We start from the raw sequence: 115343 nt of genomic DNA, 5'->3' as shown, positions 1-115343 counted from the left end.
GGTAAGTTGTAGCTTTAATATTTGGGTCTTTAGGGATTTCTAGTTCAGTATTCTTTGTATCAACAGCAAAGACGTTTTTCCCACCGCCTTGGCTAGTTTTAGTACCATCAACATTAGTTTTCACAGTTGCATTTAGAAGAAGAGCAGAAGAACCTTGATTTAATGTGATAGAATTAGGTGTAACCTGATTAGTTTTCTCAGCCTCATCTGCATTGGTTACAGCTAACTTAAGAGCAACACCACTCAATCTTGATAGGTTGTCGTTTTTATCACTAGAACTAAAGTTTCCTAGCCCAACACTTAAATTCCAACCAGAATAATCCCCTCTAAAATCAGATACTTGTAATTTAAGATCTTCATCGCCATCTGTAGCAGTATTACCTTTTGACGTTCCATTAGATACTTTTCCACTCTCCAAAGCTAATGTTGCCCCAGTTGTTGCAACATCTTTAACGCTAGTACCGGCAAATTTTAAATCGGGAACTTTATCCAATGTTAATTTACCATTACCGTTATTATTATTATCGTCTTTAGCTGTTACTTCAAACTCAGCTGTTGATACTTTTTGATTATCATTTGTTGCAGCATCATCTGCAGCAAAAACAGAACTACTTCCACCGACAAGTGCCAATAATGCTACGCTAGAAACTGTTAAACCTTTTAAAATATTTTTCATCCTAAATTTTCCCCCTTAATTTACCATTACCTTATTTATGAAAAGAACAGGATTAACCGCTCATGTTCTTTTTTTATTTTGGCGAAGTGCCAAATAAATCACACCAATTAAAACGATTCCCAACAAAACAGCGATGCCAATTAACCAAAGATACGGTATTTGTGTTGTAAGATTGGCTGCTTGATTAGTGGCGTCGACTTCTTTTTTTGAAAGTGTAAATTGTCGATCCAATACAAATTGCTGGTCGCCTACTTTAATCACACCTGATAAGTGATAATTACCAGCTGCTATGGGTTCACCTTGGAGTGAGACGCCTTTTTCAAAAGTGCTATAAGGCGCTAAGTTCACCGCATTTTGCGTCAAATGCCACGTTTTATCCTGCAAATGTAAGAAACTTTCCCGCGTAATTTTGACATCAAAATCGGCAATTTGCTGTTGACCACTTTCATTTGTTGTTTGCACCATAAAAGCCGGCAAATCAGAAATTAACCCCGTTTTAAATTGGGTAATTTTGATAAAATCTTTTTCCCAAGCGCCCTTTGTTCCGGTTATTTGTATTGGGACAGTCGCAACACTTACATTTTCATCTAACACTTGGATTGCGCCAGTGAGCGTACCTTTAAGTTTAGAAGGTGTTTCAATTGCAACATTTAATGTCTGCGTTTTTTCCGCCCCAATTGTAAATGACTGCGCTTTGATAGCTGGCGCTACTTTAAAACTCTGATTGCTCACTTGTGGTGTCTTACTTTGATACACAATTTTGCCACTCGTATCTGTGACAGGATCACTACCACGTAACTGTAATGATTTCTCTGTTTGTGAGAAATTTGTTAAAGACAGCTTGACTTGATGTTTTTTGCCATCCGCTGGCAGAGTTACCGTAGCAGTAGTAATTGGTTGATTGTCTAGTAAAAGCGGTGTTAAAGTTAAACTATCCGTTGCTGCCTGAACAGGCAAAGCCAATGTCGTGAAAAAAAGCACGAGTAACATCCCAATAAAACGGTTGTTCTTTTTTTCCATAGTCTTCACCTCGCCCTTACTGCATTTCAAATTATATTGATTTTAAATGATTAATCAATTTATAAAATGTACATTAAACGAAAGAAAACGATTTATGCTACGTCTGCCATGGGCTGTGCAATTTTTTCAATTTGGATTTCACTTTTTTGCAAAAAGATGGTCTTAAAAAAAATTATTGTTATACTATTGGGGAACTGCTATTACTAAGAAGATAATAAACGCAGTTAAACAAAAGAGGAGGGCCACTGTGAAAAAAATATTTTTGTATCTGAGTTTGTTACTTTTAACGCTTGGAATAACGCTTGGAAGTTTTAGCCCTATCACTTATGCAACAGGGGCCGATTTTAGTGTGGCGCCAATTTTACCTGACAATCAAGTGGGGGATGCCAGCTATTTTGATATTCTTGTGGCACCGGGGAAAACTTATCCATTAAACCTGCAAGTACGTAATCAGAGCGATCAAGTTAAAACCTTACATATCGCGTTAAATCCTGCCCACACCAACCTTTATGGTCAATTGGACTATCAAAACAAAACCGCAAACAAGCTATCTGGGCCAAACTTGCCTGATCTTTTGACCGGCAAAGAAGAGGTGCGCTTGGAGCCAAATGAGACAAAAATTATTACTTATCAACTCACACTCCCTAAAGAAGCATTTTCAGGGGTATTAATTGGCGCATTTGTTATCCAAGACACCACAAAAAAAGCAGAAACTGACGGGATAAAGAATCAATTTGTCTATCAAATTGGTTTAAAAGTCCGCGAAGAAACAGCAAAAGCAAAAGCACAACTGACATTTACGAATTTAAGAATTAAAGACGAACAACTTTATATTGATGTAAAGAATAATTCAGCTGGCGATTTATCCCAAGTTGCATTTAGTGGCACTTTGTCAGGGAAAATGAGTGATCAATTCAGTCAAAAACTAAGTCTGGTTCCTTATAGTAAAGCGACCCTAATCTTGCCTTTTACTAAATTACAGGCAGGAGATTATCAATTAAAGTTAAATGTTGCGACTAGTGAAACTCACTATCAAAAAAATTTCCGCTTAGTAGAACAAGATGGCCAGCTCCACTTAAAAAGTAAAGTTACCCCAATACTTATTGCAAGTTTACTATTAGTAGGTTTATTAATAGGCGGCAGCATTTTTATTTTCTTTTGGCAACGTCAGAAAAAGGAGGCGTAAAATGGTTTTTGAAGAACTGCTTTTTGACAACAGCACTTTAATTAAATTGAAGATTTTCCGTAGTTTGTTACAGCGGCCACCAGGGCAATACACGTATCAAGAAATCGGGGCAGAAACACAATTACGCTATAGTCAGTTAGCAAAAGGCCTGATAGAAATTGAAACAGATTTATCTCATGCCAATGTTTTAACACAATCTTTTTTGAAACCAAATGTTGGTGTCTTAACATCTGCTATTCAGATTACGCCAGATCAATATTTAGAAATGCTTTTAAATGAAAGTATCCCTTATCAATTTTTACTGGCAACATTAATTACACCAGATTTGGGGTTAGATGCCTTTTGCCGCACTAATTTTATCAGCCGCTCCACCTTATCGCGAAAAATGCGCAAGTTTAGTCAGTTTTTAGAAAGTTACAAGCTAAAAATAAACTATCGTAATTTTTGTTTGGAAGGTTCAGAAGATAGAATCAGACTTTTTTATTATTATTTTATTTATCTGTGCCATCATAACTTAAGCTGGCCACTAACAGTGACAAAAGAAGAGGCCCATTTACAAGTGGAAAAATTTGCCGACTTTTTCCCCCAACATGGGCTTTATGTCACCAATATTATGTTGACGATTTTTAGTGCCGTTTCAATCACGAGAATAAAGCAAAAACGTTTTGTTACACCAAACGCGCGGCTGGATTTTTTATTTATAATTAATCCCCATTATGATTTACAACGTTTTCGCGATACTTTTGACTTGGATCAAAAAAATGGGCAAAATGAAGCCCGCTTTATTTATTTTATTTGCAATTTTTTCCCTTTTTATGAAGATCCCAAAGATCCTAATATCACAAAAAGTTTAGCTGCTTTTCAAGCGGTAAGTAACCCCGTTTGGCAATTTGGCGATCGCATTGTTGCTTTTATTACTGATTCGCTACAGCTCCGTTTATCGCCTGAGATAAAAAATTTATTGTTAGCGAATTTGTACAATAGTCTACTGGCTTTTTATATTTTTGATGGTCCATTTCCGAATTTTGTCAGTTTTATTATCCCTAGTAGTCAACACACTGAAATTGAAATAGAACTGCAAAATAAACTTTATCTCTTTTTGAAAGAACAAACGAATTTACCTGAATTTCAGTATTTCAAAAACGCTATTTTGCCACTAGCAAAAGTGATTCGTCAGATCCTCTTTCCCCTTATTTTACGGATCAGAGCGCAAAATCGCTTACGGGTTGCGGTTGCGGCCGAACCAAATTACCTGTTAAATTTTAATTTACTTAATTTTTTAAGAGAGCTAAGCTTTGTGGATACCTTTCTTTATCAACAGGAAGAAGAGTACGATTTGGTGATTTCAACTCTCACAACCCTTCCAACCAAAGCACCCGTTTATTACTGGACCCACGGCACTGGCAACAAAAATTTCCCCCATCTTTACCAAGTGTTAATGCATTATTTTATGCAAAAAAATGGCGTTTAATCGTGTAAAAAATAAAGAGAGTGCTCGGGGGATGAGCGCTCTCTTTATTTGGGGAACAATTTAAGAAAATCAATTGGAAATCATCTGTTGCTCTTTTTTTCGTTTCATTATTAAAAGAATAATGAAAAACAACAGCAACGCTAGTAAGATACCAATGATAATAAATACCCACAAAGGTAATTTATTTTGATTTGTACGATTGATGGTGGCTTGATTGATGGCACTAGCTTCCTGTTTGGTAATCGTAAAATCTTGATCAAATTGCCAACTATTTTTTAAAGCATCCGAGACGGTTAAATGTAGTGTATACTCTCCTGCTACTAGTGGCTCATTATCCCAATCAATCGCAAAATCGTAAACAGAGTTTGGTGCAATCGACATCTCATTATCGTAGTTAATTTTTTTGACTGTCTGATTATCTTTCTTTGCAACGACAGTGCCCACGTATTTCAAATGTCCCATCGCTTCTGCAACAGGATTTTTTAATTTGGCGACAACGCTAGTTTTTTCAAATGAGACGGCAGGCTTAACTGATACTAATTCCAAATTGCGTTTAACTGGTGCATCTGATTCTGTCAAATTAAGCCCAATAACATAACTGTATTGGTTGGTAATGGCATCTTCTTTTTCATCAGTTAGTTTTGTTACTTGAATACCACCTAAAACTTGTCCTTTAAAACTTTCCTTTGGGATGTTCAACGTTAAAGTGAGAAACTCTGTTTTTTTAGCGGCCACTTTTATTTTAGCTGGATACTCGATAACATCTTTTAAAAGAAACGGTACAGAAGAATCTAGTGGCGCATCTGTTTGGGCATAATCAATGAAACCATTGGTATTTGTATAAGCTTGATTCACATGAACGGCATACTCACTTTCTACAGCGGAAGTGTTGTTGACAGCAACTTGGATCTTTTGGCTGGTAGCAGGTTTTACCCTTAAATCAAAATAGCTTTGCGTTTTGTCCACTTGATTTTCCGGTAGCACCGCCTCAATATTAAACCCAACATTTCCTGCTGCTGCCCAGGCATCTTCTTTAAAAATAAAGCCGCTTAGAATCACCAGTACTACACTTAACAAATAACTAATCCGTTTCATCTCTTATTCCCCCATGTTAATATTTTGCTATGTTAGTTAGGACTCACTGTATTAAATAATTGATAGTTAATAAGTCCATTAATTGTATCGCCATCTTTTAAAACACCGTTTGGATCTGTGAAACTAATAGATATATTGTCTACAGTTTTTGTTTTCGTACCAGCAATACCATCAGTATCTGCTGAATTGAAGACTACTCCTGTGGCACCAGTGCCGACAATTTCTTCATCATTTAATTTAAAACTACTTACAGCAAATGTATTCGTATTTAATGATAATTTATTTTCAGCTACGCTCGCTTTAACAGACCATTCGCGATTTGTGCGGTCATTAAACACTTCAATTACCCCATCATCAATTTGACCATCCGTAATGCTATATTTTTCATTTGAAACTGTAGAAGTAAATTTGTAAGCTGAAGGTACTTTATTTAATACTAAGTGAGACTGGTTTGGATCAACTGGCTTCTCGGGATCTTCTGGATCTAGAGGATCTTTAGGATCTGTCGCATCTGTAATTTGCACTTCTGTTGGTGTTGCTTTTTTACTATTTGTAATTTCGTCTGCATGTGCAGGTAATGCAACAGCAATAGTAGCAAGAATGGTTACGGCGCTAAGTGTAATAATTTTAATTGTTTTCATGGTTGTTTCCTCCAAATAATTGTTATTTTTGTTGTGGTACATCTTGTAAAGTAATCGTTTGTGTTGCTTGATATGTTCCAGCTTTAATATTTGCTGGGATAGTTAAGTAAATAGCTTTTTTAGGAATCGTTATTTCATAGCGCGTGGTTGCTTTTTTTGACGTACTATTAAAGGCAACCAGACTCGTTTTAGTCGCTCCTGTTTTAATATGCAGAGGATGAATTGTTGCCAGCTGCTCTTTAGTTAGACTTTGTAATGTACCTTTTCCTAACGTCAGTTCAGCTGCAAAACTATTTGCGCCTTGGTTATAAAAGTCACTTAACTGATAGTAAATTTGCCAAGATTTTTTTGGCGTTTTTCTTTCATCCACAATTTGAATAAGTAGGTCTTTAGTAGCTTGATATTGTTTGTATTTTTTGGAAATAGAATGCTCACCAAAAGCTGGTGCCTGTATTTTGCCTAACCTTAAATTATTTGCTTTTATTTCTACTTGAATGGGCGTGCTTTCACTTGCCGCCTCTGTTACTAGTGGTACTAACAGACAAGTAGCACCTAGCAGGAGTGTTAAAAGAAAATGTTTAATTCTCATCTTCCACATCCTTCCTGCGTTTAAAAAATAGATAAAAAGCAATCAAAAGCACCCACGTCCCAACAAACGAAATTAAAAAGCTGTGTATTTCGTTGGTTTGAGGATAACGCGTATATTTTATCCCCACTTTTTTTCTAATTTCTGTTAGCAGCGTAGACTCTTTGGGATCGCCTCTTTCTTTTGGATCATGATCGTAATCATTGTGAGGCGAACCATTTGTACTAAGATCCTCGCTTTTATCATCGGTTAGCACAATCGGAACATTTTTTTGTACTTGTTGGTTTACTTGTGCATTCCCTTCTAACACGCCAAGTGACAAGAACAAAAACGAAAACCCTAGCAGGATAAGTACTTTCCCTTTCATTTTTTTCACCTCTATTCCGCTGTAAATGTATTGACCAGCGCCCAGTTCACTGTCGGGGCAGTGTCATTTTTGCTTGCATAATTCCCGATTGCAATTCCTTTTTCACTTGTTAATAAGATGCCTTCGTCTTCAGCAAAAGTCTTTTTGGTAATGATTGTATTTTTTTCAATTTCTTGTTCATTTTGACTGTCTGTTCCTGTTAAGATTAACGTGCTTGCACTAGAAAGCTTCTGGCCATTAAAGGTTAGCTCCAGATTATTAACTGGATTAGCAGTCGCATAGAGCGCCCATTTATTTTGTTTTTCTGGTAGCCGTTTATCCGCTACTTTAATTTTCAATTTATTTCCTGCATCGCGTTTAAAAATGGTTCCCGGCAATGCAATAACACGCTTGGTCCATTTTAAAGTGTTAGCATCATCGGTTGTTGTTACATCAAATGTTAAACTTTCATTTACGTAAGTAACTTGAATGATTAATGGTTCATCCGAAACGAGTACATTTTGTTTATCTATCTCTGCGAAAGCTTCAATTACAAGGGTATTATCACCTTCAGTGACAAATGGTTTACCATCCACTATTAAAGGAAGCATCAGTTGCGTCAATCCTTCTTTTGCATCGAATCTGTTTTGTACACCAGTTTGCAGGTTACGAACATAGAACGTCAGTGGGTGACTTTCGCCTTGGCTATCGACTTTATGATAAAAATCAATCTTTGGTAAAAAGCCTAGTGTAGTTGTTGACCGGTTGATTTTTTTATCTGTCAGTTCTGGATTAAAGCCCATTTGAACCGCTATTTTTGTCGCGAGCTCCGCTTGTTTTTCAGCGCTTTTTGTAAGTGTTCCGTATTTGTTTTCAAAAGTAGCAATCGCAAGAATCTGTTTCTTGTCCCCGACTGTTTCTACTTGATCTTTTGTCAACTGCATCGAGAATTGTCCACTTGCATCTGGCGTAACTTGTGCGATTGCATCACCTGTAGACGTGCGTTTAAAGTTAATCACAGTTCGTTCATGAGTCGTTACTTGCCCTGAGACGACATAGCCTTTATCATCGTTTCCCGTTAAATTCAAAGTACTAATGACCGGAGTAATCAGTTTGGAATAAGCAACGGTCGGCTGTTCTTTCAAAATATTTTGTAATTTATAGCCAACACTATTACCGCCAACTTTGTCGTAGGGATCAAATTCTCCAGTAGGATTTTTTATGACTGTTTGATCATTTAACGCAGTTTCAAACCGCTTATCAGCTGCTTTAAGTGCTACTTCCCAACCGTCAATTTGTGGATATGCTACACTAATTTTATTTTGTGCTAGTGTTACAAAACGAGTAAACGGAACTAAAGTAGCCACATATTTTCCACCAACTTCACTTTTATCAATGATTTTCCCAGCATCAGCTTCTGTTTGAAATTCATCTTCTTGACCTGCCACACCTGTAACTTGAAATTTTATTGTGACCGTTTGTTCTTTTGCAGCTTTTTTCACGCCATCGACGTAGGACACGCCACTTAACGGCACTACTTTTCCATCAATTGTCCCTTGTAAAAATTCATCTTGATTTTGTCCTTTTATGATCCGACCACTTTGATCAGATTTTTGATTATATTTAAAACCGTCTACTTCAAAATCGTTGTTTAAATCAATAGCTAATGGCCCGTTTGTAAGATATTCTTCTGTTATCATTGCTTGACTTTGTTTTTGAAAAGAAACTTCTCCAGCTTCAAATGATTTATTCACCTTTACAGTTTCACTGTTATAGCCATATTGATAAGCGTCTTTGACAATTTCAACTAATGTCGGTCTTAAAGGAGTTAGAGCGTTATTGGTAAATTTTTGAGCCTCTGACCAGTCGTAAAGTGTATTTTGATCAAATACTTGTTTGTCTGCGACAGTTAATAGTTTATCAGCTGGCGTTTGATCCAGTTTAGTCACATTTGCGTCCAACTGTTGATGCGATTTCAAATCTGCTGCCACAATGCCTTCTTTTACCCGGGCAAGTCCTGCTTCAAAGAGCCATTTTCTGATGATTTGATAGTCGATAACTTCAATTTTTTCATCTGAAAAAGGCAGTGTCAGATAAAATTTTTGGCTAGCTGCTAATGCTTCAGGATCTTCTGCAGGCCTTGCCTTATAATCTGTTATGGCTTTTGTGATTGCTTCATATTCGCCTTCATAAATGACATATAAGAGTTCCCGCGCTGCTTTCCCACCGTCTGACATAATCCGGTTTTTACCCGCTGCCTCTGTTTTAAAGGCGGTAACATTCGTATTCAAATAAGTAAAAAGATCCGTATTACTCATTTTTTGTTTTTTTATGGCACTTTGAATCGCAATATTGCGCAGTTCTTTCACGTAAGTATTCGTTAAGGAGAACCCCACATCTTTAGCAAGGGCGAGCGTTTCCCCTTTTTTTCGCGTTTGATCTAACTGCCAGCCCTTATTAGTAAACTTGGTTCCGGAAATCAGATTTTTAATATTTTCTTTTTCACCTTCTAACAAAGCATTTACTAAAGCACTTTTAATTGCATCTCTTATTCCTAGATAAATTGTATTTGCGACAGTACTATTAATTGCATCGGCAAAACCCATATAACCTAAAATATCTGAAAGGGATTTACCCCCAATTACCATCGCACCAGCTAATGTATCGTTATCCCCTAAGAAAACACCTGCTTCACCCCCAATAGCTCTTGGGTCTTCTAAAACTTGTTTAATTAATTTGTTTTGCACCGTTGGGATAATTAAACCAATCATCACCAGTAAACTTCTAACCGTTTTAGAAACGGCATCTTGGGTATCAGCATTAATGCCTGGTGTTGGGGTGTACACAAAAACTTGTGTCCCATTTTTATCTAGTGGCGCTTCATTATAGTTTGTCCACAATTCTGTTAACGCCTTAATAAGATTGGCAATATTTCCACCAAAACCTGAACTATCGGTTGAAGGTGGCCGATATGTTGCATTATTAGCGACTAAATCTTGATCGATTTGGGCTTGGGTGGTGATATGTTGCAAAAATTTATTCATTTCCGTTTTAAAATCCACCATCGCAGCCAAGTAACCGTTGCGAAAATCATCATTCCAAATATTACCTATTAATTGATAGTCAGAATCGATCTTAAACCAGTCAGAAAAAACATATTTTTGCGTACTTTTTCGCCAATAGACTTGATCTGGACGCAAAATGCTCGGGTATTGAACTCGATTATAAGCATTTTTCATTCCATCAATAATATCTTGGACATCTGTAACACTATTAATTTTTGCTCTATCCATTAACTTTGCAACTAAAGGCAAATTCCCCGTAAAAATTTTTGCAACAAGCGGAATAATGATGTTTTTATCAGCCTGCGCAGTCATATCATCGTTGAAAAATTGATAGCCTGCTTTATAAGCATCTGATTGATTGCCCGTAGTCGCTAGCTTTGCCGTAATTTCCACAGGAACTTGAATCGCTAATTGCTGAATCAGTGATTTGGCATAATCTGATTGCTCTCCACTGGCCAATTGAATCGTTAACGTGCCATCTTGATAGCGAATTTCTGCAGTTGGCAAATACGCTTTTAGTTTCTCCAATACGTCAGGAGCTAATTCAGCGGAAGTTTTTGTTTTAGTAGTATCACTGCTTTTTGTCGCTGTTTCTTCAGTGGTTTTGGTCGCTTCTTCACTTACCTCCGTTGCCTCTTTTTCTGCCATATCACTAGAAGTAGCACTTTCTGTCAGCTTAGGTGGTTGTTCTGTTTTCTGAGTTGTTTCCAGTGTCGTGTTAGACAAATTATCTTTTGTCTCTTCACTTTTTACCGTTGTCTCTTGGGCATAGCTGACTTTGACAGCAGTCATGAAAAAGATAGGTGCAAGCATTATTACTGTTGCCAGTAGAATAAAAACTTTCCGTAAATTAATAATGTTCTTTTTCATTGCCATCCCCCCTTTTGTCTATTGGTCTACACGCATATAGTAAAACCTTTTCATTTCGAATTCCTGTCAAAAATCGACGCATCAAAATAACTTTGTCAAAGTTTTGTTTTTTTTATTTAAAAAAAGCAAAAAATAAAGAAATTTAAATTTTATTTCAAAAATAAAACACAAAAAAAACAGGATAAAAAATTGGTATACATCAAAACACTTCGTAACAAAAGAAACTGAACTCATCTTCATCTACCGCTCTAATTTTTTATCGTCACAATGCGTGGGTAACAGAAATAGTCAGCTGCAAGAAATAAAAAGGAATTTAAGAAAATAGCTACACCAATTTTTGCAGCTTCTTTAAACAAAAGTTACATTTTAAATCTGTTTATTTATCCACAAAAAAATAGAAGATATGACAAAAGTCTTGTCATATCTTCTATTTCCAAATAAACGGTGTGACAAAAGCAGCTTCTGTCACATCCTTTTTACGAGATAAGTAGCAATATAATCAATGATGTTTAATTGTTTTCAGCTAAGATTTGTAAAGCCAGTTGTTGCACATAATGAAGGGGGGCAGAAAACAACGGATTAAAGAATGCCTCCATTTGACTTAGAGTCAGCGCAGTTTCATCTTTTTCAATAAATTCTGCTAGCAGATTAATAAATTCCAAACGGGGAAACTTACTGATGTACTGGGCGCCAATTAATTTCAGTTCCTTTTCTTCAAAAATGAGTTTTAATAGCGGTCGCTGGGAAAAGTTTTGTTCAAAACCATAGTCTTCAAATTGTTGCGTAACAGCAACCACTTTTTTATTATAATAAGGCGCTTCTTCTTGCGTGATTCCAGTTCGCGATAAGTAAAAAGAACCAAGTTGGGTAACGCTTGTTTTTTTCGTTGGTTTTAGTTTAATCGTATTTTGATACACGATATTTTCAGCGGCGACAATTCCTGTTCGAATTGCATGATTAACCAAAGGCATATAAATTGCTGTATTGGTTCCATGAATCGGTACTTGAATTAAGTCCCCAATAGCATAAATGTCAGCATAATTAGTTTGTAAAAATTCGTTTACAGCAACTGTACCGTCAATGTTAAGCGTCAGAAATTCTTGTACCAAACTCGTATTCGGCCGTGCATTAATCGCCAGTACAACGGCATCATTTTGAATTGTAGCCCCATTTGATAAATTTGTTTCTTCCACTTTGCCATTCACCCCTGTAAAAGACAATGGCGTGGTGTTCAAATGTAGCTGGATATTAGAGGGCAAATCTGCTAGTACCGAAGTGACCATTTCACTATCAAAATAGCGAAACAAAATATTTTCCATTTGTTCTATCAGATGAACCTTTTTGTTTTGCTTACTTAAAGCATACGCCAGTTCCATTCCAATATAGCCCGTACCTACGATGGTAACTTCATGACTTTGTTTTAAAATAGCCAGAGATTTTTGCGTTTGGGTGATATTTTTATAACTTAAAATATTACCAAAATCACTACCTGGCGTCTTTAAAGCAGCTTGGGTGGATCCCATTGCTAAAATTAAAAAATCATAGGCCACATGCTCCGCTACTTCTTTTCCGTATGTATAAAAAACTACTTTTTTTACTGGATCAATCTTAGTGACTTCCGCTAAGCGAACCAAATTAATGCCTTCATCTAATAATGCTTGTGGTGAAATAGCACGACTTTCCTGCAAATCTTGTATTTTATTAGTCAGCATATAATTTAGGCCACTGGAGAAAAAACCAATCGTCTGTGTTTTTTCTAAAAGAACCACATCCATTTCCGGTTGTAGTTTTTTTAACGTTCGTGCTGCCTGAATACCACTATGAGAAGCACCGATTATTATTGTACGCATGATTAACTCCTTACTGTTTGAACTTTTTTTAAGTGCATTTTTTTAATAATTTTACGCAGATAGCGCACCTCCTTTGGTGTTAATACTTCTGAAAATACATACGTCGGCGCTAAATAATTTTGCTTATTAACATCGGAGTTGGTTAATACTAAATCATAATCTGTAGTAGCGTTATACGGTTCTGCGATAATGAGCGGGTCTTGCTTTAATAAATCTACTGATACTTCATAACTCAATTCTTTTAGTAAATCATCCCCATAATAATCAAAACCAATTAAAAAGCGTGGCGTACTGATTTTATCAACATAAGATAATAAACAAAGTAAGCGAAAAATAAGAGCTTGATTTTTCTTCATTTCAGCTTGTTTTAGGATGCGTCGCTGTTTTTTTACATGGCGGTAAATATTCTGTAAAAGCTCATATAACTTATCAACATATTCATCAAAAGGCAAGGATACAATCTCTTGGCCGACATCTTGTAATTTTTCTTCATCAAAATAAACAGAAAAACCGGTAAAAAAAATCTCTGTATAAATAATATTGATTAACGTGTAACGGACCTTCTCTTTGACCTCTTCATCAAGAGCAGCACGATTGAAAATAGAATAAAGATAATCCTCCATTTCCGTTAAAACAGGTTTTACCTTAGGACTTACTACGGTAAATACATCTGCAAAAAAATCAGCTTTTATCGGTAAAATAAACTGGCTCAATAAAAAGAGATACACATATAAAACTTCTTCATCTTGAAAAGGAAGAGCTAAACGCGCTAAAAAGCGGAAATAAATATTTTTCGTTTGCCGATAACTTTCCCGTTCCCTTAAGACCATCAAATGATATTCCACTACACTACTAGGCTGCTTTTCAGGATGATTAATTCGTTTTAAGGTAATCTTTAACCACAAAAATAGTTTTTGATAATCAAAAAAACTAAATTTCAACTCCGTTTGATTTTCAATAATTGTGATTAAATTTTTGATCGTAGGATCTGTATTGTTTTCCACTACGATTGTTAACGGAAAAAAGTACCAAAAAAGATTGAAAAAGAAATAACGAATTTGCAATTCATCTCCTTTTAAAATACCGTTTACAATTTTTAGATCAAATTCTATAAGCACTTCGTTTATTTCTCTAATTCGTCGATAATAGGCCGATTCACTGAGAAATAATTCTTCGATCACGGTAAAAAGATCAAGTTTGCCCCGCTCATATAAACGATATAAAATTTGATAATTTATTGATTCTTTTAAGTAAATAAAATAAACATCACTCGTATTAAAATAAAGTGGTAATCTTAAAACAACCTCTTCACCATTTACTTTATCTAGTGTGATCTGTTCAGATATAGCCATCAAGCGTTGCCTTAAACCCTCTAAGCGATCGTTAAAACGCGGCCGAGTTAACCCCAAATTCTTTCTTATAACTGCAATTTCATGGTGCATATCCCCTTTTAGTAACTCGTTAAAAATCTTTAGCTCCACTTGATCATTTTTGTCCAACAAAGAATAGATATCCATCATTTACCCCCTAACTACCCGCATTAAATATAGCATATTCGACTAAAATAGCGCAGACAGAAAAAACAATTTTACTAGTAGTATCACTAATTTTTACGCTAACAAGATTGATCCACTAAATTATGCTAAAAGTAAAATAAACCGGTAAAAACCATTTGCGCTTATTTTCTATTCCCTATCTTTTTTTCTAGCTAAAAAAAGCCACGCCCGAAATTAACGGGCGCGGCTTTTACAATTTCTATTTTGCGTAATCTGTCGCCCGTGTTTCACGAATAACAGTTACTTTAATGTGACCTGGATAATCCAATTCATCTTCAATTTTCTTACGGATATCGCGGACTAAGCGCACCGCTTCTAAATCAGAGATTTCTTCTGGTTTAACCATCACACGTACTTCACGACCAGCTTGGACTGCGAAGCTTGATTCAACACCTGGGAAGCTATTGGAGATGTTTTCCAAGTTTTCTAGGCGTTTAATGTAGTTTTCTAATGATTCACTGCGAGCACCTGGACGGGCAGCAGATAAAGCATCAGCAGCGGCTACTAAGACAGAGATTACAGAAGTTGCTTCTGTGTCGCCATGGTGTGAAGCGATGGCGTTAATTACAACAGGGTTTTCTTTGTACTTAGCGGCAAGTTCTGCCCCGATTTCCACATGAGAGCCTTCAATTTCATGGTCTAGCGCTTTCCCGATATCGTGAAGCAATCCTGCCCGTTTGGCAAGCTGGACATCTTCACCAAGTTCAGCAGCTAAGATACCTGATAATTTAGCAACTTCAATGGAGTGGTTCAAAACATTTTGACCATAACTGGTACGGAAATGTAAGCGTCCTAAAATCTTAATTAGATCTGGATGCAAGGTGTGTGCGCCCACTTCAAAGGCTGCTTCTTCCCCGTATTCACGGATACGTTCATCCATTTCTTTACGAGATTTCTCCACCATTTCTTCAATCCGGGCTGGATGAATCCGACCATCTTGGATTAGTTTTTCCAATGTCATGCGGGCAATTTCCCGTCTAATTGGATCAAATCCTGACAATACCACTGCTTCTGGTGTGTCATCGATAATCAAATCAATCCCTGTTAACGTCTCTAGCGTACGAATGTTTCGGCCTTCACGACCAATGATTCGTCCTTTCATTTCATCGTTTGGCAATGAAACAACAGAGACCGTCATCTCAGAAACTTGATCTGCAGCACAACGTTGGATGGCAAGGGATAATAAGTTTTTGGCTTTACGATCCGCTTCTTCCTTCGCTCTTTGCTCAGACTCTTTTACCATTAAGGTCAACTCGTGATTCAACTCTTCTTCGGTTGATTTCATGATGATCTCTTTGGCTTCATCACGGGACAAAGCAGCGATTTTTTCTAACTCTTGCTGTTGTCCTTCGATTAATTTTTCGACTTCATTTTCTCGCTCGTCAATTAATTGCTGTTTCGCACTAAGTTTGGTTTCTTTTTCTTCCAGTGAGTTTTCGCGTTTTTCAATTGAGTCGTCTTTGCGATCAAGCAGCTGCTCTCTTTGGAGCAAGCGATTTTCTTGGGTTTTTAATTCAAGTTTGCTTTCCTTCAACTCACTTTCAATTTCTGCACGATACTTCTGATTTTCTTCCTTAGCTTCTAACAAGGCTTCTTTTTTTAGAGTTTCCGCTTCTTTTTGCGCACTAGCTAAAATCCCTTGAGCAGAATTTTGAGCCCCTGCGATCTCTTTTTCGTGACGAGATTTCGCAACGGACAGCCCTAATAAAACACCGACAATTAAACCGATGATAGCGAGGAGAATATACATTAAAGTCAATAGATCCACCTCCGTACTATCCTTATTCAATTATTGTTCGTAGTTTTTTGATAAACTTTAATCTGAAATTATCAATATGCCTACATGCATATGTGTTTTAGACACAACTTTATTCTAATGTTTGTAGTAAGGGCTGTCAACTTATAAAAGCGAAAAGCCTTTCTTATAAAGGTGCGTTATTTTTGTCTTAAAATTACAGAAAAATTTACCGGGATTTAAGCAATTTAGTTCGTTTTTTTATTTATGACAAAATTTGTTTTCTTTTTACCAGCAGACCGCTGTTTTTTGTGGCGAAAAATGATTTTTCTTTCACCTGCGGTTCATTGCTACTAATAAGTATCCTCCCTTTTAGCCACTAAAATAAAATTTTCATAACTGCGCTGTCTTTTTTAAATAAAAACTCCGCACTTTCACTACTAGTAAGAGCGCTGGAAGTAATGCTCCAACAAAAGTAGCGACAAAGCGCAGAGTTTTAATTAGACAGGTGTTTTAATTTTAAAATTCAACAGTGCGAATTTCATACGGCTGTAATCGGTTGCTGTATTCTTTTAGTGGTTCTTCTAATAGATTTAGCGTTTGATTTGGTGATTGCTCACCTTTTTTAAGCATCAATTCTTCTTCATCGTTACTTAAGTTATAGCCTCTTAAAATTAGCGCATCATCATTTTTACGACGTTTTAAAGCTGTCGGTTCAAATTTATCACCAGCAATTTCTACAAATGTCTGACTGGTTTCAAGTTTTCCGCTATGGACACTCGTTTGTTTGACACTTAACGGCACTTGCGCACTGTGAGCGCGTTTATAACTAGCAAAGCGCGTCTCTGGTGCACCATGAAGTTCAATGCCATAATTAAAAGTATGTTCACCCAGACATTGCGCTTCTGGCGTTGGGAAATAGCCCCAATCGCCCAGTTCACCCACACAACGTAACAAGGTTAAAGCGATAGTATCGTCAACGATTTCATATTCATTTAAGCCATAATTGGAAACTGTTAGTCCAAATTCTTCATCATGCAAATTGACAAAAGCATGTTGGTGTTGCGGATTCGTTGGATTTTCCCAATGTTTTGAAACCTGATTTGGACGGACAACTGTTTCATAAATACTGTCAGCTTCATGAGTTGACACAGCCAGTGTGGTTGGGAATAACGCCCGTAAACGATGATCTTTGGCTTGGTTATTCACCGTTGTTGCAAATTCCACCATTTTACTGTTTTTATTTAATGTGATTTCGGTCACGATTTTATAACTGATTGTCTCATTACTACGCCCTGATTTACGGAAGCGGAAGTCGACTACTTTCTTTTGTTCTAAGTCTAATGAGTCTTCAGCAGATTTAGGAATTTCCATTTCATGCGTTAGTTGAACTTTTGCCACTAGTGCGTTATCTTCTATAACTTCCACTTGGTGTGGGAAAAAAGTCGATAAAATGGCGTGATCGCCTTCAGGTTGTTTAAAGATATATTCATTGGCAATATCACCGACATCTTCAAAGACTAACAAATCACTTAGCGTTTTACCGGTTTGTTTATTGGTTAAAGTTAGGCTACCGTCTGCTTGAATTTCGACTTTTACAAAGTCATTTTCTAACACGCGGCCGTGTTTTGCCACTAATGATGTCGTTTCTTTTTCTTCTTTGCCAACGACTAAGGCAAAGCTATCCCAAGAAAAACCTTTCATTGCTGCTACATCAAGTGTTACTGTGACATATTTTTCCATATAAGGAATGCGGAAACGATCTTTTGGTAGATCGTAATCAAAACGAATTTGCTCTTCACTAATCACAGCTGGCACAATTTCACCTGCTTGATTGATAACATGATACGTTTGTGGCGTTTCTTGGGCTAATTTATCATAACCTTTTGAAGGATATAATTCTGCAAAAGTTACCCGTTTTACTTCAATATCGACTGTTGCAACACCACTTTTTGTTGTTCCAGCAGTATTGAAAACTACAAATGGAAAGCTTTCTTCAGGGAATTTTGAAGTATCAATGGCATTTGTTAACGTCGCAGTGGCTTCATCTGCCAAATATTTTCCAACTTCATTAGCTTTTTCAAAGCGTGGCATCATTTCCCGATGCACTTCATCGACTGAACAGCCACAAATACTGTCATGAGGATGATTTTGCATCAAAGTTTTCCATGCGTAATCCAATTCATCAAAAGGATAGTTGCCAGAAACTTCATACGCCATAGCCGCCAAAGGTTCTGTTATATTTTCCAATTGTCGACTAACGCGCGTATTCCACTGTTTTAAATAAACCCGCGCAGAAGCTGTGTTGGCTAATGTAAACCAGCCATCTGTCTCTTGCGAGGTCAATTCCCCTTTTACAGTACCAAGATCTGCTGGTAGATCGCTTTGCACCGCTGCTAAGTAATCAGTGAAATTAGAATGAATAAATTCATAATCTGGGTACAATTCGTTGGCTAATTTTATCGCTTTAGCAACATCTTTTTGAACCGGCTGATGATCAACCCCGTTCATCATTAATAAGTGATTGGTAGCGGCAAATTTTTCTGCATCCGCTAATTTCTGATCCCAAAAAGCGCGGGCTGCTTGCTCTTCAGCCGGAATTTCATTACCGTTTGAATACCAGTTAGCAAACAACAAGCCAAAAATATCCGTCCCGTCTGGCCCAACCCAATTCATCTCAGAATATTGTGAAGTATAGTTATCATCTGAAAGCACCTGATTGTCAAAGCCAATTGGTTTAACCCCACGACCAAAAGCCGCCGCTTCTAAATTGGCTTGTTTCATCATTTGTGGCGTTTGTCCCATATTGCCAAAAGTATCTGGGAAATAACCCAGCATAACTGGTGTGCCCCATCTTTTACTATCTTCCATACCAATTAACATATTGCGCACGTTAGATTCCGAACTGGTTAAAAAGTCATCTTGCAAAATATAAAATGGTCCAATGCGTAATTTTCCGGCATCAATGGCTTTTTGGACTGCTTCTCTTTTTTCAGGTCGCACTTGTAAATAGTCATCTAAGATAATGGTTTGGCCATCTAAATGAAAACTATTAAAATCTGGATCTGTTTCAAACAATTCTAATAAATCGTCCATTAAAGTCACCAAACGCATATGGTGTTGCTCATAGGCCATGTACCACTCACGATCCCAGTGACTATGGGAAATGATATATACTTTTTTCTTCATTACATCCGTCTCCTAAAAGTAGGCGGCCAGCATGTTAGCCGCCTGATCTGCTTATTTTTTCACTTGAATATCAAAATAATCCATTACTAATTCACAAAACATCATATTCGCCCAAGAGAACCATTCTCTGGTGTATTGGGTTGGATCATCCACGTTAAATCCTTCATGCATTAAATGCGTACCAGCATCGGTTGCAACTAATTGATTTAAAATGCGCTCTTTTTCAGCTTTATCCGTTGTAGTCATGCCTTCCATTGCCATCGCAATTGGCCAAACATAATTTTCTGGTGTATGAGAAGAACCAATTCCTTTAGCAAATTCGCCTTCATAAAAATAAGGATTTTCTTTACTTAATAATGTTTTACGTGTTGCCAAATATTGTGGGTCTTCCATCGTGCCATAACCCAAATAAGGAGCTGAAATTAAGTTTGGAACATTACTGTCATCTTGAATTGTTCCATTACCTTTGCCGTCAACTTCGTAAGCAAAAATAGTTTCTCCGGCTTTATTTGTGATTCGTCCGTGTTCTTTAATGCCAGCTTCAATTTCAACTTTTAATTTATGCGCCCAGGCAACAATCTCTTCATCTGTTAAAACCGTGCTGAAAATTTCTTCTAAATAACCCAAGATAACAACAGCAAACATATTGGAAGGAACTAAATAGCCGTACTGGCAAGCATCATCACTTGGTCGAAAACCTGACCATGTCATACCAGTTGGAACCACTTCAGCACCTTTACCGTCATTAATCAAGGTATCTTCTTTACGATCGGTATCGCGGACAAAAGTATAAGGAGAGTTATTATGATCTTGTTCTGTCGTAAAGACGGTTAAGATTTTTTCTACCCCGGAAACAAAATCTTCATTAAATTGGTCGGTTCTGCCAGTATTTTTATAAAGCAAGTACGCTAGTTGTACTGGATAACATAAGGAATCGATTTCATATTTTCGTTCCCAAATCCAGTCATTCATTTTAGTATGATCGCTTTGGTGACCGGCTCCATTTGCTTCTTCATTAAACGCATTCGCATAAGGATCGATATTAATATAATAAAATTGTTTTTTTACTAAACCAGAAATCATCGCTGCTAAATCTTCATCCTCATTGGCAACAACTAGATAAGGCCGTACTTGAGCGGTAGAATCCCGTAACCACATCGCTGGAATATCACCAGTTAATAAAAAAGTAGTGCCGTCATCATGACGTTTAACAGTTGTTAGTAACGTGTTGGCAAAGGCTGCATTAAAATTTTCTGCCCAATCGGCATGTTCTTTGCCACATTTGGCGGTAATTTCATCCATAAATTGTTGAATTGATCTTGGTATATCTTTATAAGTCATACTTGCTTGCTCCTTTGATAAATGATATATCTTTATTGATGAACCGATTATATAGCACTTACCGCAATATGTCTACGCTTTCAAAAAAGTTTTTTTATTTATTTACAGCAGAAAAATATGTGCTAAACTACTATATATGATATACCAATTAAGGAGAAAAAGATGGAACCTTTATATTTAAAAATTTTACGGGACTTAGAAGATAAAATTGCTAGCGGACAGCTTGCCGCAGGGGACCAATTACCGACAGAAAAAGAACTCGCAGAACAATATCATGTTAGTCGGATTACTTCAAAGCGCGCGTTAAATGAACTTGAACAACAAGGGCTCATTAAGCGCACTAGAGGAAAAGGAAGTTTTGTCACCAATACAAACACAGAAAACACAAACACCAATCGCGTTTTACTTTTGCTCCCTTTTACAGATGACGTTGCAATTGGCAATTTATCCGGCAGTATTTTGCCCGTTATGCAAGACGCCCACTACGAATTGATGATTGCAACTTATGATTTCTTAAATACCCACACCACCCAAGATATCAAAAATGAATTTGATGGCTTGATTTATTATACCGAAGACGAAAATCAACATTTGGATGTGCTATTTGAATTATCTTTTGCTGATTTTCCGATCGTCCTTTTGGATAAAGAAGTCACCGATTTAAAGTTACCGTCATTTTTAGCCGATAACTTAGCCGGTGGAAAAGAAGCCTGTGATTACCTTGTGAAAGCCGGACACAAAAAAATCGCTTATCTATTTGGCAATCATCACCATCCCCAATCAACACGGCAACGTTACTTAGGTTATATCCAAAGTTTAATGGAAAATGACATTACTTTTCACACGTCGTTTGAAGAAGATACTACTGAAAAAGAACGTCTAGTAGATTATGTGAAACACAATCAAATTACTGCTTTTGTTTGTGAAAATGATATTACTGCCATTGAAGCAATGCGAACATTACGACAAGCAGGCTTTTTGATTCCGGCAGATATTTCGTTAGTGGGATTTGATAATATCCAAGCGGCAGCTTTCGTCGATCCTCCATTAACGACAATTTCACAAGACTTTAAAGCCATCGGTGAGAGCGCCGGTAAAGCTTTATTAAATTGGATCAAAACCAAACAAAAACCAAATAGCCAAAAAATTCCGGTTACACTTTTTGTCCGGGAATCAACAAAGGAGATTACAGCATGATTGAAACAATTGATACACGTCACGGTACTGCAAATCAACACAGCTTTTCAAACGGGAACTGCCTGCCTTATACTGGCGTTCCTTTTGGCATGAATTATTTTGCACCCCAGACGACAGATGCCAAAGGTAGTTGGTGGTTTCACCCTGAAGACCGCACTTTCCAAGGTTACCGCATTACCCATCAGCCAAGTCCGTGGATGGGGGATTTTTCCCATGTTCTTTTCACCCCTATCAGTGGCGAACTAGCAGATGTTTCTTTATTTCACGCCCAAAGTTCTTATCGACCAGAAGAAGCGCTTTTTCGGCCTTTTGAACTTTCTATTCGCCAATTACGCTATAACATTACTTCGACTGTTGTTCCTAGTATGTATGGTGGCATTTTAGCTATTAATTATGAAAAAACGCAAAATGGGCTAATGCTTACTTTACCGGGCGCAAAAGAAATTACACAACTAAATGACCATGAATTGCAAGTTAGTGTGGTCAATTTCTCCGGTGCTGAAGATGATGATTTCACTTTTTATCTCTCTATCCACTTTGAAAAATCCATTCAAAGTCTAAAAAAAGTCGCTGGTGAAAATACCTTTGTTGTCCTTGATTTTGGCAACGAAAAAACGCAAACGCTTCATTTAGGGACTTCATTTATCAGTTTTGAACAAGCAACACGCAATCGTCTGCGAGAACAAGAACTTTCCTTAGCAGATTTTCGCACGGCTAGTCAGTCTGAATGGGAAAATTACTTTGAGCGGGTGCAAGTTGAACATACAAATCCTGCTCATACCAAAACGTTTTACCATAATCTGTATCGAATTTTCTTATTTCCGCAAACCTTTTATGAGTTAGACGAAAACGAGGAAAAAATTCATTACGATACTTTTAATAAGGCTATCAAACCGGGCGTTTTATACACCAATAACGGTTTTTGGGATACGTATAAAACCGTCTATCCGTTTTATTCTCTTGTGGCCAAAGAAAAATACGAAGAAATGCTGGAAGGATTTTTAACCAGCTATGAAGAAACCGGCTTTTTACCAAAATGGTTATCACCAGATGAACGGGGGCTTATGCCTGGTACTTTAATTGATGCTGTAATTGCCGATGCAGCGGTTAAAGACATTCGTCCTGATTTGATGCCCCGCCTCTTAGAAGCGATGAAAAAAGGCGCGACAATCCAAAGCGACAAACAAAACTATGGACGACAAGGAACATTGGATTATTTAAAATATGGTTATGTGCCAAGTGATTATCACGAATCAGTTAACCACACACTAGATTATGCCTACAGTGATTTTTGTATCAGTCAAGTAGCACAAACACTAGCCGACGAAGAAACGGCAAAACATTATGCCAAACAAGCGCTGAACTATCAAAATATTTTTGATACCCAAACAGGCTTTATGCGGGCAAAAGACAAAGAAGGGAATTTCCGTGAAGAATTTTCACCGATTTCTTGGGGTAAGGATTACGCAGAAGGCAGTACTTGGCAAAGTAGTTTTGCGGTCTATCAAGATTTCCAAGGTCTAATCAATCAAATGGGTGGAAATAGAGCCTTCACTGAAAAATTGATTGAATTATGTAATCAATCTCCTGATTTTGAAGTGACTGGTTATGGCTTTGAAATTCATGAGATGAGCGAAATGGCCGCTATTGAGTTTGGCCAGTTAGCAATTTCCAACCAGCCAAGTTTTCACTACCCATATCTTTTTAGTTACGTTGGCAAACCCGAAATGGCCCAACCATTAATTAAAAGTTTACTGACAGAATGTTTTAGCGCTGCTACTGACGGTTATCCCGGCGACGAAGACAACGGCAGCATGGCCGGTTGGTATATCTTTAACTCACTTGGTTTTTATCCTGTCAGTCCTGGTACTGGCGAATATGTGATTGGTATGCCTTTAGTCAAAAAAGCCACGCTAAAATTATCAAGTGGCAAAACATTAACGATTAACGCCACACCAAATCACCCCCAACAACTATTTTTACAAGCAACAAAATTCAATGGGGATGTAGCAGAAAAACTTTTCTTCACCCATGAAGAATTAATCAACGGAGGCACCATTGACTTTACCTTAGGAATCGTGCCAAATCCAAAAGAACATACTGCCGCAGATTTACCATTTTCATTAAGCACCAAAAAATAGTATCAAAAAAGCAAAGCAGGTTAAATGAAGAGGTTGTGACAAAAGCGACCAGTTTCAAGAAATAAGGCGGAATTTCCGAAAATTGTTTTTCAAATTTGGGAGAATTTCGTCTTATTTCCGAAGAAGCTGCTTCTGTCATACCGTTTATTCAGAAATAGAGGTTGTGACAAGACTTTTGTCACAACCTCTTCAAATTATTAGCGCCCTTTGCTTTTTCGTTATCCGAAAAGCTAAACAACTGCCTTTAACTCTTTAACGCTAAACAATGATTTTAGCAAATTGACTTTATTTCAGCTGAAAAGCAACTAATTTTTTACCAACAAAAAAATCGCAAAAAGCCGTTTTTTCGAAAATTATCAAAATTTCAATAAAAAAGCACATAGACAAGATTGCCCATGTGCTTCACGAACTAATTAATCTGAATAATTAATTCATAATATGACACTATACAATTATTGACACTGCCGAAAGGTTATTTCTTCAATTTATCTTAGAGTCAAAATGTCTTATTACCAGTATTTTTCATAAATTAGACTTGAAGATAAAAATTCCTACAATAATAATTTACACATACTTCTATCACTATCGATGTCACTCATAAGTGATCATAATTCCAGAAAGTATATATGAATACACCGATAAAATAAATTAGGAAGATTAGTATCAAGTAGACAGATGAGAAGACACGATCTAAAATTCTGTAAGCAACAATCCCCATGACAAGAAATAGCCACCACTTCCTAAAAATCTGTTTCTTTTTAATAGCTTACATCCACCTTTCTCAGGTACAACTTTACCAACAAAAAAATCGCAAAAAGCCGTTTTTAAAAGATGTCTTAGTAACTAAGTTCTTTCAAAATTGACGGCTATTTGCGACCTGTAACAGCAGTAGCTGACATAAGATTAAAGTTGCCTGTTTTTTTTAATATGAACATCTGCAATTAGTAGATGTTGCGAACTCTTTTTCTAAAAGAAAAAGACAATGCGTAAAACGCTATGGACAAAACAGTGAACTGCTTTCTAACCTTATGTATAAAATCTGTAAATTTTGACTTTTACTTTAATCTGCCAGCTTAAAGGAGACTCTAAAATAAAAGTCCGTTTATTTTTATTTTCAGTAAAAAAATGAATCAGCTTTTCTGTGCATTTCCCCAAATGCATGACTGATTTTACCAAACCCTACTTTTTCATTTTCAATTAAAATACTTCGACTTCCCAAGGCGAATCAGGATACATCACATTTCCTCCTCTTTGTTCAAACCAAAATATTACAACTTTTTCTTACTGCTTTAGTATAATCACTTTTTTTATATAGTCTTAATTTTGTACAAAAATGCGTCACAGATTATTTTATCACGATTACATCCGATAACCTTACCTTAGGTTAACTGCGCTGGTAAACAACTAAAATTCTTTATAAAATGCGACTGCACTGCCTTTGTCACAAGAAGAAAATCCAAATTTTTCATAAAAATGTCTAACATCTGGGGCATCTTCTGTTAGCAAAGTTTTCTGTCTCACTGTTTTATATTTTTGTAACATTTGGTTCATTAATTGCGTACCTATTTGCTTATTTTGATAATCAGGATGTACTAAAATATCTTGAATATAGATAATCGTATAATTATCACCTACAACGCGAATTAAACCGACTAGCTTTTCATTGTCCCATGCCGTAATAACTGCTAATGAATTGTTGACAGCTTGATCTAACACCTCTAAATTATTAGTATATGCAATCCAGCCCACACTCGAATATAATTGTTTCAAATCCTCTTTTTCTACTCGGTCATTTTCTTTGTATTGGATCATATGCTTAACCTCCTACTTATTTTTATAACTAAAAGTGTATTCTAAAACTGATTATTCATTTTATATCTTCAAAAAAATTATACCACGTAAAAATTTAAGTAATTCCCTTGGTATAATCTATTTTAAATTTCACGAAAAAAGGCTATGACAAAAAATTGCCATAGCCAACTACTCCAAATCAAAAATGTTTGCCTTGATTTTACTGCTTACAAAAAATTATTTTCCTTTGCGTTTGTCTAAATAAAACGCTACTGCATAAACTGCCAATGCAGATATAATCATGATAAATAATGAAGAAAGAGATATTTTTTCAGTCATAAAAAAACTACTCAGGCCCCAGCCAATCGTGATACCTACCACAATTGCAATTGCTTTTTTCATTCAAGATTCCTCCACTTTACAAAAACTATTTTCTTTACCTCTGCACATTTATTATCTTTTTACTCCTCGAACAAATAAAATTTTTGTTGTTCACAAATACCCAGACTAAATTTTGTAGACTATTTAATTTTTGTTAATACTTATAGCCTAAACATTTTTTTAAAGATATACTAACTCCGTACAAAAATGCGTCATAGGAGATTAACCATGAAACAGGCACAACTTATAAAAAAATTACGCTTAGAACGCGGCTTTACGCAAAAACAACTTTGTGAAGGTATCAGCTCTCGTACCACTCTTTCTTCTTTTGAAAATCGTGGAACTGAGCTTTCAAGTGGCATTTTATTGCAATACTTAGACCGCATGAACTTACGAGTCGAAGAATATCAACTGCTTCTAGAAGATCAGGAGATTTCTCCTAAACGTCGTCTTGCAGACCAATTTGTCAAAGAATATTATGCCGGCCATATTTCTAAAGAGCTAAAAGCCGAGATTTGGCAAAATTATTTAACTCATCACGATTTTTACTATTATATTTTATGGTTTGAAACAGAGACGATTTTAGCCTATAAAAATGATCGCTTCGATGCGCAAAAATATACCAAAGAAATTAATAAAATTTGTGACTATCTTTTTAAAGTGGAAGTCTGGCAGCACTTTGAAATGACCACTTTTATGAATTTGATGTTCGCTTTTTCAGACGAGATGATTTTAGCTTTGTTGGAAAGTTCCAAAGAAACCTTAGCTGAAAATGCCGCGAATCCTTACTACACTTCGCTACTAACTACCTTTTTTATAAACGGCGTTATTCTAGGATTCCAACGCTGTAATGATCAAATTTTAAACCAATTTTTAACCGGGTTAACCACTGTCGCAAAGAAACCAAAATACATGTATGCCAAAATGATGGCTTTATATTTTGACAAATTATTACAAGCTAGAGCAGCAGCCGACCCCACCACTGTTGATTTTACTGAATTTTATAACGCACTAGCGCTTTTTAATATGACAGACAAAATCAAAGAATTACAAGATTTTTATACTGAAATTATAGAGAAATAACTAAAAAACAGAAAAATCTTAGCCATTCTCAAACAATAATCTGAAATCTTGATAATCGCTTTTTCCATGTCCGTTTATTGTCGTAAAGAGTAAATTACGCTGGATTACAAAAATTTTGGCCTGTCAGCTCTCTTCTTGTAAAACTCCTATAATTCTTTTATTATGAAAAAAACAACTCAGCTAGTACTTATCTTCTTGTCATCACCTTTTTAAAAGTTAGATTTTTAATCTCACTTTTTAGGGGGCATCACGAGAATCATAGTCCTAACTGAGCTGTTTTATTATCCTCTTAAAACTTCAAAATTTGCCGCTGCACCAATTAAATTGGCATCATTTTTAAATTTACAAGCGACAACTTCTGGCATAATGCTTTCCACGCCTTCTGCTTTTAACAAGTCATACAGACGGGTTTTAATATTTTCAATCACATCTACCCGCACCGAAATGCCACCACCGATAATCATCATTTCTGGATCAATGGAAACTTGGACATCATATAACGAATGGGCTAGCGCATCGTACATTTCAGCCAAATATTTTTGTGCAGATTCATCTCCTTGATCGGCCAATTCAAATAACATGCGACCATCTACTTTTCGGCCGGTATCTGCGGTAAATTTTCTGGCAGTATTGACCGCTGTTCCAATCGGGCTTAAAATACTTTTGCCAAAAGGCTTCATCAAACCAAATTCGCCACCAAATAGATGACTGCCTTGATAAATTTTACGGTTAATAAAAATTGAACCGCCAATACCGGTGCCAATCACGACAAAAACTGCATTTTGCGCTTTTGTCCCTGCTCCTAATTCTATTTCACTGATACCCGCACAGTTGGCATCATTTTCAATCGTGACCGGTACATTAAACTCAGCTTCTAATTGATCAAAAATGGGCCGATTGTGTAAATATTCCACCGCACTAATCCCATCGATGCGGCGCTCTTTAACATTTACCGCCCCTGGGGAACTGATCGCCACACCATCAATTGTACCAATCGTTGCAATCACCTGTTTCATTTCAGCTACCATTTCTGCAAAAGTCGCCGGTGTAGTAAAACTGCCCGTATCGTGTAGCGTTTTATCCTTCCATGTTCCATATTTTACGGCTGAACCGCCAATATCAAAAACTGCAAGTACCATCTAATTTCCTCCTTCATTTATGTCACCAATTTTTAAACAGCTTAAAAATAACAGTCAAAACCTATCTATCAGCTTTCTGCTTTGTTTTCACCAATTAATCAACGTTAATATTGGCGTCATAGCCGTTATTTTTACTTACTTCTTTAAACCACAAACCGCTTTTTTTCAACGTTCGTTTGTAATGATTATTTAAATCTACCCGATAAAAACCGTAGCGATTGCGATACCCATTAAGCCATGACCAACAGTCGATAAATGTCCACGTATGATAGCCAAAACAATTACTTCCTTCAGTGATTCCCTGATGAAGATAATTTAAATGTTCCACCATAAATTCAATCCGATAATCATCTTGAATCATGCCGTTTTCATCCATAAAGCGTTCTTCATCAGCTACTCCCATCCCATTTTCTGAGACAAACCACGGCAGGTTCTTGTATTCATTTTTCATCATCATCGCCACATCATATAAGGCTTCTGGATAAATTTCCCAGCCACGATAAGGATTAATTCGTTTTTCTGGCCAATCATAAGGCGCATACAAGTCTTCTGGCATGACAGCCGGAACATGAGGATTTTTTGGCGCCTGTACCCGCCGTGGATGATAATAATTCAACCCGATAAAATCAACTGTGTTTTGTAAAAGTTCTTTATCTTCTGCTTGTGTTTGAGGCGTTAATTCATTTTCTGCTAATAAATCAATCAAAGCTTGCGGAATTGTACCGTGCACAGCAGGATCTAAGAAACTCTTAGTATTCAATAAATCAGAAGCAAGTCCTGCTTTTTTATCTGCTTTTTCATCACTGCGAGTATAAGTGGGAGTAATATTTAAAATAATTCCGATCTTGCCTGTTGGTAGCACTTGGCGAAATTCTCTTACGGCTGCCGCATGCGCCAAAAGGGTGTGATAGCCCACTTGTACCGCTTTTTTAAAATCGACAATCGCAGGATAATGGTAGCCGTATAAATACCCCATTTCAACGTGCACAATCGGTTCGTTAAATGTCGTCCAGTCAGTCACCAAATCGCCAAAAGTTTCAAAAGCGGTTTTGGCGTAAAAAGCAAAAGCGTCTACGGCTTCTCGAGCTTCCCAGCCACCTTTATCCATTAACCACATCGGCATATCAAAATGAAATAAGTTGATAATTGGTGTGATCCCGTTTGCCTTTATTTGCTTAAAATAATCCCGATAAAAAGTGACTGCTTCTTTGTTGATTGTTTTACCATCTGGCAACAAACGCGCCCAAGAAATAGAAGTACGATAGGAATTCAAACCTATTTCTTGCATTCGCTTACAATCTTCTTGATACATTTCATATAAATTTGACGTATTGTTTGGCCCTTCATTTGCGTTGAATTTTTCCGGTGCTGTTTCATACCAGTAATCCCACGTTGTCTTTGTCTTGCCGTTTTCTAAACTGTGTCCTTCTGTTTGAGGAGCAGAAGTTGCCGCTCCCCACAAAAATCCTTTTGGAAATTGCTTTTTAGTCATGATGTTGCCTCCTACTTCTTGCTTCTAGCAAAAAATTTGTTAACTTTTTAAATCAGCATAATCCCCATGATAAGCATCACGAAATTCTTTGGGGGTAATACCATTTAATTTTTTGAACATTTTCGAAAAATAATTTGTATTGTTGTAGCCAATTTCATCGGCGATTTCATTAATATTTAAGTTACTATGAAGCAGCAACTGCTGTGCCCGTTTAATCCGAATTTGATTTAAATATTGGGAAAAACTATTGTGCATTTCCTTTTTAAACACTTGTCCGAGGTAAACGGCATTTAGATGAAGCCTATCTGCAACTAGCTTTAAGGTTAAATCTTGACGATAATCTTTTTGCACGATTTCGATTACTTTTTGCGTCATTTCAGAAAATTGTTTTTCAACTGGTTGGCGTTTGGCCATTTGCAAGACATCTTCTAAAAGTTCTTTTAACTGATAAACTGTGTGACTTTGGCGAATTTTTTCAATTGTTTCTTCGTAAATGTCTTTTGTAGCAGTTGGATATTGGCGCGAAATATCAGTAAAAAGTAAAAAGGCAATATAACGCGCATTTTCCGGTTGTAATTGTCGGATAACCGCATCTTCAAAAATGGCATCTAGCTCTTGTTGAATCGTTTTTTGATCACCAATCATTAATGATTTATTGAAAGCCAAAAAGGAAAATTCACTCTCTCCGATTTCTTCAGCCAAATCAGCGGCAGAAGTTGGCAATAAGTCCGGATAAAAATCATTTAATTCTTCGATCTGTAATACTTTTTCATAACTTTCGTATAAATTTTCCCATTCTTGAATGGTTTCGCCAACGAAAATTTTTAAATTTTTAGGATATTGGCGTTTTAAATAGGCTAAAAATTGTAAAACTTTTTCACCAGCACCATCAAAAATTAAAATTATTTGTTGGTGTTGTTGCGGCCCTCCTGAAATAATTAGGGGTTGTCCAATTTTTTTGGCTTCTTTTCCAATCGCCAGTAAAATATCTGATTCGCTTAAAATTTTAATGACCGTAAATGGCCCCAAAGGATTGGTATCAAAATGCGCCATTAAAGCAAAAAAGTCCGTTTCATTTAATTCGTCGTTTAGCCAGCGACTTAAACTATTTTCCAGTACTAATTGCTCTTTTTCTTGTTGCTGAATGGTTTTATCAAGCTCCACTTTAATTTTTTCGACAATCTCTAAGAGTTCTTCTTGGTCGACAGGTTTAACCAAATAGTCTTTCACACCAAGGCGAATTCCTTCTTTGACGTATTCAAATTCTTGATAACCGGATAAAAAAATCGCCGCAAACTTATCGCCCCGTTTATAGGCGGTATCAATCATCTCGATTCCAGACATTTCCGGCATGGTAATATCGCTAATAACCAAATCCACCGGTGCTGCTTTTAAATAGGCCAGCGCTTCTGCTGCGGTGCGGGCTGTTTTAACGATTTCAAACCCGAGTTCTTGCCACGGTAAAATCTGTTTTAAACCTTCTAAAATCATATATTCATCATCAACGAGCATTACTTTATACAAAATGATGGCCTCCTTTGATTTTAATCGTCAGAGTGGTGCCTTTACCTAACTCAGATGCTACTGTCATACTAAATGCCATTCCAAAAGTATTTTGTAAGCGGGCATAGACATTATGCATCCCAATTGAGCTTTGTGATTCAAGCTCAGGTTGTTTCAGCTTATGTTGAACCTCCAAAAGCCGTTTAGGTGTCATTCCTTTGCCGTTATCAATGACGTAAATAACAATATCATCATCCACAAAATGTGCTTTAACACTAATCGCATTATCGTTTCTCGTATAATCAATGCCATGGACAAAATAATTTTCAATCAACGGTTGAATCGTAAATTTGGGAATAATCAGACCTTCTAAAGCGGGCTCAATTGTAAAGTTATAGGCGACACGATCAGGGTAACGCATTTGATACAAGTAGACATATTTTTCACAAAAAGAAAGTTCTTTTTTTAGCGTCGTAGTTTTTTCTTGGGTGGTGTTATTGCGCAAAAGCGCGGAAAAAGCGTAGACCACATCTGCTAATTCTTTTTGTTGTTTGCTTAAAGCATACATCCGAATATATTCTAACGTGTTATATAGAAAATGCGGATTAATTTGCGATTGTAGCGCCTGCATGTGGGCATCGCGTTGTTTAATCTCCAAGTCATAATTATCGCGAATGTATTGATCTAGACTGGCGATCATAAAATTAATCGCCTCAGATAGATCATATAATTCATCTTGAACTTTGGAAACGTCAATGCGTTCTTTTAAATTTCCTTCTGCGACACTGTGCGTAATGCCAACAATCGTTTCAATTTGTTGGAAATAGCGTTTAAAGGTTCGTTTCAATGTTGTAAGTAAAATGGCAGCTAGTCCAGACCCAACTAAAATTGCAATCGCAAAAGTACGCAGATTTTTTTGCCACAACATCTTTTTACTAGCGAGTAAAATATAGGAAAGATCGCGACTGGTTTTTCTTTGTAAAACGTAATATTTTTTGTTAATACTTAAGGGAATGGGTTGTTTATTTTCAATAGCATTCACTAATTTTTGGTAGTCTTTTTGACTCAACTGATTATGGGTCGTAAACATCGGATTATTGGCATTATCAAAAATATAAGCGTCCATGCCATCTGCTACCATGGAATCTTCCAACATGCCCAACACTGCCGCCCGCGAAAAGACAGCAGAAATTTCACCCACCATTTTAGATCCATATTGATCGACAATCGGACGAGTAATCACAAAACCGCTTTTAGTTGGCATTTTGCCTTGTAACTTGCGGCCATTATGATTGTCTTTATCGGCCATTAAATAACTAGATGAACCATCAAGCGTCACATAAAGTTGCTCCAAATCGTTAAAAGCGTTAAAAAAACCGTTAATTGTCTCAGAGATACGGGTGTCCCGCTGGTAGGCTAGCCAAGAATCTTGCGTATACTCAAAATAATCCGCAGCAGACAAATTCAAGTACTGTCTGACATTTTCAATGGCGGTATTGGAACCTGCCAACTCCATATAAATAAAACTCATCGTATCGTTATTATCTTCGACTGAATTCACCACACGATTTTCCAATCCCACTAAATCACTGTTTAATTTACGGTAATTACTATCTGCTGTATAAACGCACAAAGCAGCCACCGTCAGTAGGATAACTCCCACCAACAGAAGGCTGTAAATTTGCATCAAGCGATTCATTAAATATTTACCCTTATCAAAACGAGCTAAAAATTTAGCCATGTTGCGCCAACTTTCGTGCGACCATAAAACGATTGTCTTTTGTTGCAAAGCCACTCCAAACTGCAATCAGTGCAAAAGTAGCAAATAACAACAGCCCCTTAAAGAACCAAGTCAACACCAAAATCGAAATTAAACCAAATAACACTTTCAAAAAGGCACTAAAGTTTAAAAAGACACTGACAAAAGCCAATTTGAATAAATTAAAATGCGTAATCTCATATTTTGTTTCATACTGGGTCACATATAAATAAAAAACTGTTAATAATAACAAAACAAAGACTAAGACAAAATCAATGACTAACCATAGTAAGCCTTGAATTTGAGCCGATAAATATAAATTATAGCCCAGAAAAAAACTAATCCCAGCAAAAAGTAAAAAGTGAACATTGCTTCGTTTAAAGTTTTTACGCCATTGGCTCATAAAGCCTTTAAAAGTTACTTGCTGATAATCAATCCCATGTTCCATCAATAAATCAGTCATTGTTTGAAAAGCAGGCCCTGCCCCAAAAAGGACACCGCTCATTAAGGTAAATAAAACAAAATATAAATTTAATTTGATAATCATCCAGACTACGTAAAAAAGACGTTGAATACCGCTACTTACCATTTTAAAAACTCCTTTATCTTCATTTACCAAATTTTTATTTCGTTATAAATATAACTATTTGATAATCACAGCTGAAATAACAATCCTGTTATCATCTCAACTTTAACCACCAAATTTTACCATACTTTTCTGATTAGAAAAGTCAGCGATAGCAAATAATCGCAACCGCTGACAATTTCTAAACAAGAATACTTTTAAATTAATTATTTGTTATCTTTCACAAATTGATCCAATTGTTTTTGCATATCTTTTTGTGCATCGTCCCAACCTGCTTTTTTCAATTCAGCAACCATTTCTGGAATAGTTTTTTCAGGGTCGATTGAACCAGTATTTAAGTTTGCTTTATAGCGGTTCATGACGTTCATAATGCTAGATAATTGGGTTTTGAAATTATCTGTTTTAACGTTGAAACCTAAGATTGGTGAAGTTTTAGCATTTTCAATACTTTCATCACGTTCTTTGATTTGTTCGTCTGTAATTGTATCTTGCGTGTATAAAATCATGTTGTTACCAGTGTTCCAAGCGGCCATGTGTTCGTTTGGTTTGTAGCCGTCTAGTAATTTCAACTTGTCATCGCCAACTTTTTCCCAAGCTTTGCCTTCAACACCGTAAACTAAACCGTTTAATAATTCAGGATCAGTGTTTAACAAGTTTAAGAATTCAACTGCTTTTTCTTTGTTTTTAGAAGTATTGGAAACAACAAAGTTTGCCATTTGCGCTTGACTTGTCGTTTTCAATTGTTGTGTTAACGGACGTGAAGTTAAATCTTGTTGTGCAGCATTACGTAAAATTGTATCGCCGTAATCCATTGGTCCTTGGGTTTCTTCCCGCATAAACCAAGTGTTACCTTCTAATGGGAAGCCAGTTGTGTTAGTAGCTGCATCAGTTGGAATTAAACCTTCTTTGTACCATTCATGCAATGTTTTCAAGTTGTCTTGGAATTCTTTGTCTTCATATTGGTTAATAATTTTTGGTGCACCTTCAGCATCTAGACGAACCGCAAATGGATAGTCTTTTCCTAATGGGAAGTCCATGTTTGAAGAAGCGTTAAAACTTTGACCAATTGCAAAAGCAGCAATATTTGGTTCTTTTTCATGGAATTGTTTCAATACTTCAGTGGCTGATTGATAAGATCCGTCTACTTTTGAAATATCCAAGTTATATTTTTTCACGTATTGATCGTTAAAAGTTAAAACTTGTTGTGCCCACGCATTGCCATAAACTGGAATTGCGTATAATTTGCCGTCTACTTCATTACCTTTTTTGTACATTTCAGGTAATTGATCCATATAATCTTTGGCATATTTTTGTGATAATTCGGTTAAGTCAGCAAAAGCGCCTTTTTGGGCATTGGCAACATATTGATAAGCAAACGCAATATCATAACTTTCACCAGAGTTAATGATGGTTGGCATTTTCTTATCCCAATCGCCCCACCCAATATATTGTAAGTCGACGGTTACACCAATTTTTTCTTTAATGCGTTTGTTGGCAATCTTCATTAATTCATCGTAATTTTCTGGTTTGTCCCCGACTTGATACATTAATAATGTTTTTGAGTCGCTACTTGATCCTGAGTCTGATGAAGCATCTTTTTGGCTACCACAAGCAGCTAACCCTGCTGTCATCAATGCCAATGCACTGACACCTAGCACTTTTTTCCACGTTTTCATTACTTCTCCTCCACTCTCTTATTCTTTCACTCCGCCGATTGTCAATCCGCCGACAAAATATTTTTGGAAAAACGGATATGTCAATGCGATCGGTAATGTTGAAACCACAACGATTGCCATGCGGGCAGATTCTGAAGGTAACGCTGCAAGTCCACCTTGGATTTGCGCCCCCATGCCTGCATTTTTGGCTAGAAAATCCAAATTACTTTGAATTTTCATCAATAAATATTGCAAAGGTACCAAGTTGTCATTTTGAATGTAAAGTAATGCGTTAAACCAGTCATTCCAATAACCTAAAGCGGCAAATAAACTAATCGTCGCAATCCCTGGTACTGCTAAAGGTAAGACAATTTTTGTAAAAATTCGTAATTCTGTTGCCCCATCAATCCGAGCCGATTCAATAATACTATCTGGCACTGTTTTAATAAAGAAAGTACGCATCACTAAAATATTAAAAGGTCCCAATGCCATCGGTAAAATCAATGCCCAAATTGTATCTTTTAAATAAAGCATGTTGCTGACAATTAAGTACGTTGCTACCATCCCTGGTGTGAAAAGCATCGTCACTAAAGCAAAAACTGTAAAGAAGCGACGGAAAGGAAAATTCGATCGCGAAATCACATACGCATAAAGTGATGTCATGGTAGCATTTACCACTGTCCCTAAAACCGTTACAAAAATCGTTACGCCAAAAGCACGGAAGATTTTTGAACTCATTTGGCCAGCAAAAATGTAAGAATACGCTGCGGTTGAAAATTCTTTGGGCCAAAAACGATAGCCTAATTCTGCTAGTGAATGTTCTTCTGTCAGTGAGATCATCACAACAAAGAAAAACGGTAACACACATGAAATTGCAAATAACGCAATCAAGATATTAAAGATAATATTAACTGTGGGACTAAAGGAACGAATTTCCACTTTTGAAACTTTTTCTTTTTTACCCATGTGTCGCTCCTCCTTAGAATAATGCTGAATCTGGTTCGATTCGACGAACCACAAAGTTTGTGCCTAATAATAAAATTGCCCCGACCACTGATTGATACAAACTAGCGGCTGAAGACATCCCAATGTCCCCTGTAGCGGTTAAGCCGTTATAGATGTAAGTATCTAAAACTGACGTTACTTGGTATAACGCACCATTATTTCGTGGCAAGTTATAAAACATCCCAAAATCTGCTCTAAAAATACCGCCGATGTTTAAAATCAACAAGACCATCATCATTGGGACAATTTGTGGAATGGTAACATTTTTAATTTGTTGCCATTTAGAAGCCCCATCCACCATTGCAGCTTCATAATATGTTGGATCAATCCCCATCACAGAAGCATAGTAGATGATACTGTTATAACCTAAGCTCTTCCAGACATTCATGACAACAAAAATTAGCGGCCACCAAGTTGGATCTGTATACCAGTTCACTGGGTTTTTACCATGGTTGGTTAACCACAAATTGAAAATCCCTTTATCTGGGCTTAAGAAGGCGTATAAGAAGTAACCGATTACAACCCAAGATAAAAAGTAAGGTAAAAGAGACATCGTATGATACACTTTCACCAATTTTTTGTTCCGTAATTCACTCATAATAATTGCAAAAGCAATCGCGAAAAATAAGTTAAAAGCTAAGAAAACTACGTTGTAAGCAATCGTATTACGGGTAATCAGCCAAGCGTCTTTTGAAGCAAATAAGAATTTGAAATTCTCAAAGCCAACCCACTTACTCGTTACCAAACTGTCAATAAAGCCATTTGGTGAAATGTGGAAATCTTTAAACGCCACCACATTGGCAAAGACTGGTATATAAAAGAAAAAGATAAACCAAACAAAACCCGGCAACGCCATTAAAATCAAAGCCTTATAGCGCCATACATTTTGCCAAAAGCCCACTTTTTTTCTTTTCTTCATCTTTAGACCTCCTTATGTTTTTCTGCATAGAAGACAACGCTTGTCACCTTCCTGACGTAGTAATAATACCGCTTTCAATTATAAGAAGTAAGAAACAAACTTTAGATAAGATGCAACAAATTTTAGAAAAGATATATCTTTTTTATAGGAAAAGCAAAATGAACTCGTTTAGCTCTCAAGCAACAAGATGGAATTTTAATAAATTGCTCCTCAAATTTCTTCAAATTTCAGCTTATTGCCGTAGAGAGTTCGTTCATTTTGCTAGACACCGAGAAAAGCTAAAGGCAGCGGGTAGCTCTTTGGAAAAATATCAGAAATTCGCTNAGAGAGTTCGTTCATTTTGCTAGACACCGAGAAAAGCTAAAGGCAGCGGGTAGCTCTTTGGAAAAATATCAGAAATTCGCTTTCTGGTGCTTTTTACCAGAAACTAATTTTTGAATTTTTCCCGAAGAGTTGCTGCATGTGCTAGACAATAGAAAAAGCAAAATGAACGTGTTCAACTCTTTAGCATTAAGGCGGAATGATATGAAATTGTTCCTCAAATTTCTTATCATTTCGACTTAATGTCGCTAAGAGTTCGTTCATGAAGCTAGATTATAGGAAAAGCAAAATAAACTCGTTTAGCTCTCAAGCAACAAGATGGAATTTTAATAAATTGCTCCTCAAATTTCTTAAGATTTTGGCTTATTGCCGTAGATAGCTAGTTCATGAAGCTGGATCAATAAGAAAAGCTAAATGAACTCGTTTAGCTCTCAAGCAATAAGACGGACTCGGAATAAAATGACCACTAATTAAATTGTCGTCTCAATAAAGATATATCTTCTATATAAATATATAGACATGTGGATGATTTTTATTTTCCGTATGTTTAAAGCAGGTGTATAATAACAACTGTTTGAAAACACGGTAAAGGTTGGAGTTAAGAAAATGAAAAATAAGAAGATGTTTTTAAGTGGTTTGTTATTATTAATCGCCCTAAGCCTGGTTCCTATGTCAACTCAAGCAAAGACAATAGAGTCAACCAGCAGTAATGATTCTTTTACACAATCTAGTAGTCCCGATAGTAATAGTAGTTTTGAAAGTAGCTCCGTTGGAAGTGGTAGCTCTACTCCACTAGCTACAATTTCTACTGCAGAACAAATTACAGCAAATTCTACCGGTAAAGAAAAAGTCAGTCCACTAATTAAAACAACGACAGTAGTAAAAAATGAACCGCAAAAAAATAGTACTACCAAATCCGTTGTTAAAAAGATAGTGGCAAGTAGTCCCGTCAAGGCAAAAGGAGCAAATTTTTACATTCAAATTACCAATAAGAACTACACCATTTGGTCAAATTTTTCTTGGCATAAACGCGCGGTTAGCGCCAGTTATATCAATACATTATTGCATGTAAAAGTTGTTTATCTTCACCAAAATGGAGCTACCTACTACTCTTTATATAATAATCAAGATAAATGGGTTGGCTATTTGAATGCTGATGCAACCAAAAAAGTTCCCATCCAAGGTTTATGGCATGCCACCACAAAATATGTCACCGTCACGAAGCCGACTTGGACAATATGGAATAACTTTAACGGTCAATCTAAATATAAAGCCGCTACACTTAATAATCGCGTTGTAAAAGTAAGTGGCTACTACAAACATTTTAACGGTGCGACTTATTACTCACTTTATGATAATAACAATAAGTGGCTAGGCTATTTCAATTCAAGTGGCGTGAAAGAAGTGGCCCCACAAGGTTATTACCACAGTTTAAATAAATACGTTAAAATCACTAAAAATTGGACAGTCTGGCGCAACTTTAGTTGGCAATTCAAAAGTTCGGCCAATAGCATCGCTAAGCAAACAATTCTCGCTAAAGGTTATTATCACCACTTTAACGGAGCAACATATTATTCTTTATACAATTCAAAGGGAATGTGGTTAGGCTATATTAATAGTAGCGCTACTGTAATTACAGCTGCTCCTAAGCCTGACAAAGTAGTTTTATTGGGTGTCCCTTTTATCAACCAAGGTAATACTATGTTATGTGAAGGTGCCTCACTGCTAGAAGCACTACATTATAAAGGAATTGCGACAAAACAAAATTTAATGACTTTTGTCAAATCGATGCCAGTTTCGCCTAACAATAATCCCAATAATGGCTTTTCTGGCGAATGGCGACATAACGTTAATGGTACGTATCAAGGTATGAATCCTACACCAGTAGTTAAATGGGGGAATAAAAATGGGGGTAAGTTAGTAAATCAGACTGGCGCTACCGTTCAAACGTTGAAAAATGAAGTAGCAAACCAAAACCCAGTTATCGTGTGGGTTACTTATGCTTTTGAGCCAGCTGAACATAAACACCTTTTTTGGGGTGATGCGATTTGGAATCGCCATGTTGTTACTATGGATGGTTATAAAAATGGTTTTTATCATGTCGTTGATCCCGTCTTCGGACCAAGTTGGATTACGGCAAAAAACTTTGAGACAGCATATAACGTTTCCCATTTAGCTGTTAGTGTTCGTTAATACAGGTATTTCTCCCCAAACCATTTTCTTTCAATAAATTCTACTAAAAAGATGTCATAAACGTATGCAGTAACAAAGAATACGTTTTTGCAAAAAAATAAAAAATAAAAAAAAGGTTGCGATAAAAATTTATCACAACCTTTTTTAATTAATCTAAAGGTAACTCTTCTTGAGCTTTTTCTGGAACTTCACTGCCATCGCCAATCCCATAAGCTTCCCGCACACGAGTGGAGATTTCTGCTTTCATTTCAGGATGTTCTTTCATATAGTTTTTGGCGTTATCACGGCCTTGGCCGATACGATCGCCTTGATAAGAATACCAAGCACCACTTTTATCAACGATATCTTGTTCAACGGCCATATCCAAAAGCTCGCCTTCTTGTGAGATACCTTGACCATACATTAAGTCAACTTCAGCTACCTTAAAAGGTGGCGCAACTTTATTTTTAACGACTTTGATTTTCGTTCTATTCCCAATAATATCGGTACCTGATTTTAATTGTTCAGCCCGACGAACTTCAAGACGGATTGTTGCGTAGAATTTCAACGCGCGTCCACCAGGAGTTGTTTCAGGATTACCAAACATGATACCGACTTTTTCACGAATTTGGTTAATAAATACTGCGATTGTTTTGGTTTTATTAATTGAGCCAGAAAGTTTACGCAACGCTTGTGACATCAAACGTGCTTGTAACCCGACGTGGGCGTCCCCCATCTCACCATCAATTTCTGCCCGTGGTACTAAAGCGGCAACGGAATCGACGACGACAATATCAATCGCACCACTGGAAACCAAAGCATCCGCGATTTCTAATCCTTGTTCACCGGTATCTGGTTGTGATAGTAATAATTCATCAATATTAACGCCTAATTTTTGTGCATATAATGGATCTAAAGCATGTTCAGCATCAATAAAAGCTGCTGTCCCGCCATTTTTTTGCACTTCTGCAATGGCGTGTAAAGCAACGGTTGTTTTACCAGAACTTTCAGGGCCGTAGATTTCAACAATCCGTCCCCGTGGATAGCCACCCACACCTAAAGCAACATCTAATGCAAGTGAGCCACTTGGAATCGTAGAAACTTGTTGATCTGCCTTTTCTCCTAATTTCATTACGGCACCTTTACCGTAGTTTTTTTCAATCTTTTTTAATGCAGCATCCAAAGCTGCTTTGCGATCATCTGCCAAATAAATTCCCTCCATTATCTTTCATCTAGAAAAAAGCTTCAGCTGGTGAAGCGACACAATCTAAAAAATAAAAACACAGCAACTACTAAGAGAATTATCTCTTAATTACTGTTTAATAATAGCCTTTCTATCTAAAAAAAGCAAGAAAAAGCGAACGTATTTTCGCATATTAAAGGATATTAATCTTTTGTTCGTATTTGTCTTTTTATTGGGCCAAAACAGCGCGACGCAATAAATCTAATCCTGCCATTACAGCACTATGACGTACATAACTTCGATCTCGTGTGAAGTGATACAAATGGGCAACAACGCCTTTTTCACTAGCTAAACCAATCCAAACCGTACCGGCTGGTTGCCCTTCTAATTCATTAGGACCGGCGACACCAGTAAAACTTAAAGCGTAGTCTGCGCCTACAATCGCTCTGGCATTTTGCGCCATGGCTTTGGCACAGGTTTCACTAACCACACCATTTTCTGCGAGTAAAGCAGGATCAATTTGCAATAATTTTTCTTTTTGTTCTTTGGCATACGTTACAAAACCACCACTAAAAATTTCGGAGGCACCACTGACATTTGCCAACGTCCCTTGAAAGAGACCGGCAGTTAAACTTTCAGCTGCGGTGACACTGCAACCTTTTTCTTGCAATAATTTCACGACAACTGCTTCTAGAGAATTTTCCTCGCCGTAGCCGTAAAAATATTCTCCCACCTCCTCTTTAATTTTAGCTTCTGTTTCATCTAATAATTTTTGTCCACTCTTTTCATCGTCTGTTTTAACCGTTAAGCGCAACGTCACTTCGTTGGGCTTGGCATAAGGGGCGATGGTAGGGTTCGTTTGCTTTTGGATGAGCGCAGCTAATTGCGTAACGAGTTTTGATTCGCCAATGCCGTAAAAGCGCAAGACCCGAGAAATTAATTGTTCTTGTTGTGGAAATTTTTCTTGTAGTAGTGCTTTGCCATGATGCAAAAACATCGGGCGCAATTCAGATGGTGGACCAGGTAAAAGTAAAAAAGCAGTAGTTGGACTTTGATAAAAAATACCAACTGCAAGCCCGGTTTCATTTGGTAAAGCGATTCCGTCTTTAAAAACCAATACTTGCCTTAAATTATTTTCTGTCATTTCTCTTTTGGCACGGGTAAAAAAAGCCTCTAATTCTTTACGTCCATTTGAATCTTCAACTAAGCGTTGACCTACGTGAGCAGCGACGACGTCTTTTGTTAAATCATCTGTTGTAGGTCCCAAACCACCACATAAAACAACAAGATCACTGCGACGATCTGCGATTTTTAATAAGCTTTCTAACCGTGTAGGATTATCTCCCACCACGCTATGATAATAGACTTCAATGCCTAAATCTGCTAATTCTTCAGAAAGAAAAGTGGCATTTGTATTGACAACTTGACCGAGTAAAATTTCTGTTCCGACAGCGATAATTTCAGCTTTCATTTTATTTCCTCACTTTCATATACGCAGTTACGTAAAAAAACAACGAGGTGCTGCAAAATTAAATTCATTTCACAGCACCTCATTTTAATAGGGGAGCAATTCAATAAACTTTCCCCGCGTATTATTTTAGATTATTTACATAGAACCTTTAAAGACAGCCGTATTTTTAGCAAAATAATCCACACCTGAATAAATCGTAAAGATTAAGCAAGCATAAAGTAAAATCTGATCGACTGGAATTCCGATTAAATTAAACGGAATATTATTTAAAAATAGGAAAATAATTGCGAGCATTTGCGTCGCTGTTTTAACCTTCCCTGGCCAAGCGGCAGCCATTACTTCGCCACCTTCAACTAATAATAAACGCAGTCCCGTTACCGCTAATTCCCGACAGACGATAATGGCTACAACCCAGCCGGGAGCTTTGTTTAAATCTACTAGTAAAATAAATGCGGTCATCACCAACATTTTATCTGCTAAAGGATCAGCAAATTTGCCGAAATTTGTCACTAAACCTTGGGCACGGGCAATGTGACCGTCTAACCAGTCTGTGAAACTTGCACCAGCAAAAATGATTGCAGCGACTAAGTGGGTTACAGGTAACACAGTAGTCCCTACAGTTAGCGTACCAAAATCTAGCGGCAAAACTAAAATCAAGATAAATAGTGGAATCATACAGATTCTAATCACCGTCAACTTATTGGGTAAATTCAATTGAATAATCTCCTTTTCTACTTTAAAACTGCCTAATCTGCTTTTTGATATGCAATGTTTAATGTCACATTTTTTCGTAAGGAAGGAATATTAGGATCAGTATAGTTTAAATCTTTGCTATTGGCTTTAATTGTCAAATTGCCACTTGCTCCTAAAACAATCGTAGCATTTGTAGCACCTTCAGGCAAAGTTGTTGACTGCGTTTCACCTGCTTGTAAGGTATATTGATAAACATAGCCGTTATTCACTAACACCCCAATCCAACAAGGACCATTGGCACTACCAATAAAGTCTAATTTAATGGGCGCTTTTGCATCGGTCAAACTAAAAACAGCATCACTTTGCGTATTGCTATCTAATTTAACGGCCATTTCTTTTTCTTTTGTTGACTCAGTGGTTGATTCTTCAGTCGTACTTTCTGTCTGTTTTTTAGACTCAGAGGTCGATTCAGAAGCTTTAGTCGAACTTTGCGTTGCCAGTTGTTCAACCGTGACCGAAGAATTCGCTGCAATTAGCGCATCTTGGTTATTGCGATCTTGCCACGTCATATAAAATACGATTACTACAATCACAAGAGCTACTAAACCAAAGAAAATAACCGGTAGCAGTCGCATAATGGGACTACCCGTTTCTTCTTCGACATGTAGTGATTTCCTTGAGCCTTGGACAGTTTCTGGTTGCGGTCTTTTAGGCGGTGGCGGTGTTAAAGATTCTTTCCCCGCTAAAACAGCCACTAATTTTTCCCCATCTTCTCCTACTGCTTGGGCATATTGCCGGACAAAAGCGCGCACATAAAAAGAACCCGGTAGCGCCTCAAAGTCACCACTCTCAATTGCTTCTAAATAGCGTTTTTGTATTTTAGTTATTTGTTGCAATTCATCTAATGAAATATTTTTATTTAAACGGGCTTGCCGTAATCTTGCGCCGATAGTTGTTGCTTCATTTGCCACTTACACATTCTCTCCAGTCTTTATTGCAGCCAGCCTCCTGTTACAGGAATCGTCGCACCAGTAATATACTGAGCGTCTGATTGAAACAAAAAAGCTACGACTGCCGCGATTTCCTTGGCGTATGCTAGTCTTCCTAGCGGGATTTCTTCTGTTAATTGTTTTAATTCAGCAGGTGACCAAGCTGCGTTCATTTTTGTTGCTACTGCTCCTGGGGCAACGCAATTGACGGTACAGCCGTTAGCGGCGACCTCTTTTGCATAGGCGTTAACAAAACTTTGTTGCGCCCCTTTAACCGCACTGTAAACAGTCTCTAAGCTACTGCCGGCTAAACCATAAACCGAACCGACAAAAACAATTCTTGGTCGGCTAGAACGCCGCAATTTTTCTTCTAAGCCCTGCAAAATAAGCAGCGGCGTTTCCAAGTGAATTTGCCACAACTGACGCATATCTTGTTGCGTATGTTCACAAAGCAAACCATATTTGGTAAAACCGGCGGCAAAAACAATGCCGTCCACTTGAAATAAATTCGCCAAAAATGACGGAATAGCAGGGGTTTCTAGCATATCTAAGCATACCATAAAAAAATCTTGCTGGGGATAGGTTTCCTTTAAGTCGCTAACAAATTTTAATACTTTTTCTTCATGGCGATAATAGTGACAATATAATGACCAACCATCTTTGGCTAAGGCACGACAAATAGCTTCGCCAATATCACCACTAGCTCCCATAATAAGCGCGCTTTTCATGCTTAATCCTCCTTAGGATACATGAAAAATTCACTCAGCGCCTCTTCTTTTATTAAACGCTGACCACAAGTATAAATATCTTCTAAAGTGATCGATTGAATAATCTCTGGCAAATCAAAAAGCGTTAAGTCACCAAACAAATTTTGATTGAATTGATTGGCGATATACTCTAAAGAATTCAAAGACTGGAAGAATTTGCCTAGCATACGTTTTTTCAATAAGTTTAAATTGGCTTCATTAATTTCTGGATCTTTACCGTAGTTTAATAAAATGGCGGTTACAGCTTTTGTCAGCTCTTTTGGATTATCACTATCGCCACCAAAATCAGCAAAACAAAAAGTCCGATCTAAATTAAATTCATAACCAAAAGTATCATCAATCACACCGGCATCATATAAATTCAAATAATTTTTAGAGGTGGTGCCTAAAAGGAGTTGCCACAATAAACTAGCAGCGGTTTTAAAACGCAACAGCTCACGATTATCCTGTGGTAAATCTGCCGTCAACATCTTTAAGCCCAAAATCCCTTTTGCCCGTGTCACCGGCATTTCTAAGCGATCAGACTTTTTAATATCTGTCAGTGTTTCAGCCGGAAATTCCCGTTTGATTGACTGGGGAATTGGAAAATCTTTGGCAGCTTGATTGGCTTTAATTAAGGCCATGATGCTTTCAGGCTCAATATTCCCCACTACGAACAATTTCATGTTACTGGGATGATAAAAAGTGTGATAGCACGTATACAAATCTTCTGCTGTAATTTCATCAATACTTTCCACCGTGCCAGCAATATCAATGTGAAGTGGGTGTTTGGGATACAAATTGTTAATGATGCCAAAAAATTGACGCCAATTAGGATCGTCTTGATACATTTGAATTTCTTGGGCGATAATTCCTTTTTCTTTATTGACACTTGCTTCGGTAAAATAAGGTTCTTGGACAAAATCCAGTAAAGTTGTCAGATTTAATTCAATATTATCTGTCGCCGAAAAAAGATAACTGGTTTTAGTAAAACTGGTAAAGGCATTGGCAGAAGCCCCTTGTTTGCCAAAATCTTGGAAAACGTCACCTGTTTCTTTTTCAAATAATTTATGTTCTAGAAAATGGGCAATGCCATCAGGGACAGTAATAAATTCTTCTTGACCAAGGGGAATAAAACGGTTGTCAATTGAGCCATAATCGGTGGTAAAAAGACCATAAGTTTTGTGATAGCCAGGTTTTGGTAATAAATAAACAGTTAAACCATTCGGAAGCACTTCGCTATATAAGATTTCGTTAATTTTTTCATATACTTTTTTCATTATGACTCACTCCTTTCCAAACAATAAATTGCTTTTAGTTTGACTGATAATGCAATCTTCTTTACCGCTTCAATACTTACTTCATCAATACCAGCAATAAAGGCTTCTTCAGACATCTTAGTATGCGGTAACCACAAATCCAAATAAGCATTTTCCATTAAAGCTTGCGGGTTATCAAGAGAAAGTAGATATTGGTTTTTTAACATCGCTTTTGTTTGCGCCAACTCTTCTTGTGTAACTTCTCCTTGGCATAAGCTTTCTAACTGTTCATTAATCAAATGCAAAACCGCTTCTCTTTTTTCTTGATCAATTCCCGTCTGAACTTTTAACAAACCGCGAAATGAATCAAAAGAAGAAGAAGCGTAATAAGCCAAACTTTCTTTTTCTCTGACGTTCATAAATAATTTAGAGTGGGGAAATCCACCAAATAAACCATTAAAAACCATTAAAGCAAAACGGCTGGGATCACCGTAATACGTATCGATTTGATAAGCTAAATTCAATTTAGCTTGAATGACTTGGTCGTATTCAACGTGTTCGTTAATAATATTGCTGTGACTTTGCGTAAAGATAATTTCCGGTTTGACCCGCTCACTATTTAAAAAAGGCATTTGGGCAAAAATTTCTTGTACGTTTTTTGGTTCCACATCGCCAATTACAAAAATATCAACGTGGTCTTCATTTAGCATCTTTTGGTGGACTGCCACTAAATCTGTTGCGGTTAAGTCTTTTGCAGTTGCTACGGTGCCAAAGCTTGGAACTTTTTGATCGGCATCATTTTGGAAAAATAATTCTTGGAGGCGTAAAGAAGCATAAGTTTGCTTATCTTCTTTCATACTCTTTAAATAAGCAAGTAAATTTTCTTTTTCAGTAGCAAATGTTTTTTCATCAAAAGCGCCATCTTTTACATTGGGGGCAAATAAAATCTCTTGTAAAAAAGCCACCGCTTCGTTTAAAAGATTCTCATTACCAACATAACTGCCATTAACAAGTGACATCCCCACATTCACTTGGTGCAGATTGCCTTTTTTGGCTACACTGACACCAAAACTCGCACCATAAAGTTCGGCTAATCGCGTACTTAATTCATTTTGAGTGGGGTAGTTTAAACTGTTGGTTTCTAATAAGCTAGTCAACAAAGTACGGGCTGCTGCCGTTTTTTCACTATGACGGGCTGAAAAACGGATTAAAATCCGGGTTGTCTTATACTTTTTCGTTGGTATCACTTCAAGATTGATACCTTTGCCTAATTCAACTGACATATAGATACTCCTTATCAAATAATTTTTAGCTGTCAATTACAAAAAACTGCAATTTTTATTGTTGCTTTTTTTGATTTAAAAAATAATACTTCCCGCAAAATGGGAGAAAGTAAAATTAACTAGCTGTAACAAGACATCACTCTAATTATAGCATAGCCCTTAGCTAAACATTGATTTTACGCCTATTTATCCTTTTGTTTCATATTATTTCAAATATTTAAAAATCTTCGTTATACTAATTTTAGTAATCCGCATTTTCATGCAGATTTTTCGGACCAAGTGAAAATTTTATGGCATTACTTTTGATTACCATAAAAAGAAAGGGGTAAAACAGATGATTAAAGAATTTAAAGAGTTTTTAATGCGGGGGAATGTCTTAGACCTAGCCGTTGGTGTTGTAATCGGGGGTGCTTTTACAAGCATTGTCAATCAAGTCGTTGAAGGTTTAATTACACCACTGATTGGACTAGTTGTTTCTTTGTTTACCAAAAAAGGCGACTTGGACTCAGCTATGAATGTTTTAGACGTGCGCATTAACGGTGTCAAATTCGAATTTGGTAGTGTTGTGAGTGCTATTATTACCTTTATTATTACTGGTTTTGTCTTATTTATCATTGTAAAATTTGCCAACCGTGCTAAAGAACTGCGGCATAAAGAAGAAGTCGAAGAAGAACCAGAAATTACTGCTGAAGACTATTTAAAAGATATTCGCGATTTACTAGAAGCCCAAGGTGGACCTGCAGCTAAAAAAGCGCGTGAAGACCTAAATAACTCTGAATACTAATAAGATACACAAGTAAAAAACCTTGGCCAAAAGGCATGATTCATGCGCTGTGGTCAAGGTTTTTGTTAGGATTAAAATTTATCGGACAATTTATAAATGCTAATTTACCATTTATAAGTTGCCCGCATGAGTAACTCTTTACTTCTCTTATTTGCTTTTATCAAAGTGAAATTTATGCAAGCTCCATATCAATATGGGGAATATCATCTTCTAAATACACTTCTGAAATCGCTTGAAAGCCAAATTCACCATAAAAATCTTGTAAATAAGCTTGGGCGCCGATGACAACTTTTTGATTGGGAAATTTTTCGGCAATGACTTCCAACGTTTTGGCTACGACTTTTTTACCTAAGCCGGTTTTGCGAAATGCTTTTGTGACCAACACGCGACCAAAATGTACTGTCTCATTTTCACTGTAAATTCGCGTATAAGCGGCAATTTCACCATTTTCACTTAGAAAATACGTATGCAAAGCTACTTCGTCTGTTTCATCAATCTCTTGGTAGGGGCAGTTTTGTTCCACTACAAAAACAGCTACCCGCTCTTTTGCAATTTGATAAAATTCTTTAGTTGTTAGTTCGTTGAAATTTTTTACAATATATTCCATTTGGTCACCTCTTTTTTATTACCACTTACTTTAGTTGCTGCGTTTGAAATACTTTTGTAAATTGCAGACGCTCACTTTTTTGCTTACTTTGAAGGCTCTAAAAAAGCCCGCTGACAGAATATAAAAAATACGAAAGCTCAGTTGAGCCTTCGTAATTTTTTATATTGTTTCTCCTAAAAATTCGATTTCGACAGTTCGTGTCAAAACATCCGAGTAACTGTAGGAAACGCGTTCAAAGGAATTTTCTTCTGGATCTAAATCAACGACGAAAACAGAAGGGTACGTTTCAGTTAGAATCCCTTTGCGTTCGGTTTGACGTTTACGACCAGTTTGAGCTACCAGCATGATTTCACTGCCGATACGACATTCTAAATCTTTTTTGATAGAAGCTAAAGTTGTTGGCATCGCATTCACCTCGTCTACCATTATATCACATTTTTCTGAAAATTTCAAGTTTATCATAAATTTTTTGTCGTTTCAATAGCGAATTTTTCGTTATTTTTTTACTTTTTAAAAGATGCTATTTTCAAAAAAATTTCAACTAATAATTTTCACATATTTGCGTAATTTTCGCCGCGCACGTTCTAATGCACAAGAAATTTTTTGATAACTAACGGCAGTTTTATAGGCATAATAGTCTAGGTGTTCTCCTCTTAAATAAGCTTTTAATACATCCGCTTCCAATCCTGATAACAAACGAAAAGTCTCCCACAACCCCTCTTCTAAAAGGAGCTGTTCTTCTGCCAAAACGATACTTTCGTTATAGGCAACTAAAAAATCCGGACCTTCTTGTGCAATTTTTTCCTCCAGTGAGATTGCTTCTACCATTCCTTTTCTTTTATACGCTCCTTGTTTTCGCAGTTCACTTTTTATTTTATTTTCAAAATTGGTTTTAAAAAAGGTGCCAAAAGACACTCCGCGGCTCCTATCGTAGTAATAGAGGGAATAAAAGAAACTAATGCGACCTTCTTGCAGCCAGTCATCATAATCAAAGTCGCGCAAATAATAGCGCCCCATCACCTTATAAATTACGGGCCGATACTCATAAAAAAGGCGGTCAAAAACTTCCATCTGGGCCAAAACTGCTTGGGGGTTAAAATCTGTTGAAATCATTTTAATGCCTCCTCCCAAAGTCTCTTGCTTTTTGACTGTACCACGAAAAAAAGCCCAACCAGTTTCATCTGATGGGCTAATTCGCAACACAATTTTTTTAACTCTTTTTACTTAGTTCCTGTAGTTTTTGCTGTAAATCAGCAAGTTGTGCTTCATTCCAAGGGGAGTTGCGGCGAAAATTCGTAAACTTTAAATCCTCTTGATGTTCTGAAATTAATTTATTAGTTTTTTGCACCGCCTTATACAACTCACGAGCAGAAGTTCGTAAGGCTCCTTGCGAGAAGACTACCCACTGTTCTGCTAAATCACTGGTTGCTACAGTCACCTGCGTTAAGGCATTATTCAACTCACCGGCGACACGTTCGATGTAGCTGTCTGCGGTTTCTCCTTCTTCGGTGAAAATAACTTGCAGTTGATATTTGGTATAGCGCTGTGTAATTCCTGGTACAAACTGGGCATCAAAAACGACGATAATCTCCAAACCTTCGTATTTGGCATAATTTGACAGCAAACTAAGCAATGTTTCTCTGGCGTCTTCTAGTTTTTCAGCTTTTTTTAACGACACAAGTTCTGGCCAAGCGCCAATCATATTATAGCCATCAACAATCAATAGTTGTTTTTTCACACTATTCACCTGCCCGTTGGCTGAAAGCCTGATAAATCAAAAGGCCACTTGCAACACTGGCATTTAAACTTTGGACGTGCCCTACCATTGGAATGGTTAAAAGTTCATCGACGGCTTTCATTAAGCCAGCACTCATTCCTTTACCTTCATTGCCAATAATTAAACCAATTTTCCCTTTGGCGTTCCACTGGCGGTAATCTGTGCCTTCCATTGCAGTCCCAAAAATCCAAAAGCCTGCTTCTTTTAATTGTTGGACAGCTTGGCTTAAATTTGTGACCCGTGCAATTGGCATATATTCGACGGCACCAGTAGAAGTTTTAACGACAATCGGTGTAATCCCGACTGCACGATGTTTTGGTATAATCACGCCATCTACGCCAGCCGCATCCGCTGTCCGTAAAATAGAGCCAAAATTATGGGGATCTTCTAAGTTATCTAAAATTAAATAAAAAGGATTTTCTTTTTTGGTACTTTCTAGTAGTTCAGTAAGAGACAAATATTCATAAGGTGTGATTGCTAAAACCATGCCTTGATGAACCCCACTGTCACTCATCGTATCTAGCTTGCTTTTTGGTACCCATTTGACTGGGACAGCTTGTTCTGTGGCTAAAGTTTTCAATCCTTCGATTTTATCGCCTCTGGCATCTTCTGCTAAAAATAATTTATTCCCTCGACCAGCTTTTAACGCTTCGACTACGGCATGATGACCAAAAACAAAATTCTCATTTACTTCTGTTACGGCCTCGTTTTCTACATTATCATTTTTTACATTGGCTTTAAAATCAGCGTGTTTTTTATGACGCGGATTGCCTTTTTCAGCGAAGTTTTTGCCACGGCGATTTTTATCATTTGCGCCATAATTTGTCCGCTGCTTTTTAGTCGCTTTGTCTGCTCGTTTATTTGCCATTTGTTTCACCTACTTTCTTGATACACCAGTCTATTAGCTCTTCTAAGCGTTCTTGTCGTTTGGTGAGGTGCAGATAGCCCATTAAAGCCTCAAAGCCTGTCGCAATGCGATACGTGGTAATATCAGCATTTTTCGCACTCGTGTGACTTTTACTATTACGTCCGCGGCGATAAAACAGTTCTTCGTCTTCTGATAAAATTTCTGCCGTCAACATTTCATTCATTAAGAAAGCTTGGGCTTTTGCCGAAACATAGTGGGTCGCCTGTTTGTGTAATTGATTGGGCCTAGTTTGACCAGTAGCAACCAAATAATCACGAATATAAACTTCATAAATCGCATCGCCTACATACGCTAGTGCTAAACCATTTAATTGTGTGTAATCTCTCATGCTTCTCTTCTCCAACGGGTACCTTGGGCAGTATCTTCCAAGATAATCCCTTGTTCTTTTAATTGATCGCGAATTTCATCACTACGGGCAAAATCTTTATTTTGGCGCGCTTCTATTCTTTCACTGATTAATTTTTCAATATCTTCGTCTAATAACTCATTACTAATAAAATAAATCCCAAAAACAGCTAGCCAAGCGTGTAATTTTTCAGTAGCTGCATCTAAAACAGCTTTTGATACTTCACTTTGTTCAGTATAAGTATTCAGCCATTTTGCTAATTCATAAAGCACCGTTACACCATTTGCGGCATTAAAATCATCATCCATTTCTGTAACGAAACGATTTTCCAGTTCCGCTAATTCTGCCAATTTGACCGTATCAGTTGGTAAAGTTGCTTGAGCAGTTGTTAAATGGAAGTTCGCATTTTCACTGGCTGTTTTTAAGCGTTGCAAGTTATTGGCAGCGTCTTTTAAAGTCGCTTCACTGTAACGAATCGGGCGTCTGTATTGGGTTGTCGCCATAAAAAAGCGCAATACTTGTGGATCAACTTTTTGAATTAAATCATGCACGGTCACAAAATTCCCCAATGACTTACTCATTTTTTCATCATCCTCACCGATTGTCACATAACCATTATGCATCCAATAATTGGCGAAGGTGTGGCCTGTTTTGGCTTCACTTTGAGCAATCTCATTTTCATGGTGAGGAAATTCCAAATCTTGACCACCGCCGTGAATATCAATGGTGTCTCCTAAATGTTTGGTCGCCATTACCGAGCACTCAATATGCCAGCCCGGACGGCCCAATCCCCACGGAGAATCCCAAGCGATTTCTTCTGGTTTGGCGCTTTTCCATAAAGCAAAATCTAAAGGGTCTTCTTTAACGTCTTGTTCTGCACCTGTTCTTTGACTAGCGCCAACTTCTAATTCATCAATCGACTGATCACTTAATTTACCGTAATTTTCAAACTTACGAGTCCGATAATAAACATCACCATTTGCTTCATAAGCAAACCCTTTTGCCACTAAAACCGAAATAAAGTCGATAATATCTGGAATATGGTCCATTACTCGCGGATGTAACGTTGCGGGTTCGACATTTAAAGCATTAGTATCTTCTTCAAAAGCGTGAATAAAACGCTCAGCTACTTCTGGTGCGGTTACGCCTAACTCTTTGGCGGCACGAATGATTTTGTCATCGACATCGGTAAAATTGGAAACGTAATTGACCGTAAAACCGCGGTATTCAAAATAACGCCGAATCGTATCAAAGGCAATCGTACTTCTCGCATTGCCGATGTGAATGTAATTGTAGACTGTCGGACCACAAACATACATCCGCACTTTGCCTGCTTCAATTGGTTTAAACTCTTCTTTTTGTCGTGTCATGGTATTATATATCTTAATCATACTTCAACCTTCTTTCCTGCAATTCGCACAACTTTCGCTGGGATTCCTACTGCCGTTGCATCATCTGGAATATCTTTTAAAACAACTGCCCCTGCCCCAATTTTGGCATTTTTACCCACCGTCACCGGGCCTAAAATTTGAGCGTTCGCTGAAATCATCGCTCCTTGTTTGATCGTAGGGTGCCGTTTACCGGCTTGTTTTCCGGTACCACCTAGTGTGACCCCATGAAATAAAACGACGTCATCGCCGACTTCTGCCGTTTCGCCAATCACAACACCCATGCCGTGATCGATGAACACACCGTCGCCGATTTTGGCGCCAGGATGAATCTCAATGCCCGTTAAAAAGCGTTGAAATTGGGAACTGATTCGTGCCCATAAAAACAGCTTGTGATTGTATAAAAAATGTTCAAAGCGATGCCAAAACAAAGCATGAATACCCGGATAAGTCAAAATAATTTCCAATGTGTGGCGGGCCGCCGGATCATTTTCCTTGGCTGCTTGAATCGCACGTCTCCCCCATCCCATCGTGTCACATCCTTTTTTATATTAAGATATTTTAGTAGCTATTAATAAAAAAGCGCCCTTTAAATAAGTTTCCTTATTTAAAAGACGCTTTTGGCGTGGTTCCACTTTCATTTGACCCAATTATAAAATTGGTTCCTCAAGAGTGGGTAACGTCCACAAAACGGCATAAAGCTAGCTCCTAGGTGCATTTCCTGCTTCATCTCAGTTACTTTCCACCAGCTTAGTAACCTCTCTTTAGAAAATCCCGCAGTACTTCGTCTAATCAACGCCTATTTATTTAATTAAACCTCATGCTTTTACCAAATTCCAATCGTTTGCTGATTAAAACTTCCTGTAAACAGAGTTTTATAAAACTTGTTCTAGGTGAGCTAAAGCTTTTTCTTTGCCTAAAAGTTCAACAGTATCTGGTAATTCTGGGCCATGAGTTTGGCCTGAAACAGCGACGCGAATTGGCATAAATAAGTTCTTGCCTTTAACGCCTGTTTCTTTTTGTACTTCTTTAATCGCAGCTTTTACGCTTGGGGCATCCACTGTATCCATTGCTTCAAGTTTTGCTTTAAAAGCAGACAAGACTTGCGGCACTGTTTCGCCAGCTAAAACTTCTTTTGCTGCATCGTCTAAAACAGGATGTTCAGTAAAGAAGAGTTCAGATAATTCCACGATTTGAGCAGCATAACTCATTTGTGGTTGATACAAGGCCACGATTTTTTTCACCCGTTCTAGTTCTTCAGCAGATAAATCTGCGGAGATGCGACCTGCTTTTTGCAAATATGGTAAGCACATTTCTACTAAAACGTCTAAGTCCATCGCTTTAATGTAGTGGTTATTTACCCATTCTAATTTTTTGGCATCAAAAGCCGCAGGTGATTTACTTAAACGGTTCGGATCAAACATCTTAATTAATTCATCTTGGCTAAAGATTTCATCTTCTCCCACTGGTGACCAACCAAGTAAAGCAATAAAGTTAAACATTGCTTCTGGCAAGTAACCTAATTCGCGATATTGTTCGATAAATTGTAGGATTGATTCATCCCGTTTGCTTAGTTTTTTACCTGTTTCAGAGTTAATGATTAAGGTCATGTGACCAAATTCTGGCGCTTTCCAACCAAAAGCATCATAAATCATTAATTGTTTTGGTGTATTGGCGATATGGTCATCCCCGCGCAAAACGTGGGTGATTTTCATCATATGATCGTCGACTGCTACGGCGAAGTTGTAAGTTGGCATGCCGTCGCGTTTTTGAATCACAAAGTCGCCACCAACATTATCTGATTCAAAAGAGATTTCCCCTTTGACCATGTCGTGAAATTTGAATTCTGTGTTTTTTGGTACACGGAAACGAATCACAGGTGTTAAACCTTGCGCTTCTTTTTGCGCTTGTTCTTCTGGTGTTAAATGGGCACATTTACCAGAATAATGCGGCATTTCACCACGGGCACGTTGCGCTTCTCGTTCTGCTTCTAATTCTTCTGGCGTGCAGTAACATTTATAAGCACGGTTAGAAGCTAACAGTTGATCGATTAATGGTTGGTAAATTTCAGCTCTTTCTGATTGACGATAAGGGCCGTATTCACCCGGATTTGCAGGAGATTCATCCCAGTCCATCCCTAACCATTTCAAATTATCTAACTGACTTTTTTCTCCGTCTTCAATATTGCGTTTGGTATCCGTATCTTCAATGCGGATAATGAAATCTCCGCCGTTGTGGCGGGCAAATAAATAGTTAAATAGCGCAGTTCTGGCATTACCAATGTGTAAATGTCCAGTTGGGCTTGGTGCGTAACGCACGCGAATTTTCGTCATCTAATCGCTTCCTTCGAATTATTTTCAAGTAGGGTAACAGCCATTGCCGCAATTGCTTCATTGCGACCAACAGGCCCTAATTGTTCCATTGTTGTGGCTTTAATACTAAGCTGATTTTCTTCTAACTGACAAATTTCACAAAGCACTCGCCGCATTTTGGGAATAGAGTCCGCAAGTTTGGGCTGTTCAGCTAGAATTGTACAATCAATATTGTGAATAGTAAAGCCAAGCGACCACGCTTTTTGTAAAACTATCGCCAATAAGTGAGTCGAATCGGCATTTTGTACCGTTGCAGCAGTAGCTTTAAACATCTGACCAATATCGCCTAAACCTGCAGCACCTAAAATGGCATCGATAATTGCATGGGTTAAGCAATCCCCATCGGTTACACCTGCAAGTCCCAGGTTGTCAGGATGAAAAACAGTGACGCCGCCTAAAATGAGTGGCCTGTTTAAAACTAAAGGATGTAAATCATAACCTTGACCAACTCTAAGCATTCTTACGGCCTTTATTCCGATTTTTTTGATTCCCATTTTGCTGGTTTTGTTTCTGATTGCTATTATTTTGCGTATTGTCACTACTTTCTGCTTGCTCTAAACCAGTTGCTGTAGTTTCTGGTTTCACATCATCAATACCCCGCCCTGAATGTGCTGGCTTGGCAAAAATCATACGTCCAGCTGCTGTTTGAAGTGCGCTAGTCACTACGACTTTAATACGTTCATTCATATAATGTTGGCCGTCTTCAACTACGACCATCGTACCGTCATCTAAATAAGCAACCCCTTGTTGGCGTTCTGTTCCGGCTTTTACTAATAAGACATCCATAGTTTCCCCTGGAATCACTACTGGTTTTACAGCATTTGCTAGAGCATTAATATTTAAAACTGGCACATTTTGAAACTCCGCTACTTTGTTTAAGTTGTAGTCATTGGTGACGACAACGCCATCTAAAAGTTTGGCTAACTTCAATAATTTGCTGTCGACTTCTTGAATATCTTCAAAATCACCGTCATACATTTCTACTGAGATATCTTCTTCTTTTTGTAACGCGTTTAAAATATCAAGGCCGCGCCGTCCTCGTACCCGTTTTAGACTATCCCCAGAATCGGCAATATATTGCAATTCATACAAAACAAAATTCGGAATTAAAATCGTACCTTCTAAAAAGCCAGTTTTAGCAATGTCATAAACGCGCCCGTCAATAATGACACTTGTATCTAAAATTTTATAACGGTGAAAAGTATCCCCTGCTTTACGCTCTAAAATCTGTTGTTGGGTTTCGTCATTTTTTTTCGATTTGGGAGTAAAGATCTTTTTCCACTCGTCAATCCGCGTCACCCCAACTTGGAAACCAAAATACCCCAATAAAATCATCACGAAAAAGGGCATAAAGCTAGTCACAAATGGAATGTTCAAATTATATAAGGGAATGGAGATAATCATCCCAATCATCAACCCAATAATGGTACCAATTGCCCCAAAGAGCAGATAGGTTAAACTAATTTCACTCAATTTTTTCTCAATATAAGACAATCCAGCTGAAATATACCGTTCCAATACCAACGCGAATAAAAAGAAAATAATTGCGCCAATCAAAATGTTGGTAAAGGGGTTATTTAGCCACTGGTTGCCAGTTAAGCCAATCGTATCCCACGCCATGGGTAAAAATGAAGCCCCCAAGCTAGCGCCAGCTACGACCATTAAAACAATAATGATCCGTCGTTGCATAACAAAACTCCTCCGATTTTTTGCTGCTAAATAGAAAAGGTAACTGGGAAAATAGTGCTAATTTTTGTAGCTCCTATTATCTTTTCTATTTAGCGCGATAAGACTACCTGTTAAAACTAATTTAGCTATTTAGCCAAAAACTTTTTTTAATGTTTCAGCCAGTGTCGCCACGCCAACAACTTGAATCCCTTTTGGCGCTTGCCAACCATTCAAATTATTTTTTGGTAGATACACTTTAGTAAAACCTAATTTTTGTACTTCTTTGACCCGCTGCTCAATATTGGAAACGCGGCGGATTTCACCGGTCAAACCAATTTCACCAATAAAACACTCAGTTGGACTAGTTCCTTTTTCTTTGTAACTAGACGCAATGGCAACTGCGACTGCCAAATCAATCGCCGGTTCATTTAATTTCACGCCACCAGCCGCTTTTAAATACGCATCCTGATTTTGCAACAATAACCCAGCGCGTTTTTCTAACACGGCCATAATTAAAGAAACGCGATTAAAATCAAGGCCGGTTGTGGTCCGTTTGGCATTACCAAACATCGTTGGTGTGACAAGCGCTTGAATTTCGACTAAAATTGGGCGACTGCCTTCCATCGCTACGACAATGGCTGAACCCGTAGCACCAGCTAAACGCTCTTCTAAGAAAACTTGCGACGGATTGGCCACTTCATGAAGACCATCTTCGTGCATTTCAAAGATACCAATTTCGTTAGTGGAACCAAAACGATTTTTTACTGCCCGTAAAATCCGGAAAGTATGATGCTTTTCTCCTTCAAAATACAAAACCGTATCCACCATATGCTCTAACATCCGCGGTCCAGCAATGGAACCTTCTTTGGTCACATGCCCAACAATAAAAATCGCAATTCCATTGGACTTGGCAATTTTTAACAATTCCGCGGTAGTTTCTCGAACTTGGGAAACACTGCCTGCCACACTGGTCACATCAGGCTGCGTCATAGTTTGAATAGAGTCGATGATGACGTAATCTGGTGCCAGATTTTCAATTGCCCGCGAAATTTCGTGCATATCGGTTTCCGCGTACAAATAAAATTCGGTTTTAATCGAACCTAAGCGCTCGGCCCGCATTTTAATTTGTTCGGCACTTTCTTCACCGGAAACATACAAGACTTTACCGCCAGATTCTGCCAGTTGTTGGGACACTTGTAAAAGCAAAGTCGATTTCCCGATCCCTGGATCACCACCAATTAAAACCATTGAACCCGGAACCACCCCACCACCTAAAACGCGATTTAATTCCGCTAATTTCGTTTTAACGCGGGGTTCTTTTTTGGGGATGACATCGGCGATTTTTGTGGGCTTGGTTTTTTCACCAGTTAAACTCGTCCGAACACGGCGATCAGTGGTATCTTGAATGACCACTTCCACCATTGAATTCCAGCTGCCACAGTTGGGACATTTACCGAGATATTTTGGTGAAATATAGCCACAATGTTGACATTCAAATTGGACTTTGGGCTTTTTTGCCACAACTATCCCTTCCTTTATTTTAGCACACCTACCGCTAATAAAAGCTGTACAAAACGTGTACTTTTATTTATTTGAAGAACCAAAACCACCCGTGCGTAAAGCACTCGTTTCATCTTGATCCGCTTTTAAAAAAGGTAAGAAAATCCCTTGACCGATTCTTTCGCCTTTTTTAATCGTGACATCGGTTAAACCAAAGTTAGTAAATTGGAACATAATATGCCCTTCGTTATCAGAATTATCGTAATAATCACTATCAATAACCCCGACGCCATTCGTTAAAACTAAAAAACGTTTTAAAGGATTGCTGGAGCGATTAGCTAATTGTAAAAATTCATCGTCGCCCATATAAGCTTTGATTCCAGTTGGGACCAAAACTGGTTTTAAAAACTTGCTATCACCTTTTGCTTTTAATGCTTTTAAACCTGTCAGTAGTCCTTCTTGCCAAATACTTGGAATGACTACATCTGCTGCCGCTTCAAAATCATAACCAGCTGCGTGATTTGTTGCTCGTTTTGGTAATTGTATTTCTTTATCTAAAAATTGGGAAACAACTTCAAACCCTCGTGTGCGCAAATAAATACCTCCTCAAACAATTCAAAAAGAAAATTGTGATTTCAATAAACTTTCAAAAAATTTCGCAGCTTTTTTCAGCAGAAAAAAACTGTAAAATAAGCGTAAGTTTACATATTTTATATAACGCTATTTTAGCATAAGTACCGGTCATTTTTATGGATTCAAACCAATAATACGAAAAATTTCGTAAAATCCATACAATCTTCAAAAATCGGTACCAAATCTTATTTTTTTCTTACTTTTTAGTTCCGTGAACTTTTCTTTGTGCTATTTTAGCGCGACGTTTCATTTCATTATTGGTGATGACAAAAAAACAAAAGTGCCAATTAAGGAACGTCTTTTTACTAAACTGCAGGTGAAAATTTTAAGAAAACCAAGTACAATGGAGGCAACTGACCGGCAATTGTGACAATATGTGTCAAAATGTGACTTACTACTGTCAAAAAAACCGGATTTAAAAGAGCAACCGTGGCAGCGACAAAAATTAACAAAGAATTTTTTAGTTGATTTTTTCTGTCGCTGATCCGTTTAAAAGGAGTATCAAGATGGAACGTGAATTTTTAACCACAGCGCAACGCATCGTCATTAAAATTGGCACCAGCTCCCTAATTTATCCTAACGGCAATATCAATTTAGCTGGAATTGACCAACTGGCGTTTGTTTTAAGCGATTTAAGAAACCAAGGCAAAGAAGTCGTCTTAGTTTCTTCTGGTGCGATTGGTGTGGGGATGAATAAATTACACCTAGACAGTCGCCCCACGACTATCCCTGCCCAACAAGCCGTAGCCGCAGTCGGCCAAGCAGAGTTGATGAATATTTACAATCAGCGCTTTTTAACTTACAGCCAACAAACAGCCCAAGTCCTATTAACCCGTGATATTGTCGAATTTCCCGAAAGTCGGAAAAATGTCGTCAATACATTAGAACAACTGTTGCAAATGGGAATTATTCCTATTATTAACGAAAATGATACTGTCGCAATTGATGAATTAGATCATCAAACCAAATTTGGCGACAACGATCAGCTTTCAGCCATCGTAACCCAGCTAGTAAAAGGGGATGTTTTGGTGATGTTATCTGATATTGACGGTTTTTATTCCGGTAATCCAGCGAAAAATAAAAATGCGATTTTATTTCATACGATTCATGAAATTACCCCACAAATTTGGGATTATGCTGGCGATAAAGGTTCAAAATTCGGCACCGGTGGCATGATTAGTAAGTTAAACGCCGCCAAACGCATTTTACTAGCCGACAGTGCAATGGTTTTAGCCAACGGTCAAAAGCCACAAGTCATTTTTGATATTTTAGCCGGCAAACAAATTGGCACCCTTTTTTGTCGCGAGGATTAAGCTAACCCTTTTTACTTCGTTATTAAAATTTGGCAAATTATTAAAACTTAGCCAAAATTTAACAAGAAGTAAATATTCTCGCATTTTAAAAAAAACCTCCTATAATGAAGAAGCAAATTAAAGCAAAAAAAGCCAACTACTTTTACGTATTAGCATACACAATAGAAGATTTACCAAATTATCCACTAATTAAACCGGCTTTACGCTACTTTTTAAGCCTTTGTTTCACAATTAAGAAGAAAAAAAACACGTAATATGCACTGCAAGATGAGGAGGAAGAGCATGTTTGATTTAACTGTTTTAGGCCAACAAGCCAAGCAAAGTGCCCGCCAACTAGCACTTATGTCAACAAAACGCAAAAACGAATTACTAGCCCTAATGGCCCAAGCGATTTTGGACAATGAAACAACTATCTTAGCAGCCAACCAAAAAGATTTGGCCCACGCAAAAGACAATGGTGTTACAACTGTCATGCAAGATCGCCTACGATTAACTCCTGAACGAATTGAAGAAATGGCAGCCGGTATGCGCCAAGTGATTCAATTACCAGATCCAATCGGCGAAGTCGAAAAAATGTGGAAAAATAGTGACGGTTTAATGATTGGCCGCCAAAAAGTACCATTGGGTGTCATTGGCATTATTTATGAATCTCGGCCAAATGTTACAACTGATGCGGCTAGCTTGTGTTTTAAAACGGGTAACGCGGTAATTTTACGAGGGGGTAAAGAAGCCTTTTACTCCAACCAAATACTGGTCACCATTTTACAAAAAGCACTAAAAGATGCTGGTGTTGACGAAAACGCGATTCAATTTGTGGCCGATACGAGTCATGAAGTTGCTAATCAAATGATGCGGCTAACCGCCTACTTAGATGTTTTAATCCCTCGCGGTGGCGCTGGTTTAATTCGTCGCGTAAAAGAAACAGCGACCGTTCCAGTGATTGAAACCGGCACTGGCAACAATCACATTTATGTTGATAAAGATGCGCAATTGGAGATGGCCATTAACATTACCGATAATGCCAAAACCCAACGTCCTTCTGTTTGTAATGCAGCCGAAACTTTATTAATTCATCAAGATGTTGCTGCTGAATTTTTACCAAAAATCGCCGCAAAATTAGCGGAGCATAACGTTGAGCTTCATGCGGATGAACGAGCTATGCAGTATTTGCCAAATGCGATTGCGGCCACAGAATCAGATTGGTCAACCGAATATTTGGACTATATTATGGCTGTCAAAGTAGTAGATTCCATCACTGAAGCCATCGATCATATCAATCGCTACAATACCAAACACTCTGAAGCGATTATTACCGACAACTATTTTGCGAGCCAAAAATTTTTAAACGAAGTGGATGCCGCTGCTGTTTATGTTAATGCCTCCACCCGCTTTACTGACGGCTTTGTCTTTGGTTTTGGCGCAGAAATTGGAATTTCCACCCAAAAACTACACGCCCGCGGACCAATGGGCCTAGAAGAATTGACTTCAACGAAATATATCATCTACGGTGACGGTCAAATTCGCCAATAACAATCAAGACGAAGCTAATAAAAAGTACGCTAAAAAAGCACAGCAATCTGACCTTTTCTAAGAGGCGTTTTGCTGTGCTTTTGGTTATTTCTTTATATTTTTTGTAAAAGTTGGCGAATCGCTGCTATTTTTTTGTCGTCTAAACTTTTTAGCCGAACACAGCTTTTACCCATATTACTCTTTTTAAACACACTTTCATATTGAGGTAGTAAAGGTTGACCGTCTTCTTGAGGGAAAAAATACAAATTCACCGTCTTGTCGTATTGTTTTAAAGCAACTTTTCACCTGAAAAGTTTCGTAACGACCAAACTTTCAATTTTAATGGTGCATTTAATTTTTTCGCCGGCGCCAAATAGCCAATAATGCTAAAATACTACCTAAACCGAATGCTATTAGATTCCCTCTTTTTTTGCTAAAAGTTTGCTGGGTTGCTTTTTGAGGTTTATTTTCTGTCCAGTTGATTGCTGGTGCCACGATACTTTTTGTCGGGGAATTTTTTTCATATGTAGTGGTGGTGTAAGCTAAAGCTTGTGGCGTAGTCTCTACTAGTTGGCAAAATAGCACCACTAAACTGCTGGCTAAGATGACTAGCACTATTCCATGTATAAAAAACTTTTTCATCTTGCCACCCCTTTTCCTTAATTGATTATAACAAAACAATTAGTGTTTTTCTAATCAAACAGCAGCAGAATTGTTTTCATTTTTTTTATTTTTTAAAACAAGATTGATTTAACTGAGTTTAATTGTAAAATCCCACTAAATTACCTTTTAATCATATTTTAAAACAAAAGAGATAAAAAATGGCTTTTCTTCGTAAAATAAAGAAACTCAAGGTAAAATTGTTTCATGTGAAACATCTTTTAAGAAAGGAAATAAAAATGACCTATTCAACTAGTGAAGGCTTATTCGTTATTTTAATCACCCTCGTTGGCATGGGAATTCTTTTAGCCCTAACAAGAAAAACTCCCTGGCACAAAATGGATATTTTTTTGCTTATTTTAACTGGAATTTTTTATCTACTCGATACAGTTTGGTGGTGGTTTGATCTTCATTTTTATTGGAGTGATATTTACTTTACATTTGGTAAACACCGTGAACAACTAACCATCTTTTTCATCCTAGCAGGTATTAGCTTTGGGATACTGATGGTATTGCGACTAAAAAGAAAAACCCGCCAGCACTAACACTGACGGGTTTATTTTTTATTGTTGTGGCAAAACTTCTTTTTGTTCGTACATTTTCTTTAATCCCGGTAAAGTTAACATCACGGCTAAACTAACTAAATAAATTACCGATAAGAAAATAATAACGGTCATTAAGGAATAGTGATCCATTAAAAAGCCAATTACGACTGAAGAAAAACCCCCAATCGCCCGCCCCACATTCATAATAAAATTATTGGCGGTAGCGCGAATGCTTGTGGGATAAAGGCTACTAATAATCGCACCATAACCCCCATACATGCCGTTAATGAAATAGCCTACGATTACTGCTGCTCCTAGTAATGTCCATTTATCATGAGCTAAAACAATTAAGAAGACAGATGCTGCCGAACAGATTAGAAAAACACCATAAGCTAACCTTGGACCTAATTTATCCATCACCGTTCCAAAGGTCATCATCCCCAAACACATACCTAAAATAGTACTAATCATCCATAAAGACGAACCCGAAACCGATAAATGTAATTGTTTTTGCATAATAGAAGGCAACCAGTTCATTAAGCCAAAGTAGCCCGCAATTTGTACAGTCACCATTAAACTTAGACCAATTGTTTGCCAAGCTGTCTGTTTGTCAGCAAAAAGTAATGAGAATTTTCCGGCTTGTTTATCATTGTGATTTTGGGTAAAAGATGCGGGTTCTTTTAAGCCGCGCCGAATATCTAAAACTAATAAAACGGGAATCACACCGATAACATATAGCATTTTCCAACCAAGTAATGGAATAATGAAAGAAGCTAAAACAGCAGCTAAAATGGCGCCGACTTGCGCACCGATTGCCGCAGTCGAAGTGGCGCGGCCGAGGTGTTTTTTAGAAAATGTTTCAGAGATTAAAGACATACATGCCCCATATTCCCCACCGGCGCCAATTCCGGCAATAAAGCGGAAAAGATAAACCAGATAAATATTAGAAGCAAAAAACATTAGTAACGAAGCAACCGAGAAGATGATCACGGTTTGGGAAAAAACTTTTACCCGCCCGTATTTATCAGCTAAAATTCCAAAAATAATTCCGCCGACTAACATACCGAGGTTGGTAATAGTCGAAATAAAACCGGCTTGCGTTCCTGTAATACCAAAAGTTGTAATAATGGTAGACAAGGAAAAAGATAAGAACATAATATCCATGTTCTCAAGAGCAATCCCTGCTGAGGTAGAAACTAGCACTTTGCGCTGATATTTTGACATAAAGAACACCTTTCTTGATCCCACGGACATTTTTCACCACTTTCAGCATCAAAAACCAATTTTGGGCAAAAAAAATTTGGGACACAGGTTGTGCCAGCAAATTTTTCTTCTTACACCACGAAGGGCTAAAAATATTTCGTAGGATTTTTAAAAGATTTTACCCTGATTAAAATGAAATTCAAGGCACTTCTAACATTTTGATGTTAGGTTTTGTTTTCTCACGTAAACTAGTTTACGCATTTGGGAGGGAAAACTTTCAGAAAATTATCTCAGATAACACATAGCAAAAATCTCATGAAACTTTTTTTCTTCTAATCAAAAAAATAGCCTTTATTTTTTCGTTTGTGACAAATTGAGCATTTTTTCTGACTAATTTTTTTACTTTTAGTTCCTTTTGCTTTACTAACCGATTCACCGGCTTCGTCTTGACGAGAACTTTTTTTCTCCGTATGCTAAAAACAAAGGGGGAGCTTATAATGTATGCGCTATTAAAGAGAATTATCACAGAAAAAGATCTACACCGGCAAATTCGTTTATTAGAGCAACTGTTACATCAGCCGCAAATTACCGCCAAAGAACTAGCAAATCAGCTGCAAACGACAGAACGAACGGTTTTTTCCGATTTGCAAATCATTAAAGAACAGTTGCCAAAAGACTGGCAAATCAAAACCGACAGTAGCGGAATTGCCTTACAAAGAACAAAAGAAGCATTAACCAACGATCTATGGGATGTTTTTTTGCCCTATTCTCTTAGCGTGCAATTAATAAAAGCATTGTTATTTCAACCAAATTTAGCGATTAAACCTTTTTTAAACGCCACTGGTGTTTCTTTTGAAACACTAAAGCGGCATACCAAAAAGATAAATACCCAATTACAAGATTATCATTTACAAATTAAATTAACTGCCACTAACGCCAAATTTGAAGGTTTAGAAAGTAATATTCGTATTTTTTATCATCGGCTTTTAGTTCCTTTTACCCATAATAATTACTTTTTTAGCGATTATGCCGTACACGAAGTCCATTACTTTCAATTTTTACAGCAAGTAAAAAAAGCTCAAATTCAAGCAGAAACCGAAGAGATTTTTGGTGTTTGTTGGTTTTTCATTAATACCATCCGCAATAAAACCCGCTGTTTGCTGCCTGAATTTTCATTTAAAGAAGATGCTTTGTTTCAATTATACACCCCTTATCTAAAGGCGCTTTATCAAAAAGAAGGCGTTTATTTAGAAGGAAACGAATTATTTTTTGCATTTTTCTGTTTTTTAGAAAGCTGGAATTACAATAATCAATTTGGCTTACACTTACAGCAGGTACTTACCCACAATTATCATGATTTAACAGCCCGCACCAAACAGTTTGTCTTACAGTGGAGCCAAGATTTTCAACTACCTACTTTAAACGCTACAAATTTGGCTGAAAATTTAATGCTTTTACTTTTGAAATATAATGAATCTCCTGATTTAGCGGATAAATTTGAAGCCGACTATCAACATTCGCCACCCCAAAAGGCCACATTTGCCACATTGCAAGCAGATAATTTGCGGCTATTGCAACAAGATTTAACTGAAGCTAAAGAAAACAAACCGGTTTATTTGCTGCATTTGATTGCGTTATTGCAACAACAGGCCTTTTTTTCACTGCAAGCAAAAACACGAACCGTTTACTTTTTATTTCAAAGCGAACCTGCCTGGAAAGCTTTTGTCGAACAAGAATTAAACGACTACTTAGGTAAGAGAATTGCATTAAAGACCATTGAAGTTACTGATTTGCCCCACTTAAAAGCGAGTGACAAAGATTTAATCGTTTCAAATTTTCCTTTGGATCAAAGTGACTTGCCTATTTTTTATATTTCTACTTTTCCAACTAAAAATGAGCTCCGCCAGTTGGCCGAGCTCACTTATGAAACTTATTTGTAATTAGTTAACTTTTTGGACTGCTGCTCTTTTAGAAAAGCGACGCGTTAACCACTTTTCTGTTTCTACGATTGCAAACAAGATACCAACATGACCTAAGACTAGCAGTTGTTGCATCATATTTAAGCTTGTAGTACCGATTAGATTTTGAGCAATCGGTGTAAAGACGACAATTGTCTGCAATAAAAGTAATAGCGCTAAGGAAATAAACAACGCTTTATTTTGGAACATCGCTTTATTTAACGCTGGCTTTAGTAATTCCCGACAATTTAACATGTAAACAGCTTGGGCCATCACAATTGTTTGTAGTAGAATTGTCTGCTGTAATGCCGCACCTTCAAATTGTAACGCAATAAAGTAAGCCGGTAAGACAATAATTAACGAGACATAGACAATTCGAAACAAGCTATAACCTGACAATATGCCTTCATTGACTGGTCGCGGTGGCCGCGTCATCGTATCTTGACTGGCTTTTTCAAACCCTAAAGCGTAAGAAAGCGTAATAGTTGTCACCATGTTCACCCATAAAATTTGAACTGGTGTTAGTGGCAAAGGACGATTTAATAATAACGCAATGACTACAATCAAGCCTTGAGCTAAAGCCGATGGTAAGAAAAAGTTGATAGTTTTCTTTAAGTTATCAAAAATCCGACGTCCTTCTTTAACTGCTTTAGCAATCGTGTGGAAATTATCATCAGCTAAAACCATATCTGCGGCCTGCTTAGTTACTTCACTACCTTTAATTCCCATCGCAATACCGATATCAGCTTTCTTTAACGCTGGTGCATCGTTTACGCCATCACCAGTCATGCCGACTACTTCGCCATTATTTTGAAGGGCGGTAACAATTCGTAATTTGTGCTCGGGCGTAGTACGGGCAAAAATATCTACTTTTTTAACCGCTTGCGCTAATTCTTCATCAGTTAATAGGTCAATTTCTATTCCTTCTAAAACTTGGGCAGTGTGCTTTAACCCAATTTGACTACCAATCGCTTGGGCTGTATCTTTGTGATCGCCGGTAATCATTTTAACCGTGATACCAGCAGCTTGGCTTTCTTTTATCGCTTGAATCGCACTTTCTTTGGGTGGATCAATAATGCCCACTAGTCCAACAAATTCTAAATCTGTTAACATTTCTGCGTTAAGGATTGTATCAGCGGCTACATTTTTAACAGCAAAGGCTAAGACCCGCTGTCCTTTTTTAGCAAAACTTGAAGCGCGTTGTTGCCAAGACTTCATTTCAGCAGCACTTAATTTGGCTTTTGCTAGTAAAACTTCTGGTGCGCCTTTAATAAAAATACAATTACCAGTAGCTGTTTTATGCATCGTTGCCATATATTTGGTACTGGAACTAAAAGGAATTTTACCAATTTGTTTTCTTAATGGTAGTTTTTCATCGGCTACGTAATGTAAGAGTGCCAATTCAGTCGGATTGCCTTTTAATTTTTTAACATCTTCATCGTCTTGTAGTTTCAAATCTTGACAGTTATTCATAATTTCCATTAATAACGCTTTATTGTCAGTAGCGGTATTCACAACTGTCATTTCATTTTTCGTTAACGTACCGGTTTTATCAGAGCAAATAACCGTCATTGAGCCCAATGTTTCCACAGAAGGCATACTTTTAATGATGGCATTTTCTGTCGCCATCTCTTTAACTCCAAGGGATAAAATCATCGTTAAAACCGCTGGTAAACCTTCTGGAATCATGGCCACAATTAACGCAATCATAGCCGAGAAAAGTAAGTTTAATTCCATACCATACCGGAACGTGGTAAAGAAAATTAAGAAGAGAATTAAAACGAGAATACCACGAAAAATTTGCTTATTTAACTGGTGCATCTTGCGTACCAGTGGGGTAGTAGTTTCCGTTACTGTTTGTAGCGCCTGATTGATTTTCCCAATTTCTGTGTCGCTCCCAGTTGCAACGACAACCCCTGTAGCAGAACCCGCTTGCACCAGTGTACCGGAAAACGCCATATTTTTTTGATCGCCAGCCATTGCTTCTTGCAAAATTTCCGTCGTATTTTTTTCAACGGCCTCAGCTTCACCAGTTAAAATTGCCTCTTCGACTACTAAATCGTGAACTTCCACTAGGCGCACATCTGCTGCCACCACGTCTCCGGCTTTTAAATATAAAATGTCGCCCGGAACAATGGAGGTTGTAGGCACGGTTTCTTTTTGCCCATTCGTTAAAATCACTGCTTCTTGACTCATCATCTGCTTTAAACCATCCAGTGATTCCTCGGCTTTTCGTTCTTGCCAGTAACTAACCAAGCCATTAACCACCACCACAAGTAAGATAATGCCCCCTTCTACCAAGTCACCGGTCATAAATTTTAAAATAGCGGCAAAAAGTAAAACGAGCATTAATAAATCGGTAAAATGTTTTAAAAATTTGCGCCAAGGTTTTACCTGTTGTTTTTCGGCAATTTTATTTTCACCATTTTCCATTAAACGTTCTTGTCGTTGTGTTTTATTTAAACCATCTGTTTGGCTTGCTAATTTTTGTAAAACTTGTGTTGTCTTTAACTGATACCATTTCATAAGCATGTCCTCCTAATTTGTTGATACCCTTATTATAGGGAGAATCAGTTTATAAAACGGTCGATAATTTCAGTGAAGACTGAAAAAAATGGGGAATTGGTAAGGACACGGCCCAAATATGCTTGCAAAGAAGCGTTTTGTTTGAAAATTTTCTGAAATGGCTGTATGATAACAGTGGAATTTCGTTATCAACTTAGTTGCCTTTCGTCAGCAAAACAAAGAAAGGAGAATGAATATGACATTCTATAACACAAAAACAAACGTACCTTATCGGGTAACGTTGGACACCAAGTTGAACTTGTTTATCGTTTTTGACCAACGCAACAGTAATCACTTTGCTACCGGTGTAACGATTGAACAAGCGGTTCAAGAATTACAAAAATCTGCGTAAGGAGTAAACTCCCATGGAAGATTCCAGTTATTCTTAAAAAGCATCTGCGAAAATAGTCAGCAGGTGCTTTTTTGTTGCCTACTTTTTTACTTTAGCGCCATGAAAAAAGCAGACTGAACTCATTAAATAAATCGAAAAGCACATAATTTTCTTACATACTAAAAAAACACGCCTGCGCTTTGAAGTGTGAAGTGCCCCCAAAAAGTTAGATTTGTTGGTCTACCTTTTGAGGGTCGCTTCACTTTAGAGCACCAGCATGTTTTTTCATTCTAGGACTTCACTTACAAATAAATAATGATATGCGATAGCCTTCATTTCATTGATTGAATGCTTTTTATTTTTCCAAAGGTCTTACTTCGAAATCAGTATTTGAAAGTGCAAAAAAACCTTTAGCAATTTCATTGACACGGGAAAATAAAGCTGTTAAATCACAGTCTTTTTTCACAAAAGTTTGGGTCGTGCCAGCTTTTTCAAAAGTGATTTGACGCAGGGTTTCTTTGACGGTGATTTTTGTCGCTTCTTTTTGATAAATTAAAATATCATCAAAACCATCCTCTTCATAAGATTGGCGCCACTGATTTTTTTGCGCCAACGCCATAATTAAAGAAGAAACATCTAACTCCTCAAGTGATGTTGTCGTGCCGTCTTCAAACGTTAAATCATACGTCGCCATCGTAAAAGGTTGGCAGGCATTACAGCCACCTTCTGTATAAAACTCTTCACTGGTGATAACTGCTTTCATTTTGATTGCTCCTTTTATACTAAATTCTACCCCAAGTCTAACTAATCGGTAATTTTATTTCATTATACCTTCCTTTAACTAACTTTCCCACAAAAAATGACATCGGTTTCTTTTTGCAGACGAAAATTTTACTACAACCACTGTGAGAATAATTCAAAGTTTTCGACTTATTTCACTAAGAACTTTACAATTAAAGAAAGAAGAGGAGGGAACATGATGGCACAAATTTATATCTCAGCTAAAATTCCTGAAAAGGGCATCCAACTGTTACAAGAAAATAATATTTCATTTGAAATGTTCACCGGTGAAGGACTAATCGATCAAGCAACGTTACAACAAAAAGTAAAAGACAGCACCGTTTTAATTACACCACTTTCCACCACGGTCGATGCCGCAATTATTGATGCCGCGCCTAAATTGAAATTAATTGCTAACTTTGGCGCCGGATTTAATAACATTGCCACAGACTACGCGAAAGAAAAAGGGATTTATGTTACCAACACGCCCTTTGTTTCAACCGATGCCACCGCAGAACTTACGGCCGGCCTAATCATTTCATTAAGTCGCCGCATTGTAGCGGGGGATCACTTAATGCGCACGACTGGCTTTTCCGGTTGGGCACCTCTTTTCTTTTTAGGTCATGAATTAAAAGATAAGACATTAGGCATTATCGGCATGGGACAAATCGGTCAAGGAGTAGCCAAGCGTTTGAAAGCTTTTGGCATGAAAATTATTTACAGTCAACGCCACCAACTACCAAAAGAAGTAGAAGAAACTTTAGGGGCTACTTATCTTTCACAAGCAGAAGTTTTAGCTCAAGCAGATGTGATTAGTTTGCATACACCTTTAACCAATGGCACATATCATTTAATTGACCAAGCAGCCTTTGCGCAAATGAAACCTGGCGCATTTTTAATCAATGCTTCTAGAGGACCAATTGTCTCAGAAGCAGATTTAATTACAGCCTTACAAACAGAAAAAATCGCCGGTGCCGCTTTAGATGTTTATGAATTTGAACCCAAAGTCAGTGATACTTTAAAACAAATGTCACAAGTAATCTTAACGCCGCATATTGGTAATGCTACTGTTGAAGCCCGCGATGCGATGGCTATGATTGTGGCCCAAAACGCCATAGCCGTTTTACAAAATAAAGAACCTGATTATATCGTGAATTCCTAATCTTTTTAAATAGGTAGATGATTTAAAAAAAATAGTATAAAAGCTGTGACAAAAAAGCGCCTAAAAGAATTCGCCTTTTGCTTGAATTCTTTTAGGTCACTTTAAATGTGTCACAGCTTTTTTGTTTTTTTTCGATTAATTTCTCACCATAAATGATTTAATCCGGTTTAGTGCTTCAACTAAAATTGGCTTAGGAGTACCAATATTTAAGCGGACAAAGTTTTCGCCGTCACTGGCGTAATTGGTGCCCGGTTCAATAATGACACCACCAATTTTTGCCAAAGGTTCGACAATGTCTAACGCGGTTTTTCCTGTTTTTGAAATATCAATCCACGGCAGATAAGACGCTGACATCTCCATTAATTGCCAGTCAGGCAGATTTTTTTCGATGAATTCTTTAGTATAGCAATAATTTTCCCGAATGTAGTCTGTCATAGCATCCAGCCAGTCTTCACACTCATTATAGGCAGTAATAATGCCGACTACGCCAAATAAATTCGGTGAAGTAATTGAATTCATTTCCAAACGGTGACAAAACGTGCGCCGTAATTGTTCATTTGGGATAATCGAATAAGACGTCTTTAGTCCACCTAGATTGAAGCCTTTATTCGGTGAAGTCAGCACAATCAAATTATCATAATAACTTTCAGGCAGTTGTAAAGCGGAAATAAATTTACCACTTAAGATAATTTCTGAATGGACTTCATCACAGACAAAGATTGTTCCGTATTGCTGACACAACTGCGCCACCTTTTTTATTTCTGCTAGTTCCCACATGCGACCAGACGGATTGTGAGGTGAGCAAAACAGAAAAATTTTCGGCCGTCTTGTGCGTAATTGTTCTTCTAATAAGTCAAAATCAATTTCATATCGGCCTGCAACAAGTTTAAGTGTGTTTGCGACAACATTAATTCCATTATGCACAGCAGCATAACGAAAAGGATCATAAACTGGCGTATTCATAATGACACAATCATTGGGTTGACAAAATGCTTGATACAAGTAATGAATCGTTGAAACCGTACCATAAGATAAGGTAATCCAATCTTTTTCTACCTGATTATTGTGACGCCGTTTATGCCAATTCATCACTGCTTCGTAAAATCCATCATAAGCATACGTATAGCCGTAAGCCCCATTTTGCGCAATTTTCATAAAGGCTTCATTAATCGCAGGTGCAGCCTTAAAATCCATATCGGCAATCCACATCGGAATACAGTCTTTTGGGGTGCCAGGATATTTACTTTGAATAATTTTTTGATCCCACTTTCTCGCATGATCAATTCTTCGGTCGGTCATTTGATCGAATTGATAATCTACTTTCATCATGCCAAACTCACCATCATTTCTTCAATGCCGTTTTTCACAGTTTGTACTTGTGCTCCGATAACTACCTGAACATTGTGGTCATCTAGTTCCACAATCGCCAATGCCCCCGCTTTTTTCAAAGTTGCTTTATCCATTAAACTTTTATCTTTTAACTGCAAACGCAAACGCGTCACACAATTGTCTAAACTTGTTACATTGCTTTTACCACCTAGCGCTTCTAAAATAACACCTGGATCGTATATACCATTGCCTTTAGTAAATGTTTTTGGTTTCGCAGTAACGCCGTCAGCTAAAGCTACTTCGTCTTCTTCTCGTCCTGGTGTTTCCAAATTGTGTTTTAAAATATACCAGCGGAACACAAAGAAGTAAATGGCAAACCAGACAATCCCCACTGGAATTAATAAATACCATTTCGTTTCATTGCCTTGCATGATACCAAAAATCAACCAGTCCAAAATCCCGCCATCGGTATTACCGATATTGACTCCGATCAAACTCATCACCATTAACGCTGCGCCAGACATTACAGAGTGGAACAAGTATAAACTTGGCGCTAAAAATAAGAACAAGAATTCAGTCGGTTCTGAAATTCCAGTTACAACAGCTACCAAGACAGCAGAAATCAAAATTCCTTTGATGCCAGGACGATTTTTCTTATACGCTGTTAAATAAATGGCTAAACAAATCGCTGGTAAACCAAACATGAAAGTTGGCATAAATCCTTGTGATAAAAACGCAGTTGCTTGATGTGAAATTGGTGCACCGGCATTTAATTCAGCATAAAAAATATTTAAAGCGCCCGAAATTGGTTTGCCATCTACTACCTGTGTACCGCCAGCTTCAGTAAAACGAACCAAAGCCAGTAAGATATGGTGCATCCCAAACGGTTTCAATAATAAAACCCCTAATCCATATAAAAATGGACCAAAAATTCCGGCGCCTTGAATCCCATTGCCTAACGCTTCAATCCCAGATTGTAATACCGGCCAAGTAAAAGGAACGATTAAACCAACTAACCCTAAAACCAACACGCTAATAATTGGAATAAAACGAATTCCGCCAAAGAATGAAAAAGCATCAGGTAAGCGAATATCTTGGAATTTTTCTTGCAAAGCATAAACGATTAAACCAACGATAATTCCGCCCAAAACACCCATTTCAATACTTTGGATCCCTAGTACCATATTTTGACCAGCGATTTTCATATTATCAGCATCGGCTAATTCTCCCCGATAATTGAGCAAGAAATTAATCGATAGATTCATTGCCACATAGCCGGCAAAAGCGGCGATGGCCCCCACACCTTTGTTTCTTTTACACATGCCAAATGGAATTGCCATGGCAAACATGACTGGTAAATAGGTAAAACCAAAGCCCCCAACTGTGTTCATAAAACTAAAAATAAATTGAATAATATCATTACCTAAAAAGGGCAACTTTTCAATCATCGCCGCAGAAGTTACGGAACTACCTAATCCAACTAAAATCCCCATAAAAGCCAAAGTTGAAACAGGAAACATAAAGGTTTTCCCTAATTCTTGTAAAAAGCTCAAAACTCTTGTTCGTAGTGTTCGTGATACTGTCGCTGCGTTACTCATTTTCATTCCTCCTAATTGATGTGGTTTTGCAAAAGCTTTTTAAAACCCAAAAGTAAAAATCTTTTGCAATGGTCTTTTTTACTTTCTAAAAACTGCGAATAAAAATTGTGACGAAATTTTAGGTTTAAAAGGTCACCTGTTAACTTGGCATGCTACAAGTTATAAGAAAACGCTTTTAAAAATTAAAATATAAAAAAGACCTAGTCAGAAGGTAGCCTAAAGACCGCAGTCGTCACTGCGTTTTAGAAACCCTTCTGACTAGATCTTGCCTACCGAATAGTAACACTCTAGTTTTGAAGAATACGATTAATATGAATGGTTAAAAAGACCTTTTCTTCTTTTGGTACTTGGTGACCAAAAAATGTTTCCAAGTATTGCGAAATTTTTTGCGCCCCTAAGTAAGCATGAGGAAAATCTTGAATTACTTGGTCAAAATAACCAAAATCATCCACTTGAACTTGTTGTTTCATCCCAAATTCCCGCAAAAGAAAGTATTTCAAATGCGTCACCAAACGATGATAATTAATGCTATCTTGCTTGAAATCCCGTTGATAGACATCGTTTAAAAGGGCGATTAAATCACTAATAATTTTGTTAAAATCCTGTTCAGAATGACTTTCGCCTCGCCAGCGGGCATTAATGATGTGTAAGGCGATAAATCCAGCTTCATCTGCTTGCAAATCGACTTGTGCCCTTTCATTTAAAAGAGACACTGCCCATTCCCCTAAACGATATTCCGCAGGATAAAACATTTGAACTTCATGAAGTACCGCATTGGGCAAATACACCCCTGTTTTGGCACGTTCAATGGCAAAGCTGATATGATCGGCTAAAGAAAGATAAATCAAATCATTTAGCGGATACGTCAAGTTTTGCTTAAAATGCTCAATAATCTCAAAAGCCAATGTCGACTCTTCATAACTAATTTTTTCAAAAAGTTTTTGAAATTTCTCATCGATTTGATTCGTATTGGCTACAAATTTACGCTCAACTTGATTGGGGTCAATTTTATCCCCAGTTTTTTTGCCAAAAGAAAGACCATTGCCGATCACGATTGCTTCATGATCGTTTTCCATAACGATTGCCGCACTATTATTTAGCACTTTAATAACTTTCATGATGGACCCTTTCTTTACTGCATGCTCAATTTAACAGATTTTGTAAACGGTGTCAATATGATTTTTATAACTATATTGGTATCTTTAATTTGTAACCACCGCACCTAATTCTGCGCCATGTTGCAATCTTCCTGTTATTTTTAAATCAATTGATTTGATGGCATCCATATTGGTGAAAACAACCATCACATCGTTTTCTTTTTCTTTTGTCGCTAAAAGGGGTAAATCAATTGTCGCAATTTTTGTTGTTGGAGTTACGTTATCTCCTTCTTTGACGAAAATTTCAAAAGGAGCACCCTCTAATTCGACCGTATCAATCCCAATGTGAATTAAAATATCCACCCCGTTTTTTGAAGTGAGACCGATGGCGTGTTTTGTCGGAAAAACACTTGAAATTGTGCCGTTTATTGGAGCATACAAGGTGCCATCACTAGGTGTGACAGCAAAGCCGTCCCCCATCATTTTTTCTGAAAAAACAGGATCACTTACTGCTTCTAACCCTTTTAAAGTACCGTCAATTGGGGTGTAGATTGTTTCACTCTTTTTCTTTTTATTAAAGAACATCACATTTCCTACTTTCTTTAAAAAGTTTGACCTCAGTATAGTATGCGTTTTCAGATTATGCAAGATGAAAATGGTACTTGTTTTTTTATTTCGTTCACATCATCACATTTTTTCAGTTTCTAAAAATAAAATAACAAATAAAAATTAAGTAGAGAATTTTTTACAAGCAGGTTTTTCCGTGAAGGTAAAGATCTGATCGGAATTTTTTACTCTTTAGTAACCTCGCAAGATTTTCATTTTGATCTAGCTAGCAATTATGGACAAAAGAAAGCCCTCACTTTTCAAATGATAATTGCTACATTTGTCACCTCTATAAGCAAGGTGTATATTTTTACTATTAGCTTAAAAGAACGGAGCAAATTTTAGTGAAGAAAAAAATCATTACCTTATTTTTATTAATCCTAATTTCTGTGCTGGCTGGTTTTTTAGTGCAACGTTATAGCGGTATTTTTTACCAGTCACCAGTTTTAGCCGTAAAAAAAGTACAAAAACAAGATGATCAGATTAAAATTTCAGGCCAGCTGGTCAATCACCAAAAAGAGGCGGTCACGCTTAAAACCGATGCCCATAGTGTCGCGGCACTAACAATTTCTTTTAAAGTTGGTCAACAACTTTTACTAAATTCTAACAAAGAAGAAATCATCGCCGAAAAACAAGATGGTGTTGTGGTGGCAATTATTTTTGTCTTTTTGAGTCTAGTCTTACTCTTAGGTGGAAAAAGTGGTGTGTTGGCACTTTGGGGGTTGGCGTTAAACTTAGGCGTACTTTTTTTCCTCCTGCGCTTAGATACACTATTTTCTGGGCTACCAACGCTTGGCTTAATGTTTCTTTATGGTGCCAGCTCGATTATCATCACTTTTTTAGCCAATTACGGTATTAAAGCTTTTCGGATTGATTTAATTTTAACCACTGGCGGTATTGTATTAGGAGGATTTTTAATTTGTCTAACGGCATTAAAATTATTTGAAAACAATGGGATTCGCTTTGAAGAAATGCAATTTCTAACCCGACCTTATTTGGGGGTTTTTTACGGTAGTTTGCTTATCGGAGGTATTGGGGCGGCTGTTGATATGGTGGTAACTTTAGTATCTTCTTTAAAAGAACTTGTCTATCAACAACCCACTATCTCCCAAAAAGAGTTGTTGCGCTCTGGTCGTCGTATTGCCCAAGATGTTACGTCTTCTATGATGAACGTGTTATTATTTGCCTATTTAAGTGGCGCTATTCCAATGCTGATTTTTTATTTAAAAAACGGCTGGCCATTTGTTTCCACGCTTCAATTACATTTATCACTGGAGTTACTGCGCGCGTTTTGTGGCGCCTTTACCATTTTACTTTCGATTCCCGCTAGTCTTTTGTGCGTTATTTTAGAAAGGAGGAGAAAAGCGTGAACGTCTTGATTTTCCTTTTTTTCATCCTTTGTCTTTTAAGTTTTATTATCTTGGGCAAACCCGCCTTTTATTTAATTACTGGCATTTTTATGACGTTGACACTTTTTTTAGCCGCCATTTATTTAATCAGTCGTAATTTTGCTGTGGTGCCAGTTTTTCTAATCGTCTTACTCGCCCTTACAAGCATTATTTTATTTTATACCAATGGCTATAATGAAAAGACTAAACTCGCCTTTTTTTGTGCGATAATAACATTTCTTTTGATGTTACTTTTTATCCCATTTTTAACCAAAATGATTGCTATTTCGGGTTTTACACCAGAAGAAATTGATGAACTGGCCTCACTTGATTTTTCAGTTGCAGTACCTTTTCAGGCGCTGACGACAATTTTAATTATTATGAGTATGTCAGGAGCTGTGATTGATGCGAGTATGGCGGTTGCTAGTGCGCTTTATGAACTGCGTTACCAAGGACAAGTTTTAAAGATGAAAGATCTTTTTTCCTCCAGTATGAAAGTCGTCCAAGAGATTTTAGGCTCAAGTATTCACACGCTCTTTTTTGCCTTTGTAGCCAATAATTTAGCGCTCATTTTTTGGTTTAGTGATTTACACTATTCTTTTGAAACATTAATCAATGCCAAAGCTTTTGTAGCCGAAATCGTCGTGAGCTTTCTCGCCGGCATTATGACAGTTGCGACCCTTCCTTTTACCGCTTATATAGGATCAAAATATTTCACTCGCTAAATAATTCTATTGTGATCTTTAGTTGCTATAAAATAACATTTATCAACATGAAAATAGGTTGTGACAGAAGACTTGTCACAACCTATTATTTTTGAATAACCGGTCTGATAGAAGCCGCTTCTTCGGAAAGAAGACGGAATTTCCAAAAAATTTGACAAACAATTTTCGAAAATTCCGTCTTATTTCTTGAAGCTGTACGCTTTTGTCACAACCTATTTCACAAGTTTTTTTCTAAAGATTGACACGCAACGCCATCTTCATAATAGATATCTGAGCAAATAGTGTAGCCTAATTTTTGATAAAAACCGACCGCCGTTTGCTCCGCGTGAACTAAAGAGCGAACATAGCCATTTGCTATGCCATAATCTTCAATGGCGGTCATAATTTTAGCCCCTAAATTTTGTTTGCGATACTCTTTTAACGTGGCGATTCGCGTGGGGCGAATCGTTTTTTCATCTTCAATAAAAATCCGTCCTGTCGCTACTGGCAAATCACCATCATAAATCACAGCATAATACCTGTCAGTAGTATCTAAGTCATCAAATTCTTCTGCTAGAGGAATCCCTCTTTCCAAAACAAAAACTTCCATCCGAATATAGCAACTAGCCGCCCGTTGGAAATTTTCATTACCCAGCTTTAATTCCATCAAACCCCTTCTTTCCTGTTGTTTCCAGCCTTTTCTTATCAATTTATCCCGTTACTTAGTTATTAAATTAAGCATAGCAAAAAAGACGACAATCACAAAATAAGAACTTCATTTGTCTTAATTTTTTTAAAATCTACCCCAAGGACCAGCAAAATATCGGACTTGGGGCTGATTAAAACAGACGTTATTCTTGCTATGCTAGTTTCATAGCAAAAGCAACTACTTTTAAAACAGGATACAAGTAGTTTGACTGTCATTTTGACAGCAATTATTGGCTTTTAAATAAATGGAGGAGTTATTATGGAAAATAATTCAATGTTAATGCGTATCTTGATGGTTATTGGGTTTCTTTTTGTCGCCGGGATCGTTTTAAATATTGTCTTAGGAATTGCGGGTTCTTTGCTTGCATTAGCCTTTCGTTTTGGAATTCCCTTATTAATTGCAATTGCACTTGTCCGTTGGTTAACTGGCGCTTCTGCAAAACATAACCAAAGACGCTACTATTAATTCTCTAGCCAAAAAATACCAGACGCAACTGACAGTGTTAGCTTTTACTAAATCTATCAGCGGGCGTCTGGTATTTTTTACTGCTATTTTAACCTAATGCCACGTCTAAAATCATCATAATCATAAAGCCCAACATCGTTCCAAAAACAGCAAAATGACGATGGCTTGAACTTTCTTGCTGTGCTTCTGGAATTAATTCTTCTACCACGACATAAATCATTGCCCCAGCAGCAAAAGCTAACGCATAAGGCAAAATTGCTGTCATGCGTGAAACTAAAATGGCCCCAATCACTCCGGCAATCGGTTCAACAATTCCGGAGGCTTGGCCGTAAATAAACGCTTTTGTCCGACTTAGCCCTTCTTGACGTAATGGAATCGAAACAGCCGCACCTTCTGGGAAATTTTGAATCCCAATTCCTAACGCGACTGAAATTGCCGCCAAGACCGCCGCCGTTGGGTTGTCTGCACTAGCTGCCGCACCAAATGCCACCCCTACAGCAAGTCCTTCTGGAATATTGTGTAACGTAATCGAAAACACTAATAAAATCGTCCGTTTCAAATGCGTTGGCAGTCCTTCTTGTTCATGATCTGGACCAAAGTGCATGTGGGGAATCGTTTTATCGGCTAGATATAAAAATAATCCTCCTACCCCAAACCCAATCGCCACGACAAGCCAAGGAAATTGCGAACCATTTTCTTCTGCACGGGCAATAGCTGGATCTAGTAAAGACCAAAAACTAGCTGCAATCATGACCCCTGAGGCAAAACCAAGCATCAAATTTAAAACATCTTTTTTGATTTCTTTAAAGAAAAACACTAATGCCGCACCGAGGGCCGTCATAAAATACGTAAAAGCCGTGCCTGTTAATGCCTGCTGCCACGGTTGCAACTGTAAAATCCAATCCAGCACAAAAAAACCTCCTGCTCTTTTTATTTAACTGTAGCATAAAAAGAACAAGAGGGCGACTATTTACTTAGGTGTGCCTAATTATTTGCGAAAAGCATAGACGATCTGGGTAATCCCCCACATCATGAAATAAAAACCGACTAAGAAACTTAGCGTTAGTGCCGAAGAAATCGGATTAAATAGCAACATAAATCCAACAATGATTCCCAAAATATCAATAATTAATGAGAACCAGAAATAGCCATTGCTGTGTTGGCGAGCCAAATCCAAATTAAATAAACCAAAAATGGAGTCGACGATAAACCAAATCGCAAAGACAAACGGCAATGCCAAAACACTCGCATTCATATTCCAAAGTAAAAAGATACCAATAATAATATCTAAAATCCCAACTACTAATGGCATTTTGGCTTTATAACCTGTCAAATCTTTAAAACGATTGCGCAAGAAAATTTCAAAAATCCCTTTTAAAATTGCAAATACACCAAAGACAATCACAATTGCGACTAAATTCCCAACTGGATCTTGAAAAGACATCAGGGCAACAATCACAAATAAAATTCCTAAAATCAGTGAACCCCAATCAAATCCGCGTTTTTCCATAATCAACCACCTTCTTATAATTTTTCAAAAATTTCATGCAATTTTTCATTGAGATAAGTTATCTCTCGCATTTATTTTCTTCTATTACCAATGGTACGCTTATGGTAAATTTTGGTCAAAAGTTACGCTTTTTTTGCTGGTGTTTGCCTAAAAAAACCTCCGCATAAAATGCGGAGATTTTTTTATTTATCGTGTTTAATCTTATCTTCTAAATAATCAAGTGTGGGTTTATAATCCACATTACTATAATCACTGACATCAAATTCAATCACTTCCCCCAATTGAAATTTATCATATTGTCGTTGGGAAACAATCTGATAAAATTCTTCTTTCGTAATGTGATTGGAGGCTTTTGACACGTCATTACATGTATCCCCATAATGATAGTGGTCCATGACAAAGCTTAAGTGTCGATCGACCTCGCGATCACGCTGATAGCGTCTTTGCCATAACACCTCAAAATCAGCTACTAAACGAATAGTAATTATTTCATACTGATATTTTTGGGCTAAATCCAAGAGCTTATCTTTTTGTTTAGAGCTAAAAGGATATTCTGAAACAACTAGCTTTTTCCCAGCCTCCATATATAAATCCAATGCTTTGTAATAAAAAGGCCAGACTTTATTTTTTTCTTGTTCTGCTCGCTGTGTAAGATTATCAAAGCCAATCTCTTCAGCGTAATAAACTTTCGCTTCGTCTGGTGTAACGACATACAGATCAGAAAAGCGTTCTCGAATTAAATTTAGTAAATAAGTTTTTCCCGTACCAGGACTTCCAGCAAGAAGCAATAAATATTTTTTGCGTTTAGTTGCCAAGATTTGTTGGACTCTCTACATTCATGAATAAACTTATTTTGTGTTTAATGATTTTTTCTACTGCTTCATTTGCTGGAATAACATTATGTCGTAATGATTTATTTACTTCTGTTGCACCAAATGTCTCTTTGGCCATCTTAGTCCAGTTAACTAATAATTCTGTTCCCACATTAAATTTACGAATACCATTGTTAATTAATTCTGGATAATCTTCTTCTTTTACACCGGTACCCCCATGAATTACCAGAGGAACATCTACTACAGAATCAATTTCTTTTAATAAAGGAATATTTACTTCTGTTTTTGACTTAAATTGACCGTGATTTGTTCCTATTGCAATCGCTAAGGCATCTACTTCTGTTGCCTTAACAAATTCAACTGCATCTTCTGGACGAGTATAAACCTTATCATCTTCTGCAACGTGTATCCCTTCTTCAGTTCCACCAATTGTACCCAATTCGCCTTCTACAGATACCCCTCTAGCATGTGCGTATTCTACCACTGCGCGTGTTTTTAAAATATTCTCTTTAAAAGGTAAGTGTGAACCATCATACATAACAGAAGTATATCCTGCATCAATCGCTTCTTTAATATCATCAAAATTGCGAGCATGATCTAAATGTAATACACCATCAACCATTTCATTATCACAAATCGCTTTCATAACATTAACCAATACGCTAAAACCAATGTAACGCGCGGTATCAACTGATGTTTGAATAATAATCGGAGATCCCATCTCTTTTGCCGCTCTTAACATATCAGGCAACATTTCTAGATTGTGTGTATTAAAGGCTCCTACTGTAAAATTTAGTTCCTCTGCTTTTTTGGTTACTTCTTTTAAAGTTGTATACATTTATAATCCTTCCAATCCTTTGATTTATTTACCCATAATCGTTACTTGCTTGGCAATTTGGCGCATTTCATCCATTTTCCCCATATAATAATCAATTCCTTGATCATCACCATTACGAGCTGATTCAGCTCGCTTTTTGTTATAAAGACTCATCAGTTTTTTATAGCCTTCACCAATCGAACGTTTTATTTCAATACTTTTTTCTAGCATCGCAATCGCTTGGTCATCTGCTTGAATTTCGGCTTGGAGTAAACCGACTTCCTCGTATTTTTTAGCTAATTCTTCAATGTCTTCATTTGAAATTTTTGCTATTTCACCTTCTAAAGTTGCAATTTCTTCCTGGATTTTTTGCACTTGTTCAGGTGATAATGTTGGCTCTTTTTTTATCTCTTGTTTTTCTACCTTGTTCTTTTTTAGAAATCCAAACATAATTTGCTATCTCCTTCATTTTAGAAGTTCTTCAAAATTGGCCCAATAATCCATGCGTACAACAATGCTGCAGTTACAGTATCAACATCTGTTGCGGTTGCATTAACGAATCCCATTGAATTAAATATACCTACTAATAACGCTGGCAATAATGTGATGAAAAATCCATGTGCAATACCGCCAATAATTGCACCGCGACGCCCCCCTACTGCATTACCAAAAATTCCTGCTGTACCTCCAGCAAAGAAGTTCGTTAACATCCCTGGTAAAATCATAGCTAAGCCAAACATTGGTAAAACAAACATCGCAATAACCGTTCCAATTGTTGTTGTAATAAATCCTAAAATGACAGCATTAGGACTATATGGGAAGAAAACCGGACAATCTAGTGCTGGTTTTGCGTCAGGCACTAATTTCATCGCAATTCCACGGAAAGCTGGTACGATTTCACCTAATAATAAACGTACCCCTGCTAACAATACATAAACCCCAACTACAAACTGAATCGCTTGCATGAAAGCAAACATAATATAATTTTGATTCCCTGATAGTGTGGCAGCAAATTCTTCACCGGCAAATAAGACTGTAATCACATAAAGCGGTACCATTACAACCATTACGGAAAGATAAGTATCTTGTAAAAATTCAAAAGCCGTAGGTAATTTGATATCTTCAATTGATTTTTTATTTTCACCTTTTTCACCAAAAATTTTGGCAACACCAGCTTCAAACATGTACCCAATTGTACAAAAATGGCCAAGGGCAATATCATCTGACCCTGTTACTTTACGAATGATTGGCTGTGCAATAGCTGGCATCGCAATCGCAAAGCATGCGCCAATAAAACCACCTACTAAAATGAGTACAATTCCCCTTAAACCAGAGAAGTAACCAAAAACTGTGGTCATTGTTGCCATCCAAAGAATAGCTTGACCTGTTAAGAAAATATATTTCCATTTTGTAAAGCGTGCTAATAAAATGTTAAAGATGAAAATTGCTAAGAAAGTTAACGCAATATCACGCCCCAATCCCAAATCGTTCATAGCTTGGCCATTAATCGCTTCAATAGATGGAATAATTCCTTGCATACCGAAGCCTTCAGTAAAAATTTCACCAAAATAAGTTAGACTACCAACAATAATGCCAGAACCAGCACTTAATACTTGAAATCCTAAGAGCGTCTTTAACGTACCTGAAATTACTTGTCCAGTGGATTTCTTTTGCAATATCAAACCCAGCATAGCGATTAACGCAATCGTGATGGATGCTTGCGTCAAGATGTTTTCGATAATAAAGTTAATAACTCCCATTTTCTCTAAAACCTCTTTTCTTAATTTTTATTAAATTGCCCCTTTGTCTTGTAAGACTGGTGTAATTTTTTCTTCAATTTCTGGCTTTGAAACAATATTTTTGAGGTATACAATGCTTGTTGCAGGATCAATATTGAATTTTTCAAATTGCGAACGGAAATTTTCGGCTGTAATAATTACATCAGGATTCATTGAAACAGCCGAAGAAATATCAACGTGATCTAATTTTGCTTCTACCCCTAATTTATTTAACACATCTTCTGTTGACATCTGAGCTGCAAAACTACTCCCTAATCCTGCCCCACATACAAATAAAATATTTAATTTTGACATTTAGAATCGCTCCGTTTCTTCTATTTATTTTTTTGTTATCTTATTTCCGCATCTTGATATAATACTTTTTTAAAATCTGCAATACTTTTAACTGTTATTAATTGATTTAATTTTTCTTCATCATTAATTAATTCCACCAATTCCCGCATAATATTTAAATGCGAATAGGAATCTACTGCTGCCAAACAAAAAATGATTTTAACTGGATCTAAATCTGGATTGTTAAATGCTACGCCATCTTTCAGTGTTGCTACACTCACCCCCAATTTATTTACACCATCTTCTGGTCTGGCATGAGCTAATGCGAGATGCTTACCAATCACAATGTATGGTCCGTATTCATTCACCGACTCTACCATGGCTTCAATATATTTTTGTTCAATGATGTTTTCTTTTAATAACGGCTGTGCAACAAGTTCAATTGCCTCTTCCCAATTTTTAGGGCTAGCTTGAATAAGAATGTTGCTGTCTGTTAAAATATCTTTCAACATTGGCTGTAACTCCCTTGAATTAATTTCTAAATTATGTTGTTTAAAACTCATTTCTAATTTTTTATAAGTAGGACCATCAATCGTCCCACCACTTGTTGTGATAGTTTCCAATATAGAATTAAATAAATTAGTTGCATCTTTCTTTTCTAAGCTCAATCGTCGAAATTGACTATTTTGTTCTAAAAATGTGGCAATTAATTTTCGATTAACTTCTGTAATAATCGGTTCCACAACAAGAGTTGGTTTTGAAGTGGGACCAATATCATAGGTAGAAAAAATCAAATCGACATCCAATTTATTAATAACTTTTATGTCCTTTGAACTAAACACAGCAGTTACATCAATCTCAGGAAATTTCTCTTTTAAGCTAGCTGCTAATAAGTTTCCCGTCGCTAAACCATGATTACATACGACTACTGACTTATAGATAAAATTCAAATCCAAATTTAAAGCCGCTGTCGAAAAGTGAATGGCTAAAAAAGCAATCTCATCATCTGTAATTTTTTGCTCAAAAACGTGCTCAATTGTCGGAATGAAGTATTGGATAGCGGTAAAAATACTGTTGTAATTCTTTTTGATATTATCTTTAATTGGATTAACCACTTGGATACCACTTTTTAAACGTGCAAGCAACGCCGCAATATGTTGATAGAGACCTTCAAATAATTCTTCTCCTCGTTTACTAAATGGAATTTTGGTCTGCTCTTCAACTGTTTGAATCAACTGAATCGTTAATAATTGGGCATTGACCCATTCGATAGTATTGCTAATATTACGCATATTTAAAGATTCAATCACAAATTCTAAATAACCTACTTCAACAGCCGGCGGTATAACTTGAAACACAGCTATAATTTTTTCAATGTAAGCTTTAATTTCAGTATCTTCTTTAGGTTCTTCCCAACTAATTGCTGAAATTGTTTCACCCACTTTAATTCTGCCCAACCAAATCGCAGTGAATAGTAAAATCTGATTTTTATAAATATCATCTTTAATATGAAACATTTGATTTTTAAAAAGGTTTGCAGCTGTATCAAACATGGTATACGGCAAATGATGATAAAAAATTTGTTTTGCTACGGCAACTTGACTCTCCTTTTCAAAACCCAATTCTAAAAAGCCAATATTTTCATTGATGACATCAAAAATCATCGTGCGGATAGATCTTTCAGAACCTTTAAAAACCAAGCCTAGTCTTCCATTGCTAATAACTTCAATGCCGTATTTTAAAAGCTTCGTTCTTAACCTTCTCATATCCTCATCCAGAGTACTTTTTGATACCATATACTCTTCTTCTTTTTTGTTTAAAAAAACAGCTTCGGAATTAAAAGCAATAGATAGTAACAAATCAAAAATTCTTTCATCCCGATCCAAATAAACATCCTCATTTGTCGTCAAAGATTCTTCCAAGCTTATTTGTTGGGCCGCAGTCAGTTTTAGTTGATATCCTTTTCCTCTAATTCGCACTAACTCGGTTAAACCTAAACTTTGTAGATAATCATCTACTTCATTTAATTCATTACGAATCGTTCGTTCAGTAACATGAAAATGCTGTGACAATACTTTCAATGAGACAGGTGAACTCGTAGAAAGAAGTTTTTTTATTATCTCAATTGTTCTTGTTCTCATTCTTGTCATCTCCTTCTTTCTATAACTAGTTTATGTTTCCGCTTACAATAATTAAAGTGGATGTTTTTTCAAAATGAAGCGGAAATAAGGTAAGCTTAATTAAACCGCTTAATAAGCTGATATTTCAACGTTATTACAAAGAAAAAAAGTTAAGTCATTAAAAATCTCATTTCAAATTTGTAATTTTATATCAAGTATTTGAGTACGCCATCTTATTTAATCATATTTTTCTTCCACCACTTTCCACGTAAAATCCTAATAAATCTTTTTATTTACTAGGAAATGTCCGGATAAGGTTGCAACTTCTTACACAGGCCGATATAATGCTATAAGATTGCATATATTTTAGGTATATATAGTAAGGAAAAAATTGAAATAACCGCGACCCTATCTTTATTTTGGCGAGTACGGCCCGCTGAAGTTGGAAGTTATGTGGCCGCATCTTTTTTTGCTCGTTAAATTTTAGTGGGCAATGATGCTGATTTTTATTTAGTCCCTGCTTTTGCAAAAATTTTAGCGCACCTTATTTTCACAAAACTGATCTTTTAGATACAACGTGAAGGTGCCAAGAGGTAAATTAAGGAGGATTATTTTTTATGATTACAGTAAGTGACGTAAGTTTGCATTTTTCAGACCGCAAACTTTTTGATGATGTGAATATTAAGTTTACACCCGGAAATTGCTATGGCTTAATTGGGGCCAATGGTGCTGGTAAATCAACTTTTTTAAAGGTGTTATCTGGGGAATTACAACCTTCTACTGGTAATGTTTCTTTAGGCCCTGACGAACGGATGGCGGTATTAAAACAAAATCACTTTGATTTTGAAGAATATACGGTCATTGAAACAGTTATTATGGGACATAAACGTTTATACGACGTGATGAAAGAAAAAGATGCGATTTACATGAAAGAAGATTTCAGTGATGAAGATGGCATTAAAGCAGCTGAATTGGAAGGTGAATTTGCCGAATTAAACGGCTGGGAAGCAGAACCCGAAGCTGCTGTTTTACTACAAGGATTGAATATTCCTGAGGATTTGCATCATTTGCAAATGAAAGAATTAACGGCTGGTCAAAAGGTGAAAGTCTTGCTAGCTCAAGCTTTATTTGGAAAACCTGATGTTCTTTTACTAGACGAACCAACCAATGGTTTAGATATTCAATCGATTAACTGGTTAGAGGAATTTTTGATTAACTTTGAAAATACTGTGATTGTCGTTTCCCATGACCGCCACTTTTTAAACAAAGTCTGCACCCACATGGCTGATTTGGACTTTGGCAAAATCCAACTTTATGTAGGAAATTACGATTTCTGGTTGGAATCAAGCCAATTAGCAACAAAACTACAATCGCAACAAAACGCGAAAAAAGAAGAACAAATCAAAGAGTTACAAGACTTTATTGCTCGTTTTTCAGCGAACGCTTCAAAATCCAAACAAGCGACTTCAAGAAAGAAAATGTTGGAAAAAATCACATTAGATGATATTAAACCATCTAGCCGCCGCTATCCTTTTGTTGGTTTTAAACCGGAACGCGAAATTGGTAATGACTTATTACAAGTAGATAATGTCAGTGTGACGATTGATGGTAAGAAAATTTTAGATAATATCAGCTTTACGTTAAATAAAGATGATAAAGTGGCTTTTGTTGCCAATAACGATATTGTTACCACAACTTTATTTAAAGTTATCATGGGTGAAATCACACCGGATACGGGTTCTGTCCGCTGGGGTGTTACAACGAGCCAATCTTATTTACCAAAAGATAGTAGTAGTGAATTTGCTAGTGACTTAACGATTTTGGACTGGTTGCGTCAATATGCTTCAAAAGAAGAAGATGACAATACTTTCTTGCGTAGTTTCTTAGGTCGGATGTTATTTTCTGGTGACGAAGTATTAAAACCGGTCAATGTTTTATCCGGTGGTGAAAAAGTTCGTTGCATGCTTTCAAAATTAATGCTTTCAAAATCCAATGTTTTGGTTTTAGATGATCCCACAAACCACTTGGACTTAGAATCCATTACCGCTTTAAATGATGGCTTAATGGCCTTCACTGGTTCATTATTATTTGCTTCTCATGACCATCAATTTATTCAAACCTTAGCAAATCGGATCATTGCGATTTCAGATAAAGGGGTCGTGGATCGGTCAGAAACAACTTACGATGAATTTTTAGAAAATCCCGATGTCAAAAACCGGATGGCGGAAATTTTCGGTTAATTTTGAGTTAGCAGACACTGGTAAGTTTATCCAATCGTAAAAAAGAAGCTATGACAAAAATTGTCATAGCTTCTTTTAACGTCTAAATACTATTCTTCAATACATTATGCGCTTTATTTCTTTGTGCCACAACTTTTGTTACAGCTACTTTTTTTAATGGGCCATCATCTCTTGGGCAATGGCGTGACCTGATAATTTAGTTGGATAATAAGTCGGCCAGTTGTGCATTTCTTCTAGTAAAGCATTCTGACTTTCGTCTCCAAAATAAATATGAAAATGCGCGGTTTTAGTCGGTGCAATATTGTGATCGCTAAACTGCACATATTGGAAACGGCCAGCATCTCCTTTTGCTTCAAATAAAAAGCGCACGCCACGATTACCTTTGTCATACGTTAAAATCTGATAACCTTTTGCGACATATTCATATTTATGATGCTCACCGTTGACGACAAAGTCCATCGTATTGGCGGTAATATTAATTTTTTCAACATCTGTTTTGTAACCTGTTGTATAGTATTCTTTGTATTGGGCTGCTGACATATCTTGATTTAGCTTGGCTTTGTAATCAAAGACTTGATCCAACGCACCTTTTGTTAGTAGTGGATAGACAGATTGCCATTCACCAGCAAAGTCACTTAATTTTCGCTCTTTAACTGCCTTATCAGCAAAATAACCGTTCGCCACTGTTTTTTCTTCTTTTGTAGCTGCTTCTGGTTGGACTTCTTTTCCGACTACATTTGTTGTTTTTTCCAAAGCCTGCAAGTTTTCCTTCATGACAGAAAGATAACTTTCACCATTGGCAATTTGTTCTTTGGTTAAACTTTCTAATGGATTTAAAACAGCCATTTGAACTTTTGCTTCATTTGCTAGTGTTTTAGCAATTTTGTCATTGGCATTTTTTTCAAAATAAATATATTGGATACCGTTATCTTTCACATATTCCTTCAATTCACCTAAGCGACTGGCTGAAGGTTCCTGTTCTGGGGAAAGACCGGAAATTGCCACTTGCTTTAACCCATAATCTAGCGCTAAATAGCCAAAGGCAGCATGCTGGGTCACAAAACTTTTTTGTTTGGCGTTTTTTAAACTATCACTATAAGTTTGATCCAATTTTTTTAATGCCGTTAAATACTTAGCCGCATTACTTTCAAACACGTCTGCTTTTTTGGGATAAAGCTTTTGTAACTGTTCTTTAATAGATGTCACTTCCTGAATAGCCCGATAAGGTGAAACCCAAGTATGCGGATCTAATTCATGATGATGGCCTTCTTCACCATGATCGTGATCATGTTCTTCTTCGCCCCCAGGTAAAAGAATCATATTTTTCGTGCCTTCTATCACATTTGGTTTATCTTTTGCAAAGCCCTTTTTAGCCTTTGGTACCCACGTTTCCATATTTTCATTGTGATAAACAAAAACGTCTGCATCATGAACAGCCGCCATATCTTTTGCCGATGGCTCATAATCATGGGGTTCAGAACCGGCGGGAATCATCAACTTAACATTGGCCTCATCCCCCACAATATTTTTGGTAAAATCATACATTGGATAAAAAGTGGTGACAATTTCTAGCTTATCTGTTTTATTTTCAGTCGAATGGGCCTTAGCACTACAAGCACTCAACAAACCTAAAGCCACTAGACTCACTAAACCAATCCCAAATTTTTTCATTAATCTTATCCCTTCTTCTTAAAACAAATTGCATCCTAAATTAAATTTCAAAACGAACAAAACGAAATTATTACGATTTACTTCAACAACAATAGCAAGTCTTTTTCTTTCTGTCAATATAAAAATAACATGAAATTTTATTCAAATGATTGTTCGCTCATTTAAAACATTGATAGCAAACTAATACTACTGTTTTCCTTTTTTTAAAATAACAATTACAAAGCCGGCAAAAGCATTTAAACAACAAATGTCATTGAAAATAAAAGTCGCAATGCTTATGCTAAAAAAAAGGAAGTGAGAAGATGAAAGAAGTAAAATGGTATAGTGGCGGTAGCGAACGGGCTGAGATTGCCTTAAGTGAGATTACAACAATTCTAGGTTTAATTCCTGCTGACACCAGCACAAATGAACTACGACAATTACTTTTTGATTATGCCCAAGAAATTAACGAAGGTGTAACCGCCGTCCCTTATATTTTAAGCCGCATGAGTGTTTCAGTTTCCAATTGTCTGACAAAAAATAAAATTACAATCTCTTCTGAGGCCTCTGCGCATTTAAAAAAATTATTTGCTCTTGGGGAAATCCGATATGGGTATTGAGAAGTTTTTTTAACTTGTTAACTTCGCTGGGCTGGTAAAAAAAGTGAAACGACTAAGATCAATTACCATCCAAGAACCAAATTATCACCAATTGAAGTACAGAACAAAAAACGTCTTTCTTCAGTAAGTTTCCGTGATTTCTACGGTTATCGACTGAAAAAAGACGTTTTTATTTTTTTGTTGAAAGGAAACATGAACAAGTAGTATGGGAACTTCAAAAACTACAAGTAACCGTAAGAACTGATGATTAAATTAAGCCAAGGCTTGAGCGTGAATAATAAGACGATGAATACGCAACTATCTATAAAAAAAGCTGAAGACTTAAATAGCTTTTTACTTTTTGCTTTCGCATTTTATTGCCTGCCTTTTTGCGATATTGCTAATTTTACATTCAGTGTAAATCTTTTATTCAGCGTAGTTAAAACCCGCAAATAATTAGTCTGCAACTGAAACTGGCACAATTTCAAACTTGGTGACATCAACTAAACCAAGATCGGTAATTTTTAAATTCGGAATGACCGCTAAAGACATAAAACTTAAAGTCATAATTGGATCAACTTTGGCTGAGATGCCTAATTTTTCGTGAGCTAAGTGGTTTAGTTCTTCTTCTTGTTGGGCCACTTCTTCACCGGTTAGTTCACTCATTAAACCGGCAATCGGGAGCGCCATACTGCCTAAAATTTGGCCTTCATCCACTAAAACGACGCCACCTTCTTGGTCTTTTAATGCTTTTAGCGCCACTGCCATATCCTCATCATTTGTCCCAGCCACAATTAAATTGTGGGAATCATGGGCAATGGAAATGCCAATTGCACCTTTTTTCAAACCGTAATTTTTCAAAAGACCGACAAAAACATTTCCTGTATTTTGATGACGTTCTACGACGGCAATTTTGACCACATCTTTTTCTGGTTCATAAATAAATTCATCATTTTCATCTCTTTTGATGGTGACGATGGCTTCATTTGTCAATGCTTCTTGGGGAATGACTTCAATGGCACGCGCTTTATCACTCGTCAATTTTAGTTTTAATTGGGCTTTAGCAAAGGTATCAATATGGACACTGGATTGTACTTTGGTTGTTGCCACTCGTTTTACTTCCGGTAAATAAACGTTCTTCTTAGCAACTAATTGTCCGGCAATATAAGTAGCTTCAATTTCTGGTGCCGCTAAATCAGAGAAGACTACTAAATCCCCTCGTAATCCTGGGGCAATCGCGCCACGATCGGTTAACTGACAACATTGGGCCGCATTAATCGTCGCCATTTGAATCGCACGAATTGGGGCGATTCCTTCTTCAATACAAATGCGAATACTATTATCCAAATGTCCCTTAGTCAAAATATCTTTTGCTTGTAAATCATCCGCTACTAATACACAACGTTGATAGTTATTGTCTGTAACACCTTTTAAAAGGGTTCGCAGATTTTGCGTAACAGTACCTTCTCGCAGTAAAACATACATACCACGGGCAATCCGCGCTTTTAATTCTGCTACAGTCGAACATTCATGGTCATTTTTTATGCCGGCTGCTACATAAGCATTGAGCGCTTTGCCAGCAACCATTGGCGCATGACCATCAATTTGTAGTCCGTATTGTTTTGCTAGTAATAGTTTATCTAAGACAGCATCATCGGCTGCAATCACACCAGGAAAGTTCATAAATTCAGCCAGTCCTGCTACTTGTTGCTTTTCAAATGCTGGCAACATGTCCTCTGCAGCCACGACAGCACCGGAATTTTCCATATTTGTAGCCGGTACACAAGAAGGCATCGTGTAACGAATATCTAACGCTGTTTCTTTTGCCGCTTCTATCATATAATTTAAGCCGGTCAGCCCCAACACATTTACAATTTCATGGGGATCAGCAAGTACTGTTGTGGTGCCATGAGGAACTAAAAGTCGACCAAATTCTTCTGGCGTCACATAAGCCGATTCGACATGAATGTGCGCATCAATAAAACCTGGTGCAACAAATTTTCCTTTTAAATCAACGTTCTTTTGACCTTCATATTCTCCTACACCTGCAATTAAACCATCCACTAAAGCAATATCGCCACGAATAATTTCAGCTTGGTAAACATCGATGACTTGCGCATTTTTTAAAACAAGATCAGCTGGTCTTCTGCCAGCAGCGGTCTCAATTAGTCGTTTTAGCACCTCTTTATGCATAAACTCGCTCCTTTAAGTTTTCTAGCATTCCTCTACTGCAAAATCTTGTGTTAAATTGTAACACGTATCAATAAGATTGTGGCATCTATTTTTTCTTTTTTTGCTGCATGCTAAATGCTAAGACTATTAAAGGTAAATATAAAAAAGCTAAGGAAATCCGCTGTACCACGCCTTTATAAGTAAAAGATAAAAGTTGCGCCAAACCATTTGCACCAGAAGTTAAAAGGGCGCCATAAAAAATGAACCAACATATTCGGGCAATCTTTGGTTTTGCTTTGGCAAAAATACGCGCCATTAGCCACGGTGCTACAAGCATCCCCAAGATCCCAGCCCCAGAACCTAAGCCATGAATAATCGTGTCTAAAGTGAGACCGCTAGTGGTATGGTTAATGGAAAAAACACCAGTAAAAATACAATCGCCAATCGCAAAAGCTGTAATACTAAAAAGCAATAAATTAATTTCTCTGCGCTTATCTTGGAAAATTTCATCTGCATTAAAAAAATAATATTGTACCGGTGGTAAAGCAATTAATAATAAACTTCCCGTCATAATAGAGCCATGTTCAAAATAGGTTTTAACCGGACTTGTCACACTACCTAAATCACTAACAACCTGTTTTGTCTGACTAAAACCATCCCACATCGTCCCTAATAAATAAGGCATACCACCATCACAGAGGACAAATAAAAGTAAAAGCAGCCAGCCATATTTTCGATAAATTTTCAAAAAAAACCCCTCCTAGGTCAAAAAGCTAAAGGCAGTGGGTAGCTCTTTGGAAAAATCTCAGAAATTCGTTTTCTAGTGCTCTTGACCAGAAACTAATTTTTGAATTTTTCCCGAAGAGTTGCTGCCTGTGCTAGATTAGTAAAAAAAGCTAAAGGAACTCGCCCAGCTCTCAAGCAATAAGACGAAATCGGAATAAATTGTCTCTTTAATTTCTTACGATTTTGGCTTATTGCCGTAGAGAGTTCGTTCATTTTGCTAGATTAATAAAAAGCGAAATGAACTCGCCCAACTCTCAAGTAATAAGATGGAATTTTACGAAATTGCTCCTCAAATTTCTTATAATTTCGACTTAATGTCGCCAAGAGTTCGTTCGTGAAGCGCAACATGTAAAAGTAAAACAAACAGACCTTACTCTTATGAAATCATATAATTCTTTTATTCACAAAAAAAACATTCCTACTTTCATCAAGTAGGAATGTTTTTTACTATTAAACTAAACCATTAATTGAAAGACACCCCAAGCGATAATCCCACCAAGAAATGGACCGACAACTGGAACCCAAGCATATTGCCAATCAGAAGTACCCTTATTAGCGATTGGTAAGATTGCATGAGCTAAACGAGGCCCTAAATCACGAGCGGGGTTAATTGCATAACCTGTTGGACCACCTAAAGATAACCCAAGAGCAACGATTAAACCTGCGACTGCAAAAATATTTGTTCCAGCAGCAAATTCCGTTTGCGTAAAAGCAAGTAAACCTAAAACTAAGACAAAAGTACCAATCATTTCTGTTAGTAAATTGGCTGGATATTTGCGAATTGCAGGTCCTGTGGCAAATGTACCTAAAATTGCAGCTTGGTCTTTAGTCGCTTGCCAATGTGGTAAATAAGCCAACCAAACTAAAGCAGCCCCGACAAAAGCACCGGCCATTTGCGCTACAATAAATGGTACAACTAAACTATAAGCAAGTGAACCATTCAAAGCCATTGCTAAACTAACTGCCGGATTCAAATGTGCTGGTCCCATAAAGCCCGAGATATACGCCCCCATCATAACGGCCATTCCCCAACCCATCGCAATTACGATCCAGCCGGAAGCTTGCGCTTTACTTTTATTTAAGTTTACCGCTGCACAGACCCCGTCACCAAGTAAGACTAAAATCATTGTCCCGATAAATTCACCCATAATTTGTGTCATTTCACCGCTCATTAATTTTTCCCTCCTGTTTTTAGTGCAACTAAATCAGATTCATTAATTGCATCGTCTAGTTGGGCTGCCATTTCTTCTTTTTTGGCTTCGTCCCAGTTAAAGTAACGAGCCATTGCTAAAAGAACAGGTTGCCGTAGCGCATCGAGGCTATCACGTTCAAATAAGATATGGTTGGTGCGACGCAGTAAATAATCAACTGGCGTTAAAACCATTTCTTCTTCTAAGCCATAACGCAAGCGCGCTGATTCTGCTAATGTCATTCCTGGATACGCTGTCATTTCTTTGGCATATTGGAAGATTTTACTTGCATTCGTGCCATAAAAATCTGCGATATATGTTGCTTCTGCTTCTGTCAGGCCAGCAGCTACCCCAATTTTGGCATATTCTGCGACAGTTTCTTCTAATTTGGTTGGATCAAAGTCACCACCAGAAACAGAATAGTTTTTAGAATCTATTTCTTTAAAGGTTAAATCATAATTTTCTTTTAGTAACTGGCGAATCATCGTCATCGCGCCAGCGGCCATTTTACGATAATCCGTAATTTTCCCACCAGATAATGTAATCATGCCATCTTGCTCTTGTTCTAAAGAACTGCCTCGAGAAACTGCTGACGGTGAAAGGCGTTTTTCAGCGCGACTACTTTCAAGATTATTCAAGACATCTTCGACTTCATCGCGGGTTGCTTGCCCGTTTTTATAGGCAGTCACGACATCAACGGCTTGGTGGAAGCTTTTCGTAGAAATGTTGCCATTATCACCACCGTTGTAATCTGAACCGGCATTGCCGATTAATAGTGGTCGTAAACCTGCCCAACTGCTTTCAATATCGTCAATGGTAATTTTTGCTTCTGGATAACGATGATTAATGACCGTTAGTAAATAGTCCACATCTTCTTTGGTTACCTTAGGATCAACGTAATCACCTTTGTAGTCGGTATCAGTTGTCCCAAAATACGTTTTATTTTCCCGCGGAATGGCAAAAACCATGCGACCGTCATTTAAAGCTGTATCAAAATAAGTCGGTTGCGGTACTGGTAATTTTTTTGCATCTACGACTAAATGTACCCCTTTAGTTGGTCGCATTTTGGGAACAACCGGCTTAGTAAAGTTCATATTCCGCACTTTATCCACCCATGGTCCACTGGTATTAATCACTAATTTAGCCTTAATTTCAATTGTTTCATCCGTTAAAAGATCTCGCGCTTTAACGCCGACAATTTGATCGTCTTTATAAATAAATCCGACCGCTTTCATTTTGCTGACCATGTGGCCACCATCTGCGGCGGCTTGTTTGATATTTTCAATCACAAGTCGGGCGTCGTTATTGCGAAAATCTAAATAAACACCGGCACCTTGAAGCCCTTCTTTTTTAATAAACGGTTCACGTTTTAATACTTCTTCTGGTGTTAACGTATAATTTTCATATTTCGTGCCTTTGACATGGGCTAATTGGTCGTAAATATCCATTGCAACTTTAACTGAAAACATACTAAAAGTCGTTGGACCTTCATCGTTATAAATTGGTAGCAACATCGGATCTGGTTTAGGGATATGAGGCGCAATATTTTGGACGACAGCCCGCTCTGTCACTGTATCTGCCACTACTTCGACATCAAAGTTTTTCAAGTAGCGAATACCACCGTGAACTAATTTAGTGGAACGAGAAGACGTTCCTTCTGCAAAGTCTTGCATTTCAATTAAGCCAGTTTTCATGCCCGCTGCGGCAGCTTGAATCGCTACCCCAGCACCGGTGATCCCACCGCCAATAATTAATAAATCCATTTCTTCGTTTTTAAGTGCTGCAATACTTTTTGTACGTGTTGTTTTAGAAAATGCCATCTTTTTCACTCCTAGCTCTTATTCAAATGCTTGGGTCGCTTTTACAGCTTTTTTCCAACCATCATATAATTTTTGACGTCGTTGTGGGTCCATCTCTGCTTCAAAGATCTTGCCTGCTTCGTAAAACTCGCGAATTTCATCCATATCTTTCCAGTAACCCACGGCTAAACCAGCTAAAAAGGCTGCGCCTAAAGCGGTAGTTTCGAGATTTGCCGCCCGTTGAATTGGTACGTTTAAAATATCAGACTGAAATTGCATCAAGTATTCATTATTCGCTGCACCACCATCAACTTTTAAAACGGGAATGCTAATACCAGTGTCTTCTTGCATCGTATCGATAATATCCCGCACTTGGTAAGCAATCGATTGTAATGTTGCTTTAATAATATCTTCTCTTGTGGTACCTCTAGTTAAACCAAACATTGCCCCTCTTGCTTTTTGATCCCAATAAGGAGCTCCTAGTCCGACAAAAGCTGGCACGATATAGACTTCATCTTGGCTAGTAGAGCGTTTGGCAGCATCTTCTGAATCACTGGCTTTTTCTAACATTTTTAAACCATCCCGTAGCCATTGAATGGAAGAACCGGCAACAAAAATGCTTCCTTCTAAGGCATAATAAACTTTACCGTTAATACCATAACCGATTGTGGTTAATAAATTATTTTTTGACAGTTGTGGTTTTTCACCTGTATTCATGACGATAAATGAACCTGTGCCGTAAGTATTTTTTACCATCCCCGCTTCAAAGGCCATTTGTCCAAATAGGGCTGCTTGTTGATCCCCTGCCATACCGGCAATTGGCGCTTCACTGCCGAAGAAATGATAGCCTTGGGTATAACCATAAATTTCTGAATTGGAAGTTACTTTTGGTAAAAGTGCTTTAGGAATATTTAGTAGCGCTAAAATTTCTTCATCCCAAGCCAGGTCATGAATGTTATAAAGCATAGTGCGACTAGCATTGGAATAATCTGTAACGTGAGCGCCGCCATCGGTTAGTTTCCAAACCAGCCAACTATCAATCGTTCCAAAAAGTAATTCTCCTTTTTCCGCCCGTTCTTGGGCACCTTCAACGTGATCTAAAATCCAGCGAATTTTCGTCGCTGAAAAGTAAGCATCTACGACCAAACCTGTTTTTTGATGAATCATCTCTTCGTAGCCGTCTGCTTTTAATTGATCGGCGATGTCGGCTGATTGCCGTGATTGCCATACGACCGCGTGATAAATCGGCCGGCCAGTATCTTTTTCCCAAATAATTGTCGTTTCCCGTTGATTAGTGATTCCAATTCCGGCTACTTGGGTAGGTTTAATACCAGAATCAATAAATGCACCGGCAATTACGGATTGAACTGAATTCCAAATTTCATTGGCGTCGTGTTCGACCCATCCTTCTTGCGGGAAATACTGAGTGAATTCTTTTTGTGAACTAGCGATTTGATGGCCAAACTTATCATAAATAATTGCCCGTGAACTCGTCGTTCCTTGATCAATTGCCATAATATATTGTTTTTTTTCCGCCATGCTATTGTTCCTCCTTGCACGATTTGTAATCGCTTTCTTTATGTTTTTATCCTACCTTGCTTTTTTCCGCGAAAACCGTCAACTATTTAAGCGTTTTCATAAAATGATGGCAGTTTTGACAATAAATCGCGTAAGCGCAAGTGTTTTTACTGTTAAAATTTTTTAAAAGAAGTTGTGACAGAAGCCTCCAGCTTCAAGAAATAAGACGGAATTTCAGAAAATTGTTTTTCAAATTTTGGGAAATTCCGTCCTATTTCAAAAGAAACTGCTTTTGTCACACCGTTAATTTCGAAATAAGAGGTATGACAAAACTTCTGTCACACCATCTAATTTTTTTCCTTCTTTAATTGTTCAATTAATTTTTTTAGTTGCATCAAATCATAACTCGATGCAAATTCTGACAAACAGTATTGCATTTTAGTCGTATAGCCGCTTACTTGGCGGGAACTAATAATTAAATCGTAATCCGTTTTGTAACTGGCATGTTCCACTCGAATTCCAGCAATCGGCCGTAATTCTGAAAACAAATCATAATAGTAAGAAATCCGATAAGCCGGTAAATCTTCAAAATCAATTCCGACTACGACTTCTTTGGCAATATAAAAATCAATCATAGCCAAAATACTCGCATAAATAGTCAATAAAGCTTCGGTAACTAAAGTATCTTCGGCTTTTTTAGCGGGTAAAAAACTTAACACGTTTTTTTGTAAAACAGCTAATATTTGACTCCGTTCAACCCCTAGTTTTTCTTTTTGCAACCGCAATAAGCGTTCTGGCTCATAGCGGGGTAAATACCCTTGAAAAAAATAGAGGCGATTATTGATTTGAGATAGCTGATAGCCCACTGCTTTTTCCTGCTGAATCGACAGGCGACGCGGTCGATAGTGAATCAAAATCATTTCTCTAATATACATATCCAAAAGAGCAGGCGGTAACTTCTTACTTCGTTGTAATTCATAATGATAAAAAGTTTCCTCATCTAAAATTTGAAAAGAGACCAAAAAGCTGTAAAACAACACCGGTTCATATTGATTGCGTTCAAAAGAACTGCGACTGTTATATAAATGAATCAGCGGCTCAATTTGTTCAAAAAGAGCATCATTTTTAAAAAGGTGATAATTTTCTTTGACTTTAGTCTGCTGTTTTTTCTTTGCTGACATGCGTTTTAACGTAATTCCTAACCAACAGGCAACCTCACTTTTGGCCTGAGGGGAAAGGGTCAGTTTGAGTGTTCGTTCTAACGCCCGCAAAAACAGCTGATTTTGATCTGATTCAATCAAATAATGGGGTCGCATCGAAATAGGGAAATACAGATAAAGCTGAAAATAAAAATAACGAATTTGTGATTCTTCCCCTTGAAGGCGCCCGTTTTTGATTCGCAGCTGAAATTCAGCCAGCACTTCATTTAATTCCCGAAATTTACGAAAAATAGAAGATTCGCTGGTAGCAAATTCTTGAGAAATTTGTGGGATCGTAAATTCCCGCTGTTCTAACATATAAGCTAATAATTGAAATTTCAAACTATCTTTCACTAATAAAGCCGTAATCTCTTCTAAGGTAGTCGTATTGTTCATGGTTAAATAGACCATAGCCCCGTTACGTGTCAAATTAAAACCGGTTGTTGCCCCAAGATCTGTAACATCTTGCAAGTATTGTTCCAAACTGATTTTTGATAGGCCAATATTTTTTGCCAGTTGGTTCGTCGCTAAAACACCTTCAGATAAAATAAGCGCTTTTAAAATTGCTACTTGCAATTGTTGATTTTTCTCCAATAGTTGCTCAATTCGCATCGCCTCACTCCTCTATCTGTGTGAATATAGCTAAAGGATAGCGAAAAGCCGGTTGGTAAAATCTTTCACTTAACTGAAATTCCTCAAGGGTCTGTTGTTGCCTAATCGCGGTTGCCAATTGATCCAATAAAGCAAAATCCGCTACTTGTGCCACCAACTGTGCCCCTAATAAAACTTTAGTATCCCGATCCCAAATCACTTTTAAGTGAATTTTTTCGGTTGTAATCGTCGTTTTGGGTACATAAAAATGCTGGCTTTCAATTTCATTTTGATACAAAAGCGCTTCTTTTTCTAAAAGCCCCACACTGCCGACAAAATAACCAAACCAATGATTGCCACTCACCCGCACTGTCCCGGGATCCTTTTGCATTTTGCCAGTAATATTTTGACTGGCGATTTTAGCCGTCCGAATCGCGTTATTAACTAGTGATAAATACAGTGACTCTCCTGTTAGCCGAAATTTTACTTTAATGGCATCCCCAATCGCATAAATGTTGGGATTACTCGTTTGCAGATAATCATTTACCTGTAATGTACCATCCTCATGACACGCCAATGGTTGCCACATTTGATTATTTGGTCTCGTACTGTTAGCTAGTAAAACCAAATCGACGTCTAAATCGGTTTCATTAAAATAAAGACGGACTTGCTCTTCTTTGGTTTCTTCCATTGTGTCAATAAACGTTTCTTTATGAAGCGTGACAGCAGAATTTTTGATTGCATCTTCTAGTGGCTGAATCATTTCTAAATCAAAATAGTGACTCATTACATGCGGTTCACTTTCAAATAAGTGAACGTGCGGGCTAACGTCTGCAATCGCTGCTGCCAGCTCAATCCCCACTGGTCCCCCACCAATTATCGCCACAGTTGTCGCCGTTTTTAATTGCGTTAAAATTTCCGTTACATCTTGCGGGGTTTTACAAGTTTTAATTTTAGTCGTTTTTTTTGGCGCTTGTTGGAAAGACTGCTGGGAACCTGTCGCAATAATCAAGCGATCAAAAGTTAACTTATCTCCTGTCGATAGGCCAATTTGATCATCTGCCAAAAGACCCGTACACGTCACTTTTGTATACACTTGAATGCCTTTATTTTCCAATTTCTGTTGTGTCACCCAACGTAAGTCATCCACTGAAGCGGCCATATTTTGCAAAATCAGTGTCAGACTGGCTGGTACAAAGCCTAATTCTGCCTGTTTTTCAATCACAATAACTTCTGCATTCGGATCTGCCTGTTTAATATCTAAAGCTGCTTGCACACCAGCAAAAGATCCCCCTACAATTACTACACGCATGGATCTTCCTCTTTTCTTTTAATGTAAATCACTGCTTTTAATTTTATCAGATCATTTATTTACAAAAAAACTCTAGTCTGGTTTTTCAGACTAAAGTTTAAATTAAGATACTTCTTCGTTCCGATTTTTACCAAAAGTGAAGATCGCCACACACCCTAACCCAGTATGGGCAGAAATAGTTGGGCCTAATGGCAAACATGCCACATCTTCAATGTCAACTTCGGCGGTAATGGCCGCTAAAACTGTTTCTGCTGCCGCCACATCACCAGAATAGGCAATATAAACAATTTGTTCTTGCCGTGAAGTCAGATGCGCCAATGTTTCATCAACGATCTTTTGTAGCGACTTATTGCGCCCCCGCACTTTATCAACATTTTGTAATTTACCATTTTTATCGACATGAATAATCGGTTTGACTTTTAATAAACCACCTAAAGCCGCTTCTGATTTTGAAATACGGCCACCACGTTCCAAATGTTTTAAATCATCGACTGTTACCCATGATTGCAATAACATTTTTTGCTCTTCAACCCAAGCGATTACTTCTGTAAAACTCTTGCCGGTAGCTTGTTGTTTTTTTGCCCCTAAAACTAATAGGCCTTGACCAAGACTAGCCGCTAAAGTATCCACCACTGCAACTTCTGCTTGGGGATAATCTTCTTTTAAGACTGCTACTGCCTGTAAAGCACTGTTATAAGAACCACTCAATCCGGAAGAAAAAGATAAATAAATAACAGGAATCCCTTTTTGTGCATAGGGTTCAAAAAACTCCAAATAACGCCCCACATTAATTTGAGAAGTCGTGGGCATTTGTTTATCTTTTAACGCTTCATAAAAGAAATCCACGTCAAATGTTTTCCCTAAATCATCCTTGTACTCCTGACCGTTAATCTCCACCAACATCGGTATAAATGCGATGCCTGCTTCATCTAGAAATTGAAATGGGATGTCACAACAAGAATCCGTTACGATTTGAAACATGGCTTAACCCCCTAAATTTTCTCTGTCAAATTTTACAAACTCGTTGAAACAGAGAAGTTTTCACTTTTCAGCCTATCTACTTTGTTATTTTACCATATAGCGATCTCACTTTGAAAATTTTCGAAAAAACCAGGAGATAAAATAACAATTTTTAAAATTAAAGAAAAAAGCGGCGTAAATGTGTTCCTCTTTTGCAAAATTCCGCTTCCTCCCTTAACGCTAAAAAAGCGCGCCCAAACTTACAATATGGGCACGCTTTAATTTACTTTCTAATAGTAATACTGCAAATCGCTTCCGACAGAAGGATACGCCATAATGATATTTTGTAACTGCTCTTTTTTGATTCCTAAATTAATAATCAACGTCATCAGGTTAATCCATTCGTCCGCTTTTTGATTTAAAGTGGCAGCACCGACAATCTCACCACTGTCTTTGTTATAAATAATTTTTGCAAAAGCCACTGGATCGTTGGTACGAAAATAGTTATACCATTTACTCATATCAAACCACTGGACTTTGTAGTTAGCGGGATCTTTTTCAGCTGTACTACTACTTACGCCAACTTGGGCTAATGTTGGTAAGGTGAAAACAGAAGTCGGTACCTCAGGATAGTTGATTTTTTCAGTTGTTTCCCCTAGTAATAGTTGCTTCAAATAACGGCCTTCAAAACTGGCAACCGGCGTCATTTTGGGTTGATTTTTTGCCACACAGTCCCCCATGGCATAAATATTTTTTTGACTCGTTTGTAAGTGGTCGTCCACTGTAATGCCCCGTCCGCTAGCTTCAATACCAAGGTCTTCTAGACCCAAGTTTTCAACGTTAGCAATCCGGCCAGTAGCACAAACAACACTATTGGTTTGATAGCTTTTTTTATCAGTAGTGACAAAAAGCTTTCCGTCATCTTTTTTTACACTTTGAATATTTTCATTAAAAACAAATGTAATACCACTTTTTTCCAGTTCTTTAACCAAATGTTGCGCTAAATCTTGATCAAAGCCCCGCAATGGCGTGTCATTATGATGTAAAATAGTCACTTCAGCGCCACAAGCATTGGCAATTGCTGCCAATTCAAAGCTGATGTACCCGGCACCAAGAAAAATCATTTTAGCTGGTAATTTTTCCAGTGCTAAAAAGTCCGTACTGGTTAAAAAGTGCTCTTTGCCAGGAATATCTAACAGGCGGGCTCGCTGTCCTGTGGCTAACACAATTTGCTCAGCCGTAAAACACTGTTTTTTTTCTACCATGGACTGAGTATCATTATCCAAGACATTTTCCTGCTGGACAGTAACAGCAACTTCATTTGCAGAAATTAGCTGACCATGGCCGTGGAAATGTTTGATACCACTGGCGTCAAAACCGGCAATTTGTTCTTTTGAAACAGGATCAGTATATGTTTTTTTATAAGCCATTAAATCTGACCAGATTACCGACGGCAGACTGTTTTTGGCAAACCCTTTGCCGATTAGTTGGGCAACTTGACTGCGAGCTTGTTCAGCGGCAAATAAAATTTTCTTTGGATCACAGCCTGCATTGGGACAAGTACCGCCAAACAAATTTTCTTCCACAACGGCGACAGTTTTACCCGCTGCTTTTAAATCATACGCCAGTGACAAACAGGCTGGTCCAGCCCCTATAATTGCTACATCAAAATGTTCCATTTTATTCCCTCCATTGTCTTTATGATTGATTATCGGCTAAAAAACTTAATAAATTTGATGCGGTTAAAATTTTATTCGTAGCTATGCGAAAGTTATTTTTTGCTAGTAGTGGCAAACTTTCCCCCACGGTCATACGTAAATCCATTGGCGGATAATCAGAAGATGTATCTTCTGTATAAAAACCAGCTGCTAAAACTTCTGTTAAGCTAACTTGTAGCGGCTGCCACGTAATGTCCGCCCCTTTAAAGAACTCTGCCACAAAATCATTTTCAGGATGGGCGGCAATTTCTGCTGGCGTATCACATTGAATGAGACGTCCTTCTTTCATTACCGCAATGCGATCGCCTAATTTCATCGCTTCTTTCATATCGTGGGTAACAAAAACAATCGTATTTTTCAAATCCTGATGTAAACTTAATACTAGATTTTGCAACTGCTCTTTTGAAATGGGGTCAAGGGCGCTAAAAGGCTCATCCATTAAAATGACATCCGGTTTTGCCGCCAGTGCCCGCAATATTCCAACCCGCTGTTGCTCACCACCTGATAACTCACTAGGCATACGATTGGCATAAACTTCTGGCTCTAATTCCACCGCTTTTAATAATTCAAAAGCCCGCTGTTTGCGTTTTTCTTTGCTCCACCCTAACATTTCCGGAATAATTTCAATATTCTCCAAGACCGTCATATTCGGAAAAAGTGCAATTTGTTGTAAGACATAGCCAATTTGCCAGCGCAATTTTTGCGTATCGTAATCTTTAATTTTTTTATCTTTAAAATAGATGTCACCACTCGTGGGAACATGTAAAGCATTTATCATTTTCAAAGAAGTGGTTTTACCACTGCCAGAAGAGCCGACGAGGACAAAAATTTCACCTGTTTTGATGCTAAAAGAAACATCTTCTAGGGCTGTACTTGCGCCAAACTTTTTACCAACATGATCAAAAACGACTAAATCACTCATTTGTCCTCACCTCCTAAAAGACCTTTTTGCTGTAGATATTCACGGGCAACTGCGGCTGGTTTTTTTCCTTCAACGTTTACGGCATAGTTCATTGTCACCATTTCCGTTTCCGTGATTTTACCTTGCAACTGATTCAAACTTTTCACAATTTGCGGATGTTTGTTAGCAAAATCTTGTCGCATTAAAGGCGCCCCTTGATAAGGCGGAAACAGGTGTTGATCGTCTGCTAAGGTCATTAAATCATATTGCTTGATTTCACTGTCGGTAGAATAGGCATCAATCACATTGACATCCCCATTATTAATCGCGGTATAGCGTAAGGCCGGTTCCATTTGACTGACTTTCAAATTCAAGCCATATACTTTTTTCAACCCTTTGTTGCCATCACTCCGATCGTTAAATTCTAAAGTAAAACCGGCGTGGACTTGATTTTCAATTTTTTTCAAGTCACTGATTGTCTTTAAGTCATGTTCTTTGGCAAATGTTTTTTTCACCGCCAAAGCATACGTATTTTGATATTCCATCGGCGGTAAAAAGGCTAACTGTTCTTGCTTTGCCAGCAAATCTTTCGCTAACGTATACGTTTTTTCCGCTGAATGTTGCCCTTCATCTGCTTTAGGCACTTTAACCAATGATTCCAAAACGGTCCCCGTAAATTCAGGATAAATATCAATTTGGTCATTTTTTAAGGCGCTAAATAGAAATGTTGTTTTACCAAAATTCGGTTTTAATTCCACCTTTACATCACTGTCGTTTTCAATCAATTCTTTGTACATATTGATTAAAATTTCTGGCTCTGCGCCTAATTTTCCGGCAATCGTCACCGTTTCCGGTTGAAAAAAAGAAGATTGCGCTAAACCAATACCGCCAATCACCAGAAAAAGAGTCGCTAAACTTGCTAAAATAACCCGCGGTCGCACTTTTTGTAATAACCGAATCGCCGTACTAAAAATAATGGCCAATAAAGCTGAGCTGACTGCGCCAATTACAATTAAACTCGTATCGTTGCGGTCAATTCCCAATAAGATAAATGTGCCTAACCCACCAGCGCCAATTAATGCTGCCAGTGTAGCCGTACCAATAATTAAAACTAAAGCCGTGCGAATTCCTGAAATAATTACCGGAAGTGCAATAGGCAACTCCACTTTGCGCAATTTGCGAAAACGGCTCATACCAAAAGCATCCGCCGCCTCTTCTAGGGATGGATCAATCTCACTTAACCCGATATAGGTACTTTGAAAAATCGGCAACAAAGCGTAAATAACCAATGCAATAATAGCCGGTACCGTTCCGATCCCTACTAAAGGAATCAACAACCCTAAAAGTGCCAACGAAGGTATCGTTTGTAGCACACCGGTAATTTGTAACATAATTTCTGCTAATTTTTTATACTTAACCAACCAAATAGCTAATGGTATTGCAATTAACATCGCAAATAGTAACGCTATTAACGAAATACTAATATGTTCAATTAATGCTGAAAACAACTCACTTTTTCGTTCAATAAATGTTTGGTATAACGCGTCCATTAATTCCCACCTTTCTGCTACTAAAAATTGCCACAACAATTTTTAACCAACAGTATTTTTCCTACTATCATTGTAGCTTAGGGGGATAAATAACTCGAAAGATACGCATGAAGGGCAGAAAAAAAGCCCGTCTTTTAACCATCCTCCCAAAAGCTAGATTTTTAGTCTAACTTTTAGGAGGTGGTAGAAAGTTCAGGCAGTTTTTGTAGTAGAAAGCTCTTTAATTTAAGAAACTTCCTCAACAAAACAATCATTATCTAATTTCTGAGTTTTCGATTTTAGTTTATATAAATAATTATTTTCTAATATATCTTTTTTATAGTCATACAAATCTTGATATTTTAAAAATTGAGTATTAAATTCTCTAACATTCTGTTCGATTGGCTTAATAATTTGATAATCACAAAAACGATTGAAGTCTGCATATGCTGCTTTTAATGCACCAAAGGAAACAGCCTCTTCTACTTCAACCGCTTCAATATTTAAGTTCAGCGCATCGGCCTTCATCTGCAGCCAAAGTGGATTTTTTATGACAGGTCCAATTGCCAATATACAATCTATGACTTGCATATTAAAGCAACTTGCGGTCAATTTCATCTCCATACAAAGGCCCAAAAGAACACCAAAAAGAATATCTCTTCGCTCTGTAGTTTGTTTCATTCCATAAAAGATTGCCTGTGAAGCCCCAAATTTATAAGGAGCTCCAGAACCGTTTAAATGAGGAACAAAAAGTAATTCTTCTGATAATTTTCTTTTTCCTAAAAGATATTCTTCATTTAGAATTTCACAATCCTTTAAAAAATCTTCTTGGCTTAAATTAAACAGTTTTTTATACCAATCAAAAGCATTACCACCAGTTGGCATTGAAGAAAATAAAGTGTAATAAGACGAATTTGTAAATATTCCCATTGAAAGTGAATTGGAAAAGTTCTTGTTAAAATCTACCAAGTGAGAATTTATTGTCAACAGACCTTCTGTAGTACCTGTCGAATTTAGCATTTTATTTTCAGACAAATTCATACTCAAGGCCCCTACCATATGATCATGCCCTGCAATTCTAACAGTTACATTTTGATTTTGTTTAAATAAGTCTCCTAGGTTTGCGGTTATATAACCGACAATTTCTCCCGATGATTGAATATCCGGAAATGTTACTTTTCCCGTAAGGTTAAAGATATCTAAAATTTCTTCTGACCATATTTTGTTTTTCAAATCTAATGCCATTGTTCGACTTGCCATTGAAAATTCAGTTTTAACAGTTCCGGTTAATTTATAAGCAAGTAAATCTGGTAAATTTAACCAAGTATAAGGATAGTTCGTTAATTCATAGTGATCAAACAACCAGCTAATTTTAGGGATACTATAATTTGAATGAGCAGGTAAACCAGTAATATTATAAATTTTTTCTTTCTGGTTTTCATTCAATATAGTCACATACTTTTCAGCTCGTTTATCAAACCAAGCTATCATAGGTGTGACGATTTTCCCAGTTTTATCAATTAACACACCTGCTTCTCCAACGCTAGAAATGTTAATTGAATCAATATCTTGATTGAAAGTCAGAAAATAATCTTCTAAAATCATTATAATTCTTTTATAAATTGTATCAAAATCAAATAAAGTACCATAATCGTCGTGCACTTTAGGTGTTTCGAAAATTTCGCGACAAATCAATTCTCCAGTCTCTCTTTTAAAAAGAGAGACTTTGGAATTGGTTGTGCCGATATCAATTGTGATAGCTTTTTTTCTATTCATGTTTTAACACACCTTCTGTAGGAGTATCCTCAGGAATTAAGTGCGTTTGTTTATAAGTTACTTTATAAATCCAGAAAATCACAATACCAATAATAGGTATTAAAGTAATCGCAATAATATTTCCATTAAAAATCTGTAGCAACCAATAACGCAATGGATTGCCACCATCCAAGAAACTTGATACTAACCCAGAAGATCCCTCTGGAAAACTAAAGTTAACATCTTTTGCCATACCAGTAATAAATGGTGCAACAGAAGACGCAATATAAAGATCACCAATCATAATTGGAATAGCAATCAATACTGCCCGAAATACATTTCCTTTACAAGCCAATACCACCATAGATGCCATTACAGCAAGATTTGCCAAATCTCCTAGTGGTAACACAGTATTACCAGGTAGAATAAACGCTAAAATAACGGCAATTGGTGTTAGCAATAGTGCAGTAGAAATGATAGCCGGATTCCCCACAGCAACCGCAATATCTAACCCAATGTATAAGTCGTCACGGTCAGGATAACGTTGGTTTAAGAATTTTTTGATTGCTTCTGATAAAGGTAACAACCCTTCCATCAAAATACGTACCATACGTGGCAAGATAAACATTACCGCACCAATACTGATACCCATGTTCAAGATACCTTTTAAATCGTACCCAGCAACAATACCTAGTAATAATCCTAAAATAGTTCCTACCATCATTGGCTCGCCGAAAATACCAAATCGTTTTTGAATACTTGCAGGATTGATATTAATCTTGTTAATTCCTGGAATTTTATCAATAATTTTATTTCCTAAAAGACCAATTGGAAAAAATGTAATAGAGGAAACAGTTGGTAATGAGATACCCTCTAAACCAAAATATTCTTCTCCCATTGGAGCAGCCCAATCAGCAACTTTAAAAACAATTATTGCAATCACTGCAGACGCTAACATTCCCAACCAGAAGCTACCTGTGCTATAATACACCAAGGTACCTGCTAGTGCGAAGTGCCAGTAATTCCACATATCAACATCAACTGTTCGGGTTTGATTGATAGCTAACATGATAATGTTGATTAACATTGTCATTGGAATTACAAACGGTGCAATCGGTGATCCCCAAGTAATAGCTGATAATGGCGGCCAACCTAAGTCAACTACTGGGAGATTAATACCTGTTTGTTCTACCATTGCTTGTGCTGCAGGTCCTACATTATTTGTAAGTATATCGAAAATGGCATAAATACCTACAAAACCAATCCCCACTACAAGTGAAGAACGCAATGCTTTTGCTGGTTTAATTTTGAAAAATAGTGCTAACACGAATAAAATTAGTGGCAACATAACTGTTGGTCCTAAACCTAATACAAATTGTACAGCATCTAAAAGTGTTTTTGAGATATTCTCCATTGACTTACTCCCCTTCTGTTAGTTTGTCATAAATACTATTTAGTACCTTCTCTTCTCCAACACCCGTAATTAGAGATAGACCATTAATAACAGGAGTTGCCAATTCGTATGGAATTTTAGTTGTAGATACAATTAAATCTGCATCTTCTGAATTTGATTGAACAGATGCTACATTTGTTTGGGAATAGTTAACATCATTCACACCTTTATCTTTTAAAAACTCCATTACTTTTTCCGTCACTGCTGTTGAAGTCGCAATACCAGTTGCACAAACAAATAATAAATTCTTCGCCATTATTTTATCCTCCTAATTTATAAACCGATTTCATTTTTAGCTATTTGATAAATTTCTTCAGTGGTACCAGTTTTAATTCTGTATAATAAGTCTTCATCTGGTAAAACTTTCATTAATTTTTGTAAAATATTAAGCTGCTTATTCGATTGTCCAAGCGCTAGTAAAAATATAATGGATGTATCAATTTTACTATCATCCATTCCACCCATTACTTCCATTTGAATTGGATTTTTTAAAGTTGCTATTGTGACCTTATTATGATTAACATATTTGGCATCTGTATGCGGAATTGCAACTCCAAAAGGTTCAGTCGGCAACCCAGTAGGAAAATGTTGTTCCCGCAAAACAACTTGCTCTGCAAATTCTTCTGTCACATCATTACTCTTGTATAATGGTTGTGCGATATTTTGAATTAATTCATCAAATGAACCGACATCTAAATTAACAAAGATATTTTCCATATCTGTTAATTCACTATTCATACTCTTGCCACCACGCTATTCATATTTAGTATTTTTTGGTATACCGTTTCACACACAGCTTTTTCTGCTTCTTCTAATACACGAATCAAATTAGCTTCGTTATTGTTCTGATTATACGATATACCTACTGAGCGGATGTAACTCTGGCGTAAATCACTTGCAATATTTACTTTCGCTACATTATGCTCAACCATTCGTTGAATATGTTCATCAGGAATACCTGAGCCGCCGTGAATGACTAAAGGAACAGGCGAAAGTTCACAAATCTCTTCTAACAATTCAAAATCAATATTAGGTTCATCTTCCAAACCATGAACATTACCAACAGATACCGCTAACATGTCACAACCCGTACGTTCGACAAATTCTTTTACTTGTAATGGATCTGTTTTTGCATCAGATTCACTTACATGATCATCTTCTTTACCTAAGATTGCACCTAACTCTGCTTCAACAGGAATACCATAGGCTTTAGCAAAATCAACTGCCTTTTTCGTAAATGCGATATTTTCCTCAAAATCAAAAGCAGCGCCATCAATCATTACCGAGGTGAATCCTGCACGAATTGCCTTTTTGACATCTTCAAATTTTTTACCATGATCCAAATGTAGCGCTACAGGAGTATCCATATTTTCTGCATACCGAGCCACCATATCCACCAAATAATCATAACCAGCTAAAGTGATATTAGTGGGCGCAACTTGTATAAAAGTTGGAATACCACTTTTTTCTACTGCTTCCAGAATTCCTACTGTCGTTTCTAAATTCGTTGTGTTAAATGCACCAGCAATCACTTTTCTTTCTTTGATAATGTCCAATAAGACATGTCCGTTTACTAATGGCATTACATTTCCTCCCGTTGGAGAATCGTTCCAAGGTAGTATTTATTTGCTTTCAGCCATACATTACCGAACTCGATTGGGATTCCTTTTTCTAAATAAACAAGCTGCTCAAGATGTAAAACCGGTGAATCTTCAGGAACTTCTAAAATTTGAGCGCGATTTTCCCCGACCACACGAGCTGCATATCGACTTTCAGAATATTGAATCCTTTTACCACTAGTTTCTTCAATCGCTTTAAAAAGGCTTTCTTTATTAAAGTCATGCGTTTCTAAACCTGGGCATAGCTTAGAATTCAAACGGTTTTCAATTAGCATAACTTTTTCGCCTTCTACAAATCGAATCCGTTCAATGAACAAATACTCTTCTCCTTCTTGAAGTCTTAACCTTGTCGCGATCTCTTTATTTGCTTTTCGAAATTCAATAGTAAGGACTTTTGTTTCGTAAGTTAACTTTTGAGATTCTAGCGATTCTGCAAATGACAGTAAACCACTTCCGAGTGGATAGCTAATACTTCCATCGGTTACATAAGTCCCTTTACCTTGAATTTGCTGTAAAAGACCTTCTTCTACAATTAAGTTCACCGCTTTTTTAACAGTCCCACGACTAACATCCAAATCCTTCATAATCTGATTTTCTGACGGTATTTTTTCTCCCCTTCCCCATTCTTCAGAATAAATGTTATTTCTCAGAAAATCTGCGACTTGAAGGTAAATGGGTTTAGACGAATCTCTATTGATAACCAAACAAACCACCTCCACTATTTTTGTACACGACCATGGACAACTATAGACAACCATGTACAAGTTGATTGTAACCGCTATTATGAAAGTTGTAAACCTATCTTTTTCATTAAAATTTAATTACATTTTATTAATCTAAGCAAAATGATAGACATTCTTTTATGTGAATTCTTTCTTGCTATCAAAACCAGACGCAATGGTGTAGTATTACGTTGATACCTAGGAAAAATTAGTAGCAGATTTCACCTTAGTCAAAAACAAAAGGCGACTAAAAATTAGGTGGTACAGTAACTACAGTATTTTTGTGACTGTGACGATCTTTTTAGCCAATTTTATCTATTCATGAATTTCTCCGCTACTAGCAATTAGAAAGTAGGCAACAAAATGGAAAACAAAAAAACTTTAATCAAACAATTTTCTCACACTGACTTAGATGGTGTAGGCTCGGCTTTATTATTACAAGCACTTTTGCAAGAGCAAAAAGGCTACGTAGCCGAAAATTATCTGCCTGTAGGCTACTCTGAACCAGGAGCTGACGGCACCATTGATAAACACATTTTAAATTTCATCCAAACCAATGAAGAAGCTGTGACAGAACTTTATATTACAGATATTTGTCCTTCTGATGAGGTAATCGCACAACTTTCAGCTTATTGTAAAGATAATGAAATCACATGGCACATCTTTGACCACCATGTCACATCCGTTCATGTCAACGAAATTTATCCTCACAACGCCTCCATTATCGTGAGCGATGAAGCGACCGGACTAAAACATTCCGCCACCAGCGTTTTATTTAAAATCTTAGTAGGAAAAATGCCGACAGAATTATTTGAAGATGAAAAATGGCAACGTTTGGCCAATGTCGCCGATATTATCCGTTGTTATGATTGTTGGGATTGGCAATTAAATCCCAATGCAGCGTACAAAGAATCTGCCGCTGAATTTAACAATCTTTTCTATTTTTATAGTTGGGATAAACGCATTGAACTAATGGGAAGTGTAATGTCAGCTGGTCTGCCATTACTAAAGGACTATGCTGAAATCATCGCTGCCTTAAAAGAAAAAGAAGAAGATTATGTACGTCGCAAAACTTTAAAAGCGCAATTTGGTATTCTTGATGGCAAAACTTTTGCCTATTCTTTTGGAGAACAATATACCTCTGTTTTAGGCAATGCCTTAGCACGCTTAGAACATCCTGAAACCAAAAAAGAAGTCGATTTTAGCTTCGTTTTAAATGGTAAAGGTGTTTCATTGCGTACCAATAACGACGATATCGATCTTTCTGTTCTAGCTGCACGTTATTTTAACGGTGGGGGCCACAAACGCGCTTCAGGCGGTGCCTTTGCTGAAATTCAATACTTCATTTCCGATAGTGAAAATCCCGAGCAAGCACCAACTCTCTTTTTAGATTTAAAACGGTAAATAAGAAAAGCAAAAGGCAGCGGGTAGCTCTTTGGAAAAATCTCAGAAATTCGTTTTCTATCCCTTTAGTAACAATTAGTAACACAAAAAAGCTCTCTAGAATCAATCCTAACAACGATTCTAAAGAGCAATACATAGGCTTTATTCCATAAACATTTATTCTTAAACACATTCTAACAATCTCACTTAGCACAAAAATTTGAATAAATACTATTGTCATCACTTACGACAAGTGCACTATTTTTTAGTCAAATAACTGACAATTTCTGCTTTGCACCTGTATCTTTTCTATCGCTATTAATTTATTTTGCCAATATTTGCCAACCATTATACAAATTAATTAATAACACGAGAACAATTACAGCTTGAAATACCAAAGTCACTTTTTTGGGCGCAAGCAAATGATTGAACCGACTACCCAAAAGCCCGCCTAAAATAGCCGCCGGAACGACAAAAAACAACATCGTTAAATCATAGCGTCCAAAGCCCGTGCCAAATGCAATGGTGACAATTTTAGCCAATTGCGAGAAAAAGATAGTCGCTATCGAATAAATTGTCGCTTCTTTGATCGGAAACGAAAACAGTAACATCAATAACGACACATTAATGGGTCCGCCACCGATACCAAGTAAGCTAGCCAAAAAGCCCAAGACCAGCCCTGATAAAAAATAACTAATCAAAGAGTCAAAATGATAGTTTTTCCAATCAAAGCGAGAATATAAAAGAGCAAATATGAGGGTTACAATAGTCAATGTGATTTGAATTAGTTGCACCAAGCTTTCATCGGCTAAAAATAAAAGCAGTCCTTCAAATACTACATTTCCACCAACACCACCTAAAATTGAGCCGGCTGAAATAAAAGCCACCAAGCGCCAATTAAGTGAAATACCATTTTTTACTTGCCGCCAAGTCGAAACCAAAGACATCGTAAAAACTGCTACTGTCGAGTAAAAGGAGATGGCCGCCACCGAATCTTTTGCCAGCAAATCCAAAACAGGCTTGATGATTACGCCTCCACCCATACCCGAAATTGCCCCAATTGTATTTGCCAATACAATGACTAGAAAATAAATAATGCCAATTAACATAAAAAGTCCTTTCTTTAAAGCAAAATAGAAGCCTAACAAAAAGTAAAACGGATACATTTTGGAGTTATCAAAAATTTTCATTCCTACTTAATTAAAAGTGTACAAAAGAAAGAAAATTTTGACCACAGTAAAACTCCTTTTGTTACTTCTTATTTTTGTCTAGCTAAAAAACGTAAACGGCATGAACTTCCCTTTTATAAAACTGGCATCAGCTCTTTATTGTAAAGAGGTTATAAATAGAGCAGTTAGCTTCACACAATAAGACAAAACTTTAAGAAAATTGTTGTTCAACTTTTGACGAAATTTCAGCTACTTTAAAAAGACGTTGCTTCTTTAACACCCTTTATATGTAAAAAAGGAGATGCAATAAAATTTTGTCGCATCTCCTAAGGTAATTTTTACATTTACGCCAAATAATTTTCTAATTACTGGCAATTTTTGAAATCCTGAATAATTCATAGCTCTA

Annotated in this window: 97 protein-coding genes (1 of these 97 running past the window's edge); 19 read left to right on the top strand and 78 right to left on the bottom strand. The window is 37.2% G+C overall.

What is annotated here, in order from left to right:
* On the bottom strand, positions 1–676 hold the 5' portion of the coding sequence (locus RU96_RS04970; RefSeq protein WP_071864433.1) for a WxL domain-containing protein. 56 nt of this gene lie to the left of the window's left edge; the window shows 676 of its 732 coding nt (coding positions 1–676); it begins with the start codon at positions 674–676; the stop codon falls past the left edge of the window.
* A 60-nt stretch (positions 677–736) separates the two neighbouring features.
* Complete coding sequence (locus RU96_RS04965; RefSeq protein WP_071864432.1) at positions 737–1696, bottom strand: WxL protein host-binding domain-containing protein; 960 nt, start codon at positions 1694–1696, stop codon at positions 737–739.
* A 247-nt stretch (positions 1697–1943) separates the two neighbouring features.
* On the opposite strand from RU96_RS04965, the gene RU96_RS04960 reads away from it, so the two are divergent.
* Both RU96_RS04960 and RU96_RS04955 read left to right on the top strand, forming a co-directional pair.
* The gene (locus tag RU96_RS04960) at positions 1944–2882 is read left to right on the top strand and encodes a DUF916 domain-containing protein (RefSeq protein WP_071864431.1); all 939 of its coding nucleotides are present in this window, start codon (positions 1944–1946) and stop codon (positions 2880–2882) included.
* A gap of 1 nt (position 2883) precedes the next feature.
* Positions 2884–4353 (top strand): helix-turn-helix domain-containing protein, encoded by a 1470-nt coding sequence (locus RU96_RS04955; RefSeq protein WP_071864430.1) that lies wholly within the window; start codon positions 2884–2886, stop codon positions 4351–4353.
* A gap of 69 nt (positions 4354–4422) precedes the next feature.
* Here the strand turns inward: RU96_RS04955 and RU96_RS04950 are convergent, their stop codons facing one another.
* The 10 genes from RU96_RS04950 to RU96_RS04905 all read right to left on the bottom strand — a co-directional run bounded on the left by RU96_RS04950 (position 4423) and on the right by RU96_RS04905 (position 20627).
* Complete coding sequence (locus RU96_RS04950; RefSeq protein ID WP_071864429.1) at positions 4423–5448, bottom strand: WxLIP family cell surface protein; 1026 nt, start codon at positions 5446–5448, stop codon at positions 4423–4425.
* A 32-nt stretch (positions 5449–5480) separates the two neighbouring features.
* Positions 5481–6089, bottom strand: coding sequence for an alanine and proline-rich secreted protein Apa (locus RU96_RS04945; RefSeq protein WP_249024148.1), 609 nt, complete (start codon positions 6087–6089; stop codon positions 5481–5483).
* A gap of 22 nt (positions 6090–6111) precedes the next feature.
* The gene (locus RU96_RS04940; RefSeq protein ID WP_071864428.1) at positions 6112–6678 is read right to left on the bottom strand and encodes a WxL domain-containing protein; all 567 of its coding nucleotides are present in this window, start codon (positions 6676–6678) and stop codon (positions 6112–6114) included.
* Entirely contained in the window at positions 6668–7042 is a 375-nt protein-coding gene (locus RU96_RS04935) for an LPXTG cell wall anchor domain-containing protein (RefSeq protein ID WP_071864427.1), read from the bottom strand. Before RU96_RS04935 ends, RU96_RS04940 begins: the two co-directional genes overlap by 11 nt.
* A gap of 11 nt (positions 7043–7053) precedes the next feature.
* A complete protein-coding gene (locus tag RU96_RS04930) occupies positions 7054–10956 on the bottom strand; it encodes a hypothetical protein (RefSeq protein ID WP_071864426.1) in 3903 nt (1300 codons plus the stop codon).
* Between the two features lie 509 nt (positions 10957–11465).
* Positions 11466–12806, bottom strand: a complete 1341-nt coding sequence (locus RU96_RS04925) for an NAD(P)/FAD-dependent oxidoreductase (protein WP_071864425.1) — start codon at positions 12804–12806, stop codon at positions 11466–11468.
* 2 nt (positions 12807–12808) lie between these two features.
* A complete protein-coding gene (locus RU96_RS04920) occupies positions 12809–14323 on the bottom strand; it encodes an AcpB/EbpR/MafR family transcriptional regulator (RefSeq protein ID WP_071864424.1) in 1515 nt (504 codons plus the stop codon).
* Between the two features lie 238 nt (positions 14324–14561).
* Positions 14562–16112 (bottom strand): ribonuclease Y, encoded by a 1551-nt coding sequence (rny, locus tag RU96_RS04915; protein WP_071864456.1) that lies wholly within the window; start codon positions 16110–16112, stop codon positions 14562–14564.
* A gap of 504 nt (positions 16113–16616) precedes the next feature.
* On the bottom strand, positions 16617–19286 hold the full coding sequence (locus RU96_RS04910; protein ID WP_071864423.1) for an alpha-mannosidase: 2670 nt from the start codon (positions 19284–19286) through the stop codon (positions 16617–16619).
* 51 nt (positions 19287–19337) lie between these two features.
* The gene (locus RU96_RS04905; protein ID WP_071864422.1) at positions 19338–20627 is read right to left on the bottom strand and encodes a glycoside hydrolase family 125 protein; all 1290 of its coding nucleotides are present in this window, start codon (positions 20625–20627) and stop codon (positions 19338–19340) included.
* 162 nt (positions 20628–20789) lie between these two features.
* On the opposite strand from RU96_RS04905, the gene RU96_RS04900 reads away from it, so the two are divergent.
* Both RU96_RS04900 and RU96_RS04895 read left to right on the top strand, forming a co-directional pair.
* The gene (locus tag RU96_RS04900) at positions 20790–21824 is read left to right on the top strand and encodes a GntR family transcriptional regulator (RefSeq protein WP_071864421.1); all 1035 of its coding nucleotides are present in this window, start codon (positions 20790–20792) and stop codon (positions 21822–21824) included.
* A complete protein-coding gene (locus RU96_RS04895; RefSeq protein WP_071864420.1) occupies positions 21821–23965 on the top strand; it encodes a GH92 family glycosyl hydrolase in 2145 nt (714 codons plus the stop codon). Before RU96_RS04900 ends, RU96_RS04895 begins: the two co-directional genes overlap by 4 nt.
* Positions 23966–25369: 1404 nt before the next feature.
* Here the strand turns inward: RU96_RS04895 and RU96_RS04890 are convergent.
* Both RU96_RS04890 and RU96_RS12945 read right to left on the bottom strand, forming a co-directional pair.
* Complete coding sequence (locus tag RU96_RS04890) at positions 25370–25777, bottom strand: GNAT family N-acetyltransferase (RefSeq protein ID WP_071864419.1); 408 nt, start codon at positions 25775–25777, stop codon at positions 25370–25372.
* Positions 25778–25993: 216 nt separating this feature from the next.
* Entirely contained in the window at positions 25994–26158 is a 165-nt protein-coding gene (locus RU96_RS12945) for a hypothetical protein (RefSeq protein WP_159429696.1), read from the bottom strand.
* Between the two features lie 207 nt (positions 26159–26365).
* Between RU96_RS12945 and RU96_RS04885 the strand changes: the two genes are divergently transcribed.
* On the top strand, positions 26366–27220 hold the full coding sequence (locus RU96_RS04885; RefSeq protein WP_071864418.1) for a helix-turn-helix domain-containing protein: 855 nt from the start codon (positions 26366–26368) through the stop codon (positions 27218–27220).
* A 281-nt stretch (positions 27221–27501) separates the two neighbouring features.
* Here RU96_RS04885 and RU96_RS04880 read toward each other — a convergent pair whose 3' ends face one another.
* The 8 genes from RU96_RS04880 to RU96_RS04845 form a co-directional block, all read right to left on the bottom strand.
* Positions 27502–28359: an ROK family protein gene (locus RU96_RS04880; protein WP_071864417.1), complete on the bottom strand. Its 858-nt coding sequence runs from the start codon at positions 28357–28359 to the stop codon at positions 27502–27504.
* A 94-nt stretch (positions 28360–28453) separates the two neighbouring features.
* Positions 28454–29851: a glycoside hydrolase family 1 protein gene (locus RU96_RS04875; RefSeq protein WP_071864416.1), complete on the bottom strand. Its 1398-nt coding sequence runs from the start codon at positions 29849–29851 to the stop codon at positions 28454–28456.
* A 39-nt stretch (positions 29852–29890) separates the two neighbouring features.
* The gene (locus RU96_RS04870) at positions 29891–31375 is read right to left on the bottom strand and encodes a response regulator transcription factor (protein ID WP_071864415.1); all 1485 of its coding nucleotides are present in this window, start codon (positions 31373–31375) and stop codon (positions 29891–29893) included.
* Entirely contained in the window at positions 31368–33095 is a 1728-nt protein-coding gene (locus RU96_RS04865; protein WP_071864414.1) for a sensor histidine kinase, read from the bottom strand. The genes RU96_RS04870 and RU96_RS04865 overlap by 8 nt, the downstream gene beginning before the upstream one ends.
* A complete protein-coding gene (locus tag RU96_RS04860) occupies positions 33088–33702 on the bottom strand; it encodes a YesL family protein (protein WP_071864413.1) in 615 nt (204 codons plus the stop codon). The genes RU96_RS04865 and RU96_RS04860 overlap by 8 nt, the downstream gene beginning before the upstream one ends.
* 203 nt (positions 33703–33905) lie before the next feature.
* Complete coding sequence (locus RU96_RS04855; RefSeq protein ID WP_071864412.1) at positions 33906–35375, bottom strand: ABC transporter substrate-binding protein; 1470 nt, start codon at positions 35373–35375, stop codon at positions 33906–33908.
* Positions 35376–35393: 18 nt separating this feature from the next.
* On the bottom strand, positions 35394–36320 hold the full coding sequence (locus RU96_RS04850) for a carbohydrate ABC transporter permease (RefSeq protein ID WP_071864411.1): 927 nt from the start codon (positions 36318–36320) through the stop codon (positions 35394–35396).
* 13 nt (positions 36321–36333) lie between these two features.
* Complete coding sequence (locus RU96_RS04845) at positions 36334–37278, bottom strand: ABC transporter permease (protein ID WP_071864410.1); 945 nt, start codon at positions 37276–37278, stop codon at positions 36334–36336.
* A gap of 927 nt (positions 37279–38205) precedes the next feature.
* Between RU96_RS04845 and RU96_RS04840 the strand changes: the two genes are divergently transcribed.
* On the top strand, positions 38206–39792 hold the full coding sequence (locus RU96_RS04840) for a C39 family peptidase (protein ID WP_071864409.1): 1587 nt from the start codon (positions 38206–38208) through the stop codon (positions 39790–39792).
* A gap of 148 nt (positions 39793–39940) precedes the next feature.
* On the opposite strand, the gene recA is transcribed toward RU96_RS04840, so the two are convergent.
* The 7 genes from recA to yfmF all read right to left on the bottom strand — a co-directional run bounded on the left by recA (position 39941) and on the right by yfmF (position 47395).
* Positions 39941–40978 carry a recombinase RecA gene (gene recA / locus RU96_RS04835; RefSeq protein WP_071864408.1) on the bottom strand — a complete coding sequence of 346 codons (1038 nt, stop codon included), beginning with the start codon at positions 40976–40978 and terminating at the stop codon, positions 39941–39943.
* A gap of 205 nt (positions 40979–41183) precedes the next feature.
* On the bottom strand, positions 41184–42425 hold the full coding sequence (locus tag RU96_RS04830; protein ID WP_071864407.1) for a competence/damage-inducible protein A: 1242 nt from the start codon (positions 42423–42425) through the stop codon (positions 41184–41186).
* A 135-nt stretch (positions 42426–42560) separates the two neighbouring features.
* The gene (gene pgsA / locus RU96_RS04825) at positions 42561–43139 is read right to left on the bottom strand and encodes a CDP-diacylglycerol--glycerol-3-phosphate 3-phosphatidyltransferase (protein WP_071864406.1); all 579 of its coding nucleotides are present in this window, start codon (positions 43137–43139) and stop codon (positions 42561–42563) included.
* A 32-nt stretch (positions 43140–43171) separates the two neighbouring features.
* A complete protein-coding gene (locus RU96_RS04820) occupies positions 43172–44089 on the bottom strand; it encodes a helix-turn-helix domain-containing protein (RefSeq protein ID WP_071864405.1) in 918 nt (305 codons plus the stop codon).
* A 20-nt stretch (positions 44090–44109) separates the two neighbouring features.
* Positions 44110–44835 (bottom strand): elongation factor P 5-aminopentanone reductase, encoded by a 726-nt coding sequence (gene ymfI, locus RU96_RS04815; protein ID WP_071864404.1) that lies wholly within the window; start codon positions 44833–44835, stop codon positions 44110–44112.
* 2 nt (positions 44836–44837) lie between these two features.
* Positions 44838–46136 (bottom strand): EF-P 5-aminopentanol modification-associated protein YfmH, encoded by a 1299-nt coding sequence (gene yfmH / locus RU96_RS04810; RefSeq protein ID WP_211269897.1) that lies wholly within the window; start codon positions 46134–46136, stop codon positions 44838–44840.
* The gene (gene yfmF / locus RU96_RS04805) at positions 46133–47395 is read right to left on the bottom strand and encodes an EF-P 5-aminopentanol modification-associated protein YfmF (RefSeq protein ID WP_071864402.1); all 1263 of its coding nucleotides are present in this window, start codon (positions 47393–47395) and stop codon (positions 46133–46135) included. Before yfmF ends, yfmH begins: the two co-directional genes overlap by 4 nt.
* Positions 47396–47729: 334 nt before the next feature.
* On the opposite strand from yfmF, the gene mscL reads away from it, so the two are divergent.
* Positions 47730–48179, top strand: a complete 450-nt coding sequence (mscL, locus tag RU96_RS04800; RefSeq protein ID WP_071864401.1) for a large conductance mechanosensitive channel protein MscL — start codon at positions 47730–47732, stop codon at positions 48177–48179.
* 172 nt (positions 48180–48351) lie between these two features.
* On the opposite strand, the gene RU96_RS04795 is transcribed toward mscL, so the two are convergent.
* From RU96_RS04795 to RU96_RS04735, 13 genes are all read right to left on the bottom strand, one after another.
* Positions 48352–48786, bottom strand: coding sequence for a GNAT family N-acetyltransferase (locus RU96_RS04795; protein ID WP_071864400.1), 435 nt, complete (start codon positions 48784–48786; stop codon positions 48352–48354).
* A gap of 159 nt (positions 48787–48945) precedes the next feature.
* Positions 48946–49248: a Veg family protein gene (locus RU96_RS04790; RefSeq protein WP_180708219.1), complete on the bottom strand. Its 303-nt coding sequence runs from the start codon at positions 49246–49248 to the stop codon at positions 48946–48948.
* Between the two features lie 75 nt (positions 49249–49323).
* The gene (locus tag RU96_RS04785; RefSeq protein ID WP_071864455.1) at positions 49324–49899 is read right to left on the bottom strand and encodes a sigma-70 family RNA polymerase sigma factor; all 576 of its coding nucleotides are present in this window, start codon (positions 49897–49899) and stop codon (positions 49324–49326) included.
* A gap of 97 nt (positions 49900–49996) precedes the next feature.
* Positions 49997–50524 carry an NYN domain-containing protein gene (locus tag RU96_RS04780; RefSeq protein WP_071864399.1) on the bottom strand — a complete coding sequence of 176 codons (528 nt, stop codon included), beginning with the start codon at positions 50522–50524 and terminating at the stop codon, positions 49997–49999.
* 1 nt (position 50525) lies between these two features.
* Positions 50526–51431, bottom strand: a complete 906-nt coding sequence (gene rlmB, locus RU96_RS04775) for a 23S rRNA (guanosine(2251)-2'-O)-methyltransferase RlmB (protein ID WP_071864398.1) — start codon at positions 51429–51431, stop codon at positions 50526–50528.
* Entirely contained in the window at positions 51421–51819 is a 399-nt protein-coding gene (locus RU96_RS04770) for a Mini-ribonuclease 3 (RefSeq protein ID WP_071864397.1), read from the bottom strand. Before RU96_RS04770 ends, rlmB begins: the two co-directional genes overlap by 11 nt.
* On the bottom strand, positions 51816–53228 hold the full coding sequence (gene cysS / locus RU96_RS04765) for a cysteine--tRNA ligase (protein ID WP_071864396.1): 1413 nt from the start codon (positions 53226–53228) through the stop codon (positions 51816–51818). Before cysS ends, RU96_RS04770 begins: the two co-directional genes overlap by 4 nt.
* On the bottom strand, positions 53225–53755 hold the full coding sequence (gene epsC / locus RU96_RS04760; RefSeq protein WP_071864395.1) for a serine O-acetyltransferase EpsC: 531 nt from the start codon (positions 53753–53755) through the stop codon (positions 53225–53227). The genes cysS and epsC overlap by 4 nt, the downstream gene beginning before the upstream one ends.
* A 345-nt stretch (positions 53756–54100) precedes the next feature.
* Positions 54101–55558, bottom strand: a complete 1458-nt coding sequence (gltX, locus tag RU96_RS04755; RefSeq protein ID WP_071864394.1) for a glutamate--tRNA ligase — start codon at positions 55556–55558, stop codon at positions 54101–54103.
* Entirely contained in the window at positions 55555–56055 is a 501-nt protein-coding gene (gene ispF, locus RU96_RS04750; protein ID WP_071864393.1) for a 2-C-methyl-D-erythritol 2,4-cyclodiphosphate synthase, read from the bottom strand. The genes gltX and ispF overlap by 4 nt, the downstream gene beginning before the upstream one ends.
* The gene (locus RU96_RS04745; RefSeq protein ID WP_071864392.1) at positions 56048–57286 is read right to left on the bottom strand and encodes a PIN/TRAM domain-containing protein; all 1239 of its coding nucleotides are present in this window, start codon (positions 57284–57286) and stop codon (positions 56048–56050) included. Before RU96_RS04745 ends, ispF begins: the two co-directional genes overlap by 8 nt.
* Positions 57287–57415: 129 nt before the next feature.
* The gene (gene radA, locus RU96_RS04740) at positions 57416–58786 is read right to left on the bottom strand and encodes a DNA repair protein RadA (RefSeq protein WP_071864391.1); all 1371 of its coding nucleotides are present in this window, start codon (positions 58784–58786) and stop codon (positions 57416–57418) included.
* A 63-nt stretch (positions 58787–58849) separates the two neighbouring features.
* Complete coding sequence (locus tag RU96_RS04735) at positions 58850–59359, bottom strand: dCTP deaminase/dUTPase family protein (protein WP_071864390.1); 510 nt, start codon at positions 59357–59359, stop codon at positions 58850–58852.
* A 545-nt stretch (positions 59360–59904) separates the two neighbouring features.
* On the opposite strand from RU96_RS04735, the gene proB reads away from it, so the two are divergent.
* Together proB and RU96_RS04725 are read left to right on the top strand one after the other, a co-directional pair.
* Positions 59905–60711: a glutamate 5-kinase gene (gene proB / locus RU96_RS04730; RefSeq protein WP_071864389.1), complete on the top strand. Its 807-nt coding sequence runs from the start codon at positions 59905–59907 to the stop codon at positions 60709–60711.
* Between the two features lie 255 nt (positions 60712–60966).
* Positions 60967–62241, top strand: a complete 1275-nt coding sequence (locus RU96_RS04725; RefSeq protein ID WP_071864388.1) for a glutamate-5-semialdehyde dehydrogenase — start codon at positions 60967–60969, stop codon at positions 62239–62241.
* Positions 62242–62571: 330 nt separating this feature from the next.
* Here RU96_RS04725 and RU96_RS04720 read toward each other — a convergent pair whose 3' ends face one another.
* Positions 62572–62862: a hypothetical protein gene (locus RU96_RS04720; RefSeq protein ID WP_071864387.1), complete on the bottom strand. Its 291-nt coding sequence runs from the start codon at positions 62860–62862 to the stop codon at positions 62572–62574.
* Positions 62863–63041: 179 nt separating this feature from the next.
* Here RU96_RS04720 and RU96_RS04715 point away from each other — a divergent pair, with 179 nt between their 5' ends.
* Entirely contained in the window at positions 63042–63425 is a 384-nt protein-coding gene (locus tag RU96_RS04715) for a hypothetical protein (protein ID WP_249024146.1), read from the top strand.
* An 18-nt stretch (positions 63426–63443) separates the two neighbouring features.
* Here the strand turns inward: RU96_RS04715 and RU96_RS04710 are convergent, their stop codons facing one another.
* A complete protein-coding gene (locus tag RU96_RS04710; RefSeq protein WP_071864386.1) occupies positions 63444–64649 on the bottom strand; it encodes an MFS transporter in 1206 nt (401 codons plus the stop codon).
* Between the two features lie 476 nt (positions 64650–65125).
* Here RU96_RS04710 and mafR point away from each other — a divergent pair, with 476 nt between their 5' ends.
* A complete protein-coding gene (gene mafR, locus RU96_RS04705; protein WP_071864385.1) occupies positions 65126–66568 on the top strand; it encodes a global transcriptional activator MafR in 1443 nt (480 codons plus the stop codon).
* On the opposite strand, the gene RU96_RS04700 is transcribed toward mafR, so the two are convergent.
* Entirely contained in the window at positions 66569–69112 is a 2544-nt protein-coding gene (locus tag RU96_RS04700; protein WP_071864384.1) for an HAD-IC family P-type ATPase, read from the bottom strand. It lies immediately after the preceding gene.
* Between the two features lie 235 nt (positions 69113–69347).
* On the opposite strand from RU96_RS04700, the gene RU96_RS13025 reads away from it, so the two are divergent.
* A complete protein-coding gene (locus tag RU96_RS13025; protein WP_016173167.1) occupies positions 69348–69503 on the top strand; it encodes a hypothetical protein in 156 nt (51 codons plus the stop codon).
* Positions 69504–69837: 334 nt separating this feature from the next.
* Here RU96_RS13025 and RU96_RS04695 read toward each other — a convergent pair whose 3' ends face one another.
* Positions 69838–70245 (bottom strand): DUF4809 family protein, encoded by a 408-nt coding sequence (locus RU96_RS04695; protein WP_071864383.1) that lies wholly within the window; start codon positions 70243–70245, stop codon positions 69838–69840.
* A 216-nt stretch (positions 70246–70461) separates the two neighbouring features.
* Here RU96_RS04695 and RU96_RS04690 point away from each other — a divergent pair, with 216 nt between their 5' ends.
* Positions 70462–71424 carry a 2-hydroxyacid dehydrogenase family protein gene (locus RU96_RS04690; protein ID WP_071864382.1) on the top strand — a complete coding sequence of 321 codons (963 nt, stop codon included), beginning with the start codon at positions 70462–70464 and terminating at the stop codon, positions 71422–71424.
* A gap of 135 nt (positions 71425–71559) precedes the next feature.
* Here the strand turns inward: RU96_RS04690 and RU96_RS04685 are convergent, their stop codons facing one another.
* The 4 genes from RU96_RS04685 to RU96_RS04670 all read right to left on the bottom strand — a co-directional run bounded on the left by RU96_RS04685 (position 71560) and on the right by RU96_RS04670 (position 76033).
* Positions 71560–72753 (bottom strand): MalY/PatB family protein, encoded by a 1194-nt coding sequence (locus tag RU96_RS04685; RefSeq protein ID WP_071864381.1) that lies wholly within the window; start codon positions 72751–72753, stop codon positions 71560–71562.
* A complete protein-coding gene (gene malX / locus RU96_RS04680; RefSeq protein WP_071864380.1) occupies positions 72750–74351 on the bottom strand; it encodes a maltose/glucose-specific PTS transporter subunit IIBC in 1602 nt (533 codons plus the stop codon). The genes RU96_RS04685 and malX overlap by 4 nt, the downstream gene beginning before the upstream one ends.
* Before the next feature lie 287 nt (positions 74352–74638).
* Positions 74639–75469: a PRD domain-containing protein gene (locus RU96_RS04675; RefSeq protein WP_071864379.1), complete on the bottom strand. Its 831-nt coding sequence runs from the start codon at positions 75467–75469 to the stop codon at positions 74639–74641.
* Positions 75470–75553: 84 nt separating this feature from the next.
* On the bottom strand, positions 75554–76033 hold the full coding sequence (locus tag RU96_RS04670; RefSeq protein WP_071864378.1) for a PTS sugar transporter subunit IIA: 480 nt from the start codon (positions 76031–76033) through the stop codon (positions 75554–75556).
* Between the two features lie 365 nt (positions 76034–76398).
* On the opposite strand from RU96_RS04670, the gene RU96_RS04665 reads away from it, so the two are divergent.
* Both RU96_RS04665 and RU96_RS04660 read left to right on the top strand, forming a co-directional pair.
* Positions 76399–77424, top strand: a complete 1026-nt coding sequence (locus RU96_RS04665; RefSeq protein WP_071864377.1) for a YibE/F family protein — start codon at positions 76399–76401, stop codon at positions 77422–77424.
* Positions 77421–78167 (top strand): YibE/F family protein, encoded by a 747-nt coding sequence (locus RU96_RS04660; protein WP_071864376.1) that lies wholly within the window; start codon positions 77421–77423, stop codon positions 78165–78167. Before RU96_RS04665 ends, RU96_RS04660 begins: the two co-directional genes overlap by 4 nt.
* Positions 78168–78384: 217 nt before the next feature.
* On the opposite strand, the gene RU96_RS04655 is transcribed toward RU96_RS04660, so the two are convergent.
* Positions 78385–78813, bottom strand: a complete 429-nt coding sequence (locus RU96_RS04655; protein ID WP_071864375.1) for a GNAT family N-acetyltransferase — start codon at positions 78811–78813, stop codon at positions 78385–78387.
* A gap of 300 nt (positions 78814–79113) precedes the next feature.
* On the opposite strand from RU96_RS04655, the gene RU96_RS04650 reads away from it, so the two are divergent.
* Positions 79114–79320 carry a hypothetical protein gene (locus tag RU96_RS04650; RefSeq protein ID WP_071864374.1) on the top strand — a complete coding sequence of 69 codons (207 nt, stop codon included), beginning with the start codon at positions 79114–79116 and terminating at the stop codon, positions 79318–79320.
* An 88-nt stretch (positions 79321–79408) separates the two neighbouring features.
* Here RU96_RS04650 and RU96_RS04645 read toward each other — a convergent pair whose 3' ends face one another.
* From RU96_RS04645 to RU96_RS04610, 8 genes are all read right to left on the bottom strand, one after another.
* On the bottom strand, positions 79409–80230 hold the full coding sequence (locus RU96_RS04645; RefSeq protein WP_071864373.1) for a ZIP family metal transporter: 822 nt from the start codon (positions 80228–80230) through the stop codon (positions 79409–79411).
* 78 nt (positions 80231–80308) lie between these two features.
* On the bottom strand, positions 80309–80830 hold the full coding sequence (locus RU96_RS04640; RefSeq protein ID WP_016173180.1) for an HdeD family acid-resistance protein: 522 nt from the start codon (positions 80828–80830) through the stop codon (positions 80309–80311).
* Between the two features lie 182 nt (positions 80831–81012).
* Positions 81013–81645, bottom strand: coding sequence for a P-loop nucleotide/nucleoside kinase family protein (locus RU96_RS04635; protein ID WP_071864372.1), 633 nt, complete (start codon positions 81643–81645; stop codon positions 81013–81015).
* Positions 81635–82501 (bottom strand): class II fructose-bisphosphate aldolase, encoded by an 867-nt coding sequence (locus tag RU96_RS04630; protein WP_071864371.1) that lies wholly within the window; start codon positions 82499–82501, stop codon positions 81635–81637. The genes RU96_RS04635 and RU96_RS04630 overlap by 11 nt, the downstream gene beginning before the upstream one ends.
* 24 nt (positions 82502–82525) lie before the next feature.
* Positions 82526–82930, bottom strand: a complete 405-nt coding sequence (locus RU96_RS04625) for a hypothetical protein (RefSeq protein WP_071864370.1) — start codon at positions 82928–82930, stop codon at positions 82526–82528.
* 20 nt (positions 82931–82950) lie between these two features.
* On the bottom strand, positions 82951–84240 hold the full coding sequence (locus tag RU96_RS04620) for a PTS sugar transporter subunit IIC (RefSeq protein WP_071864369.1): 1290 nt from the start codon (positions 84238–84240) through the stop codon (positions 82951–82953).
* Between the two features lie 30 nt (positions 84241–84270).
* Entirely contained in the window at positions 84271–84573 is a 303-nt protein-coding gene (locus RU96_RS04615) for a PTS sugar transporter subunit IIB (protein ID WP_071864368.1), read from the bottom strand.
* Between the two features lie 35 nt (positions 84574–84608).
* Positions 84609–86693, bottom strand: coding sequence for a BglG family transcription antiterminator (locus RU96_RS04610; protein ID WP_071864367.1), 2085 nt, complete (start codon positions 86691–86693; stop codon positions 84609–84611).
* Between the two features lie 596 nt (positions 86694–87289).
* Here RU96_RS04610 and RU96_RS04605 point away from each other — a divergent pair.
* A complete protein-coding gene (locus tag RU96_RS04605) occupies positions 87290–88912 on the top strand; it encodes an ABC-F family ATP-binding cassette domain-containing protein (RefSeq protein WP_071864366.1) in 1623 nt (540 codons plus the stop codon).
* A 153-nt stretch (positions 88913–89065) separates the two neighbouring features.
* Here the strand turns inward: RU96_RS04605 and RU96_RS04600 are convergent, their stop codons facing one another.
* The gene (locus tag RU96_RS04600) at positions 89066–90583 is read right to left on the bottom strand and encodes a zinc ABC transporter substrate-binding protein AdcA (protein ID WP_071864365.1); all 1518 of its coding nucleotides are present in this window, start codon (positions 90581–90583) and stop codon (positions 89066–89068) included.
* Between the two features lie 302 nt (positions 90584–90885).
* Here RU96_RS04600 and RU96_RS04595 point away from each other — a divergent pair, with 302 nt between their 5' ends.
* Positions 90886–91182 (top strand): bacteriocin immunity family protein, encoded by a 297-nt coding sequence (locus RU96_RS04595; RefSeq protein ID WP_071864364.1) that lies wholly within the window; start codon positions 90886–90888, stop codon positions 91180–91182.
* Between the two features lie 435 nt (positions 91183–91617).
* Here RU96_RS04595 and ade read toward each other — a convergent pair whose 3' ends face one another.
* From ade to RU96_RS04510, 17 genes are all read right to left on the bottom strand, one after another.
* Positions 91618–93354 (bottom strand): adenine deaminase, encoded by a 1737-nt coding sequence (gene ade / locus RU96_RS04590; protein WP_071864363.1) that lies wholly within the window; start codon positions 93352–93354, stop codon positions 91618–91620.
* Positions 93355–93439: 85 nt separating this feature from the next.
* Positions 93440–94081, bottom strand: coding sequence for a DUF998 domain-containing protein (locus RU96_RS04585; RefSeq protein ID WP_071864362.1), 642 nt, complete (start codon positions 94079–94081; stop codon positions 93440–93442).
* A gap of 493 nt (positions 94082–94574) precedes the next feature.
* Complete coding sequence (locus RU96_RS04580) at positions 94575–95291, bottom strand: MIP/aquaporin family protein (protein WP_071864361.1); 717 nt, start codon at positions 95289–95291, stop codon at positions 94575–94577.
* Positions 95291–97129 carry a type 1 glycerol-3-phosphate oxidase gene (gene glpO / locus RU96_RS04575; protein WP_071864360.1) on the bottom strand — a complete coding sequence of 613 codons (1839 nt, stop codon included), beginning with the start codon at positions 97127–97129 and terminating at the stop codon, positions 95291–95293. The genes RU96_RS04580 and glpO overlap by 1 nt, the downstream gene beginning before the upstream one ends.
* Before the next feature lie 18 nt (positions 97130–97147).
* A complete protein-coding gene (glpK, locus tag RU96_RS04570) occupies positions 97148–98647 on the bottom strand; it encodes a glycerol kinase GlpK (protein WP_071864359.1) in 1500 nt (499 codons plus the stop codon).
* Between the two features lie 326 nt (positions 98648–98973).
* The gene (locus RU96_RS04565) at positions 98974–100437 is read right to left on the bottom strand and encodes an AcpB/EbpR/MafR family transcriptional regulator (protein WP_071864358.1); all 1464 of its coding nucleotides are present in this window, start codon (positions 100435–100437) and stop codon (positions 98974–98976) included.
* A gap of 4 nt (positions 100438–100441) precedes the next feature.
* Entirely contained in the window at positions 100442–101728 is a 1287-nt protein-coding gene (locus tag RU96_RS04560) for an FAD-dependent oxidoreductase (protein ID WP_071864357.1), read from the bottom strand.
* A gap of 102 nt (positions 101729–101830) precedes the next feature.
* Positions 101831–102709: a DegV family protein gene (locus RU96_RS04555; RefSeq protein WP_071864356.1), complete on the bottom strand. Its 879-nt coding sequence runs from the start codon at positions 102707–102709 to the stop codon at positions 101831–101833.
* Positions 102710–102978: 269 nt separating this feature from the next.
* On the bottom strand, positions 102979–104367 hold the full coding sequence (locus tag RU96_RS04550) for a dihydrolipoyl dehydrogenase family protein (RefSeq protein WP_071864355.1): 1389 nt from the start codon (positions 104365–104367) through the stop codon (positions 102979–102981).
* Between the two features lie 19 nt (positions 104368–104386).
* Positions 104387–105328, bottom strand: coding sequence for an ABC transporter ATP-binding protein (locus tag RU96_RS04545; RefSeq protein WP_071864354.1), 942 nt, complete (start codon positions 105326–105328; stop codon positions 104387–104389).
* Positions 105325–106857 carry an ABC transporter permease/substrate-binding protein gene (locus RU96_RS04540; protein ID WP_071864353.1) on the bottom strand — a complete coding sequence of 511 codons (1533 nt, stop codon included), beginning with the start codon at positions 106855–106857 and terminating at the stop codon, positions 105325–105327. The genes RU96_RS04545 and RU96_RS04540 overlap by 4 nt, the downstream gene beginning before the upstream one ends.
* 225 nt (positions 106858–107082) lie before the next feature.
* Positions 107083–108612, bottom strand: coding sequence for an FGGY-family carbohydrate kinase (locus RU96_RS04535; protein ID WP_071864352.1), 1530 nt, complete (start codon positions 108610–108612; stop codon positions 107083–107085).
* On the bottom strand, positions 108605–110005 hold the full coding sequence (locus RU96_RS04530; RefSeq protein ID WP_071864351.1) for a PTS galactitol transporter subunit IIC: 1401 nt from the start codon (positions 110003–110005) through the stop codon (positions 108605–108607). The genes RU96_RS04535 and RU96_RS04530 overlap by 8 nt, the downstream gene beginning before the upstream one ends.
* A 4-nt stretch (positions 110006–110009) precedes the next feature.
* Positions 110010–110300 (bottom strand): PTS sugar transporter subunit IIB, encoded by a 291-nt coding sequence (locus RU96_RS04525; protein WP_071864350.1) that lies wholly within the window; start codon positions 110298–110300, stop codon positions 110010–110012.
* A 17-nt stretch (positions 110301–110317) separates the two neighbouring features.
* Entirely contained in the window at positions 110318–110782 is a 465-nt protein-coding gene (locus tag RU96_RS04520) for a PTS sugar transporter subunit IIA (protein WP_071864349.1), read from the bottom strand.
* Positions 110779–111627 (bottom strand): class II aldolase, encoded by an 849-nt coding sequence (locus RU96_RS04515; RefSeq protein WP_071864348.1) that lies wholly within the window; start codon positions 111625–111627, stop codon positions 110779–110781. The genes RU96_RS04520 and RU96_RS04515 overlap by 4 nt, the downstream gene beginning before the upstream one ends.
* Positions 111627–112376: a GntR family transcriptional regulator gene (locus tag RU96_RS04510; RefSeq protein WP_249024149.1), complete on the bottom strand. Its 750-nt coding sequence runs from the start codon at positions 112374–112376 to the stop codon at positions 111627–111629. Before RU96_RS04510 ends, RU96_RS04515 begins: the two co-directional genes overlap by 1 nt.
* Before the next feature lie 372 nt (positions 112377–112748).
* Here RU96_RS04510 and RU96_RS04505 point away from each other — a divergent pair, with 372 nt between their 5' ends.
* Positions 112749–113789, top strand: coding sequence for a DHH family phosphoesterase (locus RU96_RS04505; RefSeq protein WP_071864346.1), 1041 nt, complete (start codon positions 112749–112751; stop codon positions 113787–113789).
* Between the two features lie 302 nt (positions 113790–114091).
* Here the strand turns inward: RU96_RS04505 and RU96_RS04500 are convergent, their stop codons facing one another.
* Entirely contained in the window at positions 114092–114877 is a 786-nt protein-coding gene (locus RU96_RS04500) for a sulfite exporter TauE/SafE family protein (RefSeq protein WP_071864453.1), read from the bottom strand.
* Positions 114878–115343 lie beyond the last annotated feature (466 nt).

Source organism: Enterococcus canintestini (assembly GCF_001885735.1).
GTDB lineage: Bacteria > Bacillota > Bacilli > Lactobacillales > Enterococcaceae > Enterococcus_C > Enterococcus_C canintestini.
This window is presented reverse-complemented; position numbering and strand designations above follow the sequence as displayed.

Bases quoted from the DNA above. Each gene is read 5' to 3' on its own strand.
- RU96_RS04940 (WP_071864428.1), bottom strand. From the start codon at position 6,678: ATGAGAATTAAACATTTTCTTTTAACACTCCTGCTAGGTGCTACTTGT.
- RU96_RS04790 (WP_180708219.1), bottom strand. From the start codon at position 49,248: ATGATAAACTTGAAATTTTCAGAAAAATGTGATATAATGGTAGACGAG.
- RU96_RS04600 (WP_071864365.1), bottom strand. From the start codon at position 90,583: ATGAAAAAATTTGGGATTGGTTTAGTGAGTCTAGTGGCTTTAGGTTTG.
- RU96_RS04720 (WP_071864387.1), bottom strand. From the start codon at position 62,862: ATGAAAAAGTTTTTTATACATGGAATAGTGCTAGTCATCTTAGCCAGC.
- RU96_RS04955 (WP_071864430.1), top strand. From the start codon at position 2,884: ATGGTTTTTGAAGAACTGCTTTTTGACAACAGCACTTTAATTAAATTG.
- RU96_RS13025 (WP_016173167.1), top strand. From the start codon at position 69,348: ATGACATTCTATAACACAAAAACAAACGTACCTTATCGGGTAACGTTG.
- RU96_RS04515 (WP_071864348.1), bottom strand. From the start codon at position 111,627: ATGCCATTAGTAAACGGACATGTCTTATTGGACATTATCAAAGAAAGA.
- RU96_RS04850 (WP_071864411.1), bottom strand. From the start codon at position 36,320: ATGGGTAAAAAAGAAAAAGTTTCAAAAGTGGAAATTCGTTCCTTTAGT.
- RU96_RS04945 (WP_249024148.1), bottom strand. From the start codon at position 6,089: ATGAAAACAATTAAAATTATTACACTTAGCGCCGTAACCATTCTTGCT.
- RU96_RS04625 (WP_071864370.1), bottom strand. From the start codon at position 82,930: ATGTTTGGATTTCTAAAAAAGAACAAGGTAGAAAAACAAGAGATAAAA.
- RU96_RS04685 (WP_071864381.1), bottom strand. From the start codon at position 72,753: ATGATGAAAGTAGATTATCAATTCGATCAAATGACCGACCGAAGAATT.
- ymfI (WP_071864404.1), bottom strand. From the start codon at position 44,835: ATGAAAAGCGCGCTTATTATGGGAGCTAGTGGTGATATTGGCGAAGCT.
- RU96_RS04655 (WP_071864375.1), bottom strand. From the start codon at position 78,813: ATGGAATTAAAGCTGGGTAATGAAAATTTCCAACGGGCGGCTAGTTGC.
- RU96_RS04925 (WP_071864425.1), bottom strand. From the start codon at position 12,806: ATGCGTACAATAATAATCGGTGCTTCTCATAGTGGTATTCAGGCAGCA.
- RU96_RS04880 (WP_071864417.1), bottom strand. From the start codon at position 28,359: ATGGTACTTGCAGTTTTTGATATTGGCGGTTCAGCCGTAAAATATGGA.
- rny (WP_071864456.1), bottom strand. From the start codon at position 16,112: ATGTATATTCTCCTCGCTATCATCGGTTTAATTGTCGGTGTTTTATTA.
- RU96_RS04890 (WP_071864419.1), bottom strand. From the start codon at position 25,777: ATGATCCAATACAAAGAAAATGACCGAGTAGAAAAAGAGGATTTGAAA.
- RU96_RS12945 (WP_159429696.1), bottom strand. From the start codon at position 26,158: ATGAAAAAAGCAATTGCAATTGTGGTAGGTATCACGATTGGCTGGGGC.
- RU96_RS04615 (WP_071864368.1), bottom strand. From the start codon at position 84,573: ATGTCAAAATTAAATATTTTATTTGTATGTGGGGCAGGATTAGGGAGT.
- RU96_RS04630 (WP_071864371.1), bottom strand. From the start codon at position 82,501: ATGTATACAACTTTAAAAGAAGTAACCAAAAAAGCAGAGGAACTAAAT.
- RU96_RS04555 (WP_071864356.1), bottom strand. From the start codon at position 102,709: ATGTTTCAAATCGTAACGGATTCTTGTTGTGACATCCCATTTCAATTT.
- RU96_RS04725 (WP_071864388.1), top strand. From the start codon at position 60,967: ATGCACTGCAAGATGAGGAGGAAGAGCATGTTTGATTTAACTGTTTTA.
- ade (WP_071864363.1), bottom strand. From the start codon at position 93,354: ATGCATAAAGAGGTGCTAAAACGACTAATTGAGACCGCTGCTGGCAGA.
- RU96_RS04930 (WP_071864426.1), bottom strand. From the start codon at position 10,956: ATGAAAAAGAACATTATTAATTTACGGAAAGTTTTTATTCTACTGGCA.
- mscL (WP_071864401.1), top strand. From the start codon at position 47,730: ATGATTAAAGAATTTAAAGAGTTTTTAATGCGGGGGAATGTCTTAGAC.
- RU96_RS04950 (WP_071864429.1), bottom strand. From the start codon at position 5,448: ATGAAACGGATTAGTTATTTGTTAAGTGTAGTACTGGTGATTCTAAGC.
- RU96_RS04935 (WP_071864427.1), bottom strand. From the start codon at position 7,042: ATGAAAGGGAAAGTACTTATCCTGCTAGGGTTTTCGTTTTTGTTCTTG.
- RU96_RS04690 (WP_071864382.1), top strand. From the start codon at position 70,462: ATGGCACAAATTTATATCTCAGCTAAAATTCCTGAAAAGGGCATCCAA.
- RU96_RS04605 (WP_071864366.1), top strand. From the start codon at position 87,290: ATGATTACAGTAAGTGACGTAAGTTTGCATTTTTCAGACCGCAAACTT.
- RU96_RS04840 (WP_071864409.1), top strand. From the start codon at position 38,206: ATGAAAAATAAGAAGATGTTTTTAAGTGGTTTGTTATTATTAATCGCC.
- RU96_RS04875 (WP_071864416.1), bottom strand. From the start codon at position 29,851: ATGACTAAAAAGCAATTTCCAAAAGGATTTTTGTGGGGAGCGGCAACT.
- mafR (WP_071864385.1), top strand. From the start codon at position 65,126: ATGTATGCGCTATTAAAGAGAATTATCACAGAAAAAGATCTACACCGG.
- RU96_RS04535 (WP_071864352.1), bottom strand. From the start codon at position 108,612: ATGAATAGAAAAAAAGCTATCACAATTGATATCGGCACAACCAATTCC.
- RU96_RS04610 (WP_071864367.1), bottom strand. From the start codon at position 86,693: ATGAGAACAAGAACAATTGAGATAATAAAAAAACTTCTTTCTACGAGT.
- RU96_RS04855 (WP_071864412.1), bottom strand. From the start codon at position 35,375: ATGAAAACGTGGAAAAAAGTGCTAGGTGTCAGTGCATTGGCATTGATG.
- RU96_RS04710 (WP_071864386.1), bottom strand. From the start codon at position 64,649: ATGTCAAAATATCAGCGCAAAGTGCTAGTTTCTACCTCAGCAGGGATT.
- RU96_RS04905 (WP_071864422.1), bottom strand. From the start codon at position 20,627: ATGACTTATAAAGATATACCAAGATCAATTCAACAATTTATGGATGAA.
- RU96_RS04700 (WP_071864384.1), bottom strand. From the start codon at position 69,112: ATGAAATGGTATCAGTTAAAGACAACACAAGTTTTACAAAAATTAGCA.
- RU96_RS04565 (WP_071864358.1), bottom strand. From the start codon at position 100,437: ATGCGAATTGAGCAACTATTGGAGAAAAATCAACAATTGCAAGTAGCA.
- rlmB (WP_071864398.1), bottom strand. From the start codon at position 51,431: ATGGCAAATAAACGAGCAGACAAAGCGACTAAAAAGCAGCGGACAAAT.
- ispF (WP_071864393.1), bottom strand. From the start codon at position 56,055: ATGCTTAGAGTTGGTCAAGGTTATGATTTACATCCTTTAGTTTTAAAC.
- RU96_RS04920 (WP_071864424.1), bottom strand. From the start codon at position 14,323: ATGGATATCTATTCTTTGTTGGACAAAAATGATCAAGTGGAGCTAAAG.
- RU96_RS04505 (WP_071864346.1), top strand. From the start codon at position 112,749: ATGGAAAACAAAAAAACTTTAATCAAACAATTTTCTCACACTGACTTA.
- RU96_RS04530 (WP_071864351.1), bottom strand. From the start codon at position 110,005: ATGGAGAATATCTCAAAAACACTTTTAGATGCTGTACAATTTGTATTA.
- RU96_RS04830 (WP_071864407.1), bottom strand. From the start codon at position 42,425: ATGAAAGCTGAAATTATCGCTGTCGGAACAGAAATTTTACTCGGTCAA.
- RU96_RS04795 (WP_071864400.1), bottom strand. From the start codon at position 48,786: ATGGAATATATTGTAAAAAATTTCAACGAACTAACAACTAAAGAATTT.
- gltX (WP_071864394.1), bottom strand. From the start codon at position 55,558: ATGACGAAAATTCGCGTGCGTTACGCACCAAGCCCAACTGGACATTTA.
- glpO (WP_071864360.1), bottom strand. From the start codon at position 97,129: ATGGCATTTTCTAAAACAACACGTACAAAAAGTATTGCAGCACTTAAA.
- RU96_RS04525 (WP_071864350.1), bottom strand. From the start codon at position 110,300: ATGGCGAAGAATTTATTATTTGTTTGTGCAACTGGTATTGCGACTTCA.
- RU96_RS04670 (WP_071864378.1), bottom strand. From the start codon at position 76,033: ATGTTCTTTAATAAAAAGAAAAAGAGTGAAACAATCTACACCCCAATT.
- RU96_RS04745 (WP_071864392.1), bottom strand. From the start codon at position 57,286: ATGCAACGACGGATCATTATTGTTTTAATGGTCGTAGCTGGCGCTAGC.
- RU96_RS04675 (WP_071864379.1), bottom strand. From the start codon at position 75,469: ATGAAAGTTATTAAAGTGCTAAATAATAGTGCGGCAATCGTTATGGAA.
- RU96_RS04650 (WP_071864374.1), top strand. From the start codon at position 79,114: ATGGAAAATAATTCAATGTTAATGCGTATCTTGATGGTTATTGGGTTT.
- epsC (WP_071864395.1), bottom strand. From the start codon at position 53,755: ATGGGATGGGGGAGACGTGCGATTCAAGCAGCCAAGGAAAATGATCCG.
- RU96_RS04560 (WP_071864357.1), bottom strand. From the start codon at position 101,728: ATGCGTGTAGTAATTGTAGGGGGATCTTTTGCTGGTGTGCAAGCAGCT.
- RU96_RS04500 (WP_071864453.1), bottom strand. From the start codon at position 114,877: ATGTTAATTGGCATTATTTATTTTCTAGTCATTGTATTGGCAAATACA.
- RU96_RS04620 (WP_071864369.1), bottom strand. From the start codon at position 84,240: ATGGGAGTTATTAACTTTATTATCGAAAACATCTTGACGCAAGCATCC.
- proB (WP_071864389.1), top strand. From the start codon at position 59,905: ATGGAACGTGAATTTTTAACCACAGCGCAACGCATCGTCATTAAAATT.
- yfmF (WP_071864402.1), bottom strand. From the start codon at position 47,395: ATGTCAGTTGAATTAGGCAAAGGTATCAATCTTGAAGTGATACCAACG.
- RU96_RS04965 (WP_071864432.1), bottom strand. From the start codon at position 1,696: ATGGAAAAAAAGAACAACCGTTTTATTGGGATGTTACTCGTGCTTTTT.
- RU96_RS04770 (WP_071864397.1), bottom strand. From the start codon at position 51,819: ATGAGAGATTACACACAATTAAATGGTTTAGCACTAGCGTATGTAGGC.
- RU96_RS04885 (WP_071864418.1), top strand. From the start codon at position 26,366: ATGAAACAGGCACAACTTATAAAAAAATTACGCTTAGAACGCGGCTTT.
- RU96_RS04900 (WP_071864421.1), top strand. From the start codon at position 20,790: ATGGAACCTTTATATTTAAAAATTTTACGGGACTTAGAAGATAAAATT.
- RU96_RS04895 (WP_071864420.1), top strand. From the start codon at position 21,821: ATGATTGAAACAATTGATACACGTCACGGTACTGCAAATCAACACAGC.
- RU96_RS04715 (WP_249024146.1), top strand. From the start codon at position 63,042: ATGGCTTTTCTTCGTAAAATAAAGAAACTCAAGGTAAAATTGTTTCAT.
- RU96_RS04595 (WP_071864364.1), top strand. From the start codon at position 90,886: ATGAAAGAAGTAAAATGGTATAGTGGCGGTAGCGAACGGGCTGAGATT.
- RU96_RS04640 (WP_016173180.1), bottom strand. From the start codon at position 80,830: ATGGAAAAACGCGGATTTGATTGGGGTTCACTGATTTTAGGAATTTTA.
- malX (WP_071864380.1), bottom strand. From the start codon at position 74,351: ATGAGTAACGCAGCGACAGTATCACGAACACTACGAACAAGAGTTTTG.
- glpK (WP_071864359.1), bottom strand. From the start codon at position 98,647: ATGGCGGAAAAAAAACAATATATTATGGCAATTGATCAAGGAACGACG.
- RU96_RS04520 (WP_071864349.1), bottom strand. From the start codon at position 110,782: ATGAATAGTGAATTAACAGATATGGAAAATATCTTTGTTAATTTAGAT.
- RU96_RS04785 (WP_071864455.1), bottom strand. From the start codon at position 49,899: ATGATTTCAACAGATTTTAACCCCCAAGCAGTTTTGGCCCAGATGGAA.
- RU96_RS04695 (WP_071864383.1), bottom strand. From the start codon at position 70,245: ATGAAAGCAGTTATCACCAGTGAAGAGTTTTATACAGAAGGTGGCTGT.
- RU96_RS04860 (WP_071864413.1), bottom strand. From the start codon at position 33,702: ATGGTAAGTAGCGGTATTCAACGTCTTTTTTACGTAGTCTGGATGATT.
- RU96_RS04845 (WP_071864410.1), bottom strand. From the start codon at position 37,278: ATGAAGAAAAGAAAAAAAGTGGGCTTTTGGCAAAATGTATGGCGCTAT.
- cysS (WP_071864396.1), bottom strand. From the start codon at position 53,228: ATGATTAAGATATATAATACCATGACACGACAAAAAGAAGAGTTTAAA.
- RU96_RS04865 (WP_071864414.1), bottom strand. From the start codon at position 33,095: ATGGCTAAATTTTTAGCTCGTTTTGATAAGGGTAAATATTTAATGAAT.
- RU96_RS04540 (WP_071864353.1), bottom strand. From the start codon at position 106,857: ATGGACGCGTTATACCAAACATTTATTGAACGAAAAAGTGAGTTGTTT.
- RU96_RS04550 (WP_071864355.1), bottom strand. From the start codon at position 104,367: ATGGAACATTTTGATGTAGCAATTATAGGGGCTGGACCAGCCTGTTTG.
- RU96_RS04580 (WP_071864361.1), bottom strand. From the start codon at position 95,291: ATGAGCGGTGAAATGACACAAATTATGGGTGAATTTATCGGGACAATG.
- RU96_RS04545 (WP_071864354.1), bottom strand. From the start codon at position 105,328: ATGAGTGATTTAGTCGTTTTTGATCATGTTGGTAAAAAGTTTGGCGCA.
- RU96_RS04910 (WP_071864423.1), bottom strand. From the start codon at position 19,286: ATGAAGAAAAAAGTATATATCATTTCCCATAGTCACTGGGATCGTGAG.